Genomic DNA, 113,628 nt, shown 5'->3' on the forward strand with positions numbered 1-113,628 from the left:
GCCACCCCCGAGGGCGACGTCGTCCAGGTGACGGGCCTGGTCGAGAAGCCCGACCCCGCCGACGCCCCGTCGAACTACGCGGTCATCGGCCGCTACGTCCTCGCCCCGGAGATCTTCGACATACTCCGCAAGACGGAGCCGGGCCGCGGCGGGGAGATCCAGCTGACCGACGCGCTCCAGCAGCTCGCCGACGACGAGAAGTCCGGCGGCCCGGTCCACGGCGTCGTCTTCCAGGGCCGTCGCTACGACACCGGCGACAGAGGAGACTACCTGCGTGCCATTGTCAGGCTCGCGTGCGAACGTGAGGACCTGGGCCCGGACTTCCGTACCTGGCTCCGCAGTTACGTAGCCGAGGAGATGCAGCAGAGTTGAGCAATGCCGCGACCCGCCCGACCGGCGAAGACGACCTGTGGTCGGTGGACCAGCACCTGGCGGACATCCTCTCCGCCGTCCACCCCCTGGAGCCCATCGAACTCCAACTGCTCGACGCCCAGGGCTGCGTCCTGGTCGAGGACGTCACGGTGCCGGTGTCACTGCCGCCGTTCGACAACAGCTCGATGGACGGGTACGCGGTGCGGGTCGCGGATGTCGCGGGCGCGAGCGAGGAGTTCCCGGCCGTCCTGGAGGTCGTCGGGGACGTCGCGGCCGGTGCGGGCGACCCGGTGCGGGTCGGGCCCGGCCAGGCCGCCCGGATCATGACCGGCGCCCCGCTGCCGCCCGGCGCCGAGGCCGTCGTCCCCGTCGAGTGGACCGACGGCGGGCTCGGCGAGGGCCCGGCCGGCGGCATGCGCGCCCGCAGCCTCGCTCCCGAGGACGCCGAGGGACAGGTGCGCGTGCACCGGCCTGTCGAGGCGCGCGCGCATGTGCGGTCCGAGGGCAGCGACGTGAAGGCCGGCGACCGCGCCCTGGAGGCCGGTACGATCCTCGGCCCGCCGCAGATCGCCCTGCTCGCCGCGATCGGCCGCGGCACGGTGCGGGTGCGCCCGCGTCCGCGCGTGGTCGTCGTCTCCACCGGCAGCGAACTCGTCCAGCCCGGCGAGCAGCTGGGCCGTGGCCGGATCTACGACTCCAACAGCTTCGCCCTCACCGCCGCCGCGCGGGACGCGGGCGCCATCGCCTACCGGGTGGGCGCCGTCGCCGACGAGGCCGAGACCCTGCGCTCGACCATCGAGGACCAGCTGATCCGCGCCGACCTGCTGGTCACCACGGGCGGCGTGAGCGTCGGGGCGTACGACGTGGTCAAGGAGGCGCTGGCGGACATCGGCGACGAGGACGTGCCGGGCGGCGGCATCGAGTTCCGCAAGCTCGCCATGCAGCCCGGCAAGCCCCAGGGCTTCGGCTCCATCGGCCCCGACCACACGCCCCTGCTGGCGCTGCCCGGCAACCCCGTGTCGTCGTACGTCTCCTTCGAGCTGTTCGTCCGCCCCGCGATCCGCGCCCTGATGGGCCTCACCGATCTGCACCGGCCGCGCGTGCGGGCCACGCTCAAGGCCGACAAGGCGCTGCGCTCCCCGAAGGGCCGCCGGCAGTTCCTGCGGGGGCGGTACGCGGACGGGGAGGTCACCCCGGTGGGCGGCGCGGGCTCCCACCTGGTGGCGGCGCTGGCGCACGCGGACGCGCTGATCGTCGTACCCGAGGACATGGAGTCCGTCGAGCCCGGCACCGAGGTGGAGGTCGTACCGCTCGGCTGAGGCACGTCCTGGGCGGCTGCACGCGGCTACTTGGCGGTACCGTGTCGCGCACAGCAGGCCCGCGCACCGCACGGCGCGGGCCCGGACCGGGAGCGCCGCACAGCATGACCGAACCGTCCCGGGGGCAGACCCCCGGACCCCCCGCCCAGGACCACCTCACGCACATCGACGCGGCGGGCGCGGCCCGCATGGTCGACGTGTCCGGCAAGGACGTCACCGCGCGCACCGCGCGCGCCAGCGGCCGTGTCCTGGTCTCGCCCCGCGTGGTCGAACTGCTGCGGGGGGAGGGTGTGCCCAAGGGCGACGCGCTGGCCACCGCGCGGATCGCGGGCATCATGGGCGCCAAGCGCACCCCGGACCTGATCCCGCTGTGCCACCCGTTGTCGGTGTCGGGTGTGAAACTGGATCTGTCGGTCGCGGACGACGCCGTCGAGATCCTGGCCACCGTGAAGACCACGGACCGCACGGGCGTCGAGATGGAGGCCCTCACCGCGGTGACGGTCGCCGCGCTCACCGTGATCGACATGGTCAAGGCGGTCGACAAGGGAGCGGTCATCACGGACGTACGCGTGGAGGAGAAGACGGGCGGCAAGTCGGGCGACTGGAGCCGGGCATGAGCTACCGCGCCCTGGTGATCACCGCCTCCAACCGGGCCGCCGCGGGGGTCTACGAGGACAGGGGCGGCCCGCTGGTCGCCGACGGCCTGGCGCGCCTCGGCTTCGCCGTGGACGGCCCCCGGGTCGTGCCCGACGGGGAGCCGGTCGAGGCGGCCCTGCGCGAGGGCGCGGCCGCCGGGTACGACGCGATCGTCACCACCGGCGGCACCGGCCTCACCCCGACCGACCGCACCCCCGAGGCGACCCGCGCCGTCATCGACCACGAGGTGCCGGGCATCGCCGAGGCCATCCGGGCGTTCGGGATGGGGAAGGTGCCGACCGCCGCGCTGTCCCGGGGCATCGCCGGGGTCGCGGGCCGGACCCTGATCGTCAATCTGCCGGGGTCCACGGGCGGGGTGAAGGACGGCCTCGCCGTCCTGGAGCCCCTGCTGGCCCACGCCGTCGACCAGATCCGCGGCGGCGACCATGCCGGACCCAGCACGGGGGGTGCGAGCTGAACGGGTCCACCTGGCCGGTCGTGCTGGTGGACGGCGATGTCGTCCTCCGGCCGATAAAGCTGCGCGACCAGCGGGAGTGGCGCGAGGTGAACCAGCGCAACCGCGACTGGCTGCGCCCCTGGGAGGCCACGATCCCGCCGCCCACCCCGAGCGGCCCGGTCGCGCACCGGCCGACGTACCGGCAGATGGTCCGGCACCTGCGCCGCGAGGCACACGCGGGCCGGATGCTGCCCTTCGTCATCGAGTACCAGGGGCGGCTGGTCGGGCAGTTGACGGTCGCCGGGATCACCTGGGGCTCGATGTGCTCCGGACACATCGGCTACTGGGTGGACGAGTCGGTGGCCGGGCGCGGGGTGATGCCGACGGCCGTCGCGCTGGTGGTGGACCACTGTTTCCGCACCGTCGGGCTGCACCGCATCGAGGTGTGCATTCGCCCCGAGAACCGGCCCAGCCGCCGGGTGGTGGAGAAACTCGGATTCCGCGAGGAAGGGCTGCGGCCGCGTTATCTGCACATCGACGGCGCCTGGCGCGACCATCTGGTCTTCGCGCTCACCGCGGAGGAGGTGCCGGACGGGCTCCTCGGGCGCTGGCGGCGGGCGCGCTCCACGTCACGGGGGCCGCGGAATCCCCAGAACACGTAATTGAATATTTGTTCGAAATTGATCGCCCGCAGACCGTCCCTGCGGCATTGAATTACCCCGCAGGGACGGTCCGCTGATCGCATCGGTCGCAAAAAATGCTGGAAATATCAGCCAGATCGTGCGACACACCGGCCCAATTGGCCGATGCCTCAAGCCAAACCCCTCTACGGTGTGAGGCGTGAGCAGCAGCGGCCTCATCTACGCAGTCATTGTCGGGGCCTGGGCCGCCTACTTGGTGCCGATGTGGCTCCGTAGGCAGGACGAGCTGAACGAGGCCCGTCCGACGGAACGCTTCAGCACCGCCATCCGGCTGCTGTCCGGACGGGCGGGGATGGAGCGCCGATACGCCAAGGACCTGCGGGCGCGCTCCACCCGGGAGGGGGAGCCGGACGCCGTCGATCCGGACGCCGTCACCGATTCGGTGGACGTCCGGGCCTTCGCCGTGCCTCCGACCCGCCGTCAGGTCACGGTGGAGGGCGAGCCCGAGGTGTCCCGGAACCCGGAATCCGACCGGGCCCAGCCCCCCGCGGTCGTCGCGGGCCCGGCACAGCAGCACGCGCCCGCGCCCCGACGCACCCCCTCGGCACAGGCGGCCGCAGCGCGCGCCCGGCGCACGAAGGTGCTCGCGCGCCGCCGGCGCACCACCATGCTGCTCTTCCTCGCCTTCACCGTCGGCGCGATCGTCGCCGCCGTCGGCGGCCTCGCCTTCCTGTGGGCGCCCGCCGCGCCCGCCGTGCTCCTCAGCGCGTACATCGCCTATCTGCGCACCCAGGAACGCCGCCGCTTCGCCTACCAGATGGACCGCCGCCGCGCCGAGGCCGCCGCCCAGCGGCTGCGCGAGCGTCAGCCGCGCCGGCGCGTGACCCCGGAGGCCGCCCACGCCGCCGACGAACCGGAGGAGGCCACAGGGACCGACACGGACCCCGGCCTCTCCACCCTCGCCGCCGACCGGCGCGCCCTGGTCGAGCAGACCGACCACGCCGAGTGGGTCGACCAGCAGCGCGAGCGGCAGCGGCGGCCCGGACACGGGGACAGCTGGGACCCGGTGCCGGTGCCCCTGCCCACGTACGTGACCGCGCCGGTCGCGCCCCGGGCCACCTCCGGCGTCGACCTGGGCGGCCCCGACACCTGGAGCTCGGCGCGGTCCAGTTCGGTCGCCCCGGAGCAGGAGACGGACCAGGCGCCCGCGGCCGAGGAGAACGAGCCGCCGTCGGCCTCGGCGGACCGGCCGGCCGACGGCCGCGGCGACGCCCGCCGTGCCGCCTCCGCCCGCCGGTCCCGCGAGCGCGGCCGCACCCCGCTCTTCGACCAGTACGAGGACGGGGACCGTCCGCGCGCCGCCAACGAGTGACGGCCGCCCCGTCCGGGAAGCCGCCCCTGACCAGTCGGGGAACGGATTTCCAAGCACCCCGATCGGGATGCTAGAGTTTCACTCGTTGCAAGGGCCTGTGGCGCAGTCCGGTAGCGCACCTCGTTCGCATCGAGGGGGCCAGGGGTTCAAATCCCCTCAGGTCCACGCAGCTCAGAGCCCCGGTCGGGAAACCGACCGGGGCTCTGACACGTTTACGGCAAGTCGCCCGCCGCGTGCGGAAGTCGGCCGGGCCGCCGGGCCGGACGCCTGTCGGCGCGGCGCCGGATCTCCTCGGGGTCACGGGGTCCGGCACGCACACCGGACCCCGCGCCGCTCGGTCGCAAGGCACCGTCACCTGGAGCCAGCCTGATCCGGAAGAACCCTCTAGAGGGCCTTCGCGAAGCAGCGGCTCTCCTCGTGGAAGCGGTAGAAGCCGAACTTGGGGCAGGGCGCGTAGCCGCTGGAGGTGTACAGGGCGATGGCCTCCGGCTGCTTGGTGCCCGTCTCCAGGACCATGCGCAGGCGCCCGGCCGCGCGGGCGTCCTCCTCCAGGGCGGCCAGCATCCGGCGGGCCAGGCCGCGACCGCGCATCTCCTCGATCACGTACATGCGCTTGAGCTCGGCGTCGCCGTCCGTGTAGCCCTCGTCGTTGAGTTCCTGGCTGCGCCAGCCGCCGGTGGCCACCGGGCGGTCGGACTCGTCGTACGCGATCAGGTACACGCCCCGGGGCGGCAGGAAGTCCTCCGGGGTGAGGAAGGTCTCGTCGCCGTTGTCGCCGTAACGGAGGGCGTACTCGGCCTGCACCGCGTCGTTGAGCTTCATGGCGTCAGGGTGGTCGAAACGTACGCGGCGAAGGTTCATCTGGGCATCGCGCTTCCATGCGGGAGGGACCCCTCGGTCGTGAGGGCTGCGTCCAGTGTGCCGGTATCGTGCTCCGGTGCTGACTGTGACCTCGGTGAACGTGAACGGGCTGCGGGCCGCCGCCAAGAAGGGCTTCGTGCCGTGGCTGGCCGCCACGGAGGCGGACGTCGTGTGCCTCCAGGAGGTGCGCGCCGAGCCGCACCAGCTGCCCGAGGAGGTACGACAGCCCGACGGCTGGCATGTCGTGCACGCCCCGGCCGCCGCCAAGGGGCGCGCGGGCGTCTCCCTGTACACCCGGCGCGAGCCCGACCGGACCCGGATCGGCTTCGGCTCCGCGGAGTTCGACGGCAGCGGACGCTACGTCGAGGCCGACCTGCCCGGCGTCACCGTCGCCTCCCTCTACCTGCCCTCCGGAGAGGTCGGCACCGAGCGGCAGGACGAGAAGGTCCGCTTCATGGCGGAGTTCCTCACCCACCTCAAGGCGCTGCGCGAACGGGCCGCCGCCGAGGGGCGCGAGGTGGTCGTCTGCGGCGACTGGAACATCGCCCACCGCGAGGCCGACCTCAAGAACTGGCGCGGCAACACCAAGAACTCCGGCTTCCTGCCCGAGGAGCGCGCCTGGCTCGGCCAGGTGTTCGCACCGGAGGACGGCGGTTACGTCGACGTCGTACGCACCCTGCACCCGGACGCCGACGGCCCCTACACGTGGTGGTCGTACCGGGGGCGGGCGTTCGACAACGACTCGGGATGGAGGATCGACTACCAGGCGGCCACGCCGGGCCTCGCCGCGCGGGCGCTCAAGGCGCGCGTCGAGCGGGCGGCCACGCACGCCGAGCGCTGGTCCGACCACGCGCCGGTGACCGTCGTCTACGGTCCCTAGTCCCCGTCCCCCTTGTTCAGCCGCCTGTCCATCGCCAGTGACAGCTCCGCCTCCACCACACTGCGGGCCAGTGGCCGCAGGCGGTGCAGGTCCTCCTCCGGGGCGTGGCGGAGGATCAGGTCGGTGAAGAGGGAGGCCAGGGCCTCGGCGTGGGCGCGGACGCGGGCGGCGGCGGAGAGGACCTCGGCGAGCGGGATGCCCTCGCGGACCAGGGCGGAGGAGACGTCCAGCAGGCGCCGGCTGATGTGGACGATCTTGTCGCCGTCGGTGCCCAGGTAGCCGAGCTTCATGGCGGCGGCCAGGTTCTCCGGGGTGACCTCGCCCTCGAAGCGGGCGGCCAGTTCCTCCGGGGTGAGGCGGACCGGTTCCTCCTCGGTGGGGGTGCCGACGCCGAGCAGGTCGGCGACGTCCCGGCCCTCGTCCAGGGCCTCCGCCAGCTCCGCGATGCCGGTCAGCGTGTGGCCGCGCTCCAGCAGGGCCGCGATGGTGCGCAGCCGGGCCAGGTGGTGGTCGTCGTACCAGGCGATCCGGCCCTCCCGGCGGGGCGGCGCCAGCAGCTTGCGTTCGCGGTAGAAGCGCAGCGTGCGCACGGTGATGCCGGCCAGCCGGGCCAGCTCCTCCGTGCGGTACTCGCGCGGGCCCTGACGGGTTGCCTCCGGGTGTCCTGTGTCTGCTGCCACGCCCGAAGCCTATGGTGTACCGCCGGTAACTTTCCTTCCCGCGCCCCCTACCGCTCGGTACGGAGCTGCTCTACAGTCCCACCGTGCCAGTGTTCACTGGCAGTATTGCTGAGCGAGGCGTGGAGGCTCCGGGATGGCCGAGCACGAGCATGTGAGGGTGGCGGTGATCGGGTCCGGCTTCGGCGGACTGGGTGCCGCCGTGCGGCTGCGCCGCGAGGGGATCACCGATTTCGTCGTGCTGGAACGGGCCGAGAGTGTCGGCGGCACCTGGCGGGACAACAGCTACCCCGGGTGCGCCTGCGACGTGCCCTCCCATCTGTACTCCTTCTCCTTCGCGCCCAACCCCGAGTGGCCGCGCACCTTCTCCGGACAGCGGCACATCCGCGCCTACCTGGAGCACGTCACCGATGTCTTCGGGCTGCGTCCGCAGATCCGCTTCGGCGCCGAGGTCAAGCTGCTCAGCTGGGACCGGGAGAACCTGTGCTGGCACATCGAGACCACGCGCGGCTCGCTGACCGCCGACGTCGTCGTCTCCGCCACCGGACCGCTGTCCGACCCCAAGGTGCCCGACATCCCGGGCCTGGACTCCTTCCCCGGCAAGGTGTTCCACTCCGCGCGCTGGGACCACGACTACGACCTGCGCGGCAAGCGCGTGGCCGTGGTCGGCACCGGCGCCTCCGCCATCCAGATCGTGCCCGCCGTCCAGTCCCAGGTCGGCCGGCTCACCCTCTTCCAGCGCACCCCGCCGTGGGTGATGCCCCGCGTGGACCGCGCCATCAGCCCCGCCGAGCGCTGGCTGCACCGCTCCCTGCCGCTCACCACCCAGCTGCGGCGCGGCCTGCTGTGGGGCATCCGCGAGCTCCAGGTGCAGGCGTTCACCAAGCGCCCCGACGAACTCGGCCTGGTCGAGCAGCTCGCCAGGCGCAACATGGCCCGCGCGGTCAAGGACCCGGCCCTGCGCGCCAAGCTCACCCCCGACTACCGCATCGGCTGCAAGCGCATCCTGCTGTCCAACACCTACTACCCGGCGCTGACCAGGCCCAACGTGGACGTGGTGGCGAGCGGGCTCAGCGAGGTCAGGGGATCGACGCTCGTCGCCGCGGACGGCACGGAGGCCGAGGCCGACGCGATCGTCTTCGGTACGGGCTTCCACGTCACCGACATGCCGATCGCCGAGCGCGTGGTCGGCGCGGAGGGCATCACGCTCGCCGAGGCGTGGAAGGACGGCATGCAGGCGCTGCGCGGCGCCACGGCCTGCGGCTTCCCGAACTTCATGACGGTCATCGGGCCCAACACCGGCCTCGGCAACTCCTCGATGATCCTCATGATCGAGGCCCAGCTGAACTACATGGCCGACTACCTGCGCCAGCTGGACGTGCTCGGCGGCCGTACCGCCCTCGACGCCCGGCCCGGCGCCGTCGCGGCCTGGAACCACAAGGTCCAGGAGCGCATGAAGCGGACCGTGTGGAACACCGGCGGCTGCACGAGCTGGTATCTCGACGCGAACGGGCGCAACACCACCGTGTGGCCCGGTACGACGACCGAGTTCCGGCGGGCGACCCGGCGGGTGGACCTGGCGGAGTACGAGGTGATCCGCGGGACCGTGACGCGGGAGGCGTCCGAAGCCCCCGAGGCCGCGGGGACTCCCACGGCACGCGGGGACGCGAAGACCTCGAAGGACAGCGAGGTCGCCGCGTGAGCCGCCCCCGCGCCCCCCACATGACCTCCGGCGCCTACGCCCCGCCCGTCCCGGCCCGGGAACTCACCGTCCCCTCCACCGACGACGCGCGGCTGTACGTCGAGGTGCACGGGCCGAAGGACGCGCCCCCGGTCGTCCTCTCCCACGGCTGGACCTGCTCGACGGCCTTCTGGGCGGCGCAGATCCGGGACCTGGCGGCCGACCACCGGGTGATCGCGTACGACCAGCGGGGACACGGGCGCAGCCCCGCGAGCCCCGTGTGCACCACCCGCGCGCTCGCGGACGACCTGGAGGCGGTGCTCGCCGCGACGCTCGTGGACGGCGAACAGGCCCTGGTCGTCGGGCACTCCATGGGCGGCATGACGGTCATGGCGGCGGCCGGGCGGCCCCGTTTCCGCGCCCACGCCGCGGCTGTCCTGCTGGCCAGCACCGGCAGTGCGCGGCTGGTCGCCGAGGCCCGGGTGCTGCCGCTGCGCGAGGGCCCGGCGCGCACCTGGCTCAGCGGGCGCGTCCTCGGCTCGCGCGCCCCGCTCGGACCGGTCACCCCGCTCGCCAGGCGCATCCTCAAGTACGGCACGATGGGCGCCCGTTCGACACCGGAGATGGTGGAGGCCTGCGCGCGGATCGTGCACGGCTGCCCGACCGGCGTGCGCCACGCCTGGTCCCAGGTGCTCGCGACGCTCGATCTCGACCACGGCGTACGGAAGCTGGACGTGCCCACCGCGGTCCTGCACGGCACGGCCGACCGCCTGCTGCCGCCGGTGCACGCCCACGCCCTGGTCGCCGAACTGCCGCGGTGCGCCGGGCTCACCGAGCTGCCCGGGGCCGGCCACATGACCCCGGTGGAGGAGCCCGGGAAGGTCACGGGCCGTATCCGGGAACTCGTCACCACGTATGTCACGGGGGCCGGCGAAGCCGCTCCCGAGCGGATCAAGGAGGGCGCATGAGCAGGGTCGGTCTGGAGGGACAGGTCGCGGTCGTCACCGGAGCGGCGCGCGGCGTCGGCGAGCTGCTGGCGCGCAAGCTCTCCGCGCGCGGCGCGAAGGTGGCGCTGGTCGGCCTGGAGGAGGAGGCCCTCAAGGAGGTCTCCGGGCGGCTGCACAGCGAAAGCGCCCACTGGTACGCCGACGTCACCGACCACGAGGCGATGACCCGGGTGGCGCGGGAGGTGAAGGCGCGGTTCGGCAAGGTGGACATCGTGGTCGCCAACGCCGGTGTGGCGACGGGCGGTCCGTTCATCGACTCCGACCCGGTCGCCTGGCGGCGGGTGATCGAGGTCAACCTCATCGGCTCGGCGGTGACCGCCCGCGCCTTCCTGCCGGTGCTGGTCGAAAGCCGCGGCTACCTGCTGCAGATCGCGTCCCTCGCGGCGATCACCCCGGCGCCGATGATGACGGCGTACTGCGCGTCCAAGTCCGGGGTGGAGGCGTACGCGCACAGCCTGCGGGCCGAGGTCGGGTACCAGGGGGTGCGGGTCGGCGTCGGGTATCTGTCGTGGACCGACACCGACATGGTGCGCGGGGCCGATCAGGACGACGTCATGCGGGAGTTGCGGCAGCGGCTGCCGTGGCCGTCCAACAAGACGTATCCGCTCGGGCCCGCCGTGGACCGGATCGTCGCGGGGATCGAGCGGCGCTCGTCGCATGTGTACGCGCAGTGGTGGCTGCGCGGGATGCAGGGCGTACGCGGGTACCTCCCGGCGCTCATCGGCTCGGTCGGGCAGCGGGAGATGAAGCGGTTCGCGCCCCGGCTGGAGGGGATGCGGTCCGGGCTGGTCGGCGCGGGCGGCGCGGCGGACGAGGAGGCGCGTGTCACGCACCGTGACTGATCCACATGCGCAGCGTGGTGGGGCGTGTGAATCTGGTCGTGGCCCCGCCCAGGGGCCGACTCCCCACTCTCACTCACCACAGGAGTGAACCCACATGGGCATGAAGGACCAGCAGCGCCAGGACCAGGGCCAGTGGCAGCAGAAGGGCAAGGACAAGCTGGGTCAGGCGCGTGAGCGCGCCGGCCAGCAGCCGGGTCAGCCCCAGCGCGGCCAGCGCCCCCAGCAGGGCCAGCAGCCGAACCGTGGCCGTCAGGACATGGACGACATGGAGATGCAGGACCGGCTGGACCACGACTACGACGCGTAGCCGCGGCGCTCGGCTTCGGCCGGGTATGCGGGGCGCCCTTCGCTTCGAGGGGCGCCCCGCGCTCGTTCCGGGATGGCCGGCGTGCCCCGCGCGTGGCCGGCGTGCCCCGCGCCCCTTCAGAGGAGTCTCACGTCGCCCTCGGCGGCAGCTTCGGGCGGGTGCGGTCGGGGACGTCGGAGTAGTCCGGCGGAACCGCCGCCGGGTGGGACTCCAGGAGTTTCAGGGCCAGTTGGATCGCGTCGTCCATCTGGGCGTGGCGGCCCTCGGCCCAGTCCAGCGGGGTGCGGAGGATCTCCAGGTCGGGGGCGACGCCGTGGTTCTCGACGGACCAGCCGTAGGCGTCGAACCAGGCGGCGTTCATGGGCACGGTGATGACGGTGCCGTCGCCGAGGCGGTGACGGCCGGTCATGCCGACGACGCCGCCCCAGGTGCGCTGGCCCACCACCGGGCCCAGCCCGAGGAGTTTGAACGCGGCGGTGATCATGTCGCCGTCGGAGGAGGTCGCCTCGTCCGCGAGGGCGACGACCGGGCCGCGGGGCGCGTTCGAGGTGTACGACACCGGCTGGGCGTCGCGCGTCAGGTCCCAGCCCAGGATCGTCCGGGTCAGCTTCTCGATGACCAGCTCGCTGATGTGCCCGCCCGCGTTGCCGCGCACGTCCACGATCAGCGCCGGCCGGGACACCTCCATGCGCAGATCGCGGTTGAACTGGGCCCAGCCCGAGCCGCCCATGTCGGGGATGTGCAGGTAGCCGCACGTGCCGCCGCTCAACTCGCGCACCACTTCACGGCGTTTGGCCACCCAGTCCTGGTAGCGCAGCGGCCGGTCGTCGACCAGCGGGACGACGGCGACCCGGCGGGGCGGTCCGGTGCCCTCGGCCGGGGTGAAGGTCAGCTCCACGGTCGTACCGCCGGAGCCGGCCAGCAGCGGGAAGGGGCCCTTGACCGGGTCGACCGGGCGGCCGTCGACGTGGGTGAGGACCGCGCCCTCGCGGATGCCGGTCCCGGCGAGCGGGGAGCGGGCCTTGGAGTCGGAGGAGTCGCCGGGCAGGATCCGCCGTACCGTCCAGCCGGCGTCCCGGCGTACCAGGTTGGCGCCGAGCAGGCCCTGCCAGCGCTGGTAGTGGGGCGGGCCCTCGTTGCGGCGGGAGGCGGTGACGTAGGCGTGGGAGGTGCCGAGTTCGCCGAGGACCTCGCGCAGCAGGTCGGCGAACTCGTCGGGCGAGGCGACCCGTTCGACCAGCGGGCGGTACTGGTCGAGCACCGCGTCCCAGTCGATGCCGCTCATGCCGGGGTCCCAGAAGTAGGCGCGGATGAGCCGTCCCGCCTCGTCGTACGCCTGGCGCCACTCGGCGGGCGGGTCCACCTCGTGCAGGATGCGCCGCAGGTCGATCCAGACGGTGCTGTCGGCGTCGCCGACCTCGGTGGAGGGCACCGCGCGCAGCTCGCCCTCGTCCACCACCACGAGCCGGGTGCCGTCGCCGCTCACCGCGAACCAGTCGAGATGGCCGACGAGTTCGGACTTCTTCGCCTTGGTGATGTTGAAGTACTCCAGCGTCGGGCGGCCGCTGGTGTCGGCCGGGTTGGCGAAGGTCTCGCCGAGCGCGCCGGAGATCGGCCAGCGCAGCCAGACCAGGCCGCCGCCCGCGACCGGGTGCAGCGAGGAGTACTTGGAGGCGATCACCGGGAACGGGGTGACCCGGCTCGCCAGGCCCTCCACCTCGACCGTCACGGCGCCCGCCTCCCCGGTCTCCTCGTCCTCCACCGGATCGAGCCCGCCGGCCGCCGGACGGCCCTCGGGGTTCAGCGCGAAGGGCGAGGGGGTCGCCGAGGACAGCGGCACCAGGTAGGGGCGGCTGCCGAGCGGGAAGGACAGGTCGCCGGTGTGCACGTCGTACACCGGGTCGAAGCCGCGCCAGGACAGGAAGGCGAGGTAGCGGCCGTCGCGGGTGAAGACGGGGGTCTCGTCCTCGAAGCGGCCGTCGGTGACGTCCACGATCAGCCGGTCCTTGATGCGGGCCAGCTTGATCTGGCGCAGCGAGCGGCCGATGCCGGGGTGGGACCAGGTGAGCCAGGTGCCGTCGGGGGAGAAGGAGAGGTCCCGGACGGGTCCGTTGACGGAGCGGATCAGCTCGGTGACCGTGCTGTCCTCGGACTCCGCGCCGACCCCGGTGCCGGGCGACTCCGGGACCCCGGCGCCGGGCTCCTCGGGGACGTCGATCAGCAGCAGGCGGCCGTCGTGCGAGGCGACGGCCAGGCGTTCGCCGGCCGGGTCGGGGATCATCTCCAGGACCCGGCCGAGGGCCCCGGAGGCCAGCCGGTGGGGCGGGCGGTCGCCGGTGGCGCGGGGCAACTGGGCGATCTCCACCGCGTCCTCGCCCTCGGCGTCGGTCACATAGGCCACCTGCCCCATGGAGCCGAGCATCTCCGGCAGCCGGACCCGGACGCCGGGGGTGTCCGCGATGGTGCGGGCCGGGCCGTCGCGGTGGGTGAGCCAGTACAGGCCGCCGCGCACCACGACCGCGCTGGCCCGGCCGGTCTCGTCCACGGAGATGCCGTCCACGTTCTGCGCGGCCGGCACCTGGTAGCGGCGGCGGCCCGCGGCGGGTCCGGCGAGGCGGACGTCGAGCCTGCGCGGGGTGCCGTGCGGGGAGAAGTCGTCGACGATCCACAGGTCGCCCGCGCACTGGTAGACCACCCGGGTGCCGTCGCTGGACGCGTGCCGGGCGTAGAAGGCGTCGTGGTCGGTGTGGCGGCGCAGGTCGGTGCCGTCGTAGGCGCAGGAGTAGAGGTTGCCGACGCCCTCGTGGTCGGAGAGGAAGGCGATCCGCCCGGCGACGTACACGGGGCTGGCCAGATGGCCCTCGATGTCGGGCAGCAGGCGTTCGCCGTGCAGCCACAGCCGGCCCATGGCGCCGCCCCGGTAGCGCTTCCAGGAGGCCGGTTCGTGCGGCGGGGTGCCGGTGAGCAGCAGCGTCTTGCGCTCGCCGGCGAGGTCGGCGACCTGGATCTCGGTGACCGGGCCCCAGGGCAGCCGACCGCCCGGATCGCCGTCGGGGGTCACCTTGTAGGCCCAGGTGAAGTAGGAGAACGGCTGCTGGTGCGAGGCCACCGCCAGGACGTCGCCGTCCGGGGACCAGCCGCACACCTGGGTGTCGGTGCTGCCCCAGTACGTCAGCTGGCGCGCGGGCCCGCCGGTGACGTCCACGAGGTGGATCTCGGGGACCAGGCTGCGCCAGCTCGTGTACGCGATCCGGCGGCCGTCGGGGGAGAAGCGCGGGTACCCGGTCTTCGTGCGGTCGGCCGTGAGCCGCCAGGCGCGGCCCGGGGTGTCGAGGGGGGCCAGCCACAGGTCGTCCTCGGCCACGAAGCAGAGCAGGTCGCCGCTGAGGTGGGGGAAGCGCAGATAGCTCACCCTCCCCATGCTTTTCCCGCGACCGGGGGCGGGCAACTCGTGTGCCCTTCTCCCCGGCTGCTCGCGGCCTCCCTTACGCGGCCCTCACGATCGTGACCGAGCGCACGTACGAAACGGTTTCGTTTCGTATGGGGGAGGGGTATCTTCGTTCACGTACGAAGACAGACGTACGACAAGGAAGTCCCGGAGTGGAAGGGTGAGCGACATGACCGAGGCCGTCGCGGCTGCGCGTCGCAGTCGTATCACCCCCGAGCGCGAGGCCGAGCTGTACGGGGCCGTGCTCGACCTGCTCCGAGAGGTCGGTTACGACGCCCTCACCATGGACGCCGTGGCCGCCCGCACCCGGTCCAGCAAGGCCACGCTCTACCGCCAGTGGGGCGGCAAGGCCGAGCTGGTGGTCAAGGCGCTGCGGCACACCAAGCGCGGCCACGTCGAGGACATCGACACCGGAACCCTCCGCGGCGACCTGCACGCCCTCGTGGCGATGGAGGACGACTGCACCATGGCGCGCAACTCCGCCCTGATGCGGGGCGTCGCCATGGCGATGCACCACAACGAGGATCTGCGCGACGCGTTCAAGGAGCAGATCGTCGATGCGGAGATCGGCGAGGGCCGGCAGATGCTCCAGCGGGCCATCGACCGGGGAGAGGTCCGCCCGGACTGCCCGGCGATCGACTTCCTGGTGCACATGATGGTCGGGGGCTTCGCCACCCGGACCCTCCTGGAGGACCAGCCGCCCACCCAGGAGTTCCTCATCTCGTACGTCGACGCCGTGATCCTCCCCGCCCTCGGCGCCTGACCCTCGTCGCACACCTCCCCACAAGCCCACCACCTGACGTCACCGCTCACGTCGTCGGGCTGATCGCTCCTGCCCTGATGGACCCCACGACCTGACCGGGAGTACGCCTCCGTGGCCACATTCCTGTACCGACTCGGACGCCTCGCCTTCAGGCGACGGCACTTCGTCGCCCTCATATGGGTCGCGCTGCTCACCCTCGCCGGGGTGGGCGCCGCCTCCGCGCCGCCCGCCGGCAACTCCTCCTTCTCGATTCCCGGGACCGAGGCCCAGAAGGCCTTCGACCTGCTGGAACAGCGCTTCCCCGGGATGAGCGCCGACGGCGCCACCGCACGGGTCGTCTTCAAGGCTCCGGCCGGCGAGAAGATGACCGACAAACTCAACAAGGCCGCCGTCGAGAAGACGGTGCGCGAGTTGAGGCACGGCGCCGAGGTCGTCTCCGTCGCCGACCCCTACGCCGGGCACGCCGTCAGCCGGGACGGCTCCATCGCCTACGCCTCGGTGAAGTACAAGGTCTCCGGCATGGAGCTGAAGGACTCCTCGCGCGACGCCCTGAAGCAGACCGCGCAGGACGCGCGGAACGCCGGGCTGACCGTCGAGGTCGGCGGCGACGCGCTCACCGCCGCCCCCGAGACGGGCTCCAGCGAGGTGATCGGCATCGGCATCGCCGCCGTCGTCCTCGTGATCACCTTCGGCTCCCTGCTCGCCGCCGGGCTGCCGCTGCTGACGGCGATCATCGGCGTGGGCATCGGCGTCTCCGCGATCACCGCCCTCGCCTCCGCCCTCGACCTGGGCTCCACCACCTCCACCCTGGCCACGATGATCGGCCTCGCCGTCGGCATCGACTACGCCCTGTTCATCGTCTCCCGCTACCGCGCCGAACTCGCCGAGGGCCGCGAGCGCGAGGAGGCGGCGGGCCGCGCCGTCGGCACCGCGGGCTCCGCGGTGGTCTTCGCGGGCCTGACCGTCGTCATCGCCCTCGTCGGTCTGTCCGTCGTCGACATCCCGATGCTGACCAAGATGGGCGTCGCGGCGGCGGGCACGGTCGCCATCGCCGTCCTGATCGCGCTGACCATGATCCCCGCGCTGCTCGGCTACGCGGGCCGCAAGGTCAAGCCGGCCGGCGAGAAGAGCAAGCTGCTCGGCGGCGGCCGTCCGGCGAAGAAGCCGGGCCGCCCCAACATGGGCAGCCGCTGGGCGAGTTTCGTCGTACGACGCCCCGTCGCCGTCCTCCTCCTCGGGGTGATCGGCCTCGGCGCGGCGGCGGTCCCGGCCGCGTCCCTGGAGCTGGGCCTGCCCGACGACGGCGCCCAGCCCACCTCCACCACCCAGCGCCGCGCCTACGACCTCCTGTCCGAGGGCTTCGGGGCCGGCTTCAACGGCCCCCTGATGGTCGTCGTCGACGGCAAGGACAGTGCCCGTCCCCAGAAGGCCTTCGCCGAGGTCGGCAAGGAGATCAAGGGCCTGAAGGACGTCGTCGCGGTCACCCCGGCCACGCCCAACAAGGCGGGCGACACGGCGATCATCACGGTGGTCCCGAAGTCCAAGCCGTCCTCCAGGTCCACCGAGGACCTGGTGCACGCGATCCGTGACAAGGGCGCGGACATCGAGGCGAAGACGGACGCCAAGCTCCTGGTGACGGGCGCGACGGCGATGAACATCGACGTCTCCCAGCGCCTGAACGACGCGCTGCTGCCCTACCTCGCCCTGGTGGTGGGCCTGGCCTTCCTCCTGCTGATCGTGGTCTTCCGCTCGGTCCTCGTCCCGCTGAAGGCGGCCCTCGGCTTCCTGCTCAGCGTGCTCGCGGCGCTCGGCGCGGTCGTGGCCGTCTTCCAGTGGGGCTGGCTGTCCGGCCTGATGAACGTCCAGCAGACCGGCCCGGTCATGTCGATGATGCCGATCTTCATGGTGGGCGTGGTCTTCGGCCTCGCGATGGACTACGAGGTCTTCCTGGTCACGCGGATGCGCGAGGCGTACGTGCACGGCGAGAAGCCGAGCCAGGCCGTGGTGACGGGCTTCCGGCACGGTGCCCGCGTCGTCACCGCCGCCGCCGTCATCATGATCGCCGTCTTCTCCGGCTTCATCGGCTCCAGCGAGTCCATGGTCAAGATGATCGGTTTCGGCCTCGCCATCGCCGTCTTCTTCGACGCCTTCATCGTCCGCATGGCCATCGTCCCGGCCGTCCTCGCCCTGCTGGGCAGGCGCGCCTGGTGGCTCCCGAAGTGGCTGGACCGGGTCCTGCCCAACGTGGACGTCGAGGGCGAGGGCCTGCGCACGTCGTCCGCGGAGGGCAGGGAGGACGAGCGGGAGCCGGTACGCGTCTGACGCACCGCTCCTGAGAAGAGCCGCCGGTGAGGGTGCCCGTGGGGACGGGGTCGCACCCTCACCGGCTTCTTTCTTGTCCGGGATCTGTCCCGTGCTGAATCGGCGGTCCCGCGCGTTGTACGGGTACGGCAGCGACGGGAGGTGGCACGTGAACGACGGTGTGGACGAGGCCGGTTGGGACGTCGAGCCCGGGGACGAGATCGAACCGCTGGTGCAGGCGGTGGGGCGGCTGCTGAAGGTGTGCCGGGAGGCGACGGGGATGCGGCCCGCCGAACTGGCGGAACTGCTGGGGTACGGGGAGGACCTGATCCGGAAGATCGAGCGGGGGCAGCGCATCCCCCGCCCGGAGTTCCTGGACAAGGCCGACCACGTGCTGCACGCGAACGGCCATCTCCGGGCCTTCATGGAGGACATGAGAAGGGCCCGGTACCCGAAGAAGGTGCGCCGGCTGAAAGAGCTGGAGGACCGGGCCGTGGAGATGCTGCTGTACAGCAACCACAACATCCACGGGCTGTTGCAGACGGCCGAGTACATGGCGGCGCTCTACGAGGTGCGGCAGCCTCCGCTCGCGAAGGACGTGATCGAACGGGAGGTCGCCGGGCGCACGGCACGCCAGTCGGTCTTCGACCGGGAACAGGCTCCCTCGCTGAGCTTCGTCCAGGAACAGGTCACGCTGGAGCGCCCGATCGGTGGGAAGATGGTGTTGCGTCACCAGCTTGAACACCTGCTGGAGATCAGCCAGTTGCGCAACGTCTCGTTCCAGGTCATGCCTACCGAACGGGAGGACCACGCGGGGATGCACGGCCTGATCGAGGTACTGAAATTCGCCGACGGCACCGCGATCGGCCGCTCGGAAGGTGCCTTCAACGGACGTCCGGTCGAAAGCCCCCGAGACCTTCGGATCCTTGAGTTGCGCTATGGGATGATCCGGACGCAGGCGCTCCCCCCGAGGGAGTCGCAGGCCTTCATCGAGCAAGCGCTGGGGAGACTATGAGCAGGCCGGAACTCCACTGGTTCAAGAGCAGCTACAGCAGCAGCAACGAGCCCGGCGACTGCGTGGAAGTAGCCACCACCCCCACCACCGTCCACGTCCGCGACTCCAAGACCCCCCACACCGCACACCTGACCGTCACCTCCGCCACCTGGGTAAATTTCCTCGCTCTGGTCGGTGAGCGTCGTTAACGTGCCCGCATGACGACTACAGCCACGGGCACCGACGGATCCGGCGCGCACCCGCGTTTCGCGCAAGCGCTGAAGGAACTCGGCCTGGAGGAGGTGCTCGGGCGCGCGCGGAGGTTTCCGGAGGGGACGCGGACGGCGGTGGAGGCCGCCGACGCCATCGGGTGCGAACTCAGCCAGATCTGCAAGTCGCTGGTGTTCGCGGCCGACGGCGCGCCGGTCCTGGTGCTGATGGACGGGGCCTCCCGTGTCGATGTGGAGCGGGTGCGCGAGGAACTCGGGGTGAAGAAGGTCGGCCGGGCCGACGCCCAGGTGGTGCGGGAGGTCACCGGGTACGCCATCGGGGGCGTGCCGCCCTTCGGGCACCGGACCCGCACCCGGGTGCTCGCCGACCGTTCGCTGCTCGCGCACGACGTGGTGTGGGCCGCCGCCGGGACGCCGTACGCCGTCTTCCCCATGGAGCCGAAGGAGCTCGTCACCCACGCCGGGGCCACGCTCGTGGACGTGCGTGAGCAGCACTCGTGACGCCGCTCGTCACGATCGCCGTACTGCTCGCCGCCGTCACCCACGCCAGCTGGAACGCCATCGCCCACCGCATCACCGACAAGCTGGCCGGCTTCGTGTCCATCCAGGCGGGCGGGGTGCTGATCGGGCTGCTGCTGGTGCCGTTCGCGGCGGTTCCGGCGGCCGGCGCATGGCCCTTTCTGCTCGGCTCGGCCGCGATCCATCTCGTGTACATCACCCTGCTGATGACGTCGTTCCGGCTCGGGGACTTCGGGCAGGCCTATCCGATCGCCCGGGGCACCGCCCCCCTGGTGGTCACGGTGTTCGCGGCCCTCTTCGCCCACGAGGTGCCCGACGGCCAGGCGGCGGCGGGGATCGGGCTGGTGTGCGCGGGGCTCACCGGTGTGGCCCTGTGGGGGGTGCGCGGGCGCAGGCCGGAGTGGGCGGTGATCGGGGCGGCCTTCGCCACGGGGCTGTCCATCGCCTCGTACACGGTGGTCGACGGGATCGGGGTGCGCGCCTCCGGTTCCTCCCTCGGCTACCTCGCCTGGCTGATGGTGGTGCAGGGCCTGGCCGTGCCCGCGTACGCCGTCTGCTGCCGCTGGCGCCGCGAGACCGTGGCGGTCGTACGGCCCTTCGCGCTGCTCGGCCTGCTGGGCGCCGCGCTGTCCGTGCTCGGGTACGGGCTGGTGCTGTGGGCCCAGACCCGCGCCGACCTCGCCCCGATCGCGGCCCTGCGCGAGTCGTCCATCCTCGTCGGCGCGGCCATCGGCGCCGTGTTCTTCCGGGAGCGTTTCGGGGCACCCCGTATCGCGGCGGCCGGGCTGCTGGTCGTCGGGATAGGGCTGATGCTGCACGCCGGATAGGCCCTGCCGTCGGCGCCCAGGGCTGCTCAAGCCCCGTTGATCCGCCAGGCGATCACGCCCGCCGCGCCGGGCTCACCCTGGATGTCGACCTTGAGCGGGCCGGTGGCCGCCAGCCGCTCGACGACCGCGGACCCGTCGCAGGGAACCGCCTTCTTCCGGCCCGCGCCGGACGGTGCCACGACGATCTCCGCGGTCCCCTTCCCGGCGCACACCACGGTCAGCTCGTAGGCCGTGCCATGAGCCGGCCCGGGTCGCGTGTGCACGCCGTCCGAGACACGCTCGACGCCCGACTCCACCATGGAACTGCCGTGATCGGTGACGGCGTCGAGCGCGGACTGCGCCTGATCCGTGAGCTTCTTCTCGTCCTCCGCCCCGCCGCTCCGGTGCGCGGCCGGGGGTGAGGGGCGGTGGCCCGGCGCGGGGTCGTGGTGCGAGGTGCAGGCGGTGAGAAGGAGGGCCGGCGTCAGGGCACAGCCGAGGAGCGACACGGGTCGGAGTCTCATGACGAGGTAGGTACCGCACGGCCGATGCCGCACGCCAGGCAGGGCCCCTTTCGGCGCGAGGCCCGCCGGGGTACGACAAGCTGGAGGGACACCTCGACTTCAGGGAGCCCCAATGAGCGACAAGCCGACCGTCAGCGTCCTGGGCACCGGGATCATGGGCGCCGCCATGGCCCGCAATCTGTGCCGCGCGGGGTTCGAGGTGCGTGCCTGGAACCGCACCCGTGAGAAGGCCGAGCCCCTCGCCGCCGACGGCGCCCGGATCACCGGCACCCCCGCCGAGGCCGTCGAGGGCGCCGACGTCGTCCTGACGATGCTCTACGACGGCGACACCGTCCTGGAGGTCATGCGCCAGGCCGCGCCGGCGCTGCGCCGGGGGGCCGCCTGGGTGCAGTCGACCACCGCCGGGTCCGAGCTGATCACCGACCTGGCCGCGTTCGCCCGCGAGCACGGACTGCTCTTCTACGACGCCCCCGTGCTCGGCACCAAGGAGCCCGCCGAGGCCGGCCGGCTCACCGTGCTGGCGGCCGGGCCCGAGGAGGGGCGCGCGGCGGTCACGCCGGTGTTCGACGCGGTGGGCGCCAAGACCCTGTGGACCGGCGAGGACGGCGCCGCGGGCAGCGCCAGCCGGCTGAAGCTGGTGGCCAACAGCTGGGTGCTCGCCGTCACCGCGGCCACCGGCGAGACACTGGCCCTCGCCAAGGGTCTCGGCGTCGACCCGCGGGACTTCTTCGAGCTGATCGGCGGCGGCCCGCTCGACATGGGGTATCTGCGGGCCAAGTCCGGGGTGCTGCTGGAGGACAGGCTGACCCCGGCGTCGTTCGCGGTGACCACCGCCGAGAAGGACGCCCGGCTGATCGTGGCCGCGGGCAGGCGCAGCGGCGTGCGCCTCGACGTGGCCGAGGCCACCGCCGAACGGTTCGCCCGCGCGGCCGCCCAGGGGCACGGCCAGGAGGACATGGCCGCCGCGTACTTCGCCAGCTTCGACGGCGAGGGCGGGGAGAACGGCAAGGGCTGAGTCGGCCCGCCGAGATGACGTTCCCCGCGGCCGGGAGCACCCTGGAGACAGCCGGAACGTGCGTTTCCCGGAGGTGGCCGACATGACGCAGACCATGCAGCAGACGCGGACCGTGATGCACCCCGCTGTCGGGTGGCATGTCGAGCTGGAGTTCGAGGAGGACGGTCAGCACACGCGCGCGGCGGCCCTGGTGCGCCTGCCCGACGGCAGCGAGATCCGGGGGCACGGACACGCCAGCCGCCACCACGTCGACAACGACCAGCCCAGGGTCGGCGAGGAGATCGCCGGGGCCCGTGCCCTCAACCAGATCGCCATGGAGCTGCTGGGCAAGGCACACGCGGAGATCGACGCGGATTCGGGGCGGACGTCGCATCCGATCCACGTGTGAGCCACGCGTGCGGGGCGCGCGCCTGGCCGAGGGGCGCGCGCCCTCGGCGATTCCATGTCTCGGCGCTGGTCAGCTCGTCAGCGCCGTCCTCAGCGCCCGCACCAGCGCCTGCGCCCTCGGGTCCGCCGTCACGGTCGCGGTGAAGCCGTTGGTGACATAGCCGAAGGCGATGCCCGACTCCGGGTCGGCGAAACCGAGGGAACCGCCGCGGCCCGGGTGGCCGAAGGAGCCGGGGGCGAGGAGCGGGGACGCGCCGCTGTGCAGCATCCAGCCGAGTCCGAAGCGGGTGTTCACCACGAGCACCCGGTCGGGCCCCGCGGACTGCTCGGCGCGGGCCAGCTCCATCGTCTCGGGGGTGAACAGGCGGACCCCGCCGTCGAGTTCGCCGATGAGGGAGGCGTAGACGCGGGCCAGTCCGTCCGCCGTCGCGATGCCGCTGGAGGCGGGCAGGGCGGCGGCGCGGTACGCGGGGTCGTTCTCGTCCGGGACCGGGGTGATCGCGGCGAAGGCGCGCCGGGTCAACGAGTCCGGGTCGGCGTAGGCCGCGGACACCGCGCGCTTGGGGCGCAGCTTCAGCGCGCCCGCCGCCCGCGGTGCCTCGATGTCCCCGACCCGGCCGAGGCGCCCCTGTTCGGCCTCGGGCAGCCCGAGCCACAGGTCCGCGCCGACGGGCCCGGCGATCTCGTCGGCCAGCCAGGCGCCGACCGGGCGGCCGGTCACGCGCCGGATCAGCTCCCCGGTCAGCCAGCTGTACGTGTGCGCGTGGTAGCCGTGGTCCGTGCCCGGCTCCCACACCGGGGCCTGCGCGGCGACGGCCGCCGCGCCGAGATCGGGGTCGGCGGCCTCGGCCAGGGTCAGCGGGCGGTCCAGCACGGGCACGCCCGCGCGGTGCGCCGGCAGATGGCGTACCAGGGTGCGTTCCTTGCCGGCCGCCTTGTACTCGGGCCAGTACGTGCCGACCGGCGCGTCCAGGTCCAGCTCACCGCGCTGGTGCAGCAGCAGGAGCCCGGCGGCCACCACGCCCTTGGTGGCCGAGCGCACGATCTGGGCGGTACCGGGCTCCCACGGCGCCGTACCGTCCACGTCCCTGGTGCCCGCCCACAGGTCGACCACCCGTCGGCCGTGGCGGTACACGGCCACCGCCGCGCCGCGCTCCCCGAGAAGGGCGAAGTTCGCCGCGAACGCCTCCCTGACCGGCTCGAAGCCCTCGGCCACCGTGCCGTTCACGTCCACGTCCTCGCCCTCCATGCCCCGCGTTCCCTTCCGCTCACCTGCGACAGAGGGTGCAACAGCGGGTGCGGGCCTGCGATTCCTCGATGAGATCAAGTGTCCGTAATCATTATGTTTGTCACCCCTGAGGGAGCCGGGCCACCGAGCGCGGGTCGAAGCCGAACGGCAGCTCCAGGCGGTGCGCCCGCATCAGCTCCTCGTCGGACAGCAGGTCCGCCGTCGGGCCGTCGGCCGCGATCACCCCGTCGCTGAGGATCAGCGCACGCGGGCACAGCTCCAGGGCGTAGGGAAGGTCGTGCGTGACCATCAGGACCGTCACGTCCAGCGAGCGCAGGATGTCGGCCAGCTCGCGCCGGGAGGCGGGGTCGAGGTTGGAGGACGGCTCGTCCAGGACCAGGATCTCCGGCTCCATCGCGAGCACGGTGGCCACCGCGACGCGCCGCCGCTGCCCGAACGAGAGGTGGTGCGGCGGCCGGTCGGCGAAGTGGCCCATGCCGACCCGGTCCAGGGCGTGCCGTACGCGTTCCTCCAGGGCGGCGCCCCTGAGGCCGGCCGCCGCCGGGCCGAACGCCACGTCCTCGCGCACCGTCGGCATGAACAACTGGTCGTCCGGGTCCTGGAAGACGATGCCGACCTTCTGCCGGACGGTCGCCATGTGCCGCTTGTCCACGGGCAGTCCGGCCACGGTCACCGCCCCGGCGCCGCCGCCGAGGATGCCGTTGAGGTGCAGCACCAGGGTGGTCTTGCCGGCGCCGTTGGGGCCGAGCAGCGCGACCCGTTCGCCGCGTCCGACGGTGAAGTCGACGCCGAACAGGGCCTGGTGGCCGTCGGGGTAGGCGAAGGCGAGGCCGGAGACCTCCAGCGAGGCGGCGGTCGCACGGGTCGTGGTCACAGGGTCCATCCCGGATTCACAGGGTCCATCCCAACAGGCAGACGACGAGGGCGGAGCAGGGGAGCGCGAGGGCGAGGCGCCACTGCGCGGGGGAGGCGGTCGCCTCCTCGATGACGGGCATCGAACCGGCGTACCCCCGGCTCACCATGGCCAGGTGCACGCGCTCCCCGCGCTCGTAGGAGCGGATGAACAGCGCGCCGGCGGACTTGGCGAGCACCCCCCAGTGCCGTACGCCCCGTGCCTCGAAGCCGCGGGAGGCGCGGGCGATCCGCATCCGGCGCATCTCGTCCGTGATGACGTCGCCGTAGCGGATCATGAAGGAGGCGATCTGCACCAGCAGCGGCGGCAGCTTCAACCGCTCCAGGCCGAGCAGGAGCTGGCGCAGCTCGGTGGTGGCCGCGAGGAGCACGGAGGAGGCGACGCCGAGGGTGCCCTTGGCGAGCACGTTCCAGGCGCCCCACAGCCCGTTCACGCTCAGCGAGAGCCCGAGGACGTGCACCCGCTCGCCCTCCGCGACGAACGGCATGAGCACGGCGAACGCCACGAAGGGCACCTCGATCAGCAGCCGCCGCAGCAGGAACCCGGCCGGGACGCGGGCGAGCCGGGCGACGACCGCGAGCAGCACGGCGTACACCGCGAACGCCCACATCGCCTCGCGCGGGGTCGAGACCACGACCAGCACGAAGAGGAAGGCGGCGGCGAGCTTGGTGTGCGGCGGGAGCGCGTGCACGGGAGAGTCCCCGTGCCGGTACAGCCGATGGGCGTGGCCGGCTCCCATGTCACAGACCCGAGTCGACCGGCGAGGCGTCCACGGCGCGGCGTCTGCGTACCGCCCAGAACACCGCGCTGCCCGCCACCACGGTGACCCCGACGCCGATCACGCCCGCGAGCCCGCCGGACAGCCGCTGGTCGGAGACGTCCGCGACGCCGTAGCCGGCGAGCGGGGAGCCGGCCGAGGCGTGCTTCTTCTCCTGGGTGTCGATGCCCTTGTCGTGCGCGACCTTCTCCAGGCCGTCGGGGTTCGCGGAGGCGTAGAAGCTGACGAGACCGGCGAGCACGAGGGAGGCGGCCAGGCCGCCCGCCCACAGCGCGCGCCGGGAGGTGCGCGCCGCCACCGGCGCGGGCGCGCCGGCCGGGGCGTCCACCAGTTCGCCGTCCACCCGCAGCCGGAGCCGCTGCCGCAGCCCGCGCGCGCCGTGCACCAGGTCCGGGCGTACGGCGATCACGGCGCCGACCGTCAGCGCGGTGATGACCGCCTCGCCGACGCCGATCAGCACATGGACGCCGATCATCGCGGTGGCGACCTTGCCGATCGAGACGTCGGTGGTGCCGCCGACCGCGTAGATCAGGGTGAAGGCGACGGCCGCGGCCGGCACGGAGAGGAGAGCGGCCACGAAGGAGGCGACGGTCACCGAGCGGCGGCCCCGGGGCAGCACGGCGAGCAGGGCGCGGAAGACGGCGTACGACACCACCGTGGTCACCAGCGCCATGTCCGTGATGTTCACGCCGAGCGCGGTCAGCCCGCCGTCGGCGAACAGCACACCCTGCATCAGCAGCACCACGGACACGCACAGCACGCCCGTGTACGGGCCGACGAGGATCGCGGCGAGCGCCCCGCCCAGCAGATGGCCGCTGGTGCCGGCCGCGACGGGGAAGTTCAGCATCTGCACGGCGAAGATGAACGCGGCGACCAGCCCGGCCAGCGGGGCCGTCCGCTCGTCCAGTTCCCGGCGGGCGCCGCGCAGGCTCACCGCGAGGGCACCGGCGGCGACCACCCCGGTGACGGCGGAGGCGGGGGCGTCGATGAATCCGTCAGGTACATGCACCGTTTGATTTTAGACGCTTGTTGCGAATCCTTTGCAAGTACCAGATTCTCGCCAGCGGCCTCCGGGGGCATGTTCCGGAAAATGTGCGACATTGGAGAGAAAGCGGACAAAGAGCTTTCGCATAGGTCACTCAGCGTGAAAGGGCGATCCGATGTCTGTGATCGAACAGTACGCGCGCGCCCATGTCGTCACGGATGGCGAGGACCCCGGGGCCGTCCCGGTAAGGCTGCGGTACGACCCCGACGACGATCCACGCTCGGTACGGATCGATCTCCCGGGCACGCATGAGTGGACCTTCTCCCGTGCCCTGCTGGAACGGGGGCTGCGCGCACCGGCCGAGAGCGGCTCCGTACGGGTGTGGCCGTGCGGGCGGGTCCAGGCGGTCGTGGAGTTCCACTCCGCCGACGGCGTCGACGTGCTCCAGTTCGACTCCAAGGCGCTGATCCGCTTCCTGCGCCGGACCTACACGGCCGTGCCCGTGCACAACTGAACCGGCGGGGGCGTCAGCCGCCCGTCCTGAGCAGGTCCGCCACGATCGGGCCCGCCGTGTCGCCGCCGTGCCCGCCGGCCTGCACCACGCCGGCGGCCACCAGGTCGCCCCGGTACGCCGTGAACCAGCCGTTCGGCTTCTTCTGCCCGTCGACCTCGGCCGAGCCGGTCTTCGCCCCGTAGTCCGGGCCCAGGCCGGCCATCGCCTTGGCGGCCGTGCCGTAGTCCGCCGTGAACTTCATGACGTCCTTGAGCTGGGACTGCGTCGTGGCGGACATGGTGCGCGCGGCCTTTGCCAGGGTGCGGTGGTCCACGTCGGGGGAGACCAGGTACGGCTGGCGGAAGCGGCCCGACTGCACGGTGGCCGCGACGGACGCCATGTTCAGCGGGTTCATGCGCACCCCGCCCTGGCCGATCAGCGAGGCGCCCATCTGCGCGCCGCTCTGCACCGGCACGGAGCCGTCGAAGGAGGGCACGCCGATGGCCCAGTTGTCCATGCCGAGGCCGTAGACCTCCTGGGCCTCCTTGGTCAGATCGCTGTTCGACAGTTTGGGCGCGAAGTTGATGAAGGCGTTGTTGCAGGACGCGCCGAACGCGGTCCTGAACGTGCCCTTCTTGATCTCGGAGTCGTCGTCGTTGTGGAACGTCCAGCCCGCGAGCTTGTACGTCTTGGGGCAGGGGTGCGAGGCGTTCGGGGTGACGAGCTTCTTCTCGAACAGCATGGTCGAGGTCACGATCTTCATCGTGGAGCCCGGCGCGAGGGAGCCCTGGAAACCGACGTTGAAGCCGTGCGCGCTGTTGGCGACCGCGAGGATCTCGCCGGTGGAGGGCCGCAGTACGACCACCGAGGCGCGCGCCTTCCTGCCGACCTGCCGCTCGGCCTCCGCCTGGAGCTTCGGGTCCAGCGTGGTCCGCACGGTGCCCGGGGTGCCCTGGCTCAGCGTCACCAGCGTCTTGTCGGACAGCTTCGCCGTCCGCGACGCCTTGCCGCGCACCACGCGCAGCTCCACGCCGGCCGTGCCGCCCGCCTTCTTGCCGTACTTCTCGCGCAGCCCGTCCAACACGGTGCCCAGCGAGGGGTACCGGGCGGCCGTCAGCTCGCCGCCGTCGCGGTCCAGGGCCTTGACGGGCGGGGTGCCGGAGTCGCCGGTGACGAGCGTGTCGCCGTCCCGCAGGTCCGGGTGGACGACGGAGGAGTGCCAGTCGACCAGGGGCTCGCCGTCGCTCGCCCGCCGTACGACGGTGAGCGAACTGCCGTACGCCAGCGGCCTGGAGACGCCCTTGTAGGCCAGTGTCGCCTTGACGGAGAAGGGCACCTTGGCGCCCGTGGCGGTACCCGGGGTGAGCGTGACGCCCGTGAGGTGGGCGTCCTTGCCGTAGCCCGTGAGCAGGGCGGAGGCGGCGGAGGGGTCGTTCGTGACGGCCGCCGCGTCGGTGACCCTGCCCTGCTGCCAGGAGGTCAGGAAGCGGGTGGCGGCGGTCCGTACCTCGGCCGCGCTGACGGGGCCGGTCCTCACGTTCTCGTGGTGCGCCGTGGCGCTCGACTCGCCGGCCGCCGAACCGCCGCCGTACAGCGCGTAGGCGGTGAGTCCGGCGCCGCAGGCAACCAGGGCGATCACTCCGCCTATCACACCGGGCGGGGCCGTGCGCCGTTCGGCGACCCGTCTTCTCTTGCCCACAGCCTTTGTTCCTCCGCGCTTCCGGGTTCCCCGCAGCCCCTCGACTCCCCAACGACGGCACTTACCCTAAAGTCCCGAGCGGGGTGGGTGACGTCCCCGGTCATTCCGTAGCACGGTTGCGACAATCGGATCGGCGGGTCGGGCGGGTCGGTGTACCCGGAAACGGGAGGAGGCCGAGACGGCCTACATCGACGTGATGGGTGCCCCGCCGTACATCCCGCCCTGGCAGACATAACTGCCAGGACCCAGGTTCGTCACATAGCCGCCGGTATTGGTGCATTGCTGCCAGCTGATCCTGGGCTGCGGGGCGGCCTGGGCCGTCAACAGGCCATGGATTTATGCCGCATTGACCGATGGACGCGGTGTGCCCGGGAAGGCCGCGGCCAGGGTTCCGGGCACACGCGCCGACCCGGCTAGACCCAGGTGTCGAGCCACATCCGCGCCCGCCAGCTGTCGATCGGGATCGCCGTGCCGGTGAACAGGGGCCAGAAGTAGATGAAGTCCGCGCAGCCGGGGCCGACGGGCCCCGACCAGCGCGTTCACCTCTTGCCAAGGCTGGATCAGGCCGCCTGGGCCGTCTCTGGGCCGTGATCTTGAGAATTGGAAGACCGGTAGAGGGCATCGACGGCGTTCCGAGTGCGTCCCTCACTACTCGGCATGAGGTGCGTGTACGTCCGGAGCGTGAACCCCGGATCGCTGTGACCGAGGTACTGGCTCAGGGCCCGGATGTTCTCGCCCGCGTCCAACAGGACGGACGCGTAGAAGTGCCTCAGTGCGTGCATGCCGTGTTCGCGGGCCGACACGTACCGCTCACGTGCCTCGCGCGCCGGGATGATGCCTGCGACAGACAGGGCGGGCTTCCACTGGTGATCATTGAAGTGGCTCACGCGCACGTGCCGCCCCTCGACACCGCTGAAGATGAGCCGCTTCGTCACCAGGGGGCCGTCGGGCGTGCGCCACGGCAGCGTCACTTCGATCGGCTCGAACTCTGCCGAGTGGACGCGGAGCGCGGTGGCCACAGCGTTGGGCAGCGGCACGTTCCGGACCTTGCCACCCTTCGGCAATGCGAAGACGTACTTGCCGCGGATGCGCTTGAGCTGATGGGCCACGGTGAGCCAGCCGTTCTCGAAGTCGATTTCTTCGTCGGCCAGACCAAAGATCTCCCCCTGACGCAGACCGCATCCGGCGCCGATGTCCACGGACGCCTGGAAGCGCCGGGCTAGGGCAGCGCGCACGTCGAAGACCTGCACTGCCGTCCACGGGATGACGCGCGGCTTGCCCGGTTTCGGGAGCTGCACCGTGCGGGCGCGGCAGGGGTTCTTGTTAAGGAGCCCGTCATCGACCGCCGCACTCAGTGCCGCGGAGACGGTGCCGACGATGATGCGACGGTGGGACTCCGCCGGCACGGTGGCTTCCAGGGCGGCGATCCAGGCGCGGATGTGCTCGGGCTTGAAGGAGCCGAGCGGGCGAGAACCGATGTGAGGGTAGGCATGCAGCCTGAGTCGACGTTCCGCAGCCTCACGGCTGTTGATCTCGCCAGTGTGCGTCTTGACCCACCGTTCCGCGTACTGCCGGAATGTCGTGCGGGAGGTCCGCGGGTCGACGTACTGGCCGCGCGACATGTCTGCCTCGATCTGCGCAAGCCACTGCTTGGCCAGGCGCAGCTCCTTGTCCCTGAAGGATTTGCTCTTCTCGGTGCCGTCCGGCCCGACGTACCGGGCGCGGTAGCGGAGGCCAGTGCCGTGGCGGTCGGCCTTGACGCGGACGGTCTTGCCGTCGGCACCAGTCTCGTTCTTGTACCAGCGGTCTTGGATGTGACCTGCCATGCAGGGCGTGGTCCCTTCCGAGCGTGGGAAGGGAGGGCCACGGTGTGGCCCTCCCTTCAGGTTGGGCTGTGTGATGGGTCGTGTCAGGCGGCGTTGCGGTCGGCGTTCTTGCGCTCAGTGACGTAGGTGCGGACGTCCGCAGGGTCGTAGCGGAGGTGTTTGCCGATGCGGAAGCCGGGCGGCCCGGTGCGCTTCTTGCGCCACTGGTAGACGGTTTCGACGGGCACCTCGAAGATCTCGGCGATGTCATCCGGGGTGAGGTACCGGTCCGGGAGGCCAGCCCGAAGTGTGATGCGCGGGTCGGTATGAGTACGAGAAGGCGTGCTCATCAAATGCCCTTCATTGCGCGTTCCGTCGCGTGCCCTTCTGGGGAATCCGCAACATCCGCCACGCCGCAACATTGCAGGTCAGCGGGTGTAAATCTGTGGCGGATCTGTTGCTGTTGCGGATAGGTGCCGCCAGGCGGGGGCCTGGCGGCACTTTCGGGGTGAGGTTGGTCAGCCGACGCTGCGGAGGGTCCGTGTGTCGGGTTCCGCGAACATGTGGCGGCTCCCGGCAGGGGTTCCCGCCACAGGTGCACCCTCGTTGACCTGCGGTGTTGCGGCTGTTGCGGATGTTGCGGACTTTTGAGGGTCCGGGGGGCAGTAGCGGTTCCAGGCGTCCCGGAGGTCGTCGGCGTAGTAGCCCTTGGGGGTGGTGCTGCCGACCCGGATGCCCTTCGGCTTGATCGGGGTGTCGTCGGGCTTCGTGTACTGGCTCAGGAGCTTGGACAGCCGACGGGCGGTGAGAGGTTTGACGCTCTGACCGTCCTCGCTCATGTCGTCCCATGGGGAGTCATCGAGCTGGAGGAGGATTTCGAGGATGGCGGCGGTGGGCATCCGGTCCACGCCGCAGAACACGCGGTCGCGCAGGTCGGTCAGCAGTCGCACCCCCAGGGATGCTTCGTCGCCGACGCTGGCGGCCTTGATCAGGGCCAGGCAGGCGGCGCGTCCCCGCTCGGGCCAGTGCCCGCCGGCAGCGTCCGCGACAGCGAGCAGCGGTTCCCACACGTCGGCTGGCCGGTCCACGACCCCTTCGGGCATCTCGGGCCAGGCTTCGGCTACCTGGTCGTGCAGGGTGGCGCACCATTCCGCGAGGCGGTCGCGCAGGGCGTGGCCCTGTTTCTCGTGGATGCGGCGCCGGTAGGGCTCGCAGGTCTCGTTGGGGGCCTTCTTGCGCATGCGGATGATGATCGAGCGGGTCAGGATCGTGTCCGGCAGCGACCCGAGTCCGGCCATCGCGACGGCGCAGAAGGAGGGGAGGAAGGCGGCCTTCTGGTCGGTGCCGTCGCCGATGCAGCGCAGCGACTTGGCACCACGCCGGTATCCGGAGTTGAGGAACCCGCGGACCTCTTCGTTCCCGCCGGCTTTCGGGCCGAAGACGGTGTCGATCTCGTCGAACAGGAGCGTTGGGGTGCCCTCCTCGGCGGAGACGAGCCGGAAGAGGGCGTTGGCGGAGGCGTTGACGGTGGTGGCCGCGCGGGGGGTGAGGGTTTCCACGATCTCCAGAGCGCGGGACTTGCCCGAGCCTGGTTCCGGGGAGAGGAAGGCCAGGCGGGCGGTGCCGTCCAGGGCGTCCATCAGGTGTGCGTGGGCGTCCCACAGGGCGACGGCGACGTAGGCGTGCTCGGTGGGAAAGACGTTGAAGCGGCGGTGGAACGCTTCGACTTCATCGAGCAGGGCGGCGCCGTCGATGGACGGGGCAGCCGGGTTGGCGCTGGTCATGCGGCGTTCCTCCTTTCGGTGTGCGTACCGGGCGTGCCGGTGCAGAAGTGCTTGTGGGCGGCGTACTCGGTGATCAGGGCGGCCACGGCGTCGTGGCCGCGGGCGGTGCGGGTCTCGCCGCAGGGGCAGGCGTAGGCGGCGGTGGGGGTGTCGCGGTAGCGCTTGGACCAGCGGGCGCCGTCGTAGTGGTGGCGGTAGACCGGCGGGGCGGAGATGCGGATGCCCGGCCGGTCCGGCGTCGGGTCGTCGGGGTGGTGGCGGGTGTGGTCGGTCGGGTGCGGGTCAGGACGAAGAGATGAAAGGACTGCCTGTCGGCAGTCGTTCTTCGTGCCACGGCCCCCACCGGCGTCACCAGTCGCCGGGCGCGAGCGCGGGGCGGCGGACTGAGAAGGCTTTTCAGGGCGGGGGGTCACGCGGCGTCCCTGGGACGGCACGTGCGGATGGACCAGTTCAGGGCGCTTTGGATGGTGGCCCGGCACTCGGCCGCCGGCAGTCCGGCCGCCTCTCCCCCCGCCTGAAACGCCTCCTCCACCACGTCCCGGGGGATCTCGCCCCATGCGACGAACCGTCCCAGGGCGCGGGCGCCCTCCAGCAGCCGTGTGTTCCGGCCGCCCTCGCCGGTGCCCGCGACCGCTGCGACCTCACGCTCCAGCGCGGCCTTGGCCCGCCGGGTGACCGCCTCCGGGACGAGCAGCGGCGCGGGCGCCACGGCGGGCCGGGACGGCTCGGTCAGGAGCGGGATGAGCCACGAGGACAACGGGGCCAGCGGGGCGTCGTCCAGCAGTTCGTAGGCGCCGTCGGGGGTGGTGCTGTGGGGGGCGACGACGTAGCCGCCCCACGCGCGGGTGTCGATGTGCGGCCCGAGCCGGTTCACGCTGCCGGGCAGCTTCGCTCCGGGCGGGGCGGTGAAGTACAGGTGGCGGCCCCCGCTCGGGGTCCGCACCTGGTAGGTGGATGGGAGCTGCTCGCCGGCGCGCTCGCAGAGCGCTGCCAGAGAAGCGGCGCCGTCAGGCGCTCCTTCTTCCTCTCCCGGCTTGCACACGTCCAGATCGATGACGAGCAGCCCGGCCGGGCCGGTGGCGATCCCCACGTTGTACGCGGTGCGCGCCCACGCGGCCTGGATCAACTCCGGGTCGGTGGTGGCGCGTTGTTCGGGGGTTCGGTGCCCGCCCGCGCACCGGCCGGTGCCGGGGCAGGAACGTTCCGGGTGTCCGGCCGGGCGCTTGCTGCTGGGGTGCAGCGGGATGACGGGCCAGCCGCGCGTGATGGTGGCCAGAGCGGCGGAGAGCAGGCGCTCTCGCCGCTGGGTGGTGCGATGGGTCATGCTGGATGCCTCCAACAGGTCTGTTGTGGACTGGTTGGCCGGGGTGACTGCGTGTCTTTGGCGAGAGAGGCGGTCACCCCGGGCGTGTATCAGGCGATGTCGAGGGCGAGCTGTGCCGGGGCGGGGTCGGCGGCTTCGGGCGCGAGGGTGGCGAGCAGCGCGCGGTAGGCGTGGATGGCCTGGTGGATGACGACCCCGTTGCCGAGGATCTTGAGCTGGTCGGAGCGGGACAGACCCAGGTCCGCGTCCGTGACCCAGCCGGGATCGGCGCCCATCATCCATTCCACGAAGGCGGGGGACAGCCGGCGGTTGCCCTTGGTGCCCGGTTCGGTCGGCTCCGGTGCGGCCCGTCCGAGGACGGTTTCCCAGCGGTGGATGGCGGGCCCGTAGTCGGTGCCGTTGGTGGCCACCCACCGGCCGTCCAGACGGACGGCCTGGCCGGGTAGGTAGTAGTTCCCGGCGCTGTCGCGCTGGTTCGGCCCGCCGTGCGGCCCGTCCGACGCCTTCGGGGTAGGCAGCAGGTTGACCACCACCTCGTTCAGTGGACGGGAGTTGACGCCCAGCAGGTTGGAGGCGCCGGACTTCCAGTCGCGCGCGGCCGGGGTGGGCAGGAGGGTGACGGCGGTGCGCAGGTTCATCCCGCCCCGCCGTTTCGGGGAGATCCCGGGGCCGCCGGTGCCGTCGGCGGCGGCCGGGGTGGGCAGCAGGGTCAGGCGTCCGTCGGGGGCAGCAAGAAGACCACTTCGTCCTCCAGCGTGGGCCCGTGCCCGCCCGCCTTGCGCTTGTCCGGGTGTTGGGGTCCGCCGTTGCGTCCCAGTTGTGAGGTGGGGGTCTTCAGCAGCGGGATACGCGACGGCGAACCAGCGGTCGCGCCGGTGGCAGGCTCCGACTTCGGGATCTCCAGCTCGTAGGCACACCCACCGCGCGTCATACCCGATCGCGGCCAGGTCCGCGGCGACGACGTCGAGTCCCCGGCTTCGGATGGCGGCGACGTTCTCCAGGAACACGAGCTGGGGTCGAAGGTGGCGAATGGCGTGGGCGACGGTTTTCCACAGTCCCGATCGGTCACCGGCGATCCCTCCCCGAGGTCCGGCGTTGGAGATGTCCTGGCAGGGGAATCCGGCGGTCAGAGACGCCGGGCGCGGCAGCGTGGCGGCCAGCGCCGGCCAGTCGACCGACGTGATGTCACCGACGTTGCGGGCGTGCGGCAGCCGGGCGGCCAGCAACCGCGACGCGGCCTGGTCCTTCTCGGCGACCACGACCGTGGACAGGCCGGTGACGGCTTCCACGGCCTGGTCCAGGGCGGCGGATCCGGTGCACAGACTGATGTTGCCGCCCTCCAGCGGCATGGCGGGGTCATGGGTCATGCTGGATGCCTCCAACAGGTCTGTTGTGGACTGGTTGGCCGGGGTGACCGCGTGTCTTTGGCGAGAGAGGCGGTCACCCCGGGCGCGTCTAGAACGGGGGCTCGTCGCCCAGCTGGGCGGGGTTGCCGGCGGTGTTCCACGGGTCGTTCGCGGTGGGGCCGTTCTGGGCGGGGCGCTTGGCGTTGATCTGGACGGTGGTGAAGCGGACGGACGCGCCGATGTCGTCCACCTCGACGGCGAGCATGGAGCGCTTCTCGCCCTGGTCGGTGGTCCAGTCGTGCTGTCGCATCCGGCCCGTGGCGACGACGCGGGAGCCCTTGAGCAGGGACTCGGCGACGTGTTCGGCGAGGGCGCGCCAGGCGGCGCAGCGGTAGAAGGCGGTGGTGCCGTCCTTCCACTGGTTGCTGGTGCGGTCGAAGCTGCGCGGGGTGACGGCGATCGTGAACTTCGCGAGCGCGGCGCCGCCCTCGGTGAACTTCAGCTCGGGGTCGTCGGTCAGGTTGCCGACGAGGGTGATGGGGGTCTCTCCGAACGACATGGGGTTCCTCTCCAGGTCAGCGGTTGAGTTCGTTGCGGTTGCGGGCGATCAGCCCGTACGCGGGCGCGGTGATCGTGTTGTTCTCCAGCCGGACGGGGCCGGAGTAGTGGTGGTGGGTCTCGGTGCGGGTGGCCTTGACCGAGCGGACGGCGGAGCCGATGGCGGTGGCGACGGCGGCCAAGGCGGCGATGGGCAGGGTCACGAACAGCACGGACGACAGGGTCACGGCGGTGAGTCCCTTGCAGGCGAGCCAGATGCCGCAGCCGAGCCCCACGCAGGTGGCGCCGACGCCGATCCCGGCGACCGCCATCCCGGCGGCCCAGGCGGGCACGATCCGGCGGTCCGGCTGCGGAACCGGGGGCGTGGGCCCGTATGCCGGCAGCGGGGCCGGGTCGCGGTAGGCGGTCGGCATGTGCGGCGTGGGCTGGTAGGCGTCCGCGAGGATCCGGCGTGCTGCGGCGGCGGCTTCGGCGTCGGTCATGTGCAGCGGCCGGGTGGTGGGGTCGTGGTCGGGCATGGCGGGCTCCCTGCCGGGGTCAGGTGAGTTGGCGGGCGGCGCCGGCGATCGCGCGGCATACGGCGGTGATGGTGGTGGCGGCGCCGGTGCCGGCGGTGAAGAAGCCGAACAGGAACAGCACGAGCGCGCTGAACGGGCCGACGTAGCGGCCGCGCAGCAGGACGAAGGCCAGCACCCCGAAGAGTGCGACGGCGGACAGGGTCACGATCACGAGGGGCCTCCCGAGGGGGTCGTGCAACGCGGCGGGCCGCCCCCGGGGCGTGGGGGCGGCCCGTGCTGTCGCTTGTCGCGTTGCTTGTCGTCTGGCTTGTCGTGCGGCTTGTCGCTTGTCTTGTCTTGTCGCTTGTCGTCTCGCAGGTCAGAAGCCGTTTTTCGAGCCTCACGGCCCGGTGGGGCGGCTTGTGTTCCGGGGAGGCGACAGGGGCTGTCTGGTCAGTCCTCGGAGGGCTGTTCGGGGGCGTGCCGGTGGTGGACGTAGCGGGCCTTGGTGCCTTCCCCGACGCGGACGGCGGTGCCGTCCTGCACCCACGTCTTGAGCCAGCCGACGACCGTCTGCCGGGTCGTGCCGTGCTCGTCGGCGAGGTCGCGGGCGATCGCGGAGGCGCCAGTGCCGTCCGGGCCGGCGGCGAGCAGCAGCGCGAGTGCCGCCCGCTGTGCGGGGCTGTCCTGCTCGCCGCGCAGGGCGGACAGGTTCAGCCCGGCCCGCTCGCCCTGGGGCTTGGCCGGGCGGGTGGTGCTCGGGTCGGGGGCGGTGGCGAACTCGGCGTCGATCTGCTCGCGGAACCGCGCCAGTTCAGCCTCGACCGTCGGGTCCGGCGCCTGCTCGCCGCGGAGCGCGGACAGGTTCAGTCCGGTCCTGCCCGAAGCGGTCTGCGGCGCGGGGTCGCTCGGGGTGTCGTCGGTGGGGGTGTGGTCGCGCATCCAGGAGGTGCGGTCGGTGTCCCAGCGGCGGGCGTAGGCGGGGCCGGCGGCCTTGGCGGAGATGTCGTCCAGCACGGGGTGCCGGTCGGAGGTGGCGGCGATGATCTCGCGGATCTGGTTGGGGAGGATGCGCCATGCCTTGAACAGGGCGGCGGGGGATTCGGGGGTGCTCATGAACCCGGCGCCCTTGAACGGGGCCTGGTCGACGCGCAGTCCGCGCGAGCCGGGGAACATCTTCGACAGGTCCATGCCCTCGGTCTCGCCGCCGGTCAGGGCGACGCGCACCTTGGCTTCCCGGCGGATCATGAGGTTGCCCAGCACGCTTCCGGTGGCGCCGAGGGCGGTGAGGACGGTGCGGACGCCCATGGCGCGGGCGATCCGGATGACTTCGAGGATCTTCTCCCCGAGCTTGCGCACGTTGCGGTCGGCGCTCGCGAGGATCTCGGCGCCTTCGTCGATGACCAGCATGATCTGGGGAATCCGTGCGCTGATGGGCAGCAGGTCGGTGTTGGCCTGGGCGAGCAGGTCCTGGTAGGCCATCTTGCGTTGCTTGGCGACCTTCACCGCGGTGTCCAGCATCGTCATGGCCTCGTCGTAGGTGCCGGCGAGCCAGTCGATCCCGGGCCGGACCGGACCGCCGTCGGCCCGCTTGATCTCCCCGTTCAGCGCGGGCAGGACCCAGGGCAGGCCCGCCGATCCGGCGTTCAGGTCGATGACCCAGGTCAGGATGTCGTCGGCGCGGGCGAACCCGGCCAGGATGCTGTGGACCATGTTGGTCTTGCCCGAGCCGGTCGGGCCGACGACGAGTGCGCACTGCTCGCGCAGGTAGGCGCGGATCTCCTCGGCGTTGGTGCGGTAGCCCCAGGGGATTCCGGTGTGCACGGACAGCGGCCCGTACTCGGCCGGGTAGGTCCGCTCCTGCTCCAGGACGTTGACGGTGGTCACGTCGATGATGGCCCGGCCCTGGTGGATGCCGGGAGAGGCGGTGGCGGTGCAGCCGTGGGGCAGCCGGGCATCAGCGGACAGCTTCGCCGACTCGGATGCGATCTTGGCGTAGGTGGCGCCGCCGGGCGGGAGTTCGGCGTCGATGGAGAACCCGGTGCCGGTGGGCCAGGACTCGACCGCGAGGACGCGCACGGTGATCCCGCACACCCGCTGGATACGGTCCACCCACTCGGTGGCGATCGCACGGCGTTCGGCGGACAGCTCCTCGGCGACCTGCCGTTCGGCCGCGGCGATCGCCTCCTCCTCCCGGGCCTCCTCGTAGAGGTTGGTGGAGCGGGTGGCGGCGCCGATACCGACGCCGATGGTGGCGAGCGATCCCAGGGCGGTCCAGGTCAGGGGGCCGTGGGTGATGGCCCAGGTGGTCCATCCGGCGCCGACGAGCCAGGAGGCGGCGCGGGTGGCGATGGTGCGGCCGGCGTTGCGCACGCGCAGGCCGGCGACGGTGTGGCCGAGGGCGCCGGCAGCGCCGACGGCGAGGGCCCAGCCCGGGGGCATGCTGGTGGCGGCGCCGGTGGTGGCGATGGCGAAGGCTCCGGTGGTCGCGGACAGGGCGCCGGTCACAGGTCCGTGACCGGCCGCCCAGTCCAGCACCGGGCCACTGTTGTTCGTGGCGGTGGTGGCCATGGTCAGACGTTCCAGCCCTTCTCGGCCTCGGTGCCGTTGCGGGGGTCTTCGTGGCGGGCGATGTCCGCGGCGTGGACCCCGCGGAACAGCGGGACGAGGGTCTCGGCGGCGTCCACGGCGTTGAGCAGGGTGCGGTGGATGTCGTCGAAGCCGTCCGCGACGTCCTTCTCGAAGGCGAACTCGGCGTCGGAGCGCTCCGCGAGGATGCGGAAGGTGTTGGCGACGGACAGCAGCGCCGTGGGGAGGTTGTCGATCATCGCGAGGACTTCCATGTTCCCGTCGGGCTCGTAGCTGCGGGCGGCGTTCTCCATCTCCGCCGCGGCCTCTTCGAACTTGAAACCAGACACGTTGATGGCCTCCTGATCAGACATCGGAGCAGTCGGGATGGTGTGGGCGGGGCGCTCGACGCGGTCGCCGATCGCGTCGGTGTCGGTGGTGGTCTCCTCGGCGCGCAGGCGCTCGCGGATCTGTTCGTCGCGGGCGGCGCGCTGCTCGCGGGCGGTCTGCATCAGCCGCCGGTACAGGCGCCTACCGGGGTGCATCAGCCACTTCCAGCCGAGCTTTCGGCCCAGCGGCGTGGTCAGGCAGCCCAGCACCCCCACCGCGCCACCGAGGACGGCGGCCAGCAGGCGGCGGCCCTGGAAGCGGGCCGCCGACTTCAGCAGCCCCCAGCGGGCACGGCGACGGGCGGGCGCCTTGCGGACCTGGTCGCGCTTGGCCTCGATGCGGGCGTTGGTGTGCCGGTCGCGGGCGGCACGGGCCCGGTTGACCAGGGCCCGGGACCCGGCCGCGGCCTTCCCGGCCGCCCAGCCCGCCGCACGGCGCGCCGCCCCGTGCCCGCCCGCGGCCTTGTCCTTGCGGACCTTGGCGCGGGCGTCGCGGCGGGCGTCGGCGACCGCACGGCGCGCTGCGGTGGTCTGCTGCCGGGCCGCCGCACGCGAAGGCGTCTGCGCCCGGTCGGATTTGCGCAGGTCTCGTATCTGCCTGGCCCGGCCACCGCGCCCGCCGCCCGCGGTGGGCGTCACGGAGGAGCGTGACGCGTCACGGCCACCGTGACGCCCGGCGTGACGGTCCTGGCCAGCGCCGTGACGCAGGGCGCCCGTGCCGTGCCGAGCGCCCGATGTGCCGCTGCCGGTACGGGACTTGCCGCCCGTCCCGCGGCCCTGCTTCCCAAACGACGAACCGCCGCCGGCACTGCGGAGCATGGAGGGCGTGCGCCCGCCGCGACCGGCGCCGGTCGCTCCCTTCGCGCGGTGCCCCTTGGCGGTGCTGCGGCGGGCCCGTACGGCGGCTGTCGCACCCAGTAGGGCGGCGCTGCCGCCGGCCACGGCGAGTGCGACGGGGCCGCCGCCTGCCAGAGCAGCGGCGCCCACCGCCCCGACCATTCCGTTGGTGCCGGACAGAGCAAGAGGCAGCACGGGGATGCCGCCCGGCGTGTGTGCCAGCTCCGGCCCCGTTGTGGGCGTGGGCTGTTCAGTGGGCGGGGGCGTTTCGGGGGGCGGTGTGTCGGCGGCCGGGACGGCTACCGGTTCGGTGCTGATGTCGGTCATGCTGAGGACCACTCCCTTTTGCGGAGTCGAGCAGGACCCGGACGCGGTGCTTTGTGAGGGCGTGCGCGTCCGGGTTCCTGTGCGAGAGAGGGCTGATCAGAGCCGGTTGGGCTCCAGGTAGAAGAAGAGGATGGTGAATCCGCCGTAGCCCATCTGACGGGTGACGTACTCGCGGATCACCTGGTAGACCTTCGCGCGCGAGTCGCGCAGCGCCACCTGGATCGTGTTCGAGATGGTGACGTGCTTGGCGCCCTCAAGCTGGGCGGTCACGATGAAGAAGTACTCGACGCGGTCGTCGGTACCCGTGCAGGCCGGAGTCGGCACAGTGGAAGCCCCTTCAGTTCATGTGGTGGGGGTGGGTGGCGGCCATCTCCTGCCAGCGCCGGTTCTCGGCGGCGTCAGTGTTGGCCAGCCGTACCCGGAAGTCGCAGCCCGGCTGCTTGCACCGGTGCGTGACGGTGGACAGGGCCTCGGTGCAGCGAAAGGCCAGGCTGGTGAAGGTGGCCAGGCACGAAGTCGAGCAGGCCACCAGCAGCGAAACGGGCACGCCGTAGTCGGACAGTCGTACGCCGATCGCCCCGGCCAATGCCGCGCAGGCGGCAACGGTGCCGGAAAGGATCAGACGGCGACGCACAGACGTAGTCGGATTCACGCTCAACACTCCTGTCTGAAAGCGGCATTGAGATGGCACCCCGCCGGGCCGTCCCGCCGGGGTGGGAGGTGAAGGCTCGCCGGGTCTGCTCGCCGGGTCTGCGGTGGTGCCGCTCGCCGGGGCTCACCGGGTCTGCTTCACTGGTGCTCGACTGCTTCCGGCAGTCGCAACGAGGGCCAGCCCACTTTCCCTGGGCTGGCCCTCATTGGTGGTGCCGGACGTCGGCTTACGCCTCGGTCTCCTCGTGGGACATCAGTGACCCCCACGCCTTGCGCACCCGCTGCTCACCGCCGACGAACCCGCCCTCGCGGAAGGCGGTCACGGCCTGGCGGTAGGACAGCGGCGGGTCGTCGGTGTAGCGCAGGTGCCGCAGGACGACGACCAGCTGTGCGTCGGTCAGCGGCTCGGCGGGCTGCGGGGTCGGTACGCCAGCCACGGCCGCGATCTCCTCCAGAGTCACGGGGGGTGTGACGGGCGGCGTCACGGGCGTGACGGGTCCGGCCGGAACGGTCTCGGGCTCGGCCGTGACCTGCGTGTCTTCCTCCGTCACGGGGGGCGTGACGCCCTCCTCCCGGGCGGGCTCGACGGCGGGCGGCTCGGGGGCGGCCGTCACGGCGGGGGCTGCGGCCGTGACGGGCAGAGCGAACATGCCTGCGAGCGCGGCATCGGCGCCGGCCGTCATCCGCTCGCGCTGCACGTCGACCAGGTGCGCGCCGAGCAGAGCGTCACCCGCGCCGACCTTCTCCGCGAGCTTCCACGACGTCAGCTCCGAGGCGTTGCGGGCCTTCTCGTCGGGGTGGTTCGCGGCGCGGGCCCGGTGGTAGGCGAGCTTCTGCATGACCACGGCGTTGCGGCGCTGCGCCTCGGCGTCCACGCCGGTGCGGAAGACCACGATGCGGCGGGCCAGCAGGCCCATGCCCTCCGCGGCCACGCACATGGCCATCGGGGTGAACGCGAACACCACCGACTCCGTGCCCGTCGGCGCGACCGCGGCTCCGGTCACGGAAGCCACCGCGGGCAGCGTCCACAGTCCGACCCGCACCGCGGCCGGGGAGGACTGGCCCAGCATGGTCAGGCCCACCAGGGTCAGCGCCAGAACGAGCGTGGCTCCCTCACCCGCGGAGACCATGCCCAGGGCGGTGGCGGAGCGGTGGAAGACGGAGGTGATGTTGCTGTAGGTGCCCCATGCGCCCAGGCCGCCGAAGCCGACCATGGGCAGGGCGGCGGCGCCCAGCACGAGTGCCTGGCCCCTGCTCAGGGACCTTTCCGGGGGATGCTTCACTGCTTGTCTCCTTGTCAGAACTCGGCCGCCTGACCGGGCCGGTCAGGCGGCGCGCTGGTCGTCGGGGTAGGCGCAGGGGACGCACACCCCGAGCGAGCCGGGGATGACGTAGCCGGCGTCCCTGCGGCACTGCGGGCAGGTCCGGCGGGCGCGCATCGCGCACTCCAGCGCCCGGCGCTTCGCCGGGGTCATCGGTCGGACCGGCTTGGCCTCATCGAGCCGGTAGAGGTAGGCGACCAGCGGGCCGCGCCGGCGGCGAGGGCGCAGCACCTGCCCCACGACCGGCTGTCCGCCAGGCCGCAGGCCCCGGGCTCGTAACTGCCGTCTGGTCGCCAACCCTTCCGGGGCCAAGCGCCACGGGTAGGTCGGTATGCCGTGCCGGGCGCCGGTCGGGTCGAAGCACTCGCTCAACGCCGACGTCATCAGGCCGCGATCCCCTTGCGCGTCGTGCGGCAGCGGGTGAGGCTGACCAGCGGGACCACGTTGAACAGGTCCAAGTGGTCCTCGACGGCTCGCGCGGCCACGCGAATCAGGTCGTCGGGGAGATTGCGGTACTCGGGGTCGGCGAGGATGTCCCGCGCCGCGTCCAGCCGTGCCGCGCGCTCCTCCGCGGACTCACCCTCCATCCCGAGCCACAGCTCAATGGGGGTGCCGAGCGCCAGCTCCGCGAACTCCTCAGGACTGATGGCCTCATGGCCAGCAACGATGTACTTCATGGGACGGGCCTCCAGAAGGCGGGAACGGCGCCGGCATGAGCGCCGGAGCCGTGAGTCATTTGCGGCTGATCAGTGGGGATTCCTGAACCGCTGTGCTGAAGCCGTCAGCGCTTCACAACGGCCTTGTCCATGTCGCGGTGCTGAACGCTCACCTGGTGTCCGGCGGCCGTCAGCCGCTCGGCGAGCGCGTCGGCGAAGGTCGGGGCCCGGTGCCGGCCGCCCGCGCACCCGTCGGCGACGGTCACGGTTCCGGCGCTCGGGCCGGAGGCGAACGCGGCGACCGCGGCGGCGGTGGCCTCCACCAGGTCCGTGATGCCGGGCGTGCCCAGCACCGCGGCCCGTACCGGCGCGTCGTTCGCGGTCATGTACCGCAGCTCCGGCGAGACGTGCGGGTCACGGAAGTGGTGCCGCAGATCGATCGTGAGGTGAGCGGTGGGCGGCTCGTCATGCAGGTAGCCGAAGCTGACGATCTCGACAACAGCCATGAGGACTCCCGAGAGGCGAAGGGGTGTTCCGGCTCCCCGCGCTCCCGTCCGTACGGCCTGCTCAGAGCAGGTCCGGACGGACGGGAGAGGCAGCCGGCCGCAGGCGAATGCTGCGGCGGTCAGGTGACGCGGTGGGCACGCCACGATCGCCGGTCCAGCGACGGCGGCGCCTGGAGTCTTCGTCGGAACATCGGAACCTCCTTGGGATCGAGCAACAGGGATGGAGCACTGCAAGGGGGACCTCGTCCCCACTCTCCGGCCGTTGCTCGCGGTCGCCGGGCCACCTCGCCAGTACGGGCCGAAACCCTGTTCTGCCTGGCCTTTAGCGGGATTGCAGCGTCCCCGCCCTGTACGTGTGCAGCACCTCTCGGCGGACCGAAATCCGTAGAGGTACATGTAGTACCTGTTCCTCATCATGCGGAGAAGGATTCGCCGCGTCAAGTCCCTTCGCTCTTCGGGGTTGACGCGTCCATCCGCGCGATGTGCCTTCAGCTTGGCTGTTGCGGCTGAGACGTTGGACTCCGCGCATGTACGACTCGTGCACGACTTGGCTAGGGTGAAGTCGTCCCAAGTCGTCCCACTGGGGGAGAGTGCGACATGGCGAATGAGCGGTTACGCGGCGCGATCACCAAGAGCGGCCTGTCGCTGGATCAAGTCGCGGAAGCGCTAGGCGTGTCGGCCAAGACGGTCGAACGCTGGATCAACGAGCCGAAGCGCCAGCCGTACCGCCGCTTCAAGTACGCGGCGGCCTCGCTCCTGCAATGCGAAATGTCTTATCTGTGGCCGGATGAGCGGACGTCGGCAGAGGTCACCGAAGCTGGGAACGCCGAGCTGGTCAGGCTCTACCCCCACCGCTCCGTGGTTCCGAACCGTCTCTGGCCGCAGCTCTACGCCCGAGCGTCGCGACACTTCGATGTGCTTGTCTACTCGGGGTTCTGGCTCACCGAGGACGCGGCGTTCCACCAGGTCGTCAAGGAGAAGTCAGCCGCCGGCGTTCGTATCCGGTTCATGCTCGGGGACCCCGATTCCACGGCTGTCGCCGTGCGCGGCGAGGACGAGGGGATCGGGGGTGCGATGGCCAGCAAGATTCGAAACGCCCTGGTCAACTACGCTGCGTTGTTCGGACTTCCGGGGGTGGAGTTCCGGCTCCACTCCTCCACGCTCTACAACTCGATCTATCGGGCTGACGACGAGATGCTCGCCAATGGCCACCTGTACGGAGTAGGCGCGTACATGGCGCCGGTGCTGCATATCCAGCGCGTCCCTGGGGGCGAGCTGTTCGACGCCTACGCTGAGAGTGTCGAACGGGTCTGGGAGACCGCGCGGCCCATCTCCTCGCCCACCGACCTGAGAGGCCCAGACGCATGAGCCGAATCGATTACTTCCGCGACCCCAACGCCCCTGCGGCCAACTCTGTCGTGCCCTCGGTCACAGCCGTTGTGTGCGACCACGCTGGCAGACTCCTGGTCATCCACAAGACCGATAACAACCTGTGGGCGCTGCCCGGCGGTGGTCACGACATCGGCGAGCGTATCGGTGACACGGTCGTGCGCGAGGTCGAGGAGGAGACCGGAATCAAGGTCGAGGTGGACGGCATCGTCGGGCTCTACACCGACCCGGAGCACGTGCTTGCCTACGACGACGGCGAGGTGCGGCAGCAGTTCTCCATCTGCTTCCGGGCCCACCCGGTGGGCGGAACCCTCCGCACGAGCAGCGAATCCAAAGAGGTCCGCTGGATAGACCCAGCGGACCTCGATTCACTGGACATCCACCCGTCCATGCGTCTGCGGATCCAGCATGGGCTGGACGAGTCGCGTCGTGAGCCCTACATCGGCTGAGTGCCCGCCGAGACGGCGGTCATCCGGCTTTCGACCCGCTCCACGGCGGCGTAGATCTCCGGCGCCGCTCGCTGGATGAACCGGCCCACGATCGTGTCCGGCCCGTACCGCTGCACGATCTCGTTCAGCCGGGCGGCCGGCGTCGTGTGCTCACCGTCCGGAGTGGTCGTCATGTCCGACACGATGAGCGCGTCCACCAGCTCCGGCTGCTCCAGCTCGAACTCGGTCTCTAGATCATGCCGGAGTCCCCTCTCCTCGGCCTCCAGGAGCGCGCATGAGTGGTGCGCCACGAGCCGGACGACGCGCTCGTCGGCGCCCTCCTGGTCGCGGAGGAACCGGGCCCCGTCGAGCGGGTGGAAGCCGGTAGTGGCGATGGAGGGGGAGTAACCGACGTCGTGCAGAACGGCGGCAGCCTCCAGCAGTTCGGAATCGCGGCCGAGGATCGGGCTCAGGGAGCGAGCCCGTTCGGCTACCCCGAGAGAGTGCGCCCAGCGACGCGGCAGCGGTTCGGCCAGCATCGATTGGGAGAGCGAGTACGCCCACTGAGTAAGCCCCATGGATGGCACGGCTATGACTCCTCCTGGATAGTCGGAAGGGCGAGCACGGTGCGCCCCTTGCCGTGCACGGTGGCGAGAAGGCCGGTGCCTTCCATCTGAGCCAGCGCGTGGCGTACGGCTGTCCGGGACATTCCGAAGCGCTCGCAGAGGTTCGCCTCTGACGGGTATTTGTCGCCGACTTCGAGGGAGTCCTCCGTGATGACGGCGATCAGGCGCTCGACGAGAGGCAGAACGGGGACTCGGGAGGCACGCCAGCCGACCCCCGGCACGGACGTGATCAGCTTCTCGGACTCCAGCGTCCTGAGCGCGCGACGGATGGTGTTACGGGAGACGTCGTAGGCCTGCATCAGTTCGGCCTCTGACGGCAGGGTGCTGTCCTTGTGCTGTCCCTCCTCGATCTCCTTCCGCAGCGCATCAGCGATCAGTAGATAGGTTCCGCGCGGGCTGGCCTCCGGCACGGCACCTCCTTCCACGGGCTTCATTTGCTGCCAGGGTCGCATGTGACCGCGTACGACTGGGCGGCCCGGATGCGGTCCGTGAGTGGGCCGTTCTCAGTCCCCCGTGGGCCATGCGCGGGCCAGGACTCGCGCGCGGCGCCTCGTAGGAGGGAAACGGGCAGGTCAGAGTATGGAACGAGTGCGTATGCCAATCGGTCTTGAAAACCGTCGTGGTGCTCCCAGCGCGTTACAACTTCCTCTACTGCTTCAAGGCGGCTCGCTCCGCTCACCGCGCGCGGCCCGGCCCCCGGCCGGGCCTGCCGCTCCGCCGACCTTAGCTTGAAGAGCGGCGACCCATGAGCCTGCAACCTGGGAAGCAGCCTGGCCCCACCGGGGCAGCTCTTGATCCGGCAGAACATGTTCCCTTCTTAGGTGCGGATGTGGTCAACTCCTCTGCCTAACAGGCGGGTTACCGACTGATGGAAGGCAGGGCGGCGGTAGCGTGCCGTCGACCACACACCGCCACCCTTGACCGGGAGCCAGCGATGTCCGGCCTTACCGACGTGCCGTACGAACCTGAACCCAAGACAGCCGACAGTTACGAACCGTGGGTGGGTGATGTGCTGCATCACCTCGCATACGAAGATCAGCGGCTGTCCGAGGCCGACATACGCACCCCCCTCCCAGAGGAATTCGCGTTGACCTGGGAGGGCATAGCCGCGATTCTCTCTGCCGCATGGAAGACCGACAGGAAAGAACTCAAGTGGACCCTATTTGTCGAAATAGCCCGCACGGTCAGATACGCCAGTGAAAGCGCATACATCTTCCACAGGGAGATTGGGGCACCTGACCGATACAAACGGTACGTGCGACTTAAGGATGTGTTCACCGCAGAATCGAATTCCACCTGGGGCGATCTCGTTGAAGAGGTAATTGAAACCCTCAAAGACCCAAAACAAGAGTACGGATGGAGGCTAGAGCCCGCTCGACAGCACGAGTACGCGAACAGTGTTATCACCTACCGGCGGGACGTGGCGACGACGGAGCGTCATATCCGCAGGGCTCTTCTGTCGCGGTGGCTCCGGCTGGTGCCACTTGTGGTGATGCCGCTGGTTCTGGCAGTGCTCGGATGGGGAAACCTGTGGCCCGAAGACGTGCCGGACCTGCGCACGTTCAACATCGTGACCATCGCGGTGGTGCTGATCCTGGTGATGGTGTTCCTGGTCGGCTTCTTCCTGCGGGTGAAGGATAAGGAACACGGTGTAAGGTCGGTTTTTCTGCTCCGCAGAGATCTGGAAATCATCCATGACCAGTGGATCCTGAATGCCTCAAAGACGCGCCCGGCAACGGAGCGGCGTGACGGCTACCGAGAGCACATACCGCGGGTGATAGATCGTTTGCGGCGGGATACGCGGTTCTACCGGCGTATTCACAACTGGTTCCAGTGGGGGGTGTTCTTCGCGTCGGTGGGGACCACGGCGACTACGGCTTTCTGGGATACCCCGCAGCCGGGTAAGACGATCCTGATCGTGCTGGGGTCGTTCCTGGCATTCGCCACCGCGGTGACGGGCTATTTCAAATTCCGTGAGCGGGCTTACAACCTTCAGCAGACCGCTGACCAGGTAGAGCAGCACGCCACGGCCTTCGATTTGGGCATTACGCCGTACGCGGATTCGGACGCGGCGGTGAACCTGGAGCGGTTCGCGGAGAACGTGGAGACGCTCCGGATGGAGCAGCGCAAGCGGGAACAGCAGTTGGAACAGCCGCATCAGGGGCAGACCGACGTCATCTGACCGGCGAGCAGGACGGCCGCCAGTACGGCCAACCCGAACGACGCGGCGCCTCGTGCGAAGCGGACCTGGGAGGCGTTGGCAGTGCTAAGCGAACACGCACCTGTCTCCCCGGTGAGTGTCTAACTGCGTGACAACACCGACGGACAGCGGCGGACGCGCACGGACGTCGGGGGACCATCAGCGCAAGCGAGGGGCACACCGGCCCCAGGTCGAGCCCTCACCCAAGTTGCTTCGGGGCGAAGCGGTCCGAGGGGAAAGGCCCTGGAGCCCTGAACAGCGGTAGCAGTGCAATCACCTGTCCGAAGGTAGGCGCGCGGGGGCGCCCGGGTTAGCGCCCTGCGCGGTCTGTAAGCCTGCCGTGGGCCACCTCTGGGCCGTGCCTGGGCCGTCCGGGGGAGGCCAGCGATGACCGCCGACGACCAACAACGACGACGAGGGCACGGCCGGCGGCCGTGCCCTCGTCGTTCTTCTCCCCAGCTAGACCCAGGTGTCCAGCCACATCCGCGCCCGCCAGCTGTCGATCGGGATCGCCGTGCCGGTGAACAGGGGCCAGAAGTAGATGAAGTTCCAGGAGATCAGCAGGACCAGGATGCCCGCGGAGGTGGCGCCGACCACGCGGCGGGTGTCGCTGGAGCCCGGTGGGCCGATGATCGCGCCGATCATCATCGCCACGGCCAGACACAGGAACGGCACGAAGACGACCGCGTAGAAGAAGAAGATCGTCCGGTCCTGGTAGAGGAACCACGGCAGATAGCCGGCCGCGATGGCGCAGGCGATGGCGCCGGCCCGCCAGTCGCGGCGGAACGCCCAGCGCCACAGGACGTACACGATCGCGAAGCAGGCCGCCCACCACAGCAGCGGCGTGCCGAGCGCCAGCACCTCGCGCGCGCACTTCTGCCCCGCGTCCGCCGGGCAGCCGTCGGTGCCGGGGGACGGGGACTCGTAGAAGTACGACACCGGGCGGCCGAGGACGAGCCAGCTCCACGGGTTGGACTGGTAGGTGTGCGGGGAGTCCAGGTGGAGGTGGAACTCGTACACCTCGTGCTCGTAGTGCCACAGGCTGCGCACCCAGTCCGGCAGGAAGGACCAGAAGCCGCCCCGGCCGTCGGTGATCGCCCAGTTGCGGAAGTAGCCGCCGGTGCCGTCCGTGGGGGAGAGGATCCAGCCGAGCCAGGACAGGAGGTAGACGGCGACGGCCACCGGGACCGTCGCCAGGAAGGTGATGCCCGTGTCGTACTTCAGGACCGCCAGGCGCGGGTAGCGGGCGCCGGCCACCTTGCGGGCGCCGACGTCCCACAGCAGCGCCATCACACAGAACGCGGCCAGGACGTACAGGCCGTTCCACTTGGTGCCGATGGCCAGGCCCAGCATCAGCCCGGCCGCCCAGCGCCAGGGGCGCCAGCCGAACCGGAAGGAGTCCGCCACCCCCGCGTTCGGGCGGACCAGGCCGTCCGGCCCGGCGGGCAGCGCCGCGGCCAGTCTCGCCCGTGAGCGGTCCCGGTCGATGAGCAGACAGCCGAACGCGGCCACCACGAAGAACATCAGCACGCCGTCGAGCAGCGAGGTGCGGCTCATCACGAAGTGCAGCCCGTCCACCGCGAGCAGCCCGCCCGCGAGGCAGCCCAGGAACGTCGAGCGGAACATCCGGCGCCCGATCCGGCAGAGCATCAGCACGCTCAGCGTGCCGAGCAGCGCGGTCATGAACCGCCAGCCGAACGGGTTGAACCCGAACATCAGCTCGCCGAGCCCGATCACGTACTTCCCGACCGGCGGGTGCACGACGTACGCCGCGTCCGCCGGGATCGCCAGATGCCCGTGCGTCTGGAGGACCAGGTCGTTGGCGTTCTTGTCCCAGTTGACCTCGAAACCGCGGTGGACCAGCGCCCACGCGTCCTTGGCGTAGTACGTCTCGTCGAATATCACCGCCCGCGGGCTGCCCAGGTTCCAGAACCGCAGCACGCCCGCGACCAGCGTCACCAGCAGCGGACCGACCCACCCCGACCAGCGGGTGATCCGGTCGGCCAGGACGGGCGGCACGCCGAGCGCCCGCCACAGTCGCGGACTCGGCTCCGTGTACGGCGGCACCAGCCGGTCGCGGACGTCGCCCGCGGGCGCGTCCGTCGCCGGCGCGTACCCGAACCGGCGCAGCCGCTGCTGCCACGGCGGCCGCCGGTCGTGCGGCGCCTGGCCCTGCCTCAGATCCATGGAGGACGCGGTACTGGTCACCGCGCCATCGTAGGGAACGGTGCTGTGCGAGTCCCGTGCATGCGCGGCGCGGGCCGCGAAGCGGTCGTTTTCCTCCGGCCCGCGGACCCCTGCGAGGATGGGGGCGTGACTGGAACCCTTGTCCTCGCAGGTACCCCCATCGGCGACATCGCGGACGCGCCGCCCCGGCTGGCGCAGGAGCTGGCCGCCGCGGACGTGGTCGCCGCCGAGGACACCCGGCGGCTGCGCCGGCTCACCCAGGCGCTCGGCGTCACGCCGGGGGGCCGCGTGCTGTCGTACTTCGAGGGCAACGAGTCGGCGCGCACGCCGGAGCTGGTCGAGGAGCTGCTCGGCGGGGCGCGGGTGCTGCTCGTCACGGACGCCGGCATGCCGTCGGTGTCCGACCCCGGGTACCGGCTGGTCGCGGCGGCCGTCGAGAAGGACATCCGGGTCACCGCCGTGCCCGGACCGTCCGCCGTGCTCACCGCGCTCGCCCTGTCCGGGCTGCCCGTGGACCGCTTCTGCTTCGAGGGCTTCCTGCCGCGCAAGGCGGGCGAGCGGCTGTCCCGGCTGCGGGAGGTCGCGGCCGAGCGGCGCACGCTGGTCTACTTCGAGGCCCCGCACCGCCTCGACGACACCCTCGCCGCGATGGCCGAGGTCTTCGGTGCCGAGCGGCGGGCCGCGGTGTGCCGGGAGCTGACCAAGACGTACGAGGAGGTACGCCGCGGCCCGCTGGCCGAGCTGGCGAGCTGGGCGGCGGAGGGCGTCCGCGGCGAGATCACCGTGGTGGTCGAGGGCGCGCCCGAGACCGGCCCGGAGGAGCTGGACGCGGCGGAACTGGTGCGCCGGGTGCGGGTGCGCGAGGAGGCCGGGGAGCGCCGCAAGGAGGCGATCGCGGCGGTGGCGGTGGAGGCGGGGTTGCCCAAGAGGATCGTGTTCGACGCCGTTGTCGCCGCGAAGCGTGCCGATCGGTGAGGGGCCTGCTCGCGCGGTGTTCCCGAGGGAAAACCGCCCTCTGAGCAGCGATCTTCTCGGATGAGCACGACGGCCAACGGGCGGCAAAAGGCTGTCTCCGTTGGCAAAGGGCGGAGGCGGCCCGGAGGGCCTTTTCGGCAAGGAAGACTCAAATCGCCTCCAACACTCGACAGCCCCGGTGCATTCGCGTCGGCGAAGGCGTCCACTGGTCGAAGGGACCCCGATCAGGGGGTGCTCGTCCAGCGGAAACGAGGAGCTGGCATGAGTGAGATCGCAGGGCAAACCGGCCTCCGCGGTACGGCCACGGCCGTCGTTCACGAGTCGTATTCATTCGCCTGCATGCGCTGCGGGCACGGCTGGGAGCAGTCGTACGCGATAGAGCACCACACGGACGCCGACGGGCAGGAGTTCGTCCTCTACGTGGCCGACGGCCGCGTCGTGCCGTCGCCGCTGCGCCGCCCCAGCTGCCAGAACTGCGACGGCCACGTGGTGCGGATCATGCGCGCCGGGCAGGTGTCGTCGGTACGGGGCGCGCGGCATGGGCACAGCGCGCCGCTGGCCGGGCCGGTGGAGGTGCCTCAGGTGCCGATCGCCGCGGGGGGCGAGGGGACGGGCGGCGCGCAGCACCACTGGCATCTGTCGGACCTGCTGCACCCCTTCCAGCGCAAGGCGGGCTGAGCCCCTGGGGGAGCCCCGGGCGACGGCCCCGGGGGTTCGCCCCTTCCGTAGGATCGGGGCATGCCTTCGAACGCCGGCCAGAGCGGCTCCCAGGGCGACAAGAACGCGGCGCCGCCGCTGCCCGCACCCCTGCGGGTGCCCGTCGCCGACTCCCACACCCACCTCGACATGCAGTCCGACACGGTGGAGGAGGGCCTGGCGAAGGCCGCGTCGGTCGGGGTGACCACGGTCGTCCAGGTCGGCTGCGACGTCGACGGCTCCCGGTGGGCGGCCGAGATCGCGCGGACCCACGAGAGCGTGCACGCCGCCGTCGCCCTCCACCCCAACGAGGCCCCGCGCATCGTCCACGGCGACCCCGACGGCTGGTCGCGGCAGGGGGCCAGGCGGCCGGGCGGGCAGGCCGCGCTGGACGAGGCGCTCGCCGAGATCGACCGGCTCGCCGCGCTGCCCCACGTCAGGGGCGTCGGCGAGACCGGCCTCGATTACTTCCGCACGGGCCCCGAGGGCAAGGAGGCGCAGGAGCGGTCCTTCCGCGCGCACATCGAGATCGCCAAGCGGCAGGGCAAGGCGCTCGTCATCCACGACCGCGAGGCCCACGCCGACGTGCTGCGCGTGCTCAAGGAGGAGGGCGCCCCCGAGCGCACCGTCTTCCACTGCTACTCCGGCGACGCCGAGATGGCCGGGATCTGCGCCCGCGAGGGCTACTTCATGTCCTTCGCCGGCAACGTCACCTTCAAGAACGCCCAGAACCTGCGGGACGCGCTCGCCGTCGCCCCGCTGGAACTGGTCCTCGTGGAGACCGACGCGCCCTTCCTCACCCCGGCGCCGTACCGCGGACGGCCCAACGCGCCGTACCTCGTTCCGGTCACCGTGCGCGCGATGGCCGCGGTGCGCGGCATCGACGAAGACGCGCTGGCGACGGCCCTGAACGCGAACACCGCCCGCGCCTTCGGGTACGAGGCGTAGCCTGCTTTCGTGACGCCGGGTAGTCGATCCGCTTTGGAGAGTGACCGGGGCTCCGCTAGGTTCTGCCCCCGATCCGGACCATTCGGCCCCTCTGGAGCGTGTCGGCGTGAGCAGCAACCCTCGGTTGGAGACCGGTACGGCGCCCGGCGTGTCGCCGGGGCGGCCCGGTAGGCGGCGCGCGCGCCGGCGCGGGGCGCGGGCGGCCAAAGGCCCGGACTCCGTCGTGCGCCGGTTGCTGCCGCGGGCGCTGGTGGTGGCCTTCCTGGCCGGCGGCACCACCGCGTTCGTCGCGCAGGACCGGGCGATCCAGCTCAGCGTCGACGGCCGGCCGCGGGCGCTGCACACCTTCGCCGACGACGTGGAGGCGCTGCTCGCCGAGGAGGGCGTGCGCGTGGGGGAGCACGACATGGTCGCGCCCGCCCCGGGCACACCGCTCACCGGCGGCGACGCGATCGCGGTGCGCTACGGCCGTCCCGTGCGGCTCACGCTGGACGGCCGGCGGCGGCAGGTGTGGACGACGGCGCACACGGTGGACGGGGCGCTGCGGGAGCTGGGGGTGCGGGCCGAGGGCGCGTACCTGTCGGCCTCGCGCTCCCAGAGCATCGGCCGCGCGGGGCTCGCGCTCGACGTGCGCACCGAGCGGGCGGTCACCGTCATGGCCGACGGGCGGGCCCGTACGATCCGCACCAACGCAGCGACGGCACGGGAGGCGGTCGAGGAGGCGGGGGTCGCCCTGGGCCCCGACGACACGCTCTCCGTCCCGGCCGGCAGCTTCCCGCGCGACGGGCAGACCGTGACGGTGCTGCGGGTGACCGGGGGGCGGGAGGTGCGCGAGGAGGCGATCCCGTTCCGCGTCGAGCGGACCTACGATCCCTCGCTGTTCAAGGGCACCGAGGTCGTGGCGCGTCCCGGGCGCCCGGGACTGCGGCGGACCACGTACCTGCTGCGCACGGTCAACGGGGTGCGGCAGACGCCGCGCCGGGAGGGCGCGGAGGTGGTGCGGCGGCCGCGGAGGCAAGTGGTCCGCGTCGGCACGAAGCCGCTGCCGCGGGCCGGGCGGCCGGTCGACGCGCTCGACTGGCACGGGCTCGCGCTGTGCGAGTCCGGCGGCGATCCGCACGCGGTGGACTCCTCGGGGACGTACGGGGGCCTGTACCAGTTCGACACGCGTACCTGGCACACGCTGGGGGGCACGGGCCGGCCCCAGGACGCGCCGGCGTCCGAGCAGACGTCCCGGGCGAAGAAGCTGTACACGCGGCAGGGGGAGAGCCCCTGGCCGCACTGCGGGGAGCGGTTGCACGGGTAGGTCCGGGGGCGACCCGGGCGCCTCCCGGTGCGGGCGCGTCGCGGCCGGCCGCGCCCGTGCGGCGGAGGCCGCACCGGCACGGCCGGCCGGAGCGTCCCGGCGCGGGGACCTGGCAAGGGGGTGCCCCACCGCCCCGTACCCTTGTCCCGTGAGTAGCCCCGCCCCCGAGTCCCTCCTCGGCCCCGCCGACATCCGCGAGCTCGCGGCAGCGCTCGGTGTCCGCCCCACCAAGCAGCGCGGCCAGAACTTCGTGATCGACGCGAACACGGTCCGCCGTATCGTCCGCACCGCCGAGGTCCGCCCCGACGACGTCGTCGTGGAGGTCGGCCCCGGGCTCGGCTCGCTCACCCTCGCGCTGCTGGAGGTCGCCGACCGCGTCACCGCCGTGGAGATCGACGACGTCCTCGCCGCCGCACTCCCCGCGACCATCGCCGCCCGCATGCCCGCCCGCGCCGACCGTTTCGCGCTGGTCCACTCCGACGCGATGCACGTCACCGAGCTGCCGGGCCCCGCCCCGACCGCCCTGGTCGCGAACCTGCCGTACAACGTCGCCGTCCCCGTGCTGCTGCACATGCTCGACACCTTCCCGAGCATCGAGCGCACCCTCGTCATGGTGCAGTCCGAGGTCGCCGACCGCCTCGCCGCGGCCCCCGGCTCGAAGGTGTACGGCGTCCCGTCCGTGAAGGCCAACTGGTACGCCGAGGTCAAGCGCGCCGGCGCCATCGGCCGCAACGTCTTCTGGCCCGCGCCCAACGTCGACAGCGGGCTCGTCTCCCTCGTGCGGCGCACCGAGCCGATCAGGACGACGGCCACGAAGCGGCAGGTCTTCGCGGTGGTCGACGCGGCCTTCGCGCAGCGCCGCAAGACCCTGCGGGCCGCGCTCGCGGGCTGGGCCGGTTCCGCGGCCGCCGCCGAGGCCGCCCTGGTCGCCGCCGGGATCTCCCCGCAGGCCCGCGGCGAGTCGCTGACGGTCGAGGAGTTCGCCCGCATCGCCGAGCACGCCCAGACCGGCGCCTGACGCCGGCACCCCGCACAGCCCAAGGAGCGCAGTGAGCGTCACGGTCCGCGTCCCCGCCAAGGTCAACGTCCAGCTCGCGGTGGGCGCCGCCCGCCCCGACGGGTTCCACGACCTCGCCAACGTCTTCCTCGCCGTCGGCCTGTACGACGAGATCACGGTCACCCCCGCCGACGAACTGCGCGTCACCTGCGCGGGCCCGGACGCCGGCCAGGTGCCGCTGGACCGCACCAACCTCGCCGCCCGCGCCGCGCTCGCGCTCGCCGCGCGCCGGGGCATCGAGCCGAACGTGCACCTCCACATCGCCAAGGACATCCCCGTCGCCGGCGGCATGGCGGGCGGCAGCGCGGACGGCGCGGGCGCGCTGCTCGCCTGCGACACGTTGTGGGGCACCGGAGCCTCGCGGGCCGAACTCCTCGCGATCTGCGCCGAGCTGGGCAGCGACGTGCCGTTCAGCCTCGTCGGCGGCGCCGCGCTGGGCGTCGGCCGCGGCGAGCAGCTGACCGGCCTCGACGTGGGGGGCACCTTCCACTGGGTGTTCGCGATGGCCGAGCGGGGGCTGTCCACGCCGGCGGTCTTCCGCGAGTTCGACCGGCTGGCCGAGGGCCGCGCGATCCCGGAGCCGGTGGCCTCGCGGGATCTGCTGGACGCGCTGGCGAAGGGCGACGCCGACGCCCTGGCGGCGGCGGTCACGAACGACCTCCAGCCCGCCGCGCTGTCCCTCTTCCCGGAACTGTCCGCCACGCTGTCCGCCGGCCGCGACGCGGGCGCCCTCGCCTCCCTGGTCTCCGGCTCCGGCCCGACCACGGCCTTCCTCACACGGGACGCCGCCGCGGCGGAGAAGGTCGCGCAGGCCCTCCGGGCCTCGGGCACCTGCCGCACGGTACGGACGGCGCGGGGGCCGGTGCCGGGGGCGACGGTGGTCTGAGCGGGCTCGGCACCGGTCGAGGGCGCACACAGGGTGACCATGCCCTCGCGCACCGCCCCCTTCCCCCGAGGGCCTACGCTAGAAAGCTGACCCACGCGGCGGAGCCGCATGTCGATACGCCCCGTGCGCAGGAGTGAAATGGCCGTCAACCTGGTCAATGTCGAGAACGTCAGCAAGGTGTACGGCACCCGTGCCCTGTTGGACGGCGTCTCGCTCGGTGTGCAGGAAGGGGACCGGATCGGGGTCGTCGGCCGCAACGGTGACGGGAAGACCACCCTGATCCGGATGCTCGCCAAGCTGGAGGAGGCCGACACCGGGCGCGTGACGCACTCCGGCGGGCTGCGCCTCGGCGTGCTCACCCAGCACGACTCGCTCGACCCGGCCGCCACCGTGCGCCACGAGGTGATCGGCGACATGGCCGACCACGAGTGGGCCGGGAACGCCAAGGTCAGGGACGTACTGACCGGCCTGTTCGGCGGACTGGACCTGCCCGGCTTCCCCAAGGGCCTGGACACCGTCATCGGACCGCTGTCCGGTGGCGAGCGGCGCCGCATCGCGCTGGCCAAGCTGCTGATCGAGGAGCAGGACCTGCTCGTCCTGGACGAGCCCACCAACCACCTCGACGTCGAGGGCATCTCCTGGCTCGCCCGGCACCTCCAGAACCGCCGCTCGGCCCTGGTCTGCGTGACCCACGACCGCTGGTTCCTGGACCAGGTCTGCACCCGCATGTGGGACGTGCAGCGCGGCGACGTGTACGAGTACGAGGGCGGCTACTCCGACTACGTCTTCGCCCGCGCCGAGCGTGAGCGCATCGCCGCCACCGAAGAGGCCAAGCGGCAGAACCTGGTCCGCAAGGAGCTGGCCTGGCTGCGCCGCGGCGCCCCCGCCCGCACCTCCAAGCCCCGCTTCCGGGTGGAGGCGGCCAACGAGCTGATCGCCGACGTGCCGCCGCCCCGCGACAGCAGCGAGCTGATGAAGTTCGCCTCCTCCCGGCTCGGCAAGACCGTCTTCGACCTGGAGGACGTCACCGTCCAGGCCGGCCCCAAGGTGCTGCTCAAGCACGTCACCTGGCAGCTCGGCCCCGGCGACCGGATCGGCCTCGTCGGGGTGAACGGCGCCGGCAAGACCTCGCTGCTGCGCGCCATGACCGAGGCCGCCCGCTCCGAGGGCGAGGAGCAGCCGGCCGGCGGCCGGATCGCCGTCGGGCGGACGGTCAAGCTCGCCTACCTCTCCCAGGAGGTCGCCGAACTCGACCCGACCTGGCGGGTCCTGGAGGCCGTGCAGCGCGTGCGCGAGCGCGTCGACCTCGGCAAGGGCCGCGAGATGACCGCGGGCCAGCTGTGCGAGACCTTCGGGTTCACCAAGGAGAAGCAGTGGACGCCGGTCGGCGACCTCTCCGGCGGTGAGCGCCGCCGTCTCCAGCTGCTGCGGCTGCTGATGGACGAGCCCAACGTCCTCTTCCTGGACGAGCCCACCAACGACCTCGACATCGAGACCCTCACCCAGCTGGAGGACCTCCTCGACGGCTGGCCCGGCTCGATGATCGTCATCTCCCACGACCGGTTCTTCGTGGAGCGCACCACGGACCGGGTGTTCGCCCTGCTCGGCGACGGCGCCCTGCGGATGCTGCCGCGTGGCATCGACGAGTACCTGGAGCGGCGGCAGCGGATGGAGGAGGTGGTCGCCGAGCGCGCCTCCGCCGCCGCGCCCAAGCCGGCCACGCAGGAGAAGAGCGCCGCCGACCAGCGCGCCGCCAAGAAGGAACTCCAGAAGATCGAGCGGCAGTTGGACAAGGTCTCCGACAAGGAGACCAGGCTGCACGCCCAGATCGCCGAGAACGCCACGGACTTCGCCAAGGTGGCCGAGCTGGACGCCCAGTTGCGGGAACTCGCCGGCGAGCGCGAGGAGCTGGAGCTGCGCTGGCTGGAGCTGGCGGAGGACGCGTAGCACCGCGTCCGCCTCGAATCAGCCAGCGCGGCAAGCGCTTTGTCCCCGGCGCGCGGTGGGTCGCGCGTGCGCCGCGTGAAGGGGGCGTGAAGACGCGTAACGGCGGCATCACGGGCCGGTTCTCCCTTGGGAACAGGGAGGGATCCGGCCCGCTTCGCTGTCCGTACCGGGTGATAGAAAGGGCCGTCTGAGAACCGTCTGCACAACGACCGAGGGTCCGTCGAGAACCTCAGGGCGTGGCTAAAAATCAGTGAACGAGGGGGAAGAGCGCTGATGACTCAGCCGCCCGACCAGTCGCCCAACGGCGGCTTCGGAGCACCGCAGGACCCGAGGAATCCGATAGATCCGATAGATCCGAGGGACCCGAGGGACCCGAGGAACCAGCCTCCGCAGGGCGGCGACTTCGGCGCCCCGCCCGCACCGGCGACGCCCACCGCGCCCGCCGACCGGCCCGCGGTCCCGGCCCAGCCGCCCACCGCGCCCGCGACCCCGGCGGCCCCGCCGCCGACGGTCCTGTCCAAGCCGGCCGGGAATCCGCCGTCGGCCGGTCCGGCCCCGCTCCCGCCCCAGGCCCAGCCCGGCCCGCCGCCGCAGTCGGGACAGCCGCCCCAGCCCCCGCAGCAGCCGGGCCCCGGCTACGGCTACCCGCAGCAGCCCGGCCCCTACGGAGCCCCTACGGCCCCCGGCGCCCCCGGCCCCTACGGAGCCCCTGCGGCACCCGGCACCCCCGGCGCCCCCGGCCCCTACGGAGCCCCTGCGGCACCCGGCACCCCCGGCGCCCCCGGCTCCTACGGAGCCCCTGCGGCCCCCGGCGCCCCCGGCCCCTACGGCTACCCGCAGCAGCCCCAGCAGCCCGGCCCCTACGGGCAGCATCCCCAGCCCGGTTACGGCTTCCCGCAGCAGCCGCCGTACCCCGGTGCCCCCGGCGCCGCGCCGGGCGGCCCCTTCCCGCCCCCGAGCGGCGGCGGCAAGAAGAAGACGGCGCTGATCGTCGGTGCCGCGGCGGCCGCGCTGCTCGTCATAGCCGGCACCGTCTACGCCGTCACCAGCGGCGGCGACGACGGTGAGAAGAAGCCCGTCGCCGAGCAGAGCGGCAGCGGCGCGCCGACCGCCTCCGGCACCCCCTCGCCCGCCTCCTCGTCCACCGGCGGTGACGACCCCGAGGACCTCAACAAGGGCCGCGCGCCCGGCGAGGCGAAGGTGCTCTGGTACAAGTCGGCTCCGGACGCCCCCGGTTCGGGCGCGGACGCCCCCGGCATGTGGATCGCCGGCAACACGGTGGTGAAGGCGGCGTACAAGCAGGTCTTCGCCTACGACACCGGCAACGGCAGCTCCCCCTGGGGCCCCGTCGGCTTCCCGCAGAAGATCTGCGCGGTCACCCCGCAGAAGTCGGACGACGGCAAGGTCGTCGTGGCGTACATGAACGGCGCCGGCGACAACGCCAAGTGCAACCAGCTGGAGCAGCTCGACCTCGCCACCGGCAAGAAGGGCTGGAGCGCCCAGGTCGCCGACGGCGGGCTGTTCGACAGCGCGCTCGACGTCGAACTCAGCGTGGCCGGAAGCACGTTGATGGTGGGCCGCTCCGAGTCGGGCACGGCCTACGACATCGACAGCGGCAAGAAGCTGTACGACAAGAAGCGCTACGGCAACGCCTGCTTCCCGGCCGGGTACGCGGGCGGCGACGGCCGGCTGGTCCAGGTGGCGTCCTGCGCGGCGTCGACCAGCACCGAACACGACGAGCTGCAGGAACTCGACCCGGCCACCGGCAGGGTGAAGTGGACCCAGCCCCTGAAGAAGGGCTGGCAGGTCAGCCGGGTGTACTCGATGAACCCGCTGGTGGTCTATCTGACCAACGAGGACAAGAAGGTGTGGAACATCTCCACCTTCACCTCCGACGGCAAGTTCCGCTCCCAGGTCAAGGTCGACGAGAAGTTCTCGCCCCGCTGCGGCTGGGCCATCCTGGAGCGCGACCTCCAGGGCTGCCAGGGTGTCGCGGCCGACGCCGACACGCTGTACCTGCCCACGGACGCGACGGCGAGCGCCAACGAGATCGTCGCGATCAGCCTCGACAGCGGCAAGGCGAAGTGGCGGGTCAAGTCCCCGGCCGACGAGCCGATGTCGCCGATGAGGACCGAGGGCGGCAAGCTCATCGCGTATGTGCAGCCGTCGTACGACGCGGGCGGCCAGGTCGTCTCGGTCCCGACCGCCGGTTCCTCCCACACCACCACGAAGCTGCTCCAGAACCCGCAGGGCACCGCGGAGATCGAGGACACCTTCTTCGACGGCGTCGTGGACTGGGCCGACGGGCGCTTCATCATCTCGTCCGGCCGGCTGAACGGCAGCGACGAGGCGAAGGAGAAGCTGATCATGGCCTTCGGCAACTGAGCCCGGCCCGCTCCCCGTCCCGTCCGCCGTCCGGCCTTCCGAGTGTCACCGAGGTACCCGAGCCATGACCCAGCCGCCCCCGCCGAACCAGCCCCCGCAGCAGGGGGGGTTCGGCCCGCCGACCCCGCCGCCCCCGCAGGGCACCCCGGGCCAGCAGCCCCCGCAGCAACCGCCCGGCCCCCCGCAGCAGCCCCAGCCCGGCTACGGCTACCCGCAGCCGATGCAGCCGCCGCCTCCGGCCCCGCCGGCGGGCTACGGCTACCCCGCCGCGCCCCCGAACCCGTACGGCCAGCAGCCGGCCGCCCCCTACGGGGCCCCGCAGCAGAACCCGTACGCCATGCCCGCCCAGCCGGGCTACGGCTATCCGGGCCAGCCCCCGACCATGCCGATGCAGCAGCACGGCAGCGGCGGCGGGCGGAACAACACCGCGCTGTACATCGTGATCGCGGCGGTCGTCGTGATCGCGCTGATCGTCGTCGGCGGCATCTGGATCGCGGGCTCCGGTGACGGCGGCACCAAGCAGGACACCGCCTCCTCCGGCGGAACCAACGGCGGCGGTCAGGACAAGGGCTCCGGCGGCTCGACCGGCGGCAAGGAGAAGGTGCCGGCCGACCCCGCGGCCAAGGTCCTCTTCCAGATCCCGTCGCCCTCCGTGGGGGACACGGTGAGCACCGCGGGCTCCTGGCTGACCGACAAGGTGTACGCCAAGACCGGGGTGGACGAGATCGACGGCTACGACCCGGTCAAGGGCACCAAGCTGTGGACGGTCAAGCTGCCCGGCCCGGTCTGCGCGGCCAGCCGGCACATGACCGCCGACAACAAGACGGCGATCACGTACCAGCCGACGAACAAGAAGTACGACGGCTGCTCCGACATCGCGGCGATCGACCTCGTCGCGGGCAAGAAGCTGTGGACGCGCACCGTCAACTCCGGTGACTACCCGGTCAATTACCAGAACGTGACGGTGTCCCAGCGCACCGTCGCGCTCGGCGACAGCAACGGCGGCGCGGCCTTCGACATCGACTCCGGCAAGCCGCTGTGGCAGCCGAAGCCGGGCGAGGAGTGCTACGACGCGGGCTACGGCGGCGGCGCCAAGCTGGTCGCGGTGCGCAGCTGCGGCGACTCGGACAACACCCAGCTGTCCATCCAGACCATCGACCCGCAGTCGGGCAAGGTCATCTCCGAGTACAGGATGGACCCGGGCATCGAGTACGCCTCGGTCGTCTCCACCGACCCGCTCGTGGTGGCCGCCGACGTCGGCGACAGCGCGGGCGACGGCAGCGGCATCTCGGACTACTTCTCCATCGACAACAAGACCGGCAAGCTGCTCGCCCGGATCTCCGCGCCCGGCAAGACCTATGGCGGCCGCTGCGACGGCATCACCCGGATCGAGGACTGCCACGAGGTCGTCGTCGGCGGCGGCAAGCTGTTCGTGCCGACCGAGGAGCACGACGGCAGCGGGACCTCCTACAGCACGACCAACGAGGTCGTCGCCTTCGACCTGACCACGGGCAAGCCCACCGGCCAGCGCGCCGAGGCCGGGGACGGCTACCTGCTGTCGCCGCTGCGCATGGACGGCGGCAACCTGATCGCCTACAAGAAGCCGCCGTACGACAAGGGCGGCCAGATCGTCAGCATCGACGGCTCCACCTTCAAGGAGACCAAGCTCCTGGAGAACCCCTCCACGGAGAGCGTCCGGCGGGCGGAGGGCAGCATGCTGCCGGACTACGCGGAGATCCTCTTCGCGAACGGCCGGCTGTACATGTCCGACGTCTTCGTCGACAAGGCGGACCCGGGCGACGACAAGTCGTACCTGGTGCTGGCCTTCGGCACGAACGACTGACCGCCACAACACAATCACCCGAACGGGTGACTTAGTCAGCAGTGCCCCGGATGTCATCGATCCGGGGCACTTCTGCCGTCCAGGGCAGCGCGGCGTCGAACAAGCGTGTAGCTTCCGGGGGCATGAAAGGGGCGGGGTGCCGGGGGGCCCTCTGTCCTTCGGGCCGGTGGACGTTCATAGTGGGGCATCCATGGGCGGGACTGGGGGGTTTCACTATGGGAGTACGGCTCATGGTCGTGGACGACCATCGCCTGCTCGCGGAGGCGCTGGCGTCGGCGCTGAAACTGCGCGGGCACCGGGTGCTCGCCTCGGCCGCGCCCGCCGCGGGCGCGGCGGACCTGGTGATCACGCGGGCGCCGGAGGTGTGCCTGCTGGGTACGGCCGCCCCGGCCGAGCCGGGGGCCTTCGACCCGGTGGCGAAGATCAAGCGGGAGCGACCGCAGGTGGCGGTGGTGGTGCTCGGCCCGGTGCCGTCGCCCCGGGGGATCGCCGCGGCGTTCGCCGCCGGGGCGTCGGGGTACGTACGGCACGACGAGCGCATCGAGGGCGTCGAGCGCGCGATCATGAAGGCCCGGTCCGGCGAGTCGGCGGTCTCCCCCGCCCTCCTCCAGGAGGCCTTCACCGAACTCCTCAACCCCACCGCCCAGCCCGACGACGAGGCCCAGCGCCTCCTGCGTGTCCTCACCCCCCGCGAGGTCGAGGTCCTCGTCCGCGTCGCCGACGGCGAGGACACCCGCGTCATCGCCTCCGGCATGCGGATAGCCCCGAGCACGGCCCGGACGCATGTCCAGCGGGTGCTGATGAAGCTGGGCGTGGGGTCGAGGCTGGAGGCGGCGGCTCTGGCCGCCCGCACGGGGCTGCTGGATCGCGCGGGCGACCACCACGCCCCGTAAGGCGCGGGGAACCGCGCGACCCGCCGCGGCCGGCGGGCGGCCCCCCGCACCCCGACGGGGCTACTCCTCCCGCTCCTGCGGCGGAGCCGTCGGCCGCAGCTTCAGCCACACGAGGAAGAAGGCACCCAGCGCCAGCATCCCGATCCCGGTCCACAGGTTGATGTTGACCCCCTGCGCCTTGTCGATCGCGGACTGCGAGTCCGTGATGCCGGCGATCGTGACGATGACGCCGTAGACCACGAAGAGCCCGCCGATGATGCGGCGCAGATCGAAGATGCGGGCGGCCGTCGCGGACTTGGCCTCCAGTTCGGTGACCTCCCGCGCGATCTCGTCCTCGGTGTAATGGTGTTCGGAGTTCTCGGACATGTTCCCTCGATCCTCCCGCGTCAGAACGAGAACGGGATGTAGCAGGCGGCGGCGAGCACGACCGCGCCCCAGCCCAGAAGGGCGGGCCTGCGGTACCAGGCGTCGTCACCGGGCGCCGGCGGCTCGGACATGCCGGGGGAGCGGGTGCCGTAGACCAGGCCCTGGAGCTCCTGCGCCGGCTTCGGCTCGGTGAACAGGGACACCAGGACCATCACGACCGCACCGGCGACGAACCCGGCGATCGCCGAGACGAAGTTGGCGCCCTGGTCGGAGGGGATGGAGATGATCCCCTTCTTGTAGAGGACGAAGTAGTTGACCATCGCGGTGGCGGTGCCCGCGAGCAGGCCCCAGAAGCCGGACTTGACCGACGCCCGCTTCCAGAACATGCCGATGATGAAGACGACGAACATCGGCACGTTGAAGAAGGAGAACAGCGTCTGGAGGTAGGCCATGATGTTCGAGAACGACGACGCGAGGAACGCCGTACCGACGGACGCGCAGACGCCGATCACGGTGATCCACCGGCCGAACCGGACGTAGTAGGCGTCCTCCCGTCCGCGCACCACGTACTTCGCCCAGATGTCGTTGGTGAACACGGTGTTGAAGGACGACACGTTGGCCGCCATGCCGGCCATGAACGCGGCGAGCAGACCGGTGACCGCGATGCCGAGCACACCGTTGGGCAGCAGCTCCTGCATCAGGTACGGGATGGCGTCGTTGTACTGCAGCCCCGACCCGCTGGTGCCGATGCCGGGCACGAGGGCGGCCGCGACCAGGCCCGGGATCATCACCAGGAAGACGATGAAGATCTTCGGGTACGCGGCGATCAGCGGCGTCCGCTGCCCGGCCGAGAGGTTCTTCGCGGACAGGGCGCGCTGCACCTCGGCGAAGTTGGTGGTCCAGTAACCGAAGGACAGCACGAAGCCGAGGCCGAGGACGATGGTCAGCCAGTTCGCGCCGAGCGGGTTGCTGCTGCCGATCCCGGTGCCGCCCCACGCGGTGGTGAAGTCGTGCCCGTGGGTCTCGGCGAGCTTGTGGGTCAGCCCGCCCCAGCCGCCGACCTTGCGCAGGCCGAGGATGGTGATGGGGATGAGGGCGGCGAGGATCACGAAGAACTGCAGGACCTCGTTGTAGATCGCCGAGGACAGACCGCCCAGCGTGATGTACGCGAGGACGAAGGCGCCGGCGACCACGATGGCCACCCACTGCGGCCAGCCCAGCAGCGCCTCGACCACGATCGCGAGGGCGTACAGGTTGACACCGGCGATCAGGATCGCGGCGAAGGCGAACAGGATCGAACTGAGCAGATGGGCTGCCTTGTCGAAGCGCAGCAGCAGGAACTCGGGGACCGAGCGGACCTTGCTGCCGTAGTAGAAGGGCATCATCACCAGGCCGAGGAAGACCATGGCGGGGATGGCGCCGATCCAGTACCAGTGCACGGTGTAGGCGCCGTACTGGGCGCTGTTGGCGGCCATGCCGAGGATCTCGGTGGCCGCCAGGTTCGCCGAGATGAAGGCGAGGCCGGTGATCCAGGCGGGCAGCGAGCGTCCGGAGAGGAAGAAGTCGAGGCTGGTCCTGACCGAGCGGCGGGCCGCGAGACCGATGCCGAGCACGACGACGAAGTAGATCGCCAGGATCGTGTAGTCCAGCCAGTTGGTCGGGAGCCGTAGCCCGGCCGCCGCCAGATACGTATGCGCGTATGTGGGGGTTTGCATGAGAACTCGCTTCGTTGCGCGAACTGATCAGAGCGGAACCTACGCCTGTGTGTTTAGAAAATGAACACTTCTGATGGTGATCTTTGTTCGATTGTGATGATCTGATTCTGTGTCGGGTTGTGGTCTGTTATGTTTGATTCTGTTGAGAGGAGTCCGGTGTGAAGAAGACCCCGACCCTGCTGGCCGACGGCCGTGAGCTGATCTACTACGACCTGCGGGACGACGCCGTGCGCGACGCGGTCGACCGGCGCCCGCTGGACCGCACGGCCACCACCGCCGAGATCCGCCGGGATCCGCTGCTCGGCGACCGGGTCGCCGTCGCCTCCCACCGGCAGGGCCGCACCTACCACCCGCCGGCCGACCAGTGCCCGCTCTGCCCGACCGAGGGCGACCGGCTCGGCGAGATCCCGGACTCCTCGTACGACGTCGTCGTCTTCGAGAACCGCTTCCCTTCGCTCGCCGGCGACTCCGGGCGCTGCGAGGTCGTCTGCTTCACCTCCGACCACGACGCCTCCTTCGCCGATCTGACCCCCGAGCAGGGGCGCCTGGTGCTGGACGCGTGGACGGACCGCACGGCGGAGCTGTCGCAGCTGCCCTGCGTCGAGCAGGTGTTCTGCTTCGAGAACCGCGGCGCCGAGATCGGCGTGACCCTGGGCCACCCGCACGGACAGATCTACGCCTATCCCTTCACCACCCCGCGCACCGCGCGGATGCTCCACTCGCTCGCCGCGCACCGGGCGGAGACCGGCGGGGAGAACCTGTTCGACGCGGTCCTCGAACGGGAACTCGCCGGCGAGCGGGTCGTCCTGGAGGGTGAACACTGGGTGGCCTTCGTGCCGTACGCGGCGCACTGGCCGTACGAGGTCCACCTGTACCCCAGGCGCCGCGTCCCCGACCTGCTCGCGCTGGACGAGGCGGCGCGCACAGAATTCCCCCAGGTGTATCTGGAACTCTTGAGGCGCTTCGACCGGATCTTCGGCCCCGGCGAGCCGCCGACGCCGTACATCGCCGCCTGGCACCAGGCGCCGTTCGGGCCGCTCGCCGGATTCGACGGGGTGACGCGGGACGACTTCGCGCTCCATCTGGAGCTTTTCACCATCCGCCGCACTTCCGGCAAGCTGAAGTTTCTCGCGGGTTCCGAGTCCGGCATGAGCGTGTTCATCAACGACGTGCCGCCGGAACGCGCGGCCGAGCGACTGCGAGAGGTAGCGACTTCATGAAGTACCTGGTGACGGGTGGCGCGGGATACGTCGGCAGCGTGGTGGCCCAGCATCTGCTGGAGGCCGGGCACGAGGTCACCGTCCTCGACAACCTCTCCACCGGCTTCCGCGAGGGAGTCCCGGCCGGCGCCGCCTTCATCGAGGGCGACATCCGCGACGCCGCCAAGTGGCTCGACCCCTCGTACGACGGCGTGCTGCACTTCGCCGCGTTCTCCCAGGTCGGCGAGTCCGTGGTGAAGCCCGAGAAGTACTGGGACAACAACGTCGCCGGCACCCTCGCCCTGCTCGGCGCCCTGCGCGAGGCGGGCGTGCGCAAGCTCGTCTTCTCCTCCACGGCCGCCACCTACGGCGAGCCCGAGCAGGTCCCGATCACCGAGGACGCCCCGACCCGCCCGACCAACCCCTACGGCGCCTCCAAGCTCGCCGTCGACCACATGATCACCAGCGAGGCCCACGCCCACGGCCTCGCGGCGGTCTCCCTGCGCTACTTCAACGTGGCGGGCGCGTACGGCGCGTTCGGCGAGCGGCACGACCCCGAGTCGCACCTCATCCCGCTCGTCCTCCAGGTCGCCCAGGGCCGGCGCGACGCCATCTCCGTCTACGGCGACGACTACCCGACCCCCGACGGCACCTGCGTCCGCGACTACATCCACGTGGCGGACCTGGCCGACGCGCATCTGCTGGCGCTCACGGCGGCGAACCCGGGCGAGCACCTGATCTGCAACCTCGGCAACGGCAACGGGTTCTCCGTGCGCCAGGTCATCGAGACCGTCCGCGAGGTCACCGGCCACCCGATCCCCGAGGTCACCGCCCCGCGCCGGGGCGGTGACCCGGCCGTCCTGGTCGCCGCCGCGGACACCGCCCGCGAGAAACTGGGCTGGAACCCGACCCGCGCGGAGCTCGCGGGCATCGTCGCGGACGCCTGGGAGTTCGCACAGAACCTGTCGAAGGAGAACTAGTGGGGGCACAGCAGGTCGCCGAGCGCTTCACCGAGCTGTACGGGGCGCGCCCGGAGGGAGTGTGGGCGGCGCCGGGCCGGGTCAACCTGATCGGCGAGCACACCGACTACAACGACGGCTTCGTCATGCCGTTCGCACTGCCCCACCAGGCGGTCGCGGCGGTCTCCCGCCGGGACGACGGCCTGCTGCGCCTGCATTCGGCCGACATGGAGGGCGGCGTCGTCGAGCTGCGCCTCGACGCGCTCGCCCCGGGCACCGACGCCGCGTGGACGGCGTACCCGGCGGGCGTCGTCTGGGCCCTGCGCGAGGCGGGCCACGGGATCACCGGGGCGGACGTCCACCTCTCCTCGACCGTCCCCACGGGCGCGGGCCTGTCCTCCTCCGCCGCCCTGGAGGTCGTGATCGCCCTCGCCTTCGACGACCTGTACGACCTCGGCCTCGCCCCCTGGCAGCTGGCCCGCCTGTGCCAGCGCGCCGAGAACGTCTACGTCGGCGCGCCGACCGGCATCATGGACCAGACCGCGTCCGCGTGCTGCGCGCCGGGCCACGCCCTCTTCCTCGACACCCGGGACCTCTCCCAGCAGCAGATCCCCTTCGACCTCGCGGCCGAGGGCCTGCGCCTCCTCGTGGTCGACACCCGGGTCAAGCACGCCCACAGCGGCGGCGAGTACGGCAAGCGCCGGGCCGGCTGCGAGAAGGGCGCGGCCCTGCTCGGCGTCGACGCCCTGCGCGACATCGCCTACGCCGACCTGGACGCGGCGCTCGCCCGCCTGGGCGACGAGGAGGAGATCCGCCGCCTGGTGCGCCACGTCGTCACCGAGGACGAGCGCGTCGAACGCACGGTCGCCCTCCTGCGCGCCGGCGACCCCCGCGCCATCGGCCCGATCCTCACCGAGGGCCACGCCTCCCTGCGCGACGACTTCCGCATCTCCTGCCCGGAACTGGACCTCGTCGTGGACACGGCCCTCGCCCACGGAGCCCTCGGCTCCCGCATGACCGGCGGCGGCTTCGGCGGCTCGGCCATCGTCCTCACGGAGTCCTCCGAGGTCCCCTCCTTGACCAAGGCCCTGGAAGCAGCCTTCGCGACAGCGGACTTCATGGCTCCGCGGGTCTTCGAGGCGGTACCGTCGGCGGGGGCGCGGCGCTTGGTCTGACACCGGACCGGGGCGCGGCGCATGTCGTGAGACGGGGGTGTGCGCGGTTGATGACGGACGACGAGATACGGTCCCGGTTCGACGGCCGGGGAACGGTCGAGATCCGGGGCGGGGAGTCGATCAAGGCGCGGGCCGAACCGATCGCGCATGCCCTCGGGTACCGGCTGGTGTCCACCGAGACCCGCCGTCCCGCGACCTCCCTGCTCGGGTATCGCGGCCCCGCCACCCTCGGGCTGTTCTTCCGCCGCGACGACGATCCGCGCGCCCGGCGCCGGGCCGAGCAGACGACCGAGCGGCTGCGGGCGGGCGGGCCCCTGCTGGTGGAGGGGGAGTCGGCCGCGCCTCCGCCGCCGCCCCGGCCGGCTCCGCCGCTCATCCCCCGCCCCCCGGCGCCGCGCCCGCGGCGCTCGCTGGAGCCGCCCCCGCCCCCGCCCGCGCCGGTCACGCCGCCCGGACCCCGGGTGCCGCCCCGGCCGTCGTACCCGCCCCCGCCCCCGCCCCCGCCTCCGCCGCCCTCGGCGTGAGCCCCGTCAGGCCAGGCGTTTCACCAGCGTGTACTCCGTGATGCCCGGGGGGTAGTCGGGGATCTCGCAGACCACGTCGTAGCCCTGTTTGCGGTAGAAGTCCGGGGCCTGGAAGTCCCAGGTCTCCAGGCGGGAGGCGGAGCAGCCGCGGTCGGTGGTGGCGAGGTGTTCGGCGCGGGCGAGGAGGTGGGTGCCGAGGCCCGTGCCGCGGTGCGGGGCGTCCACCCAGAGGTAGGTGACGTGGAGCCAGCTGGTCCAGGTGTGGCCGACCAGGCCGCCGGCGAGGGCGCCGGCGGGGTCGAGGGCCCAGACGTGGAGCGGGACCTCGCGTTCCGCGGGGGTGCCGCGCAGGGTCGCGAGGACCGGGGAGGCCGCCGTGTTGGTGTCCAGCAGCCGGGTGCGGAGCAGTTCCTGTCGTGCCTTGTCGACTTCCGCCTCGATACGAAACATGCGGCACACGATAAACGCGCCGGACGGCCAGTTCTGTAAATCTCCTTCCGCTGCGTGCCGGTATCCGTACGCTGAGATACGACGCCGGTGGGGGCCGGTGCCGTTCAGGGGGTTCTGTGGTTCGTATCCGAGTCCTGGTCGTGGACGACCACCGCATCTTCGCCGAGTCGCTCGCCGCCGCCCTGGCCGCCGAGCCCGATGTCGAGGTCGCCGCCGCCGGCAGCGGTCCGGCCGCGCTGCGGTGTCTGGAGCGGGCCCTCGCCGAGGGCCGCCGCTACGACGTCCTGCTCGTGGACGCCGACCTGGGTGGGAAGCCGACCGGTGGCCGGCCGCCGGTGCCCGTCCGGGAGGCGGACGAGGAGGGCCTGGTCGACGGGCTTTCGCTGGTCGCGGGGGTGCGGGCCGCCCAGCCCGCCGTCCGCACCGTCGTCCTCGCCGAGAAGGACGACCCGCGCCGCGCCGCCCTCGCCCTGAGCGCCGGTGCCTGCGGCTGGGTCGCCAAGGACTGCTCCCTGTCCCGGCTGCTCGCGGTGATCCGGGGCGTGCTGCGCGGCGAGACGCATCTGCCGCCCGCGCTGCTGACCGGCGTGCTCAGGGAGCTGACCGCCGCGCGCAGGCACCGCACCGAGAGCGAACGCCTGGTGGAGTCCCTCACGCCCAGGGAGCGGGAGGTGCTGCGCTGCATGGTCGCGGGCCTGGGCCGCAAGGCCGTCGCCGAGCGGCTGTACCTTTCCCCGCACACCGTCCGCACCCATATGCAGAACGTCCTCGGCAAGCTCGGCGTCCATTCCACCCTCGCCGCCGTCGCCCTCGCCCGGCGGGCCGGGGTGGGCCCGGTGGACCTAGCCGGGGACGTTGTCGAACGGGGCGGTCAACTGGCGTAGCAGTCCCGCCAGTTCCGCACGCTGCGCCGAGGACAGCTCGCCGAGGATGGCCCGCTCCTGCGCCAGCAGCCCCGCGAGGGACTCGTCCGCGCGGTCCCGGCCGGTGTCGGTCAGCCGCACCAGCACACCGCGCCGGTCGCTCGGGTCGGGGAGCCGTTCGACCAGGCCCTTCTTCGCCAGGCGGTCGATCCGGTTGGTCATGGTGCCCGAGGTGACCAGGGTCTGGGTCAGCAGCTGTCCGGGGGAGAGCTGGTACGGCGTGCCCGCGCGCCGCAGCGCCGTCAGTACGTCGAACTCCCAGGGCTCCAGCTGGTGTTCCGCGAACGCGAGCCGGCGCGCGCGGTCCAGGTGCCGGGCGAGCCGGCTCACCCGGCTGAGCACTTCCAGCGGCTCCACGTCGAGGTCCGGGCGCTCCCGGCGCCACGCTGCGACCAGCCGATCGACCTCGTCCTCCATGGGATCAGTGTAGTGGTTGTGTCGACATGAAGTCTCTTGGGATCGAGTATCTTTCGCTCAAGTATCTTGACATCAAGATAAGTGCGCGGGAAGGTGAGCACCATGACGACACCGACCTGGGACCCCGAGCAGTACCTCCGGCACGCCGGCCACCGCGCCCGCCCCTTCGCCGACCTGCTCGCCCGTGTCCCCGCCCTGCCCGGCGCCCGGCCCCGCATCGCCGACCTCGGCTGCGGCCCCGGCAACGTCACCGCGACGCTCGCCGGACGCTGGCCCACCGCGCACATCACCGGCTACGACAACTCGCCCGAGATGCTGGACCGCGCCCACACCGAGCACGAGGGCCCCACGGCCGGCGGCGGCCGCCTGGACTTCGCCCACGCCGACGCCCGCGACTGGACGCCCGAGGAGTCGTACGACCTGATCGTCAGCAACGCCACCCTCCAGTGGGTGCCGGGACACCTCGACCGGTTCGCCGACTGGATCGCGGCCCTCGCGCCCGGCGGGACCTTCGCCTTCCAGGTGCCGGACAACATCGACGCCCCGCTGCACGCCCTCATGCGCGAACTGGCCGCGACCCCGCGCTGGAAGGACCGGCTCGCCGGGGTCCTGCGCCGCACCGGCTCGGTGTACGACCCGGCCGTCTACCTGGACCGCCTCGCCCGCCTCGGCTGCGCCCCCGACGTCTGGCGGACCACGTACCTCCACGTCCTCGCGGGCGAGGACCCGGTCCTCGACTGGGTCAAGGGCACCGGTCTGCGGCCCGCCCTGACCGCGCTCGCCGACGACCCCGAGGCGCGGGAGGCGTTCCTGACCGAGTACCGGGACCTGCTGCGGGGCGCCTACCCGAGCGCGCCCTACGGCACGGTCCTGCCCTTTGGGCGGCTGTTCGCCGTGGCCGTGAAGGGGGACTGACGATGCTCGTCGCACTCGATCATGTGCAGCTCGCCGCGCCGCCCGGATCGGAGGACGCCCTGCGCTCGTACTACGTCGGCGTCCTCGGCATGACCGAGGTGCCCAAGCCCCCGGTCCTGGCCGCACGCGGCGGCTGCTGGTTCGAGACCGGCTCCGTCCGCCTCCACCTCGGCATCGACCCCGGCTTCCGCCCCGCCGAGAAGGCCCACCCGGGCCTTGAGGTCCGCGGCATCGAGGCGTACGCGGCCCGGATCGCCGCCCAGGGCGCGCCCGTGACCTGGGACGACAACCTTCCCGGGTACCTGCGCTTCTACTCGCGGGACCCGGTCGGCAACCGGCTGGAGTTCCTGGAGCCGGTCAGGCGGTCCGCCGGGGCGAGTGACCAGGATGTGGATCACCGTGTCGTCGACGACGTGGCGGAATGACTCGACGAGGTGAATCCAAGCGGCCCCGAGGGTCGCCTTCTCCGGTGGACCTCAGTTCTTCCGGTGGCCTATCAGCCGCGGCCGCTGCTCCAGCCCGTCCAGGCCGTGCCACGCCAGGTTCACCAGATGGGCGGCCACCTCCGCCTTCTTCGGGCGGCGGACGTCCAGCCACCACTGGCCCGTCAGGGCGACCATGCCGACCAGGGCCTGGGCGTAGAGGGGGGCGAGCTTGGGGTCGAAGCCGCGGGACTTGAACTCGCGGCCCAGGATGTCCTCCACCTGCGTGGCGATGTCGGAGATCAGGGACGCGAAGGACCCCGTCGACTGCGGGATCGGCGAGTCGCGGACGAGGATGCGGAAACCGTCCGTGTACTCCTCGATGTAGTCGAGGAGCGCGAACGCCGCCTGCTCGCACAGCTCACGCGGATGGCCGGCCGTCAGCGAACTGGTCACCATGTCGAGCAGCCGCCGCATCTCGCGGTCGACCACCACCGCGTACAGCCCCTCCTTGCCGCCGAAGTGCTCGTACACCACCGGCTTGGAGACCCCGGCCTTCGCCGCGATCTCCTCCACCGACGTGCCCTCGAAGCCCTTCGTCGCGAAGAGGGTGCGACCGATCTCCAGCAGCTGCTGGCGACGCTCGGCACCGGTCATACGGGTCCGGCGGGTCCGCCGCTGCTTGTCGGTTCCTGGACTGCTGCTGCTGGAATCGGTCGCCACGGCGTCAATCATGCCGCCTCGGCGGTCTCCTTCCGGCGCCGGGAGCCGCCATCCACGTCGTTACGGCGCGAATCGATACGCGAGCGTGACGGCCAGCGCACGTCGTACGCCCAGCCCAGCCGCTCGAAGATCCAGATGAACCGGGCCGAGGAGTCGATCTGGCCCCGCATCACCCCGTGCCGCGCCGAGGTGGGGTCGGCGTGGTGCAGGTTGTGCCAGGACTCGCCGCACGACAGCACCGCCAGCCACCACACATTGCCCGAACGGTCCCGCGACTTGAACGGCCGTTTGCCCACCGCGTGGCAGATCGAGTTGATCGACCACGTCACATGGTGCAGCAACGCCACCCGGACGAGTGAACCCCAGAAGAACGCGGTGACCGCGCCCCACCAGGACATCGTCACCAGACCGCCGATCAGCGCGGGCAGCAGCAGGGACACCGCCGTCCACAGCACGAACTGCCGGGAGACCGCCCGCAGCGCCGGGTCCTTGATCAGATCCGGCGCGTACTTCTCCTGCGACGTCTGCTCCTCGTCGAACATCCAGCCGATGTGCGCCCACCAGAGGCCCTTGAGCAGCGCCGGCACCGTCTCGCCGTACTTCCACGGAGAGTGCGGGTCGCCCTCCGCGTCGGAGAACCTGTGGTGCTTGCGGTGATCGGCCACCCAGCGCACCAGCGGCCCCTCCACCGCCATCGACCCCATGATCGCCAGCGCGATCCGCAGCGGCCGCTTCGCCTTGAACGAACCGTGGGTGAAATACCGGTGGAAACCGATCGTGATGCCATGGCACCCGAGGTAGTAGAAGAACACCAGCAGGCCCACGTCGAGCCAGCTCACCCCCCAACCCCAGGCCAGCGGCACCGCGGCCACCAGCGCCAGGAACGGCACGGTGATGAAGAGCAGCAGTGTGATCTGTTCGATCGACCGCTTCTGCTCACCGCCCAGCGTGGCCAGAGGAGGGGAAGTGTCGGTGGCCTTACGGGCTTCTTCGATCACATCGGAGTGTGAGGTCATGCGCGTCCCCTGTGGGGTCGAGGGTCGGGGGTGGGCGCCGGGCCACCGGAACCGGACGTGGGGAGTCCGCATGTCCTTACGGTTCCGTAACCTACGGCGTCGTAAGTATGGCAGCGTGTCGCGCGGCGGCAAGAGCCCGAGATCCTGCGCGTCTCCATCGACACCTATCCTTGGAATCGGTCGGACAGCGCGGTCCGCTGAAGTTTCCTTCCCGGACGCTCCGGCCCGCATGCGGCACCAGGCCGCGCGGCAAGCGGCCGGGTTTCCACCCAGCTGAGCTTCAACACTGCAAGGAGCCGCACCTGTGAGCAGTGCCGACGACCAGACCACCACGACCAGCAGCGAGCTGCGCGCCGACATCCGCCGCCTGGGTGATCTCCTCGGAGAGACCCTCGTACGGCAGGAAGGCCCCGAGCTCCTCGAACTGGTCGAGAAGGTCCGCCGCCTCACCCGTGAGGACGGCGAGGCCGCCGCCGAGTTGCTGCGAGGCACCGAACTGGAGACCGCCGCCAAGCTGGTGCGGGCCTTCTCCACCTATTTCCACCTCGCCAACATCACCGAACAGGTGCACCGGGGCCGCGAACTGCGCGCCAGGCGTGCCGCCGAGGGCGGCCTCATCGCCCGTACGGCCGACCGCCTCAAGGACGCCGACCCCGAACACCTGCGCGGGACCGTCCACCACCTCAACGTGCGGCCCGTCTTCACGGCGCACCCCACCGAGGCGGCCCGCCGCTCCGTCCTCAACAAGCTCCGGCGCATCGCGGCCCTCCTGGACACCCCCGTCCTGGACTCCGACCGCCGCCGCCACGACATCCGCCTCGCCGAGAACATCGACCTCGTCTGGCAGACCGACGAGCTGCGCGTCGTACGCCCCGAACCCGCCGACGAGGCCCGCAACGCCATCTACTACCTGGACGAACTCCACGCCGAGGCCGTCGGCGACGTCCTGGAGGACCTCACCGCGGAGCTGGAGCGCGTCGGCGTCAAGCTCCCCGACGACACCCGCCCCCTCACCTTCGGCACCTGGATCGGCGGCGACCGCGACGGCAACCCCAACGTCACCCCCCAGGTCACCTGGGACGTCCTCATCCTCCAGCACGAACACGGCATCAACGACGCCCTGGAGATGATCGACGAGCTGCGCGGCCTCCTCTCCAACTCCATCCGCTACACCGGAGCCACCGAGGAACTCCTCGACTCCCTGCGCGCCGACCTCGACCGGCTGCCCGAGATCAGCCCCCGCTACAAGCGCCTCAACGCCGAGGAGCCCTACCGGCTCAAGGCCACCTGCATCCGGCAGAAGCTGGAGAACACCAAGCAGCGCCTCGCCCGAGGCACCTCCCACGAGGAAGGCCGCGACTACCTCGGCACCGGCGAACTCCTCGCCGACCTGCGCCTCATCCAGACCTCCCTGAGGCAGCACCGCGGCGCGCTCTTCGCCGACGGCCGCCTCTCCCGCACCATCCGCACCCTCGCCGCCTTCGGCCTCCAGCTCGCCACCATGGACGTCCGCGAACACGCCGACGCCCACCACCATGCCCTCGGTCAGCTGTTCGACCGGCTCGGCGAGGAATCCTGGCGCTACGCCGACATGCCCCGCGACTACCGCACCAAGCTCCTCGCCAAGGAACTGCGCTCGCGCCGGCCCCTCGCCCCCACCCCGGCCCCCGTCGACGCCGCCGGCGCCAAGACCCTCGGCGTCTTCGGCACCGTCAAGAAGGCCCTCGACGTCTTCGGCCCCGAGGTCATCGAGTCCTACATCATCTCCATGTGCCAGGGCGCCGACGACGTCTTCGCCGCCGCCGTCCTCGCCCGCGAGGCCGGACTCGTCGACCTGCACGCCGGCTGGGCCAAGATCGGCATCGTCCCCCTCCTGGAGACGACCGACGAACTGCGCGCCGCCGACACCATCCTTGAGGACATGCTCTCCGACCCGTCCTACCGGCGCCTGGTCGCGCTGCGCGGCGACGTCCAGGAGGTCATGCTCGGCTACTCCGACTCCTCCAAGTTCGGCGGCATCACCACCAGCCAGTGGGAGATCCACCGCGCCCAGCGCCGGCTGCGCGACGTCGCCCACCGCTACGGCGTGCGCCTGCGCCTCTTCCACGGCCGCGGCGGCACCGTCGGCCGCGGCGGCGGCCCCTCCCACGACGCCATCCTCGCCCAGCCCTGGGGCACCCTCGAAGGCGAGATCAAGGTCACCGAACAGGGCGAGGTCATCTCCGACAAGTACCTCATCCCCGCCCTGGCGCGGGAGAACCTGGAACTCACCGTCGCCGCCACCCTCCAGGCCTCCGCCCTGCACACCGCGCCCCGCCAGTCCGACGAGGCCCTCGCCCGCTGGGACGCCGCCATGGACGTCGTCTCCGACGCCGCCCACGCCGCCTACCGCCGCCTGGTCGAGGACCCCGACCTGCCCGCCTACTTCTTCGCCTCCACCCCCGTCGACCAGCTCGCCGACCTGCATCTGGGCTCCCGGCCGTCACGGCGCCCCGACTCCGGCGCCGGCCTGGACGGACTGCGGGCCATCCCCTGGGTGTTCGGCTGGACCCAGTCCCGCCAGATCGTCCCCGGCTGGTTCGGCGTCGGCTCCGGACTCAAGGCCCTGCGCGAGGCGGGCCTGGACACCGTCCTCGCCGAGATGCACGAGCAGTGGCACTTCTTCCGCAACTTCGTCTCCAACGTCGAGATGACCCTCGCCAAGACCGACCTGCGGATCGCCCAGCACTACGTCGACACCCTCGTCCCCGACGATCTCAAGCACGTGTTCGACACCATCAGGGCCGAACACGAGCTCACCGTCCGCGAGGTCCTGCGCGTCACCGGCGAGCGCGAGCTCCTCGACGCCCAGCCCGTCCTCAAGCAGACCTTCACCATCCGCGACGCCTACCTGGACCCCATCTCCTACCTCCAGGTCGCCCTGCTCAAGCGCCAGCGCGACGAGGCCGCGACCGGCGCCGAGCCCGACCCGCTGCTCTCCCGCGCCCTGCTCCTCACCGTCAACGGCGTGGCGGCCGGCCTGCGCAACACCGGCTGACCCGCTGACGAAAAGGGTGCCCCCGGGGTCGTACGACCCCGGGGGCACCCTCTTTCCGAAAGCCTCACTGCACCGCGACGAACGCCGCCGTCAACAGGCCGATCCCCGACAGCCCCAGCCCCCACGCCACCCGCGTCAGCCGCATCCCGCCCGCGACCACCACCGAGGCCAGCAACAACGCCCCGCCCAGCGGCACCCAGGCATAGAGAATCCCCGCCGGACCCGAACGCAGCGCGTCCGAACCGCCCGGCTTCAGCACCACGTCGTACGTGCCGCCCCTGCGCACCGCGACCGCCTCCGCGATCCGCACCCGCGCACGGGCCCGCGCCCCCGCCGACGTCGGCGTGAACGGCCCGCTGCACGTCCCGTCCGCACACGCGGTCACCCGCACCGTGCCCTGCTCCCGGCCCTTGGTCAGCAGCACGTGCTGGGCGTTCCCCCAGGAACCCCACACCCCCGCGAACACGATCAGCGCGGCGAACGCGCCCATCACCGCGACCCGCCCGAACCGCAACGCGGACACGGACGCCTGGACAGCGGAACGGGAGGCGGTGGCAGGCATGGCCGGGATCATTGGCCATACCCCCGCGACCGGTCAACTCCGCCGGGCGGCATAGCCGTACAAGTCGGGAGTTGGCGGGTCCGTGGCGAAGGAGTCAGGAGTTGTACGTGCTCTGCGCGCGCTCCAGACCCTCGATCACCAGACTCTCCACCGCGTCCGCCGCACGGTCCACGAAGTAGTCCAGCTCCTTGCGCTCCGTCGAGGAGAAGTCCTTCAGCACGAAGTCCGCCACCTGCATACGGCCCGGAGGACGGCCGATCCCGAACCGGACCCGGTGGTAGTCCGCGCCCATCGCCTTCGTCATCGACTTCAGGCCGTTGTGCCCGTTGTCCCCGCCGCCCAGCTTCAGCCGCAGCGTGCCGTAGTCGATGTCCAGCTCGTCGTGCACGGCCACGATGTTCGCCACCGGCACCTTGTAGAAGTCCTTCAGCGCGTTCACCGGGCCGCCGGACAGGTTCATGTACGACATCGGCTTCGCCAGGATCACCCGGCGGTTCGCGGGACCCGCGGGACCGATCCGGCCCTCCAGCACCTGTGCCTGCGCCTTCCCCGCGCGCTTGAACTTCCCCCCGATCCGCTGCGCGAGCAGGTCCACCACCATGAAACCGACGTTGTGCCGGTTCATCGCGTACTCCGGCCCGGGATTCCCGAGCCCGACAACCAACCAGGGGGTGCTGGCGGGGGTGGTCACGTCCATGTCTCCTTGATACGCGCCAGCCGCCGCTCCCCGCGAGGGAGAGCGGCGGCTGAACGGATGATGACGAAGCCGAGGCTCAGGCCTCCGCGGCCTCTTCGCCCGCGGCGGCCTCTTCGCCCTCGGTCTCCTCGGCCTGCGCCTGGAGGACCTGAAGGACGACCGCGTCCTCCTCGACGGCCAGGGCGACGCCGCTCGGCAGCGCGATGTCCTTGGCGTGGATGGAGGCACCGGCCTCAAGGCCCTCGACGGAGACGGTGACCGACTCCGGGATGTGCGTGGCCTCGGCCTCGACCGGCAGCGCGGCCAGGACGTGCTCAAGCAGGTTGCCGCCCGGGGCCAGCTCGCCCTCGGTGTGCACCGGGATCTCGACCGTGACCTTCTCGCCGCGCTTGACCAGCAGCAGGTCGACGTGCTCCAGGAAGCCCTTCAGCGGGTCACGCTGCACGGACTTCGGGATCGCCAGCTCGTTGGTCTTGCCGTCGATGTCCAGGGAGATCAGGACGTTCGGCGTACGCAGCGCCATCAGCAGCTCGTGGCCCGGCAGGGTCAGGTGCAGCGGGTCGGAGCCGTGGCCGTACAGAACACCCGGGACCTTGTTGTCACGGCGGATGCGGCGGGCCGCACCCTTGCCGAACTCGGTGCGGGACTCGGCGGCGATCTTCACCTCGGACATGTGGATCACTCCTCGTAGGAACTCGGAACGGACGTGGTCACCCGGCCACGAACGGCCTGCTACGAAGAGCGCGTCGATAACGGATCGCCGTACGTACGCGTACGGCCTCCCTCGCCGAGCAACTCCAGAAGTTTACCCGGACCGGGAGGCCGTACCAAAAGGATCTTCAGCTAGCCGCGACGGCCGACCTGCAGAAACCTCACTGCTCGTCGAAGAGGCTGGTCACCGAGCCATCCTCGAACACCTCACGCACCGCGCTCGCGATCGTCGGAGCGATCGACAGCACCGTGATCTTGTCCAGATCCCGGCCCAGCTCCGCCGGCGTCGGCAGCGTGTTCGTGAACACGAACTCACTCACCCGCGAGTTCTTCAGCCGGTCCGCCGCCGGACCCGACAGCACACCGTGCGTCGCCGTCACGATGACGTCCTCCGCACCGTGCGCGAACAGCGCGTCCGCGGCGGCGCAGATCGTGCCACCGGTGTCGATCATGTCGTCCACCAGCACACACACGCGGCCCTTGACCTCACCCACGACCTCGTGGACGGTCACCTGGTTCGCCACGTCCTTGTCCCGGCGCTTGTGCACGATCGCCAGCGGCGCGCCCAGCCGGTCACACCACCGGTCCGCCACCCGCACCCGGCCCGCGTCCGGCGAGACCACCGTCAGCTTGTTCCGGTCCACCTGCTCGCCCACGTAGTCCGCCAGCAGCGGCAGCGCGAAGAGGTGGTCCACCGGACCGTCGAAGAAGCCCTGGATCTGGTCCGTGTGCAGGTCCACGGTCAGAATCCGGTCGGCACCCGCCGTCTTCATCAGATCCGCGACCAGCCGCGCCGAGATCGGTTCACGACCCCGGTGCTTCTTGTCCTGCCGCGCGTAACCGTAGAACGGCACGATCACGGTGATGGAGCGAGCCGACGCGCGCTTCAGCGCGTCGATCATGATCAGCTGCTCCATGATCCACTTGTTGATCGGAGCCGTGTGGCTCTGGATCAGGAAGCAGTCCGCACCACGCGCCGACTCCTGGTAGCGAACGTAGATCTCACCGTTGGCGAAATCGAAGGCCTTCGTCGGGACGACCCCGACACCCAACTGCTGGGCGACCTCCTCGGCAAGCTCGGGGTGGGCGCGGCCGGAGAAGAACATCATCTTCTTCTCGCCGGTCGTCTTGATCCCGGTCACAGCACTGTCTCCTCAGAGGTTGTCTCAGCCCAGCCGACTGCTCGAACCGGCCTCCCGTCCGAGCGTGAGAAGCCGAATCAACTGGTAGGGGTGCGGGTGCACACGTGCGTTTGTGCACTTATCACGGTACGCCGACTTTGACGCACCCGTTTCCGGTCAGTCCTCGTCACGGCCCTGCCGGGAGGCGTCCTCGGCCGCCTTCGCCGCCGCACTCCCCGGCCGCTTCCGAGCCACCCAACCCTCGATATTCCGCTGCTGACCACGGGCCACGGCCAGCGAACCGGGCGGCACGTCCTTCGTGATCACGGACCCGGCGGCGGTGTACGCACCGTCCCCGACCGTGACAGGCGCCACAAACATGTTGTCCGAACCCGTACGGCAATGCGACCCGATCGTGGTGTGGTGCTTGTCCTGACCGTCGTAGTTCACGAACACGCTCGCCGCGCCGATGTTCGTGAACTCACCGATCGTCGCGTCGCCCACGTACGACAGGTGCGGCACCTTCGTGCCCGCGCCGATCCGCGCGTTCTTCGTCTCGACGTACGTCCCGATCTTGCCCTTCGCGCCGAGCCGCGTCCCCGGCCGCAGATACGCGTACGGCCCCACGCTCGCGTCCGCGCCCACCACGGCCCCGTCGGACACGGTGTTGTCCACCCGCGCGCCCGCGCCCACCCTGGTGTCCTTCAGCCGGCTGTTCGGGCCGACCTCCGCGCCCTCCGCGAGATGCGTGGCGCCGGTCAGCTGCGTGCCCGGGTGCACCACCACGTCCCGCTCGAACGTCACGGTCACGTCCACCCACGTGGTCGCCGGGTCCACGACGGTGACGCCGTCCAGCATCGCCCGGGTCAGCAGCCGGTCGTTCAGGATCCGGCGGGCCTCCGCCAGCTGCACCCGGTTGTTGATCCCGGCGATCTCCCGGTGGTCGGCCGCCACCGAGGCACCGACCCGGTGCCCGGCCTCGCGCAGGATCCCCAGCACGTCGGTGAGGTACTCCTCGCCCTGGCTGTTGTTCTTGCGCACCTTCGTCAGCGCGTCCGCCAGCAGCCGGCCGTCGAACGCGAACACCCCGCTGTTGATCTCCCGGATCGCCCGCTGGGCCTCGCTCGCGTCCTTGTGCTCCACGATCGCGGTCACCGCGCCCGACGCCTCGTCCCGCACGATCCGGCCGTAGCCGGTCGCGTCCGGCACCTCGGCGGTCAGCACGGTCACGGCGTTGCCGTCGGCCTGGTGGGTCTCGGCGAGCCGCCGCAGGGTCTCGCCGGTGAGCAGCGGGGTGTCCCCGCAGACCACGACGACGGTCCCGGTCACGGCCCCGCCCAGCTCCTCCAGACCCGTCCGTACGGCGTGCCCGGTGCCGTTCTGCTGCTCCTGCACGGCGGTACGGGCGGCCGGGTCGGTCTCCGTCAGGTGCGCGGTGACCTGCTCACGGGCGTGGCCGACGACGACGACCAGGTTCTCGGGCTTCAACTCGCGGGCGGCGGCGAGCACATGGCCCACCAGGGAGCGGCCGCAGATCTGGTGCAGCACCTTGGGTGTGGCCGACTTCATACGGGTGCCCTCACCCGCTGCGAGAACGACGACGGCTGCCGGGCGGATGGCACTCACGGTTTGCCCTTCGGCTCTGAGGGTGGGAACAGCCGCAGGATACCGGGGCGGGGTTGGGGGGATATGGGGGCGGGCCCTGACGGGGCGGTTCGCCGGTCAGGGCCCGAACGTGGGTCTTGTGTGCTGGGGGCTCCCGGAGAAGGATTCGAACCCTCATTCAACGGACCAAAACCGTTTGTCCTGCCCTTAGACGATCCGGGACTGTTCGCGCCTCACGGCCGATCCGGCTGATCGGCTTCGTGCGCGGCCTCCACTATGCCGTACCAAGACCCTTCGATGCGACGGTACAAGTCGGCAGCTTTCAGGACTTTGATCACGAGACATCCGCGGTAGTCGTCGCCGGTGTTCTTGCGGACCGTCTTGGGGTTGTGCTTCTTGAGGGCCGTCTTGTTGAAGGAGGACGGGGCGGCGCCGACGAGCTCCGCCCAGTAGCGCTCGGCCCCGCACACGTCCGCACTCTCGTGGATCATCACGGTGAACTTCAACCGCTCGGGCTCGACCCCAAGAAGGTGCAGCCAGGCGAGGTAGACCCTGATCATGCCGGGGTCGCTGTTGACGAAGGTGACGTTCTCGCGGCGGTCGTACGGCTTGTCCTTGCCGCCCTCGGCCCAGTACAGGCCCACGCCCACCAGGAACAGTTCGCGGGCCGACAGGGCGCCGATCGCCAGTCGGGCCTCCTCCTTGGTGCGCCGGCGCTCCTCGTCGCGGATGCGCAGTGTCTGCTCCCAGCCCTTGCGGGCGATCGCCGAGGCCTCTTCGGGGCTGCGTCTGCGCTCGGGCCTCGGCAGATCCCGTACCCACAGGGACACGGAGCTGCGCGAGCAGCCCAGTTCCGCTTCGATCTGGTCGTAGGTTCGGCCCTGGAGCCGTAGCTCTCGGGCCCGCTCCCGGAGGTCGTCCTTGGCGTTCGGGCGTGTGGTCCAGGCGGGTGGGGGTTCGCCCTTGACCAGTTGGTTGAGGATGTCGTTGTTGAAGATCTTCAGCTGGTCGCGGATCTGCCGGAGGCTCAGCCCCGCCCGTCGCAGCGCCACCGCCCGTTCCCGCAGCCCCTCGAAGTCGGCGTATGTGCCGTGGGTGTGTCCCATGGGAATACCGTCCGTGCGGAATGAGAGGTTCCGGAGTCGAACGCGGCGAGTTCACCAGTTCGAGGGATGGTAGGAGGTTTCGGCGTGGTTCGGTTACGGAGCGTGGTGTGTGGAGGTAGGCGAAAGTCACCGGAAAAGCCCCACCCGCCGCCCGTAGGCTGGACGCATGACCATGACGGGGGAAGAGCACGCCAGGGCGCTGACCGGCCCTTGGTGGTGGCCACGCCGGCGCAGCGCCGTGTTCGACGGCTGCCTCGCGCTGGCGTCCGCGCTGGAGTGCGGCGCGGAGGGTACCGGTTTCGCCCGGGACGCGGGGATCCCGCTCTGGGCGGGCGTCCTGTTCGGCGTGGTGGCCGGCGCGGTGCTGCTGGTGCGGCGCAAGTGGCCGGTCGCCGTGGTGCTGGTGGCGATCGCGGTGACCCCGGCGCAGATGGGTTTCCTGCTGGGCATCGTCGGCCTGTACACACTGGCCGCCGCGGAGGTGCCGCGGCGGGTGATCGGCGCGCTGGCGGGGATGACGCTGGCGGGTACGGCGGTGGTGACGTTCGTACGGGTCCGGCAGGACATGGCGCGGGGCGACCTGACGCTCGGTGACTGGTTCGTGCCGTTCGCCGCGGTGGCGACGGCGCTGGGGCTGACGGCTCCGCCGGTGCTGCTGGGGCTGTACGTGGGGGCGCGGCGGCGGTTGATGGAGAGTCTGCGGGAGCGGGCGGACAGTCTGGAGCGGGAGCTCCAGCTGCTCGCGGAGCGGGCGGAGGAGCGGGCCGAGTGGGCGCGCAACGAGGAGCGGACGCGGATCGCGCGGGAGATGCATGACGTGGTCGCGCACCGGGTGAGCCTGATGGTGGTGCACGCGGCGGCGTTGCAGGCGGTGGCCCGGAAGGATCCGGAGAAGGCGGTGCGCAACGCCGCGCTGGTGGGGGACATGGGCCGGCAGGCGTTGACGGAGTTGCGGGAGATGCTCGGGGTGTTGCGGGCGGGGGAGGCGGACCAGGTCGCGGGCCGGCGGGCGGTGGGGGTGCCGTTGGTGGCGGTGGGTGAGGCGGCGGCCGCGGCCGCGGCGGCGGCTTCGCGGGTGGCGGAGGAGGCCGGCGAGGGGCCCTGCCTGTCGGAGCTGGACGAGTTGGTGGGGCAGTCCGCGGCGGCGGGGATGGTCGTGGATCTGTCGGTGGAGGGGGAGGTGCGGGCGTATGCGGCGGAGGTGGAGCAGACGGCGTACCGGGTGGTGCAGGAGGCGTTGACGAACGTGCACAAGCATGCGGCGGGGGCGAAGACGCATGTGCGGTTGGCGCACCGGGTGGCGGAGATCGCGATGCAGGTGGAGAACGAGCCCCCGCCGGAACCGGGTTCCGCCTCGGCCGCGGGCCTGCCGTCGGGCGGCAACGGCCTGCTGGGCATGCGGGAGAGGGTCCTGGCCCTGGGCGGAGTCTTCGTCTCGGGCCCGACGGACGCGGGGGGCTTCCGTGTGTCGGCGGTGATCCCGGCGGCGTAGGGCCGCGCCGGTCTCGACCGGTTCGGTCGGATGTGCGGCTCGCTCCGGTCTCGGCTGGGTGCGGGCCGTGGCGGTTTTCGCCTCGGGGGCGGCTGCGGCCTCGGTGTAGGGCTTGGCGCAGGGCCTGGTCCGGGTCTTGCGCGGGGGCGGGTGCCGGGTCTGGTCGTGGCGGCTCGGTGTGGGCCGCGCCGGTCTCGACCCGGTTCGGCCGGACGTGCGGCTCGCTCCGGTCTCGGCTCGGGTTCTCGGTTCGCCGTAGTGCCCTGCCCCGGGGTTCGGCTCTGGCCGCGGCCACGGCGTGGGGTTCGGGCCCGGCTGGGCCTCGGCTCCGGTGCCGGCGGGCTCCGGGCCTGGTCCGGCGTCGGCGTGTGCCGGGGTCGGGCCGTCTCTGCTTCGGCGTAGGGCTCGGCAGGGGCGTCGGTTCGGGCGGGGACCGCTCCGGCGCTGGAGGTCCGGCCGGTGTGGGCCCCGCCCCCGCGCCCCGGCCGTGTGGGGATCGGACCCGGCCTCGGTCCGGCCCCGTCCTCTCCTTCGGCCTCGCCCCCGCTGCGTCGGTCCCCGGCGCGCCCCGCTCGCCACGCCGCCTCTCCGCGCTCAGCCCGCCGTCAGCCGGACCGGCTCTATGCCCGTGATCAGCGTGGCCAGGGCGTGGTCGATGTCCGGGCCGAGATACCAGTCGCCGGTGTGGTCGAGGGCGTAGACGCGGCCCTCGGTGTCGATGGCGAGGGCGGCGGCGGTGTCGGTCTCGGTGCCGAGGGGGCAGAGTTCGGTGCCGAGGGCGCGGCCGAGGTCGCCGAGGGTGCGGGCGAGGTGGCGGCCGTGGAGGGGGTCGAGGTGGAGCGTGGCGGGGGCGATCTGCCGGCCGCTGCCGCCGGGGGCGATGCGCAGGCCGCCGAATTCGGCCCAGGCCTCGACGGCGGCGGGGAAGACGGTGTGCCGGTGCCCGGCGGGTGAGGCGTGTTCGCGCAGGGTGTCGGCCCAGATCTCGGCCTGTTTTATGTCCCAGCGTCCGGGTTGCCAGCCGGCGGCGCGCAGGGCGGCGTCGACGGGGACGGGGAAGCGCGTGGTCGAGGTGCGGTCGGGGTGCATCTGCCCTTCGTTCGTCGTGCTGGTGGGGTGGTACGAGGGTGCTCGCGCGGTCGGTTCGGTGGTCAGTCGGTGGTGGGGTCGACGACGCGGACGCCGAAGTGGGCGGTGAGCGCGCTGCAGGCCCGGCAGGGCGTGGCGAAGCTGCCGTGCAGGGGGTCGCCGTCCTCGCGTATGCGGCGGGCGGTGAGCTTGGCGTGCTTGAGGGCCTTGCGGGCCTCGCCGTTGGTCATGGGCCTGCGGGAGGCGCGCTTGCTGCGGGTGGCGTCGGCGGCGGCGAGGTGCCGGGAGATGAGGATGGTCTCGGCGCAGCGGCCGGTGAAGCGGTCGCGCTGGGTGCTGGGGAGGGTGTCGAGGAAGTCCTGGACGAGGGGGTGCAGGGTGGGGGGTTCCTCGCCGCGTGCGGCGGTGCCGGTGAGGGTGGTGCCGTGTACGGAGAGGGCGGCGGCGACGGTGGGCAGGATGCCGTCGCGGCGTTGCCGGAGGGTCGGTACGGGGGGTGCCTCGGTGCCGCTCCAGCCGATGCGCGGGTCGCCGGCGCGCACGTCGGTACCTCCGGTCTGCAAGGTATTCATGTTGGCTTTCCCCTCCCCGGGCTGTCCCCCGAAGGACACAGGGTGCCAAATGCCGTGGGTCGCGTGGAAGCTGGGGCGGCGCGACACGCCCGTGAGGGGTGGGGCCGTCACGGTGGGGTGACGGCTGGTCACGGAGGTGGGTGACGGGTGCGGGTGGCGGTGGTGGTGTGTGCCGCGGGGACGCGGTGGGCCGGTGACCGGGGTTCGGGTACCGCTTAGGCTGTCGGCATCCGTGATGGACACCGCCGTTCAGGCCCAAGAGAACGCCCAGGGGGCAACCGCCATGACGACAGGTCGGCTCGGGCTGGGGACACCTCCCGGCCGCCAGGGTGGACAGGCCGTGCCGCCGAACGCGGCGTACGCCGGGCAGGTCGTGCACTTCCCGGACCCGGTGCGGGCGGCGCGTCACCCGAGAGGGGTACGGGTCGACGAGCATGGTTTTCCGGACTTCTCGCCCTATGCGCGCGCGGCGGTGGAGATCGCGGAGCCGCCGGACGGTTTCGGCGTCGACGAGTTGCGGCTGACGGACTATGTGTCGGCGAACGCGGCGCTGGCGGCGGCGGGGCACGAGTGGTGGGACACGGTGCCGGACGTGGCGACGCCGCACGGCTGGACGTGGCATCACGTGGCGCGCACGCGGCGGCTGGAGCTGGTGCCGGTCGACGTGAAGGCGTTGCTGCGGCATCACGGCGGGATCGCGACGGCGCCGGTGGACCACGGCAAGCGGGGTACGCGGCCGTTGCAGGAGACGCGGCCCGCGCACTTCGGTCTGCCGAAGTCGGGTGTGGCGGTGACCGAGTCGCAGGTGCAGGGTGTCGAGGAGGATCTGGGGTACCGGCTGCCGGGCGCCTATCGTGACTTCCTGAAGGCTGCGGGCGGTTGTGCCCCGGTGGGCACGGCGTTGGACGCCGAGCTGGGGCTGCTGGTGGACCAGCCGTTCTTCACGGTGCGGGACGAGGCCGCGGTCAACGACCTCGTGTACGTGAACAAGTGCCTGCGCGACCATCTGACGAAGGACTACCTCGGGGTGGCCTTCGTGCAGGGCGGGTTGCTCGCGGTGAAGGTGAAGGGCGAGCGCCTCGGTTCGGTGTGGTTCTGCGCGTACGACGATGTGCGGGACGTGGACCCGTCGTGGCCGCCGGCGGAGCGGGTGGAACGTCTGCTGCTGCCGTGCGGTGACGACTTCGACGCCTTCCTGTCCCGGCTGGCGGGTAATCCGCCGGAGTTGGAGACGGTGGCGAACCTGATGGTGGACGGCGGTTTCGCGCGTGTCGTCCCGGTGTCTTCCGGCCCGGTGGGAGAGTGAGCTGACGGCCATGGTGACGTACGCGCAGGCGCAGGAGCGCGCCGAGGAGTGGATCAACGGCGACGTGCCCGCGTACCAGCACCGCGAGGTGCGGGTGCGGGAGTTCGAGCTGGGGTTCGTGGTGTGGGGCGAGGACCGGGCGGAGGGGCCGCGTTCGGACGCGGGCGCCCAGCGGCTGGTCATCGCCCGGGACAGCGGTGAGGCCACGTTGTGGCCGGCGCTGCCGGTGGGTGAGGTGATCCGCCGGTACGAGGAGGAGTACGGCCGCCCCGACGGGCCCGAGGACGCGGCGCCGGCGCCGGCCGCGGCGCGGGTGGACCTGAATCAGACGTCGTTCCTGCTGACTCCTCCGGAGTGGTTGCAGGAGGCGGCGGACAAGATGGGGATAGGGGAGCGGCGGCAGCCGGCCGCGGATTCCGGCGCTTCGCAGGGTGCGGGTGTCCCGGTCGAGGGCTCCGGCGCTTTCGAGGGTCCCGGGCCCGTGGCCGGGGGTGAGCCGGCGCAGACGCAGGCAGGGCCTTCGTTCGCTCCTGCTGCTCCTGCTGCTCCTGCTGCTCCTGCTGCTCCTGCTGTTCCCGCTGTTCCCGCGGCCGCCCCGCCGCCTCCTCCCGCTCCCGCTCCGGTTCCCGCCGACGTGCCCGCCGGGGCGACCCCTTGGGCGGGTACGGACACGAACGGGGGCGCCGGTGAGGAGGACGACCGTTCGGTGCCGTTGCCCGCGACGGTGTTCGCGCCGCCGCTCGGCGGTTCGGACGACGACGCGCCGAGGTCGCCGGCCTCTGTGCCGGACGCGAAGACGGCGTTGATGCCGGGCGGCAGTCAGCTGCCGCGCACGGCGGTCGCTCCGGCGCTGGACCTGCCGAACGCGCCGGGAGCACAGGGTGGTTCGCCCGTTCCCGGTGGTGCGCCTTTCGCGCCGATGGGGAGCACTCCGCCTCCGGTTCCCGGTGCGCCGGTTCCCGGTACGCCGCCCCCGCCGCCGGTTCCGGGTGCCCCGGCCTACGGCTACCCGCAGGCACCGGCGGGTCCCGCCACCCCGCCGCCGGGTGGCGCGCCCGCTCCGGGCGCCCCCGTCTACGGCTATCCGCAGGGGCCCGGCGCCGCGCCAGTGCCGCCGGGCGGCACTCCGCCGCCGGGTGTCCCGCCGCAGGGTCACCCGCAGGCGCCGGGCGGTCCGAACGCACCGCAGCCGCCGAGGGGTCCGGGTGGTCCGGGTGCGTCCGAGCGCCGGCTCGCGCCGAACGCCGGGGACATCGCGGACGCCGCGACGAGCAAGGCCGCGCCGCCGCCGAGGAAGGCGCGCGGCGGGGTGGGCGTGCCGCCTCCGCCGCCGGGTGCCCCGGGCGCTCCGGGTACGCCGGGCGCGCGCCAGGGGAGTGCGCCGCCTCCGCCTCCGCCGGGTGCGTCGTCGGGCGGCGGGTACGTGCCGACGCGTCTCGTGTCCGCGATCGGTCCGGAAGGTCTCGACGAGCAGGACGGCACGGCGGGCGGCCCGGGTGCGCCGGACACGCCGGGTGCTTCCAAGCCGCCCACGACGCCCCCGGGCGACGTGCACCACGCGGCCACGATGCTGGCCGACCCCGCCCGGCTGGGCCCCGGCGCGCCCCAGCCTCCGGCGGCCCCGGGCATGCCCGGCGCTCCGGGCGCCCCCGGCATGCCCCCCGCGCCGGGCGGCGTACCGCAGCCCCCCGGCGTACCGCAGCCCCCCGGCGTGCCCCAGGCCCCCGCGGCTCCGGGCATGCCCCCGGTTCCCGGTGCCCCGCAGCCCCCTGGCGCCCCGGGCGTGCCCGGTGCCGCCGGGGTGCCGGGTGCTCGTGGTGCCGTGCACCAGGCGGAGACCATGCTGGCGGCGCCTCCCGTGGGCGGCCCCGGTGTGCCCCCGCCGCCTGCCGCGCCCGGCGTGCCCGGTGCCCCGGGGATGCCCCCGGGTATGCCCGGCACCCCGCCGCCGATGCCCCCCGCCGGCATGGGCGCCCCCATGCCGGGGCAGCCCCCGGCGTACGGGTATCCGCAGGCCGGGCAGCCGACGGTGGGCCCCGGCTACCAGGCCGTACTGCGGTACCGCGCGCAGGACGGTTCGGAGCAGCAGCTGATCCGGCGTTCGGCGCCGGGTACGCCGCATCCGGAGTGGCAGATCTTCCACGAGCTGCGGTCGATGAACGTGCCGCCGGACCAGGTGCTGGAGCTGCACACGGAGCTGGAGTCGTGCGAGCTGCCGGGTGCCTACTGCGCGCGGATGATCCGGGAGCAGTGGCCGCAGGCGCGGATCACGAGCATCGCTCCGTACGGCACGGACCATGCGAGCCGGCAGCAGGGGATGCGGCAACTGCTGGCGCACCAGGGCGAGTTGCACCAGGTGGCGGACGGTCCCGCGCGGCCCGCGCCGGTGCGGGCGCCGTTGCCGCCGGTGCAGGCCGCGCCGCCGGTGCCGCCGGAGGCCGCCGGGCAGGAGCTGGCGGCGGCGTTCGGGCCGGGGGTCTTCCGGTTCGAACAGCAGGCGGTGTCCCGGCAGGGGGTGCCGCCGGTCGTGGCGCACACCCTGGTGGTGGCCGGACTGCCGGTGGACATGGGCCCGTTCTTCTGGGCGCAGGCGCAGCCGGGCCGTCCGGTGCCGACGCTGGCGGAGCTGGCGGCCGAGCGCGGCGTGCAGCCGGCGGCGGACGCGGGGTCGTACCTCGTGATGGGCACGGACTTCGGCAAGGCGCTCTGTGTGCAGTACGGGACGGCGAACATCGTGGCCGTGCCGGTGGAGGCCGGTCCGGGCGGCGCGCCGGTGCCGCCGCAGTTCGTGAACACCGGACTGCCGGAGTTCGTGCGCTGCCTGGCGCTGCTGGGCCGGATGTGGCGGCTGCGGTACGGGTTGAACCAGGAGCAGGCGGGCCGCTGGACCGTCGACTTCCAGGCGCAGCTGGCCGCGCTGGACCCGGCGGCGCTGGGGTCGCCGGAGAGCTGGTGGTCGGTGCTGCTGGAGCAGATGTGGGACGGGCTGCTGTAGCCCGGCCCGCGGGAACACGCCGAGGAAGGTGAACCGCGGCACTCCGCCCGTGACACGGCTGCGGAGTGTCGCGTTATGAACAGTTACGCCCGATCCGTCACGATGTGCGCGAACTCTTGCTGTCGTGCATGTCCGTCGGAGAGGGGTTCCCGAGGTGAGCAGGGCATGGATGCCGCCGCACGGCTTCGCGACCGTCCGGGGGCGGGGTTACCGCCCCGACCAGGTCGACGCGTACCTGGAGGCGCTGTCCGGGGACCGGGACGCCGCGTGGGAGCGTGCCGCGCGGCTGACCGTGCTGGCCAAGGACATGGCGGCGGAGGCCGCGCGGCTGCGCGAGGTCGTCTCCCGGCTCCGGCCCCAGGAGTACGACACGCTCGACGAGGGCGCCCGGCAGTTGTTCCGGCTCGCGTTGGAGGAGGCGCGGCAACTGGGTGAGCGCGCGCGGTGCGAGGCGCGGGAGGTGGCCGCGCGGGCGGAGGCGGACGCCGAGGGCGTGCGCCGGGCGGCGGAGGAAGCGGCGCACGCGCTGCGCTCGGAGGCCGACGAACGCGCCCGCCAGATCCTCCTCGCCGCCCGCGCCGAGGCCGACGACCTGCGCATCGGCGCCCGGCGCGCGGTGAAGGAGGACCGCAAGGAGTCCCTGGAAGCGCTGCGCGAGGTGCGACGGCGCACCGCGGACCTGCTCGCCGAGCGGTCCCAGGAGGAGGCCGAGCGACTCGCGGGGGTCGAGCGCGAGGAGATCGAGGAGGCGGCCGCGCTGGAGGCCCGCCAGGAGGAGCTGGCGGCCCGCGCCGAGGCCGAAGTGACCGCCGCCAGAGCCGCGTTGGGGGAGGCCGAGGAGTACGCCCGCCGCCGCGAGGAGGAGGCGGGCATCCGCGCGGCCGCGATCCTCGCCGACGCCCACGCGCGCGCCGACCGCATCGCCCGCGAAACGGAACGGGTGCTGCGCGAGCACAGCGCGACCTGGGACGACGTGCAGGCCCACATGGACCATGTGCGCAGCAAGCTGACCGCGCTGACCGGTCAGGCGGTCGTGGAGTAGCGGAGTAGCGGAGTAGCGGAGTAACGGAGCAGCGGAGCAGCGGAGTAGCGGAGTAGCGGCCCGGGGTGGAGACGGACCCGCCCAGGGGTGGAGACGGACCCGCCCGGGGGTGGAGACGGACCCTGAGAACGGGTCCACCCGAGGGTGGGGGTCCCCTAGGGGTATCTCCGTACCAGGGGTCGGGGAGGGCTCGTCCCGGCGGAGGACGAGCTGGGGAAGGGGCGTTCCTTAAGCTGGCTTCAGGCCGCTGGGGGGCGGCCGGCCCGACCGGCGGGGTGGGGTTTTCCCCCTGCTGAAGAGGGGGCTCCGCACCAGCGCGCCGCACCCTCGTCGGGCGCGAGACTCATCGACGTAGCCGGAACCACGTACGACGTGGCCGGAACCCGCATGCCTCGGCCGCCGGGGCATCGCACACACTCTTACCGACCGATATAGGAGACATACCGTGACATCGGCTGTGACCGTTCCCAGGCACGGGGGCACTGGAAGGAGCACGGCCGTTGCCGCGCGGGCGCGGCAGGTCGTGAAGGCCTACGGCTCGGGGGAGACCCGTGTCGTCGCCCTGGACCAGGTCGACGTGGACATCGCCAGAGGCCAGTTCACCGCGATCATGGGACCCTCGGGGTCCGGCAAGTCCACGCTGATGCACTGCCTCGCGGGCCTGGACACGGTGACGAGCGGTCAGATCTTCCTGGACGAGACCGAGATCACCGGCCTCAAGGACAAGAAGCTCACCCAGCTGCGCCGGGACCGGATCGGCTTCATCTTCCAGGCGTTCAACCTGCTGCCGACGCTGAACGCCCTGGAGAACATCACACTGCCGATGGACATAGCCGGCCGCAAGCCCGACCGCGCCTGGCTGGACCGGGTGGTGGAGACCGTCGGTCTCGCCGGCCGGCTCAAGCACCGGCCGACCCAGCTGTCCGGCGGCCAGCAGCAGCGCGTCGCCGTGGCCCGCGCGCTCGCCGCCCGCCCGGAGATCATCTTCGGTGACGAGCCGACCGGAAACCTGGACTCGCGCGCCGGTGCGGAGGTGCTGGGCTTCCTGCGCCGCTCGGTGGACGAACTCGGCCAGACCATCGTCATGGTGACCCACGACCCGGTCGCCGCCTCGTACGCGGACCGGGTGCTCTATCTCGCCGACGGCCGGATCGTGGACGAGATGTACCAGCCGACGGCCGATCAGGTCCTGGACCGCATGAAGGACTTCGACGCCCGGGGCCGTACGTCATGACCGTCCTGAAGACCTCGATGCGCAACTTCTTCGCGCACAAGGGCCGCATGGCGCTGTCGGCGGTCGCGGTCCTGCTGTCGGTCGCCTTCGTGTGCGGCACGCTGGTGTTCACCGACACGATGAACACCACCTTCGACAAGCTGTTCCAGGCGACCGCCTCGGACGTCACGGTCAGCGCCAAGGGCTCCTCCGACACCGGCCAGACCACCTCCCGCACCGGCAAGCCGCCGGTCATGCCGGCCTCCGTCCTCGGCACCGTCCGCACGGCGCGCGGCGTGCGGTCGGCCGAGGGCACGGTGTTCTCCACCTCGGTGACCGTGATCGACGCCCAGAAGGACAAGCTGTCCCCGAGCAGCGGCGCCCCGACCATCGTGGGCAGCTGGAACGGCAATGACGCCCGCACCATGGACATCACCAAGGGCGCGGCGCCCAAGGGCCCGGACCAGGTCATGGTCGACCAGGACACCGCCGACAAGCACCACCTGAAGCTGGGTGACGACATCGGCGTGATCTCGGTCGTGGGCACGCACCACGCCCGCGTGTCCGGCATCGCCGCCTTCAAGGTGACCAACCCCGGCGCGGCGATCTTCTACCTGGACACCAGGACCGCCCAGCAGACCCTGATCGGCCGCACCGGTGTCTACACCGACGTCGACGTCACCGCCGCCAAGGGCGTGACGGACGACCAGCTGAAGAAGAACGTCACGGCCGCCCTCGGCCAGGGCTACAAGGTGCGCACCGCCAAGGAGGTCGCCGACGCCAACCAGAAGAGCGTCGAGAGCTTCCTGGACGTCATGAAGTACGCGATGCTCGGCTTCGCCGGGATCGCCTTCCTGGTCGGCATCTTCCTGATCATCAACACCTTCTCCATGCTGGTCGCCCAGCGCACCCGCGAGATCGGTCTGATGCGCGCCATCGGCTCCTCGCGCAGGCAGGTCAACCGCTCGGTGCTGGTCGAGGCGCTGCTGCTCGGGGTGATCGGCTCCGTGCTCGGTGTCGGCGCGGGCGTCGGCATCGCGGTCGGCCTGATGAAGCTCATGAGCGGGATGGGCATGGAGCTGTCCACGGACGACCTGACGATCGCCTGGACCACGCCCGCGCTCGGCCTGCTGCTGGGTGTCGTGGTCACCGTCCTCGCGGCCTATCTGCCCGCCCGCCGGGCCGGCAAGGTCTCCCCGATGGCGGCCCTGCGCGAATCCGGCGCCCCGACCGACGCCAAGTCCGGGGCGGTGCGCGCCGTGCTCGGACTGGTGCTCACCGGTGCCGGCGGCTGGAGCCTGTACGCCGCCGCGACCGCCGACAAGGCCAAGTCCGGCTCGGGTCTGCTGGGCGTCGGCGTGCTGCTCACCCTGATCGGCTTCGTCGTGATCGGCCCGCTGCTCGCCGGCGGCCTGGTCCGGGTCCTCGGCGCGATCATCCTGCGGGTCTTCGGCCCGGTCGGCCGCATGGCGGAGCGCAACGCGCTGCGCAACCCGCGCCGCACCGGTGCCACCGGCGCCGCCCTGATGATCGGCCTCGCCCTGGTGGCCTGTCTGTCGGTGGTCGGCTCCTCGATGGTGGCCTCGGCGACCGACCAGCTGGACAAGACCGTCGGCGCGGACTTCATCATCCAGGGCGACCAGGAGTTCACCTTCGTCAAGCCGCAGATGGTGCGGCAGATCAAGGCCACGCCGGGCCTGGAGCGGGTCACCGAGTACAAGCTCCTCGACGCCACGCTGAGCACGCCGGACGGCAAGGTCTCCAGGAACCAGACGATCAACGCCGCCGACGCCACCTACGCGAAGGACCTGCGCACCAAGACGGTCGCCGGTGACCTCGCCGACGCCTACCGGCCCGACTCCATGTCCGTCTTCGAGGGCTTCGCCAAGGAGCACGGCATCAGGCTCGGCTCCACGGTCACGGTCGGTTTCAAGGACGGCCGGGCCGCCAGGCTGACGGTCCGCGCCATCACCAGCGACGACGTCGTGATCGACAAGGGCGCGATGTACGCCTCGATCGCCACCGCCGCCAGGTACGTGCCGGCCGACCGGATGCCGCTGGACCAGCTCGTGTTCGCCACCGCCAAGGACGGGCAGCAGGCCGCCGCCTACACGTCGCTGAAGCGGACGCTGCGCGCCGACCCGGCACTGACCGTGCGCGACCAGACCGACTACAAGAAGACGCTCAAGGACCAGATCGGGAAGATGCTCAACATGATCTACGGCCTGCTGGCCCTGGCGATCATCGTGGCGGTCCTCGGTGTGGTGAACACCCTGGCCCTGTCGGTGGTGGAGCGGACCCGGGAGATCGGCCTGATGCGGGCCATCGGTCTCTCGCGCCGCCAGCTGCGGCGCATGATCCGCCTGGAGTCCGTGGTGATCGCCGTCTTCGGCGCCCTGCTCGGCCTCGGCCTCGGCATGGGCTGGGGCGCGACCGCCCAGCAGCTCCTCGCCCTCCAGGGGCTGAACGTCCTGGACATCCCCTGGCCGACGATCATCGCCGTCTTCATCGGTTCCGCCTTCGTGGGGCTGTTCGCCGCCCTCGTCCCCGCCTTCCGCGCGGGCCGCATGAACATCCTGAACGCCATCGCCACGGACTAGCCGCCGCGGGCACGGCCGACGACCACCGCATACGGGGGTTGCGGGGGAGCACCCGGTACCGAGGAGTCTTGGGGGACTTCTCGGTACCGGGTTCCGCCGTTTTGCTGTGTTTGTTCCGGCCTTTGTTTCTCTGGTCCGGCCTTCCGGCGGACGGTCCCGGGCGGCCGGGTGGGAAACGGGGGTCCACGGGGGAGCTCCCTGGGGCGGCAGGGCGGCAGGGCGGCAGGGCGGCCGGGCGGCAGGGAAGCGGGGTTGTCCACAGGCACCGGCGCCGATCCCGACGGCGTCGTACGCTGGACACCCCCGGTCGCGCCCCGCGCCGGGCTGCTTGCGTTGCCCACCCTGGACGGAAAGCCCCATGAGCCTGCACGGTCTGCTCGACGCCGTCGTCAAGGACCCCGCTCTCGCGGAAGCGATCACGGCGGCCGCGGACGGCAACCGTATGCACGTCGACCTCGTCGGCCCCCCGGCGGCCCGGCCCTTCGCGGTCGCCGCCCTCGCCCGGGAGACCGGCCGTACCGTGCTCGCGGTCACGGCGACCGGCCGCGAGGCGGAGGACCTGGTCGCGGCGCTGCGCTCGCTGCTGCCCCCGGAGGGCGTCGTGGAGTACCCCTCCTGGGAGACGCTGCCGCACGAGCGGCTCAGCCCCCGCAGCGACACCGTCGGCCGGCGCCTCGCCGTGCTGCGCCGCCTCGCCCACCCCCGCGCCGACGACCCCGAGACCGGCCGGGTCTCCGTCGTCGTGGCGCCCGTACGGTCCGTGCTCCAGCCGCAGGTCAAGGGGCTCGGCGACCTGGAACCCGTGGCCCTGCGCACCGGCCGGAGCGCCGACCTGAACGACGTCGTGGCGGCCCTCGCGGCCGCCGCGTACGCGCGCGTGGAGCTGGTGGAGAAGCGCGGCGAGTTCGCGGTGCGCGGCGGCATCCTGGACGTGTTCCCGCCCACCGAGGAACACCCCCTGCGCATCGAGTTCTGGGGCGACGACGTCGAGGAGATCCGCTACTTCAAGGTCGCCGACCAGCGCTCCCTGGAGATCGCCGAGCACGGCCTGTGGGCGCCGCCCTGCCGCGAGCTGCTGCTCACCGAGGACGTCCGCGAACGCGCGCGGGTCCTCGCCGAGGAACACCCTGAGCTGGGCGAACTCCTGAACAAGATCGCCGAGGGCATCGCGGTCGAGGGGATGGAGTCCCTCGCCCCGGTCCTGGTGGACGACATGGAGCTGCTCCTCGACGTGCTGCCGCAGGGGTCGATGTCCGTGGTCTGCGACCCCGAGCGGGTCCGTACCCGCGCCGCCGACCTGGTCGCCACCAGCCAGGAGTTCCTCCAGGCGTCCTGGGCGGCCACCGCGGGCGGAGGCGAGGCGCCGATCGACGTCGGCGCGGCCTCCCTGTGGTCCCTCGCCGACGTCCGCGACCGGGCCCGTGAGCTGGGCATGATGTGGTGGTCGGTCTCCCCCTTCGCCGCCGACGAGGAGCTGGAGGCGGACACCCTCAAGCTGGGCATGCACGCCCCCGACACCTACCGCGGGGACACCGCCCGGGCGCTCGCCGACACCAAGGGATGGCTCGCCGACGGCTGGCGCATGGCGTTCGTCACCGAGGGGCACGGCCCGGCCGCCCGCACCGTCGAGGTGCTGGGCAACGAGGGCATCGCGGCCCGCATGGACGCCGACCTCGGCGAGGTGAGCCCGTCCGTCGTGCACGTCTCCTGCGGCTCGATCGAGTACGGCCTCGTCGACCCGGGGCTCAAGCTCGCCGTGCTCACGGAGACCGACCTGTCCGGCCAGCGCACCGCGACCCGCGACGGCGCCCGGATGCCCGCCCGCCGCCGCAAGACCATCGACCCGCTCACCCTGGAGCAGGGCGACTACATCGTCCACGAACAGCACGGCGTGGGCCGCTACATCGAGATGGTGCAGCGCACCGTGCAGGGCGCCACCCGCGAGTACCTGGTCGTGGAGTACGCCCCCGCCAAGCGCGGCCAGCCCGGCGACCGCCTCTACATCCCCACCGACCAGCTGGAGCAGATCACCAAGTACGTCGGCGGCGAGGCACCCACCCTGCACCGCCTGGGCGGCGCGGACTGGACGAAGACCAAGGCGCGCGCCAAGAAGGCGGTCAAGGAGATCGCCGCCGACCTGATCAGGCTCTACAGCGCCCGCATGGCCGCCCCGGGGCACGCCTTCGGCAGCGACACGCCCTGGCAGCGCGAGCTGGAGGACGCCTTCCCCTACGCCGAGACCCCGGACCAGCTCACCACCATCGCCGAGGTCAAGGACGACATGGAGAAGTCGGTCCCCATGGACCGGCTGGTCTGCGGCGACGTCGGCTACGGCAAGACCGAGATCGCGGTGCGGGCCGCTTTCAAGGCCGTACAGGACGGCAAGCAGGTCGCGGTCCTCGTGCCCACGACGCTGCTGGTGCAGCAGCACTTCGGGACGTTCTCCGAGCGGTACGCGCAGTTCCCGGTCAACGTGAGGGCGCTGTCCCGGTTCCAGACCGACACCGAGGCCAAGGCCGTCCTGGAGGGCCTGCGCGAGGGCGCGGTGGACGTCGTCATCGGCACCCACCGGCTGTTCTCCTCCGAGACCAGGTTCAAGGATCTCGGTCTGGTCATCGTGGACGAGGAGCAGCGCTTCGGCGTCGAGCACAAGGAGCAGCTGAAGAAGCTGCGCGCCAACGTGGACGTCCTCACCATGTCCGCCACCCCCATCCCGCGCACCCTGGAGATGGCGGTCACCGGCATCCGCGAGATGTCGACCATCACCACCCCGCCCGAGGAGCGCCACCCGGTACTCACCTTCGTGGGGCCCTACGAGGAGAAGCAGATCGGCGCCGCCATCCGCCGGGAACTGCTGCGCGAGGGCCAGGTCTTCTACATCCACAACCGGGTCGAGTCCATCGACCGCGCGGCGGCCCGGCTGCGCGACATCGTGCCCGAGGCCCGCATCGCCACCGCGCACGGACAGATGTCGGAGGCGGCCCTGGAGCAGGTCGTGGTCGACTTCTGGGAGAAGAAGTTCGACGTCCTGGTCTCCACCACGATCGTCGAGTCCGGCATCGACATCTCCAACGCCAACACCCTGATCGTGGAGCGCGGCGACACCTTCGGCCTCTCCCAGCTGCACCAGCTGCGCGGCCGCGTCGGGCGCGGCCGCGAGCGGGGGTACGCGTACTTCCTGTACCCGCCGGAGAAGCCGCTCACCGAGACCGCGCACGAGCGGCTCGCGACGATCGCCCAGCACACCGAGATGGGCGCGGGCATGTACGTCGCGATGAAGGACCTGGAGATCCGCGGCGCGGGCAACCTGCTCGGCGGCGAGCAGTCCGGGCACATCGCGGGCGTCGGCTTCGACCTGTACGTGCGCATGGTCGGCGAGGCCGTCGCGGACTACCGGCGGCAGCTGGAGGCAGGGGAGCCCTCGGCGGGAGGAGCGGAAGAGGCCCCGCTGGAGGTCAAGATCGAGCTGCCCGTCGACGCGCACGTCCCGCACGACTACGCGCCCGGCGAGCGGCTGCGCCTACAGGCCTACCGCGCCATCGCCTCCGCCGACTCGGAGGAGGACATCACGGCCGTCCGCGAGGAACTCACCGACCGCTACGGCAAGTTGCCCGAGCCGGTGGAGAACCTGCTGCTGGTGGCCGGGCTGCGGATGCTCGCGCGGGCCTGCGGCGTCGGCGAGATCGTCCTTCAGGGTGCCAACATCCGCTTCGCCCCCGTGGAGCTGCGCGAGTCGCAGGAACTGCGCCTCAAGCGGCTCTATCCCGGTACGGTCATCAAGCCGGCCGTGCACCAGGTGCTGGTGCCCCGCCCGAAGACCGCGAGGGTCGGCGGCAAGCCGCTGGTCGGGCGCGAACTGCTGGCATGGACGGGGGAGTTCCTGGCCTCGGTGCTCGGGTCGTGACCCGCACTTCTTCCGGGCCGCGGCCCGCATCCCCGTAGCCGGCTCGACGCCGGTGCCGCGGCCGCCCCGCCGTCGCTCGGAACGCGGGTGCGAACCGGCGCACGGACCTCCCGTCCGTGCGCCTGCGCCCGTCCGCCACGTGCCCCGCCGCACGCCCGCTTGCCCCCGAATCGTCCCTTAGGGGCCCATCTGCCGCTCTGGAGCGGGCAGTTACCGTAAGGGGCGGAACGATCCGCCCCGCTTCCGAGGGCGGACCCACAGGGCGAGCGAGGGGGGCGCGGCATGACGCGTCTGAAGAGCGGTGCGGTCGGTGCGGTGGTCGTACTGGCCGCCGTGGCAGGCTGCACGTCAGGCCAGGACAAGGGGGCCCCGGGCCCGGGACCGAAGAGCGGCGGGGGCGCCGTGCTGACCGCCGCCGAGGCGCTGCCGGTCAAGGGGCGGGCCCCGAAGACCGGTTACTCCCGGGAGCGGTTCGGCAGCGCGTGGGCGGACACCGACGCCAACTCCTGCGACACCCGGGACGACATCCTCAAACGCGACCTGAAGGACGTGAGGTTCACCGGCGGCCGATGCAAGGTCTCCTACGGTCTGCTGGACCCGGACCCGTACTCGGGCAAGGAGATCACCTACCGGCGCGGCGCCAGCAAGGTCGACATCGACCATGTCGTCGCCCTCTCGGACGCCTGGCAGAAGGGCGCCAGGTACTGGGACGCGAGCAAGCGGATCGCGCTGGCCAACGACCCGCTCAACCTCATCGCGGTCGACGCGGGTGCCAACCGCGGCAAGGGCGACGGGGACGCGGCCACCTGGCTGCCACCGGACAAGGACTACCGCTGCCCCTACGTGGCGACGCAGGTGGCGGTGAAGAAGAAGTACGCCCTGTGGGTCACCTCCGGCGAGAAGGCGGCGATGGAGAAGGTCCTCGCCGCCTGCCCGGACCAGAAGCTCCCTTCCGGCGGCAACCCGACCGAGGCCCCCGCCCGCTTCACGGCGCGCTAGGGACCGGGTCGCGTCCCGCCGGGGCCGGCGGAGTTCCTCAGCGGACGCGGGGCGGCGGGGCGGGGCGGCCCGCCTTCTCCCAGGCGACGAAGGTGTTGGTGCGGGCGTGGACGAACGCCTTGACCGGGTCGGCGGAGTACGTCCACGGCACGCTGCCGATGTATCCGCCGACCGCCCGGAACTGCTCCACGGCCTCCGCGTACCGCTTCTTCTGGAACAGCATCTTGGCCAGCAGGTGCCGCACCAGCGGCAGCCGGTGGTGCCCGGCGGGGACCCGGTCCACGGCGTCCAGGGTGGCGTCGATGGCCGCGTCGACGAACGGCCGGCCGTACACGGGCTCCTCCGGCTCCCGGACGGCGTGCTCGTACAGCGCGTACAGGCGCAGCACCGGCAGCAGGCTGCCGGGCGGGGCGGCGGCCGCGGCCTGCTCGGCGAACGCGTACATCAGCTCGTGCGAGCCACGCCACTTGGCGCACCAGTACTGCAGGGCGCTGGTGTGGGCGCCGAAGTGGTGCGGGTCGCGTGCGGTGATCTCGGCCCACAGCGCCCGGAAGTCGTCGTGCGACCAGCCGAGGCCCAGGGCGATGGTGATCTGCGCGATCCAGGGGCAGGGGTCCTCGGGCGCCATCCGCGCGGCCTCCCGGCAGGCGGGCAGCGCCTCGGCCAGCAGCCGGTGGAAGCCCTCGAACTGCTCGGACGTGGTGTGCTTCGCCGTCTTCGCGCCGCGGACCTTGCCGGCGAGCGAGACGAGCGCGTCGGCGTGCACGAGCGCGGCGGACGGGTCGTCGGGGTACTCCGCGCGCCAGGCCCTGACCCAGGTGTCGTCCTCGGCGGCGGCGTGCACGAGGATGCCGAGCCGGTACCAGCGCAGGTCCCAGTCGCGGCCCGCCTGGGCGAGGTAGCCGGCGGCGCGCCGCCAGTCGCCGGCGAGCGCGGCCGCGGCCACCGCGTCGGCCTCGGGGTCGGGGCCGGCGTACCGCTTGTCGAGCTGTGCGGCGGGCACCAGACCGTACGCGGCGGGGTCGATGTTGACCGGCGTCTTGGCCTTCGCCTCGGCCCGCAGGGCGCGAGCCTTGCGGGCGTTGCGCGGGATGGTGACGGCCGCGTAGACGAGGAGGCCGGCGCCGGCTATGTCGATCAGGACGTTCATACCGGGTCTTTTCGGGGGTCGGGGCCGCCGGGGGAGGCGGCCGGGGGAGGTTGGCGGGGGGCGGTGCGGGATGCGGACCCGGTGCCGTCGAGCGGACCGCGGGCGCTGCCGAGCAGCAGGGTACGCAGGGGTGCGGTGACGGCCGGCTCGGTGACCGCCCGGTCCAGCGCCTTCGGCAGCTCCTCGGCGAACCACGGGGGTGCCGTCTGCCGCACCGGGGGCCCGGCCCAGCACAGCTCCCACCGGCACAGTCCCGTCTCCAGCGCGGAGCGCAGGGCCAGTTGGCGCAGGGCCGAGCGGAGGGCCGTCCGGGCGAACTCGCGCGCCGCGCGGCCGCTGCTGCGGGCGGCCTGCTCGGACCGGGGCAGCAGGGCGGCGAGGTCGTACAGCAGCCCGTGGTCGAGCAGGTCCAGGAGGTGGTGCAGGGCCACGGTGCCGGAGGTGGCCGTGGTGCCGGTCAGCCGGGCCATGGCCGCGAGCAGCGGCTCGGTCTCCCGCGCGAAGGTCTCCCGCCGGGCCTGCCACGGCAGTTCGGCCCAGGGCACCCGGCGCTTGGCCAGTGCCTCCTGGCTGAGGGTGGCCTGCTCCAGGTCGGCCAGGAGCCGCTCCGGCGCCTGGAGCAGGGCGGCGGCCGGACGCCGCACGAGGGTGAGGGTGTCGTCGTCCCCGGACGGGGAGGACACGGCGAGCGCCGTCAGCACCTCGATGCGGTCGGCCGTCGGCGGGTGGGAGTCGTACGGCGACCGCGCCCCGGAGATCTCCTCCGGCAGCGGTTCGCGCGCCAGGGCCGCCAGCTGCGTCCGCCGGGTGCCGTCCGCGAGCAGGAGGGCGAACCCGCCGTAGAACTGTCCCTCCGGCGGCAGCAGTCCGGCGTCCCAGCCCATCAGGGCGTAGCTGTGCAGGTAGAGGTCGTCGGCCGCCTCCAGCGCGGGGATGCGGCGCAGCGCGTCGGCGGTGGTGCCGGGACCGGCGATCCGGGCGGCGACCAGGTCGGCCGCGTACTCCTGGCGGCGGCTGACCGCCTCGGTCAGCCGCAGGCACAGCTTGGCGTACGCGGTGAAGACGAGGGCCAGGTAGTGGTCCGGGCCCCGGGTGCGGGCCCGCTTCAGCGGTGGCGGCCTGCCCTCCGCCCGGCGCCGCGCGGCCTTGGCGGCGAACTCGGCCTTCTCCTCGGCCTCCTCGCGCGCGGCCCGCTCCTTCAGCGTGCCGACGGTGTGCGCCAGCCTGCCGCGCAGCGCCGCCACCAGGTTGCCCAACCGCGTGTCGTGGTGGGCGTAGTGGCCCAGTTCGTGTCCGAGTACGGCGTCCAGCTCGGCCTCGGGCAGGCCCAGCAGCAGGGCCACGCCGAGGAAGAGCCGCCGTTCGCCCGGGACCAGCCCGAGCATCCGGGCGTCCTCCTGCACCATGGCGACGGCGCCCGGGACGATCCGGATCTCCCCGGGGGGCCGGGTGTGCACCCGTTCGGCCAGCTCACGCACGTGCCGCCACAGCTCCGGCTGCTCCCGCGGCGTCAGCGACAGGCCCGGGGGCCCCGCCTGCTCCTCCTTCTTCGGGCCGCGGCTGAGCACGACGACCCGCAGCACGCACCAGGCGACGGCCAGCGAGCCGAGGTAGCCCTGGACGGTGACGACGGTGAAGGTGCCCCGGGCCAGGACGACGTCCAAGGCCGCCACGGCGCCGAGGAGGAGCAGGGCCAGCAGGTAGAACCCGAGCAGCAGGCCGAGGCCGAGCGCGGCGCGCAGGGAGGCTCCCGGCGCGCCGCGCTCCGCGGCCTTCTCGGCGGCTGCTCGGCCGACGGGGCGGGGACGCATCGGCACCCTTCGCGCAGGACGGAGCGGACGGCGGCGGGCGGGACTACTTCTTCAGCCCGGTCAGGAGCGTCGTCGTCAGCTTCTTCGCGGACGCGGCGCCGTTGTCGCTGCCCGCCGTGGACAGCACGGTGACCAGGTGGCTGCCGGAGCGGGCCGCGACGAGGGTGGTGCCGTTCTGCCACGTGCCGCTCGTCAGCGTCATCGTGTACGCCTCGTCACCGAGCCCGGTGGTGGCCTCGCCGGTCACCTTCACCTTGGCGTGCGCGTCGGTGTCCGTGAACGTGGCGCACTCGGTGGCGACGGTCTGGAGCTGCTTCATCACGGCCGTCCCCTGGGCGGCGGGGAACTCGTCGATCTCCTGGGCGATCTCCTCGGTCTTCTGCCTGTTCACGTAGTCGTTCTGCGCGAACGAGGAGCTGTCCTCGTAGCCGGTCACCTGGATCCAGGACGTGGCCTCCAGCTTGCTGCAGTCCGGCTTGGCGGTCTTCCTGGCGGACGGGGTGAGGAGCTGGGCGCCGCTGTCCGCGGAGTTGTCGTCCTCGACGGCGAACCCGGCCGGGAAGGCCGAGGCGGGCGCCAGCGCCTTCTTCAGCTGCGTGCCCGTGAGCAGGCCGGCGTTCGGGTCCTTGGCCTTGGTCTGCTTGGCGCTCGGGGCGGTGGCGTCCGTGGAGCCGCCGGAGCAGGCGGTGAGGGCCAGGGGCAGGGCGGATGCGACGGCGAGCAGCGTGGCGGCGCGGGACGAGAGACGCATGACAGTCCTTCAGGGGGCTGGTGGAACGGAGAAGTGCGTACGGCGTGCCGTACCGCGTCCGGCGTGGGTCCGGACGGATGGGCGAGAGGAGTGCGGTGGGGCGGGGCCGGGCAGGACCCGGGTCAGGGCGTGGCGGCGATGACGGCCGCCCGCGCGGCGGTGCTCGGTGTGAGCCCGGCCTTCCTGCCCATGGCGCTGTTCCCTCCCCGAACGGCGGTCTTCCTCTCCGGAGACCGCTCGTTCGCTTGGTCAATAAGATCAGAGGCTGTGAACCGAGTCAACATCGTTCACAGTGCATGAGGACGAACACGGCGTGAATGCAGGGATCTTGTGTACGCCGGTATGCTCGGCGCAAACGGGACGAGGGGAGCGGGGCCGGTGCAGGATCAGGCGACAGAGGTGACCGCGGCCGGGATCGCGCGGCTCGCCGGAGTGGGCCGGGCCGCCGTCAGCAACTGGCGCCGTCGGCACGCCGATTTCCCCAGGCCGGTCGGCGGCACCGAGACCAGCCCGTCCTTCGCGCTCGCCGAGGTCGAGGCCTGGCTGCGCAAGCAGGGAAAACTCGCCGAAGTCCCGTTGCGGGAAAGGGTCTGGCAGCAGCTCGCGGGGCATCCCGAGGGCCCGCTCACGGCACTGGTGCACACCGGCTGCGCGCTGCTGCTGATCCATGAGCGCCCCACCGTCTGGCTGGAGGCGAGCGCGGGCTCGGACGAGCGGCTGGCCCGGCTGCTGCCGGACGCGCTGGAGCGGGTGCTCACCCCGCGGTTCGGGGAGGCGGCGGGGCTGCTGATGCCCGGGGCCGGGGCGGGACGAGGTGTGAACACGCCGGGTGGTCCACAGGTGGCGAACAGCGGGGTGACGGCTCCCGGTGTGAACACCCCCCTAAGTGCCCCGCCGCCGGCCTCCGGCGTGCGCACCGAGGACGCCGGTGTGCACACCCGCCCTTCCCTCCTGCCCTCCGTCCCCCTCCTGCGCGGCGCCGCCGAACTCGCCGCCGAGGCCGGGGCACGGCAGGCCTTCGAGTTCCTGCTGGGGCGGCACCTGGACGCCAACCCCCGCCAGTACACGCTCACCCCGTCCGAACTCGCCGCGCTCATGGCCGACCTGGCCGGCCCGGCCCGCAGCGTCCTGGACCCGGCCTGCGGCACCGGCGCCCTGCTGCGGGCCGTCGAGACCCGCCCCGAGCAGTGGCTGCACGCCCAGGACAGCGCCCCCGACCTCGCCGCGCTCACCGCGCTGCGGCTCGCGCTGCACTCGCGCGCCGGTGTGCGCGCCGCCGCCGGGGACACCCTGCGCGCCGACGCCTTCCCCGAGCTGCGCGCCGACGCCGTGCTGTGCCACCCGCCGTTCAACGAGCGCAACTGGGGCCACGACGAACTCGCCTACGACCCCCGCTGGGAGTACGGCTTCCCGGCGCGCACCGAGTCGGAGCTGGCCTGGGTCCAGCACGCCCTGGCCCGGCTCACCGACGGCGGCACGGCCGTCCTGCTGATGCCGCCGGCCGCCGCCTCCCGCCGCTCCGGGCGCCGCATCCGCGCCGATCTGCTGCGCCGGGGCGCGCTGCGGGCGGTGCTCGCGCTGCCCGTCGGGGCGGCACCGCCGTACAACCTCCCCCTGCATGTGTGGGTGCTGCGCCGGCCCGAGCGGAGTCCGGCCTCGCCCGAGGTGCTGCTCATGGACACCGGGCAGTTCGCCGGGGAGGGGCGCGGGGGCCCGGACTGGGCGGCGGTGCGCGAGGCCGTGCTGGACGCCTGGCGTGCCTTCTCCCGCACGGGGCGGCTGGCGGAGCGGCCGGGGCTCGCCCGTTCGGTGCCGGTCATCGAACTCCTCGACGACGACGTGGACCTGGCGCCCGCCCGCCATCTGCCGCCGCCCGCCGTGGCCGACGGCGCCGAGCAGCTCGCGGCGGTGCGCGAACGCCTCGGCGAGACCCTGCGCCTGACCACCGACCTCACCCCGCCGGCCGCCGACCCGGCCCCGCCCGCGCGCTGGCCCCTCACCACCATCGGCGAACTCGCGCGCGCCGGCGCACTGGTGATGCGCACCGGCGGCACCGGCGGCCACGCGCGCCTGCCCGTGCTCACCGACACGGACGTCCTCACCGCCATGGCCCCCTCCGGCACGCTGCCCGAGAGCGACGAGGAGGCCGTGCTGACCGAACCGGGCGACGTCGTCGTACCGGTGCTCGGCGGCGGTTCGGTGGCGCGGGTGATCGAGGAGGCCACGGCGGGCGCCGTCCTGGGGCGCAACCTCGTCCTCCTGCGCCCCGACCGCACGGCGCTCGACCCCTGGTTCCTCTCCGGGTTCCTGCGCGGCACCGCCAACAACCGGCAGGCCAGCAGCTACGCCTCCACCGCCACCCGCCTCGACGTGCGCCGGCTCCAGCTGCCCCGGCTGCCGCTGGACGAACAGCGCCGCTACGGCGCCCGGTTCCACGCCCTGGACGAGTTCGAGCGGGCGCTGCGCCGCGCGAGCCGGCTCGGGGAGCATCTGGTGCGCGGGATGTACGACGGGCTCACGGACGGCACCGTCGCTCCTGACTGAGCGCTGACAACGGTTTGATAGATCCCGGATGTGTTGTCGGCGCCGGGCCATATGCTCGTTCCACACGCCCACTCCAGGCACTTCAGGCAACAGGAGCAGCCATGCAAGGCCACGGCTACAGACAGCCGGCGCAGCCGCCGCACCCCGCGGTACTGGTCCTGCTGCGCGTGCTGTTCGTGGCGATCGGTTTCCTCAGCCTCGGCTTCCTGGCCTGGGTGATGCAGCTGCGACTCGCCTCCGTCACCCGCAGGTCCCTCGACTGGGGGCTGTTCGTGGCGGCGCTGGTGCTGGACGCCCTCAGCCTCGTCCTGCTGGGGAGCGAGCCCGGCGACGAAGTCCACACCGCCGGCGGCTATACAGGCATCTTCCTGCTGTTCGCCACGCTGGCCGCCGCCACCGGGTACTACCTCGTCGCGGAGATACGCCATTACGCGCGCCGCCGACGCGAGTTCGAGGCCCGCCGGCCGATACCGGCGTACGGCTACCCGGGCCCGTCAGCCGCGTACGCCGCACCCGCCGCCCCCGTCATGTCCGGCGTCCCCACCCCGCCTCCGGCGGCGCCGCACACCCCCGTGCCCGGCCCCCCGCCGCCGCACCGTCCGGCCGCGCGCATCGACCAGGTGCGGGCCGAGCTGGACGAGCTCAGCGACTACCTGCGCAAGCACGACGGGCGGTCCGACGGGCAGCTCGGCGGCGACCGGCCCGAGGACGGAAGCGGAAGGTGACCGTGGCGACAGGACGTCTCGTCGCCGGCCGCTACGAACTGTCCACCCTCATCGGCCAGGGCGGCATGGGCCAGGTCTGGACGGCGTACGACCAGCGGCTCGACCGGCGCGTGGCCGTGAAGCTGCTGCGCCCCGACAAGGTGGCGGGCCAGGAGGCCGACGAGCTGCGCCGCCGCTTCGAGCGCGAGTGCCGGGTGACCGCACAGGTCGACCATCCCGGCCTGGTCACCGTGCACGACGCGGGCAGCGAGGGCGAGGAGCTGTTCCTCGTCATGCAGTACGTCGACGGCGCCGACCTCGCCGACCACCTCGCCGAGCACGACCCGTACCCCTGGCCGTGGGCGGTCGCGGTGGCCGCGCAGCTGTGCGCCGTGCTCAGCGCCGTGCACGCCGTGCCGATCGTCCACCGCGACCTCAAGCCGCGCAATGTGATGGTCAAGCAGGACGGCCTCGTCACCGTGCTCGACCTGGGCGTGGCCTCCGTCATGGACACCGACACCACCCGGCTCACCCACACCGGCTCCCCGATCGGCTCGCCCGCCTACATGGCGCCCGAGCAGGCGATGGGCGGCGCGGTCGGCCCGTACACCGATCTGTACGCGCTCGGGGTGCTGCTGCACGAACTGCTCAGCGGCGACGTGCCGTTCACCGGCGCCACCGCGCTCGGCGTGCTGCACCGGCACCTGTACGATCCCCCGCTGCCCCTGCGCCGGATCCGCCCCGAGGTCCCGGAGACGCTGGAGAGCCTGGTGCTGCGCCTGCTCGCCAAGGACCCGCAGCACCGGCCGGCCTCCGCGCAGGAGGTGTACGAGCACCTGGTGCCGCTGCTGCCCGCGCGCGGCATACCCAGCGGGGCACCCCTGGACCCCACGCGCCCCTTCCTGCGCCCGCACGCCCCCTGGCCCGACCGCGCGCGCACGCCCGCGCCCCGGCCGGCCCCCGCCACCCCGGCGGCCGGCAAGCCCGATGTCGCCGCCGCCGTCGAAGAGGTCAAACGCCTGCTGGGGGAGGGCCGCATCACCCAGGCCGTCGACATCCTGGGTGCGATCCTGCCCGCCGCGGCCGAACAGCACGGCGAGCACTCCCCGGTCGTCCGCACGCTGCGCAAGCAGTACGCGGCCACCCTCATGGACGACGGCCAGTACCGGCGCGCGCTGCCCGAACTGCGCCGGCTCGCCGACGAACGCGCCGCCGAGGCCGGTCAGGCCGACCCGGCCTCCCTGCGCTTCCGCTACGACGCCGCCCAGTGCCTCGAACAACTCGGCGAACCCGCGGCGGCACTCGCCGAGTACCGCGCGCTGCTGCCGTACTACGAGAACCAGTACGTCTCCGGCGACCCGCAGCAGGCCCACGAGGTCCGCCGGCGCATCGGCCATCTGCTGCTCGCCCTCGGCGACCGGCCCGCCGCGCACGACACGCTCGCCCGCCTGGTGCTGGACGTGGAACGCCTCGGCGGCCCCGGCCACCCGATGGCCGTCGAGATCCGCCGCACCCTGCACTGGCTGGGCCAGGTGCGCGGCTAGATTCATCCAGTCACACAGACATCACCGAGCACACCGAGCACGTCAAGCACGTCAAGCACGCCGAGAACCATCAGGGGTGGGTCCATGGCCGGTCACCGGCAGTCCAAGAAGCGCAGATACATCACGTGGGCGGTGGCCGGCGCCGCCGTCGTCGCCGGGGGCGGGCTCGCCGCGCAGACCTCCATGGCCGCCACCACCTGGCCCGCGCAGAAGACCTTCACCGGCCGGGCGTTCGACACCTGCACCGCGCCCTCGCTGTCCACGATGAAGGCCTGGCACACCGGCTTCTACGGTGCCGCCGCCGTCTACGTGGGCGGCAAGAACCGCGGCTGCGCCCAGCCCAACCTCACCGCCTCCTGGGTGAAGTCGGTCAGCTCCCTCGGCTGGAAGCTCGCCCCGATCTACGTGGGTGCCCAGCCGCCCTGCCAGTCCAGCTCCAACTCGGAGAAGATGACCACCACCGACGCCGGCACCCTCGGCACGCAGGACGCCACCGACGCCGTCGCCAAGGCCTCCGCCCTCGGCATGAAGGCGGGCAGCCCCATCTACCTCGACATGGAGGGCTACGACACGACGAACGCGTCGTGCAACACCGCCGTGCTGACGTATGTGCGCGCCTTCGACAAGCAACTGCACGCCAAGACGTACCGGGCCGGGTTCTACGGCTTCACCAGCTCCAGCGCCAAGGCGATCGCCACCGCGTCCGACAAGACGGACCTGCCTGGCAACCTCTGGTACGCGCTGTACGACAAGCAGAACACGACGACCACGGACTGGCCGTGGGGCGCCACGCAGTTCACCGGGCACAGCCGCGCCCACCAGTACATGGTCAACAGCAAGGAGGCGCACGGCGGCGTGACGCTCACCGTGGACCGGGACGCGTGGGACGGTCCGGTGGCGATCACGGGCTGACCGGTGAACTCGTAGCGGCGCGACGGTGCCCGAAGTCGTGGCGAATCGTTGGTCGAATGGGTTGGCCGGAGCAGTGCCGCTGCCTACCATCGATCACCGCAAGACTTTGTGCGCCCGCCCGTCGCCCGGCCACCACTCCTGGCGGAGGCGCTGGCGCGCCGCACCTGTCCTGCAATCTCCCCTTGGAGGTCTCCTTGCCCCGCCGCCGTCGCACCGCGCTCGTCCTCACCGCCGTGATCGCCGCCGCGGCACCTCTGCTGACCGCCTGCGGGCACGACGCGCACCCGGGCGCGGCGGCCGTGGTCGGCGGTCAGCGGATCACCGTCGCGCAACTGGAGAACAGGGTCGACGAGGTCCGCGACGCCCAGCGGGCCGCGGTGCCCGACCAGGCCCAGTACCAGCAGGTGCTCGCCCAGACCAGCAGCCTCACCCGCGACACCCTGCACAACATGGTCCTGGACCGGGTGATCCACCGGGCCGCGCAGGACGAGGGCGTCTCGGTCACCCGCAAGGACGTCCAGCAGCTGCGCGCGAGCCTGGAGCAGCAGGCGGGCGGCTCCAGGGGCTTGCAGACCGCATGGCTGCAGAAGTACGGCATCGCCCCCGCGTACCTGGACGACAACCTGCGCCTCCAGCTGGAGGCGCAGAAGCTCGCCGCCCGGCTCGGCACCGACACCTCCCAGCCCGCCTTCTGGAAGGCCCTCTCCACGGCCTCCGAGGAGCTGCACATCGACGTCAACCCGCGCTACGGCACCTGGGACGTGCAGAAGAGCAGCCGGGTGGACGCGAAGACGCCGTGGGTGCGGGAGGTCACGTCGGTGTCGGGAGGCGGCCCGGTGACGGCGTAGGTCATACGATCCCACGACTCCCTCGGCCCTGTGGACAACCGAATCCGCTCGTCGCGGCGGTGGGTTACTTTCGGATCGTGAACGCATCCAGCCCCGAAGCCACCGGACCCGAAGCCACCGGACCCGGAGCCGCGCCCGCCGCCGACCCCGGCCGCGTCGTCCTCCTCACCACCAGCCACCGTGTCGCCCCCGGCCTGCTGTCCTGGCCCGCGTGGCAGGCCCTGCGCGCCGCCGACACCGTGCTGTGCGCGGACGGCGCCCATCCGCAGCTGCCGTATCTGCGGGAGGCCGGGATAGCGGTGGCCGAGGCGGCGCCCACGGCGCAGGAGCTGGTCGCCGCCTGCGCCGGTGGCCGGACGGTGGTGGTCGTGGCGACGGGTGAGGGGGAGCCCGCCCTCACCGACGGCCTGGCCCGGCTGGCCGGCTCCGGCCGGGTCCGCATGCCCGAGCTGGAGCTGCTGCCCGCCTCGTACGACCTGCCCGGCGCCCGCCTGCTGGACCTCGTCCAGGTCATGGACCGCATCCGCGCCGAGTGTCCCTGGTCCTCCCGGCAGACCCACGAGGGCCTGGCCAAGTACGGCATCGAGGAGGCGTACGAGCTGGTCGAGGCGATCGAGGCCGGTGACCGCGAGGAACTGCGCGAGGAGCTGGGCGACGTCCTCCTCCAGGTCGTCTTCCACTCCCGGATCGCCGAGGAGCACCCGGAGAAGCCGTTCTCCATCGACGACGTGGCGGGCGGCATCGTCGCCAAGCTCATCCACCGCCACCCCCATGTCTTCGGCGACGAGAAGGCGGAGACCCCGGAGGACGTCAAGGCGCACTGGCTGCGTACCAAGGCCGAGGAGAAGCGCCGCACCTCCGTCACCGAGGGCATCCCCCTCGGCCAGCCCGGCCTCGCCCTCGCCGCCAAACTCGCCGCCCGCGCCCGCGTCGCCGGCCTCGACGTCCCCCTCCCCGAGGGCGACGACATCGGCTACACCCTCCTCGCCCTCGCCGCCCGTGCCGAATCCGCCGGCACCGACCCGGAGACGGCCCTGCGCGCGGCGGCCCGGACGTACCGGGACGCGATACGGCGGGCGGAGGGGGTGGACCCGGGCCGGGGAGAGGAGTAGCGGCCAGCGGTGACACACCCCCGCGCCCGGCCGGATACCGTCGAACAGTGACCGATCAGCTTCGCCCCGACGAGACCGTTCCCGCTGCTCCCGAGCTGTTCACCTGGGAGTTCGCCGCCGATCCCTACCCGGCGTACGCGTGGTTGCGCGAGCACGCGCCCGTGCGGCGGACGCGGCTGCCCAGTGGGGTGGAGGCGTGGCTGGTCACGCGGTACGCGGACGCCCGGCAGGCGCTGGCGGACCAGCGGCTGAGCAAGAACCCGGCGCATCACGACGAGCCCGAGCACGCCAAGGGCAAGACCGGCATCCCGGGCGAGCGCAAGGCCGAGCTGATGACGCACCTGCTGAACATCGACCCGCCGGACCACACCCGGCTGCGCCGGCTGGTCAGCAAGGCGTTCACGCCCCGTCGCGTCGCCGAGTTCGAGCACCGGGTGCAGGAGCTGACCGACCACCTCATCGACGGGTTCGCCCGGCGCGGCTCCGCCGACCTCATCCACGAGTTCGCCTTCCCGCTGCCCATCTACGCCATCTGCGACCTGCTCGGTGTCCCGCGCGAGGACCAGGACGACTTCCGGGACTGGGCGGGCATGATGATCCGGCACGGGGGAGGGCCCCGGGGCGGGGTCGCGCGGTCGGTGAAGAAGATGCGCGGCTACCTCGCCGAGCTGATCCACAAGAAGCGCGAGGCACTGCCCGCCGAGCCCGCGCCCGGCGAGGACCTGATCTCCGGTCTGATCCGCGCCTCCGACCACGGCGAGCACCTCACCGAGAACGAGGCCGCGGCGATGGCCTTCATCCTCCTCTTCGCCGGCTTCGAGACCACCGTCAACCTCATCGGCAACGGCACCTACGCCCTGCTCACCCACCCCGAGCAGCGCCACCGCCTCCAGGACGCCCTCGCCCGCGGCGACGGCGAGCTGCTGGCGACCGGGGTGGAGGAACTGCTGCGCTACGACGGCCCGGTGGAGCTGGCCACCTGGCGGTTCGCCACCGAGCCGCTCACCATCGGCGGGCAGGAGATCGCGCCCGGCGACCCGGTGCTCGTCGTGCTGGCCGCCGCCGACCGGGACCCGGAGCGGTTCGAGGACCCGGACGTGCTGGACCTCGGCCGGCGGGACAACCAGCACCTCGGCTACGGACACGGCATCCACTACTGCCTGGGCGCCCCGCTCGCCCGCCTGGAGGGGCAGACCGCGCTCGCCACGTTGCTGACCCGGCTGCCCGATCTGCGGCTCGCCGCCGACCCGGCCGAGCTGCGCTGGCGCGGCGGGCTCATCATGCGCGGCCTGCGCACCCTGCCGGTGGAGTTCACGCCGCCCGCTCAGTAGTCGAGGGCCGCGAACCAGTCGCCCCGGCCGCCCGGCGTCAGGTCGAGGAGGTGCCAGACGGGGTTGAGGAGGTCGATGCCGCGCTGGTCGATGTCCTCGGCCATCCGCGGGTGCGCGGAGTAGAAGTGGCGGACCGTGCCGTCCGCGCCCTTGGTGAAGACGGAGACGGCCGAGTCCTGGACGCCGTCCTCGTCCTCGCTGCCCAGGTCGTACTTGAAGGTGCTGTCCCCGGCGCTGAGCAGCCGCAGCCGGGACCAACCCCGGGCGCGCGCGTGCCCGCGCAGGGCGGGCGGACCGGCGGCGGCCACGACCACCAGATCGACGTTCTGGGCGAGGTGACGGGCGACGCCGTTCAGGCCGTCGAGCCACAGGGTGCACATCGGGCAGGGCTCGGTCTGCCGTTTGCCGTACATGAGGTGGTAGACGACCAGGGCCCGCTCCGGGCCGCCGGTGAACAAGTCGCCGAGCCGCACCTCGCGGACGGGCGTGTCGCCCGCGTCGAGACCGGCGGGGCCTTCGAGGAAGACGTACTCGCCGACCTCGGCCCCCGGCGGCAGTTCCCGGCGCAGCGCCGCGACCCGCTCGCGGTGCCGCATCAGCTCGATCTCGGCGCCGCGCAACTCCTCGCGTGCGGCGAGGTACTCCGCCGACTCACCGTGCAACCGGGTGTGCCGCATGAGGTGTCCTCCTGGGTGAACAGCCCCCCGGAACAGGTCGGTTCCATGGTTCCGGGCAGCCCGCGTGCCACGGGTGAGGCACCGCCGTTCCCGAAGAGTGAAAGGGTCGGTGACGGAGCGGAGGGCGAACGTTCAACTCTGTGATCTTCACGTGATCCGCGCGGCATGAACTTGTGACAAGTCATCGGGTGCCGCTACCTTCACCCCTCAGCGTGGCGGCCCGGCATGATCCGCCGCGCCGGTTCCTGCCGTCGCACGAAAGGCTTCCGCATGATTTCCGGGAACGGTCGTCACCGCCGCCCCCGTCAGGCTCCGGCCCTCCTCGTCGCGGCCGGCGTGACCGGCTCCGCCATCGCCATCCCGCTGCTGGGCGCCGCGAGCGCCCACGCGGCCGACGGCACCACCTGGGACAAGGTCGCCGGGTGCGAGAGCGGCGGCTCCTGGAGCGCCGACACCGGCAACGGCTACTACGGCGGCCTCCAGATATCCCAGGAGGACTGGGTCCAGTACGGCGGCACCCGGTACGCCTCCTCCGCCGACCAGGCCAGCCGCTCGCAGCAGATCGCCGTGGCCGAGCGGATCCTCAAGGACAAGGGCACCGCGCCCTGGGCCACCTGCGCCCTGCTGTCCGGGCTCACCTCGAACTCCGGTTCCGTGGACGTCGATCCGGGCGTCGGCGACGGCGGCGGCCAGGGCGGCAGCACGACCGACCCGTCCGGCCTGCCCGACCCCTCCTCCCCGGCCGGTGCGCAGAGCGGCGACCAGAACGGCTCCGGCAACGCCTCCGGCAACGCCTCCGGCTCCGGCGGCGCCTCCTCCGCCGATCCGTCCGGCTCCTCCGCCTCGCCGGGCCAGGGCTCCGGCAAGCAGACGGGCAAGCACGCGACCCCGCATCCG

Annotated in this window: 104 protein-coding genes and 2 tRNA genes (1 of these 106 only partly in view); 58 read left to right on the top strand and 48 right to left on the bottom strand. The window is 72.1% G+C overall.

What is annotated here, in order from left to right; all coding sequences use genetic code 11:
• The 7 genes from ACWDD7_RS21350 to ACWDD7_RS21380 form a co-directional block, all read left to right on the top strand.
• Positions 1–372, top strand: a 372-nt coding sequence (locus ACWDD7_RS21350; RefSeq protein ID WP_450458497.1) for a sugar phosphate nucleotidyltransferase, incomplete at its 5' end; no start/stop codon positions are given.
• On the top strand, positions 369–1,691 hold the full coding sequence (glp, locus tag ACWDD7_RS21355) for a molybdotransferase-like divisome protein Glp (protein WP_351864294.1): 1,323 nt from the start codon (positions 369–371) through the stop codon (positions 1,689–1,691). The genes ACWDD7_RS21350 and glp, both read left to right, overlap by 4 nt.
• Positions 1,692–1,795: 104 nt before the next feature.
• Positions 1,796–2,308 (top strand): cyclic pyranopterin monophosphate synthase MoaC, encoded by a 513-nt coding sequence (moaC, locus tag ACWDD7_RS21360; protein WP_351864291.1) that lies wholly within the window; start codon positions 1,796–1,798, stop codon positions 2,306–2,308.
• Positions 2,305–2,805 carry a MogA/MoaB family molybdenum cofactor biosynthesis protein gene (locus tag ACWDD7_RS21365; RefSeq protein ID WP_450458498.1) on the top strand — a complete coding sequence of 167 codons (501 nt, stop codon included), beginning with the start codon at positions 2,305–2,307 and terminating at the stop codon, positions 2,803–2,805. Before moaC ends, ACWDD7_RS21365 begins: the two co-directional genes overlap by 4 nt.
• A 20-nt stretch (positions 2,806–2,825) precedes the next feature.
• On the top strand, positions 2,826–3,446 hold the full coding sequence (locus tag ACWDD7_RS21370; RefSeq protein ID WP_351864285.1) for a GNAT family N-acetyltransferase: 621 nt from the start codon (positions 2,826–2,828) through the stop codon (positions 3,444–3,446).
• A 178-nt stretch (positions 3,447–3,624) separates the two neighbouring features.
• A complete protein-coding gene (gene sepX, locus ACWDD7_RS21375) occupies positions 3,625–4,797 on the top strand; it encodes a divisome protein SepX/GlpR (RefSeq protein ID WP_450458499.1) in 1,173 nt (390 codons plus the stop codon).
• Positions 4,798–4,888: 91 nt separating this feature from the next.
• Positions 4,889–4,962: transfer RNA gene (locus ACWDD7_RS21380), tRNA-Ala, on the top strand.
• Between the two features lie 219 nt (positions 4,963–5,181).
• Here ACWDD7_RS21380 and ACWDD7_RS21385 read toward each other — a convergent pair.
• A complete protein-coding gene (locus ACWDD7_RS21385; protein WP_450458500.1) occupies positions 5,182–5,658 on the bottom strand; it encodes a GNAT family N-acetyltransferase in 477 nt (158 codons plus the stop codon).
• A gap of 85 nt (positions 5,659–5,743) precedes the next feature.
• On the opposite strand from ACWDD7_RS21385, the gene ACWDD7_RS21390 reads away from it, so the two are divergent.
• Entirely contained in the window at positions 5,744–6,538 is a 795-nt protein-coding gene (locus ACWDD7_RS21390; protein WP_392215028.1) for an exodeoxyribonuclease III, read from the top strand.
• On the opposite strand, the gene ACWDD7_RS21395 is transcribed toward ACWDD7_RS21390, so the two are convergent.
• A complete protein-coding gene (locus tag ACWDD7_RS21395) occupies positions 6,535–7,218 on the bottom strand; it encodes a MerR family transcriptional regulator (protein WP_351864278.1) in 684 nt (227 codons plus the stop codon). The two genes, ACWDD7_RS21390 and ACWDD7_RS21395, sit on opposite strands and share 4 nt — an antisense overlap.
• Positions 7,219–7,351: 133 nt before the next feature.
• On the opposite strand from ACWDD7_RS21395, the gene ACWDD7_RS21400 reads away from it, so the two are divergent.
• From ACWDD7_RS21400 to ACWDD7_RS21415, 4 genes are all read left to right on the top strand, one after another.
• Positions 7,352–8,917, top strand: coding sequence for a flavin-containing monooxygenase (locus tag ACWDD7_RS21400; RefSeq protein ID WP_450458501.1), 1,566 nt, complete (start codon positions 7,352–7,354; stop codon positions 8,915–8,917).
• Positions 8,918–8,937: 20 nt separating this feature from the next.
• Positions 8,938–9,864: an alpha/beta fold hydrolase gene (locus tag ACWDD7_RS21405; protein WP_450458604.1), complete on the top strand. Its 927-nt coding sequence runs from the start codon at positions 8,938–8,940 to the stop codon at positions 9,862–9,864.
• Complete coding sequence (locus ACWDD7_RS21410) at positions 9,861–10,745, top strand: SDR family oxidoreductase (protein WP_450458502.1); 885 nt, start codon at positions 9,861–9,863, stop codon at positions 10,743–10,745. The genes ACWDD7_RS21405 and ACWDD7_RS21410 overlap by 4 nt, the downstream gene beginning before the upstream one ends.
• Before the next feature lie 94 nt (positions 10,746–10,839).
• Positions 10,840–11,052: a hypothetical protein gene (locus ACWDD7_RS21415; RefSeq protein WP_285563051.1), complete on the top strand. Its 213-nt coding sequence runs from the start codon at positions 10,840–10,842 to the stop codon at positions 11,050–11,052.
• 127 nt (positions 11,053–11,179) lie between these two features.
• Here ACWDD7_RS21415 and ACWDD7_RS21420 read toward each other — a convergent pair whose 3' ends face one another.
• Positions 11,180–14,464 carry a S41 family peptidase gene (locus tag ACWDD7_RS21420; protein WP_450458503.1) on the bottom strand — a complete coding sequence of 1,095 codons (3,285 nt, stop codon included), beginning with the start codon at positions 14,462–14,464 and terminating at the stop codon, positions 11,180–11,182.
• Positions 14,465–14,669: 205 nt separating this feature from the next.
• Here ACWDD7_RS21420 and ACWDD7_RS21425 point away from each other — a divergent pair, with 205 nt between their 5' ends.
• The 6 genes from ACWDD7_RS21425 to ACWDD7_RS21450 all read left to right on the top strand — a co-directional run bounded on the left by ACWDD7_RS21425 (position 14,670) and on the right by ACWDD7_RS21450 (position 20,134).
• Entirely contained in the window at positions 14,670–15,263 is a 594-nt protein-coding gene (locus tag ACWDD7_RS21425; protein ID WP_450458504.1) for a TetR/AcrR family transcriptional regulator, read from the top strand.
• A 111-nt stretch (positions 15,264–15,374) separates the two neighbouring features.
• Positions 15,375–17,585: an MMPL family transporter gene (locus ACWDD7_RS21430; RefSeq protein ID WP_450458505.1), complete on the top strand. Its 2,211-nt coding sequence runs from the start codon at positions 15,375–15,377 to the stop codon at positions 17,583–17,585.
• Between the two features lie 148 nt (positions 17,586–17,733).
• Complete coding sequence (locus ACWDD7_RS21435) at positions 17,734–18,579, top strand: helix-turn-helix domain-containing protein (protein ID WP_450458506.1); 846 nt, start codon at positions 17,734–17,736, stop codon at positions 18,577–18,579.
• Positions 18,576–18,767: a DUF397 domain-containing protein gene (locus tag ACWDD7_RS21440; RefSeq protein ID WP_351864258.1), complete on the top strand. Its 192-nt coding sequence runs from the start codon at positions 18,576–18,578 to the stop codon at positions 18,765–18,767. The genes ACWDD7_RS21435 and ACWDD7_RS21440 overlap by 4 nt, the downstream gene beginning before the upstream one ends.
• Before the next feature lie 9 nt (positions 18,768–18,776).
• Entirely contained in the window at positions 18,777–19,289 is a 513-nt protein-coding gene (locus ACWDD7_RS21445; RefSeq protein WP_450458507.1) for a YbaK/EbsC family protein, read from the top strand.
• Positions 19,286–20,134 (top strand): EamA family transporter, encoded by an 849-nt coding sequence (locus ACWDD7_RS21450; protein WP_450458508.1) that lies wholly within the window; start codon positions 19,286–19,288, stop codon positions 20,132–20,134. The genes ACWDD7_RS21445 and ACWDD7_RS21450 overlap by 4 nt, the downstream gene beginning before the upstream one ends.
• Before the next feature lie 26 nt (positions 20,135–20,160).
• Here the strand turns inward: ACWDD7_RS21450 and ACWDD7_RS21455 are convergent, their stop codons facing one another.
• Positions 20,161–20,637 carry a hypothetical protein gene (locus ACWDD7_RS21455; protein ID WP_450458509.1) on the bottom strand — a complete coding sequence of 159 codons (477 nt, stop codon included), beginning with the start codon at positions 20,635–20,637 and terminating at the stop codon, positions 20,161–20,163.
• Positions 20,638–20,749: 112 nt separating this feature from the next.
• Here ACWDD7_RS21455 and ACWDD7_RS21460 point away from each other — a divergent pair, with 112 nt between their 5' ends.
• Positions 20,750–21,652, top strand: a complete 903-nt coding sequence (locus ACWDD7_RS21460; RefSeq protein ID WP_450458510.1) for an NAD(P)-dependent oxidoreductase — start codon at positions 20,750–20,752, stop codon at positions 21,650–21,652.
• Between the two features lie 112 nt (positions 21,653–21,764).
• On the top strand, positions 21,765–22,040 hold the full coding sequence (locus ACWDD7_RS21465) for a DUF1876 domain-containing protein (RefSeq protein WP_351864313.1): 276 nt from the start codon (positions 21,765–21,767) through the stop codon (positions 22,038–22,040).
• A 69-nt stretch (positions 22,041–22,109) separates the two neighbouring features.
• Here ACWDD7_RS21465 and ACWDD7_RS21470 read toward each other — a convergent pair whose 3' ends face one another.
• The 4 genes from ACWDD7_RS21470 to ACWDD7_RS21485 all read right to left on the bottom strand — a co-directional run bounded on the left by ACWDD7_RS21470 (position 22,110) and on the right by ACWDD7_RS21485 (position 25,988).
• A complete protein-coding gene (locus ACWDD7_RS21470) occupies positions 22,110–23,288 on the bottom strand; it encodes a serine hydrolase domain-containing protein (RefSeq protein ID WP_450458511.1) in 1,179 nt (392 codons plus the stop codon).
• Positions 23,289–23,388: 100 nt separating this feature from the next.
• A complete protein-coding gene (locus ACWDD7_RS21475; RefSeq protein ID WP_450458512.1) occupies positions 23,389–24,171 on the bottom strand; it encodes an energy-coupling factor ABC transporter ATP-binding protein in 783 nt (260 codons plus the stop codon).
• 7 nt (positions 24,172–24,178) lie between these two features.
• Entirely contained in the window at positions 24,179–24,940 is a 762-nt protein-coding gene (gene cbiQ / locus ACWDD7_RS21480; RefSeq protein ID WP_392214983.1) for a cobalt ECF transporter T component CbiQ, read from the bottom strand.
• Between the two features lies 1 nt (position 24,941).
• The gene (locus ACWDD7_RS21485; protein ID WP_351864240.1) at positions 24,942–25,988 is read right to left on the bottom strand and encodes an energy-coupling factor ABC transporter permease; all 1,047 of its coding nucleotides are present in this window, start codon (positions 25,986–25,988) and stop codon (positions 24,942–24,944) included.
• 151 nt (positions 25,989–26,139) lie between these two features.
• On the opposite strand from ACWDD7_RS21485, the gene ACWDD7_RS21490 reads away from it, so the two are divergent.
• Positions 26,140–26,478, top strand: coding sequence for an SsgA family sporulation/cell division regulator (locus tag ACWDD7_RS21490; protein WP_392214986.1), 339 nt, complete (start codon positions 26,140–26,142; stop codon positions 26,476–26,478).
• Positions 26,479–26,491: 13 nt separating this feature from the next.
• On the opposite strand, the gene ACWDD7_RS21495 is transcribed toward ACWDD7_RS21490, so the two are convergent.
• From ACWDD7_RS21495 to ACWDD7_RS21580, 18 genes are all read right to left on the bottom strand, one after another.
• A complete protein-coding gene (locus ACWDD7_RS21495) occupies positions 26,492–28,156 on the bottom strand; it encodes a penicillin-binding transpeptidase domain-containing protein (RefSeq protein WP_450458513.1) in 1,665 nt (554 codons plus the stop codon).
• Between the two features lie 560 nt (positions 28,157–28,716).
• Complete coding sequence (locus tag ACWDD7_RS21500) at positions 28,717–29,982, bottom strand: tyrosine-type recombinase/integrase (protein ID WP_450458514.1); 1,266 nt, start codon at positions 29,980–29,982, stop codon at positions 28,717–28,719.
• Positions 29,983–30,065: 83 nt separating this feature from the next.
• Entirely contained in the window at positions 30,066–30,311 is a 246-nt protein-coding gene (locus ACWDD7_RS21505; protein WP_450458515.1) for a helix-turn-helix domain-containing protein, read from the bottom strand.
• 168 nt (positions 30,312–30,479) lie between these two features.
• Complete coding sequence (locus tag ACWDD7_RS21510) at positions 30,480–31,745, bottom strand: DUF3631 domain-containing protein (protein ID WP_450458516.1); 1,266 nt, start codon at positions 31,743–31,745, stop codon at positions 30,480–30,482.
• Positions 31,742–32,158, bottom strand: a complete 417-nt coding sequence (locus ACWDD7_RS21515; RefSeq protein WP_450458517.1) for a hypothetical protein — start codon at positions 32,156–32,158, stop codon at positions 31,742–31,744. The genes ACWDD7_RS21510 and ACWDD7_RS21515 overlap by 4 nt, the downstream gene beginning before the upstream one ends.
• The gene (locus tag ACWDD7_RS21520; RefSeq protein ID WP_450458518.1) at positions 32,155–33,069 is read right to left on the bottom strand and encodes a bifunctional DNA primase/polymerase; all 915 of its coding nucleotides are present in this window, start codon (positions 33,067–33,069) and stop codon (positions 32,155–32,157) included. Before ACWDD7_RS21520 ends, ACWDD7_RS21515 begins: the two co-directional genes overlap by 4 nt.
• Positions 33,070–33,158: 89 nt before the next feature.
• Positions 33,159–34,436, bottom strand: a complete 1,278-nt coding sequence (locus ACWDD7_RS21525; RefSeq protein WP_450458519.1) for a DNA cytosine methyltransferase — start codon at positions 34,434–34,436, stop codon at positions 33,159–33,161.
• Between the two features lie 88 nt (positions 34,437–34,524).
• A complete protein-coding gene (gene ssb / locus ACWDD7_RS21530) occupies positions 34,525–34,974 on the bottom strand; it encodes a single-stranded DNA-binding protein (protein ID WP_450458520.1) in 450 nt (149 codons plus the stop codon).
• A 16-nt stretch (positions 34,975–34,990) separates the two neighbouring features.
• Positions 34,991–35,491 (bottom strand): hypothetical protein, encoded by a 501-nt coding sequence (locus ACWDD7_RS21535; protein ID WP_450458521.1) that lies wholly within the window; start codon positions 35,489–35,491, stop codon positions 34,991–34,993.
• A gap of 19 nt (positions 35,492–35,510) precedes the next feature.
• A complete protein-coding gene (locus ACWDD7_RS21540; RefSeq protein WP_450458522.1) occupies positions 35,511–35,702 on the bottom strand; it encodes a hypothetical protein in 192 nt (63 codons plus the stop codon).
• A 221-nt stretch (positions 35,703–35,923) separates the two neighbouring features.
• A complete protein-coding gene (locus ACWDD7_RS21545; protein WP_450458523.1) occupies positions 35,924–38,041 on the bottom strand; it encodes a hypothetical protein in 2,118 nt (705 codons plus the stop codon).
• Between the two features lie 2 nt (positions 38,042–38,043).
• Entirely contained in the window at positions 38,044–39,066 is a 1,023-nt protein-coding gene (locus tag ACWDD7_RS21550) for a hypothetical protein (protein ID WP_450458524.1), read from the bottom strand.
• Between the two features lie 621 nt (positions 39,067–39,687).
• Complete coding sequence (locus tag ACWDD7_RS21555) at positions 39,688–39,915, bottom strand: hypothetical protein (protein WP_450458525.1); 228 nt, start codon at positions 39,913–39,915, stop codon at positions 39,688–39,690.
• A 13-nt stretch (positions 39,916–39,928) separates the two neighbouring features.
• Complete coding sequence (locus ACWDD7_RS21560; protein WP_450458526.1) at positions 39,929–40,225, bottom strand: hypothetical protein; 297 nt, start codon at positions 40,223–40,225, stop codon at positions 39,929–39,931.
• Between the two features lie 244 nt (positions 40,226–40,469).
• Entirely contained in the window at positions 40,470–41,525 is a 1,056-nt protein-coding gene (locus ACWDD7_RS21565; RefSeq protein ID WP_450458528.1) for a hypothetical protein, read from the bottom strand.
• A 42-nt stretch (positions 41,526–41,567) separates the two neighbouring features.
• Positions 41,568–41,948, bottom strand: a complete 381-nt coding sequence (locus tag ACWDD7_RS21570; RefSeq protein WP_450458529.1) for an RRQRL motif-containing zinc-binding protein — start codon at positions 41,946–41,948, stop codon at positions 41,568–41,570.
• The gene (locus ACWDD7_RS21575) at positions 41,948–42,241 is read right to left on the bottom strand and encodes a hypothetical protein (RefSeq protein WP_450458530.1); all 294 of its coding nucleotides are present in this window, start codon (positions 42,239–42,241) and stop codon (positions 41,948–41,950) included. Before ACWDD7_RS21575 ends, ACWDD7_RS21570 begins: the two co-directional genes overlap by 1 nt.
• A 104-nt stretch (positions 42,242–42,345) precedes the next feature.
• Positions 42,346–42,726, bottom strand: a complete 381-nt coding sequence (locus tag ACWDD7_RS21580) for a RapZ C-terminal domain-containing protein (RefSeq protein ID WP_450458531.1) — start codon at positions 42,724–42,726, stop codon at positions 42,346–42,348.
• A gap of 597 nt (positions 42,727–43,323) precedes the next feature.
• Here ACWDD7_RS21580 and ACWDD7_RS21585 point away from each other — a divergent pair.
• Both ACWDD7_RS21585 and ACWDD7_RS21590 read left to right on the top strand, forming a co-directional pair.
• The gene (locus ACWDD7_RS21585) at positions 43,324–44,094 is read left to right on the top strand and encodes a helix-turn-helix domain-containing protein (RefSeq protein WP_450458532.1); all 771 of its coding nucleotides are present in this window, start codon (positions 43,324–43,326) and stop codon (positions 44,092–44,094) included.
• A complete protein-coding gene (locus ACWDD7_RS21590; RefSeq protein WP_450458533.1) occupies positions 44,091–44,564 on the top strand; it encodes an NUDIX hydrolase in 474 nt (157 codons plus the stop codon). The genes ACWDD7_RS21585 and ACWDD7_RS21590 overlap by 4 nt, the downstream gene beginning before the upstream one ends.
• Here the strand turns inward: ACWDD7_RS21590 and ACWDD7_RS21595 are convergent.
• Entirely contained in the window at positions 44,552–45,121 is a 570-nt protein-coding gene (locus ACWDD7_RS21595; RefSeq protein ID WP_450458605.1) for an HD domain-containing protein, read from the bottom strand. The two genes, ACWDD7_RS21590 and ACWDD7_RS21595, sit on opposite strands and share 13 nt — an antisense overlap.
• A gap of 11 nt (positions 45,122–45,132) precedes the next feature.
• Positions 45,133–45,579, bottom strand: coding sequence for a winged helix-turn-helix domain-containing protein (locus ACWDD7_RS21600; RefSeq protein ID WP_450458534.1), 447 nt, complete (start codon positions 45,577–45,579; stop codon positions 45,133–45,135).
• A gap of 524 nt (positions 45,580–46,103) precedes the next feature.
• On the opposite strand from ACWDD7_RS21600, the gene ACWDD7_RS21605 reads away from it, so the two are divergent.
• Entirely contained in the window at positions 46,104–47,351 is a 1,248-nt protein-coding gene (locus tag ACWDD7_RS21605) for an SLATT domain-containing protein (protein ID WP_450458535.1), read from the top strand.
• 477 nt (positions 47,352–47,828) lie between these two features.
• On the opposite strand, the gene ACWDD7_RS21610 is transcribed toward ACWDD7_RS21605, so the two are convergent.
• Positions 47,829–49,577 carry a dolichyl-phosphate-mannose--protein mannosyltransferase gene (locus ACWDD7_RS21610; RefSeq protein ID WP_450458536.1) on the bottom strand — a complete coding sequence of 583 codons (1,749 nt, stop codon included), beginning with the start codon at positions 49,575–49,577 and terminating at the stop codon, positions 47,829–47,831.
• Positions 49,578–49,682: 105 nt separating this feature from the next.
• Between ACWDD7_RS21610 and rsmI the strand changes: the two genes are divergently transcribed.
• The 10 genes from rsmI (at position 49,683) to ACWDD7_RS21660 (ending at position 62,492) form a co-directional block, all read left to right on the top strand.
• On the top strand, positions 49,683–50,531 hold the full coding sequence (rsmI, locus tag ACWDD7_RS21615) for a 16S rRNA (cytidine(1402)-2'-O)-methyltransferase (protein ID WP_351864226.1): 849 nt from the start codon (positions 49,683–49,685) through the stop codon (positions 50,529–50,531).
• 261 nt (positions 50,532–50,792) lie between these two features.
• Entirely contained in the window at positions 50,793–51,209 is a 417-nt protein-coding gene (locus ACWDD7_RS21620) for a hypothetical protein (protein WP_351864224.1), read from the top strand.
• A 60-nt stretch (positions 51,210–51,269) separates the two neighbouring features.
• Complete coding sequence (locus ACWDD7_RS21625; protein WP_351864221.1) at positions 51,270–52,175, top strand: TatD family hydrolase; 906 nt, start codon at positions 51,270–51,272, stop codon at positions 52,173–52,175.
• 40 nt (positions 52,176–52,215) lie between these two features.
• Positions 52,216–53,481, top strand: a complete 1,266-nt coding sequence (locus ACWDD7_RS21630) for a ubiquitin-like domain-containing protein (RefSeq protein WP_450458537.1) — start codon at positions 52,216–52,218, stop codon at positions 53,479–53,481.
• A 148-nt stretch (positions 53,482–53,629) separates the two neighbouring features.
• Positions 53,630–54,499 (top strand): 16S rRNA (adenine(1518)-N(6)/adenine(1519)-N(6))-dimethyltransferase RsmA, encoded by an 870-nt coding sequence (rsmA, locus tag ACWDD7_RS21635; RefSeq protein WP_392214992.1) that lies wholly within the window; start codon positions 53,630–53,632, stop codon positions 54,497–54,499.
• A 31-nt stretch (positions 54,500–54,530) separates the two neighbouring features.
• Entirely contained in the window at positions 54,531–55,424 is an 894-nt protein-coding gene (locus tag ACWDD7_RS21640) for a 4-(cytidine 5'-diphospho)-2-C-methyl-D-erythritol kinase (protein WP_450458538.1), read from the top strand.
• A 138-nt stretch (positions 55,425–55,562) separates the two neighbouring features.
• On the top strand, positions 55,563–57,371 hold the full coding sequence (locus tag ACWDD7_RS21645; RefSeq protein WP_450458539.1) for an ABC-F family ATP-binding cassette domain-containing protein: 1,809 nt from the start codon (positions 55,563–55,565) through the stop codon (positions 57,369–57,371).
• 273 nt (positions 57,372–57,644) lie between these two features.
• On the top strand, positions 57,645–59,756 hold the full coding sequence (locus ACWDD7_RS21650; RefSeq protein ID WP_450458540.1) for an outer membrane protein assembly factor BamB family protein: 2,112 nt from the start codon (positions 57,645–57,647) through the stop codon (positions 59,754–59,756).
• A 64-nt stretch (positions 59,757–59,820) separates the two neighbouring features.
• Positions 59,821–61,599: an outer membrane protein assembly factor BamB family protein gene (locus ACWDD7_RS21655; RefSeq protein WP_450458541.1), complete on the top strand. Its 1,779-nt coding sequence runs from the start codon at positions 59,821–59,823 to the stop codon at positions 61,597–61,599.
• A gap of 215 nt (positions 61,600–61,814) precedes the next feature.
• Entirely contained in the window at positions 61,815–62,492 is a 678-nt protein-coding gene (locus ACWDD7_RS21660) for a helix-turn-helix transcriptional regulator (protein ID WP_351864206.1), read from the top strand.
• A 60-nt stretch (positions 62,493–62,552) separates the two neighbouring features.
• Here the strand turns inward: ACWDD7_RS21660 and ACWDD7_RS21665 are convergent, their stop codons facing one another.
• Complete coding sequence (locus ACWDD7_RS21665) at positions 62,553–62,858, bottom strand: hypothetical protein (RefSeq protein WP_351864203.1); 306 nt, start codon at positions 62,856–62,858, stop codon at positions 62,553–62,555.
• Between the two features lie 20 nt (positions 62,859–62,878).
• Positions 62,879–64,573, bottom strand: coding sequence for a sodium:solute symporter family protein (locus ACWDD7_RS21670; protein ID WP_351864200.1), 1,695 nt, complete (start codon positions 64,571–64,573; stop codon positions 62,879–62,881).
• 158 nt (positions 64,574–64,731) lie between these two features.
• Between ACWDD7_RS21670 and galT the strand changes: the two genes are divergently transcribed.
• From galT to ACWDD7_RS21690, 4 genes are read left to right on the top strand one after another with little or no spacing between them, the layout of a single operon-like run.
• Positions 64,732–65,793 (top strand): galactose-1-phosphate uridylyltransferase, encoded by a 1,062-nt coding sequence (gene galT / locus ACWDD7_RS21675; protein WP_351864198.1) that lies wholly within the window; start codon positions 64,732–64,734, stop codon positions 65,791–65,793.
• Complete coding sequence (gene galE / locus ACWDD7_RS21680; RefSeq protein WP_351864195.1) at positions 65,790–66,752, top strand: UDP-glucose 4-epimerase GalE; 963 nt, start codon at positions 65,790–65,792, stop codon at positions 66,750–66,752. Before galT ends, galE begins: the two co-directional genes overlap by 4 nt.
• A complete protein-coding gene (gene galK, locus ACWDD7_RS21685; RefSeq protein WP_450458542.1) occupies positions 66,752–67,906 on the top strand; it encodes a galactokinase in 1,155 nt (384 codons plus the stop codon). The genes galE and galK overlap by 1 nt, the downstream gene beginning before the upstream one ends.
• A gap of 50 nt (positions 67,907–67,956) precedes the next feature.
• A complete protein-coding gene (locus ACWDD7_RS21690) occupies positions 67,957–68,430 on the top strand; it encodes a hypothetical protein (protein ID WP_450458543.1) in 474 nt (157 codons plus the stop codon).
• Positions 68,431–68,436: 6 nt separating this feature from the next.
• Here ACWDD7_RS21690 and ACWDD7_RS21695 read toward each other — a convergent pair whose 3' ends face one another.
• Positions 68,437–68,880, bottom strand: coding sequence for a GNAT family N-acetyltransferase (locus tag ACWDD7_RS21695; RefSeq protein WP_450458544.1), 444 nt, complete (start codon positions 68,878–68,880; stop codon positions 68,437–68,439).
• A 116-nt stretch (positions 68,881–68,996) separates the two neighbouring features.
• Here ACWDD7_RS21695 and ACWDD7_RS21700 point away from each other — a divergent pair, with 116 nt between their 5' ends.
• Positions 68,997–69,764 carry a response regulator transcription factor gene (locus tag ACWDD7_RS21700; protein WP_351864183.1) on the top strand — a complete coding sequence of 256 codons (768 nt, stop codon included), beginning with the start codon at positions 68,997–68,999 and terminating at the stop codon, positions 69,762–69,764.
• On the opposite strand, the gene tamR is transcribed toward ACWDD7_RS21700, so the two are convergent.
• Positions 69,723–70,220: a MarR family transcriptional regulator TamR gene (tamR, locus tag ACWDD7_RS21705; RefSeq protein WP_351864180.1), complete on the bottom strand. Its 498-nt coding sequence runs from the start codon at positions 70,218–70,220 to the stop codon at positions 69,723–69,725. The two genes, ACWDD7_RS21700 and tamR, sit on opposite strands and share 42 nt — an antisense overlap.
• 102 nt (positions 70,221–70,322) lie before the next feature.
• Between tamR and ACWDD7_RS21710 the strand changes: the two genes are divergently transcribed.
• On the top strand, positions 70,323–71,135 hold the full coding sequence (locus tag ACWDD7_RS21710) for a trans-aconitate 2-methyltransferase (RefSeq protein WP_450458545.1): 813 nt from the start codon (positions 70,323–70,325) through the stop codon (positions 71,133–71,135).
• A gap of 2 nt (positions 71,136–71,137) precedes the next feature.
• Entirely contained in the window at positions 71,138–71,560 is a 423-nt protein-coding gene (locus ACWDD7_RS21715) for a glyoxalase (protein ID WP_450458546.1), read from the top strand.
• A gap of 51 nt (positions 71,561–71,611) precedes the next feature.
• Here the strand turns inward: ACWDD7_RS21715 and ACWDD7_RS21720 are convergent, their stop codons facing one another.
• Positions 71,612–72,292 carry a TetR/AcrR family transcriptional regulator gene (locus ACWDD7_RS21720; RefSeq protein ID WP_351864171.1) on the bottom strand — a complete coding sequence of 227 codons (681 nt, stop codon included), beginning with the start codon at positions 72,290–72,292 and terminating at the stop codon, positions 71,612–71,614.
• Positions 72,289–73,296 carry an acyl-CoA desaturase gene (locus tag ACWDD7_RS21725; protein WP_351864168.1) on the bottom strand — a complete coding sequence of 336 codons (1,008 nt, stop codon included), beginning with the start codon at positions 73,294–73,296 and terminating at the stop codon, positions 72,289–72,291. The genes ACWDD7_RS21720 and ACWDD7_RS21725 overlap by 4 nt, the downstream gene beginning before the upstream one ends.
• Before the next feature lie 304 nt (positions 73,297–73,600).
• Between ACWDD7_RS21725 and ppc the strand changes: the two genes are divergently transcribed.
• Positions 73,601–76,333 (top strand): phosphoenolpyruvate carboxylase, encoded by a 2,733-nt coding sequence (gene ppc / locus ACWDD7_RS21730; RefSeq protein WP_351864165.1) that lies wholly within the window; start codon positions 73,601–73,603, stop codon positions 76,331–76,333.
• A gap of 64 nt (positions 76,334–76,397) precedes the next feature.
• Here ppc and ACWDD7_RS21735 read toward each other — a convergent pair whose 3' ends face one another.
• The 7 genes from ACWDD7_RS21735 to ACWDD7_RS21765 all read right to left on the bottom strand — a co-directional run bounded on the left by ACWDD7_RS21735 (position 76,398) and on the right by ACWDD7_RS21765 (position 82,135).
• Positions 76,398–76,907 carry a hypothetical protein gene (locus ACWDD7_RS21735; protein ID WP_351864162.1) on the bottom strand — a complete coding sequence of 170 codons (510 nt, stop codon included), beginning with the start codon at positions 76,905–76,907 and terminating at the stop codon, positions 76,398–76,400.
• A gap of 82 nt (positions 76,908–76,989) precedes the next feature.
• Positions 76,990–77,592: an aminoacyl-tRNA hydrolase gene (gene pth / locus ACWDD7_RS21740; protein WP_351864159.1), complete on the bottom strand. Its 603-nt coding sequence runs from the start codon at positions 77,590–77,592 to the stop codon at positions 76,990–76,992.
• 76 nt (positions 77,593–77,668) lie between these two features.
• Entirely contained in the window at positions 77,669–78,265 is a 597-nt protein-coding gene (locus ACWDD7_RS21745; protein WP_450458547.1) for a 50S ribosomal protein L25/general stress protein Ctc, read from the bottom strand.
• Positions 78,266–78,464: 199 nt separating this feature from the next.
• On the bottom strand, positions 78,465–79,445 hold the full coding sequence (locus tag ACWDD7_RS21750; protein ID WP_351864154.1) for a ribose-phosphate diphosphokinase: 981 nt from the start codon (positions 79,443–79,445) through the stop codon (positions 78,465–78,467).
• Positions 79,446–79,601: 156 nt separating this feature from the next.
• Positions 79,602–81,050 (bottom strand): bifunctional UDP-N-acetylglucosamine diphosphorylase/glucosamine-1-phosphate N-acetyltransferase GlmU, encoded by a 1,449-nt coding sequence (gene glmU / locus ACWDD7_RS21755; protein WP_450458548.1) that lies wholly within the window; start codon positions 81,048–81,050, stop codon positions 79,602–79,604.
• A 130-nt stretch (positions 81,051–81,180) separates the two neighbouring features.
• Positions 81,181–81,251: transfer RNA gene (locus ACWDD7_RS21760), tRNA-Gln, on the bottom strand.
• Between the two features lie 11 nt (positions 81,252–81,262).
• Positions 81,263–82,135, bottom strand: coding sequence for a hypothetical protein (locus tag ACWDD7_RS21765; protein WP_450458549.1), 873 nt, complete (start codon positions 82,133–82,135; stop codon positions 81,263–81,265).
• A 166-nt stretch (positions 82,136–82,301) separates the two neighbouring features.
• On the opposite strand from ACWDD7_RS21765, the gene ACWDD7_RS21770 reads away from it, so the two are divergent.
• Positions 82,302–83,627: a sensor histidine kinase gene (locus tag ACWDD7_RS21770; protein ID WP_450458550.1), complete on the top strand. Its 1,326-nt coding sequence runs from the start codon at positions 82,302–82,304 to the stop codon at positions 83,625–83,627.
• 594 nt (positions 83,628–84,221) lie between these two features.
• Here the strand turns inward: ACWDD7_RS21770 and ACWDD7_RS21775 are convergent.
• Together ACWDD7_RS21775 and ACWDD7_RS21780 are read right to left on the bottom strand one after the other, a co-directional pair.
• Positions 84,222–84,716 (bottom strand): SUKH-3 domain-containing protein, encoded by a 495-nt coding sequence (locus ACWDD7_RS21775; RefSeq protein ID WP_351864145.1) that lies wholly within the window; start codon positions 84,714–84,716, stop codon positions 84,222–84,224.
• Positions 84,717–84,778: 62 nt separating this feature from the next.
• Positions 84,779–85,288 (bottom strand): YwqJ-related putative deaminase, encoded by a 510-nt coding sequence (locus ACWDD7_RS21780; protein WP_351864142.1) that lies wholly within the window; start codon positions 85,286–85,288, stop codon positions 84,779–84,781.
• Between the two features lie 283 nt (positions 85,289–85,571).
• Between ACWDD7_RS21780 and ACWDD7_RS21785 the strand changes: the two genes are divergently transcribed.
• From ACWDD7_RS21785 to ACWDD7_RS21815, 7 genes are all read left to right on the top strand, one after another.
• Complete coding sequence (locus ACWDD7_RS21785) at positions 85,572–86,594, top strand: SMI1/KNR4 family protein (RefSeq protein ID WP_392216075.1); 1,023 nt, start codon at positions 85,572–85,574, stop codon at positions 86,592–86,594.
• A gap of 10 nt (positions 86,595–86,604) precedes the next feature.
• Complete coding sequence (locus ACWDD7_RS21790; protein WP_450458552.1) at positions 86,605–89,589, top strand: SUKH-4 family immunity protein; 2,985 nt, start codon at positions 86,605–86,607, stop codon at positions 89,587–89,589.
• A 154-nt stretch (positions 89,590–89,743) separates the two neighbouring features.
• Positions 89,744–90,631, top strand: coding sequence for a DivIVA domain-containing protein (locus ACWDD7_RS21795; RefSeq protein WP_450458553.1), 888 nt, complete (start codon positions 89,744–89,746; stop codon positions 90,629–90,631).
• Positions 90,632–91,076: 445 nt separating this feature from the next.
• The gene (locus tag ACWDD7_RS21800; protein ID WP_392216079.1) at positions 91,077–91,865 is read left to right on the top strand and encodes an ABC transporter ATP-binding protein; all 789 of its coding nucleotides are present in this window, start codon (positions 91,077–91,079) and stop codon (positions 91,863–91,865) included.
• The gene (locus ACWDD7_RS21805) at positions 91,862–94,444 is read left to right on the top strand and encodes an ABC transporter permease (protein ID WP_450458554.1); all 2,583 of its coding nucleotides are present in this window, start codon (positions 91,862–91,864) and stop codon (positions 94,442–94,444) included. Before ACWDD7_RS21800 ends, ACWDD7_RS21805 begins: the two co-directional genes overlap by 4 nt.
• 358 nt (positions 94,445–94,802) lie before the next feature.
• A complete protein-coding gene (gene mfd, locus ACWDD7_RS21810) occupies positions 94,803–98,348 on the top strand; it encodes a transcription-repair coupling factor (RefSeq protein WP_450458555.1) in 3,546 nt (1,181 codons plus the stop codon).
• 282 nt (positions 98,349–98,630) lie between these two features.
• The gene (locus ACWDD7_RS21815; protein WP_450458556.1) at positions 98,631–99,347 is read left to right on the top strand and encodes an HNH endonuclease family protein; all 717 of its coding nucleotides are present in this window, start codon (positions 98,631–98,633) and stop codon (positions 99,345–99,347) included.
• 37 nt (positions 99,348–99,384) lie between these two features.
• Here ACWDD7_RS21815 and ACWDD7_RS21820 read toward each other — a convergent pair whose 3' ends face one another.
• From ACWDD7_RS21820 to ACWDD7_RS21830, 3 genes are read right to left on the bottom strand one after another with little or no spacing between them, the layout of a single operon-like run.
• Complete coding sequence (locus ACWDD7_RS21820) at positions 99,385–100,497, bottom strand: hypothetical protein (RefSeq protein ID WP_450458557.1); 1,113 nt, start codon at positions 100,495–100,497, stop codon at positions 99,385–99,387.
• On the bottom strand, positions 100,494–102,308 hold the full coding sequence (locus ACWDD7_RS21825; RefSeq protein WP_450458558.1) for a M48 family metalloprotease: 1,815 nt from the start codon (positions 102,306–102,308) through the stop codon (positions 100,494–100,496). The genes ACWDD7_RS21820 and ACWDD7_RS21825 overlap by 4 nt, the downstream gene beginning before the upstream one ends.
• A 43-nt stretch (positions 102,309–102,351) precedes the next feature.
• Positions 102,352–103,059 (bottom strand): hypothetical protein, encoded by a 708-nt coding sequence (locus ACWDD7_RS21830; RefSeq protein WP_351864123.1) that lies wholly within the window; start codon positions 103,057–103,059, stop codon positions 102,352–102,354.
• 378 nt (positions 103,060–103,437) lie between these two features.
• On the opposite strand from ACWDD7_RS21830, the gene ACWDD7_RS21835 reads away from it, so the two are divergent.
• From ACWDD7_RS21835 to ACWDD7_RS21865, 7 genes are all read left to right on the top strand, one after another.
• Positions 103,438–105,603, top strand: a complete 2,166-nt coding sequence (locus ACWDD7_RS21835; RefSeq protein WP_450458559.1) for an N-6 DNA methylase — start codon at positions 103,438–103,440, stop codon at positions 105,601–105,603.
• 101 nt (positions 105,604–105,704) lie between these two features.
• Complete coding sequence (locus ACWDD7_RS21840; protein ID WP_450458560.1) at positions 105,705–106,328, top strand: hypothetical protein; 624 nt, start codon at positions 105,705–105,707, stop codon at positions 106,326–106,328.
• 38 nt (positions 106,329–106,366) lie between these two features.
• Positions 106,367–107,851: a protein kinase domain-containing protein gene (locus tag ACWDD7_RS21845; protein WP_450458606.1), complete on the top strand. Its 1,485-nt coding sequence runs from the start codon at positions 106,367–106,369 to the stop codon at positions 107,849–107,851.
• An 84-nt stretch (positions 107,852–107,935) separates the two neighbouring features.
• A complete protein-coding gene (locus ACWDD7_RS21850; protein ID WP_351864115.1) occupies positions 107,936–108,763 on the top strand; it encodes a glycoside hydrolase domain-containing protein in 828 nt (275 codons plus the stop codon).
• Between the two features lie 194 nt (positions 108,764–108,957).
• Entirely contained in the window at positions 108,958–109,611 is a 654-nt protein-coding gene (locus ACWDD7_RS21855; RefSeq protein WP_450458608.1) for a SurA N-terminal domain-containing protein, read from the top strand.
• Positions 109,612–109,688: 77 nt separating this feature from the next.
• The gene (locus ACWDD7_RS21860) at positions 109,689–110,723 is read left to right on the top strand and encodes a nucleoside triphosphate pyrophosphohydrolase (protein WP_450458561.1); all 1,035 of its coding nucleotides are present in this window, start codon (positions 109,689–109,691) and stop codon (positions 110,721–110,723) included.
• 47 nt (positions 110,724–110,770) lie between these two features.
• On the top strand, positions 110,771–112,054 hold the full coding sequence (locus tag ACWDD7_RS21865; RefSeq protein ID WP_450458563.1) for a cytochrome P450 family protein: 1,284 nt from the start codon (positions 110,771–110,773) through the stop codon (positions 112,052–112,054).
• Here the strand turns inward: ACWDD7_RS21865 and ACWDD7_RS21870 are convergent.
• Positions 112,048–112,731, bottom strand: coding sequence for a DUF899 family protein (locus ACWDD7_RS21870; RefSeq protein WP_351864109.1), 684 nt, complete (start codon positions 112,729–112,731; stop codon positions 112,048–112,050). The genes ACWDD7_RS21865 and ACWDD7_RS21870 overlap by 7 nt on opposite strands.
• A 270-nt stretch (positions 112,732–113,001) precedes the next feature.
• Here ACWDD7_RS21870 and ACWDD7_RS21875 point away from each other — a divergent pair, with 270 nt between their 5' ends.
• A protein-coding gene (locus tag ACWDD7_RS21875; protein ID WP_450458564.1) for a transglycosylase family protein crosses the window boundary here: on the top strand, positions 113,002–113,628 show its 5' portion. Its footprint extends 480 nt past the window's final position; 627 of the gene's 1,107 nt are visible here — the first part of the coding sequence; the start codon lies at positions 113,002–113,004; its stop codon lies beyond the right edge, outside the window.

Source organism: Streptomyces sp. NPDC001056 (assembly GCF_053598955.1).

Bases quoted from the DNA above. Each gene is read 5' to 3' on its own strand.
- ACWDD7_RS21415 (WP_285563051.1), top strand. From the start codon at position 10,840: ATGGGCATGAAGGACCAGCAGCGCCAGGACCAGGGCCAGTGGCAGCAG.
- cbiQ (WP_392214983.1), bottom strand. From the start codon at position 24,940: ATGGGAGCCGGCCACGCCCATCGGCTGTACCGGCACGGGGACTCTCCC.
- ssb (WP_450458520.1), bottom strand. From the start codon at position 34,974: ATGTCGTTCGGAGAGACCCCCATCACCCTCGTCGGCAACCTGACCGAC.
- ACWDD7_RS21710 (WP_450458545.1), top strand. From the start codon at position 70,323: ATGACGACACCGACCTGGGACCCCGAGCAGTACCTCCGGCACGCCGGC.
- ACWDD7_RS21770 (WP_450458550.1), top strand. From the start codon at position 82,302: ATGACCATGACGGGGGAAGAGCACGCCAGGGCGCTGACCGGCCCTTGG.
- moaC (WP_351864291.1), top strand. From the start codon at position 1,796: ATGACCGAACCGTCCCGGGGGCAGACCCCCGGACCCCCCGCCCAGGAC.
- pth (WP_351864159.1), bottom strand. From the start codon at position 77,592: ATGGACGTGACCACCCCCGCCAGCACCCCCTGGTTGGTTGTCGGGCTC.
- tamR (WP_351864180.1), bottom strand. From the start codon at position 70,220: ATGGAGGACGAGGTCGATCGGCTGGTCGCAGCGTGGCGCCGGGAGCGC.
- ACWDD7_RS21510 (WP_450458516.1), bottom strand. From the start codon at position 31,745: ATGACCAGCGCCAACCCGGCTGCCCCGTCCATCGACGGCGCCGCCCTG.
- ACWDD7_RS21745 (WP_450458547.1), bottom strand. From the start codon at position 78,265: ATGTCCGAGGTGAAGATCGCCGCCGAGTCCCGCACCGAGTTCGGCAAG.
- ACWDD7_RS21820 (WP_450458557.1), bottom strand. From the start codon at position 100,497: ATGAACGTCCTGATCGACATAGCCGGCGCCGGCCTCCTCGTCTACGCG.
- ACWDD7_RS21490 (WP_392214986.1), top strand. From the start codon at position 26,140: ATGTCTGTGATCGAACAGTACGCGCGCGCCCATGTCGTCACGGATGGC.
- ACWDD7_RS21425 (WP_450458504.1), top strand. From the start codon at position 14,670: ATGACCGAGGCCGTCGCGGCTGCGCGTCGCAGTCGTATCACCCCCGAG.
- ACWDD7_RS21780 (WP_351864142.1), bottom strand. From the start codon at position 85,288: ATGAATACCTTGCAGACCGGAGGTACCGACGTGCGCGCCGGCGACCCG.
- ACWDD7_RS21525 (WP_450458519.1), bottom strand. From the start codon at position 34,436: ATGACCCATGACCCCGCCATGCCGCTGGAGGGCGGCAACATCAGTCTG.
- ACWDD7_RS21870 (WP_351864109.1), bottom strand. From the start codon at position 112,731: ATGCGGCACACCCGGTTGCACGGTGAGTCGGCGGAGTACCTCGCCGCA.
- ACWDD7_RS21595 (WP_450458605.1), bottom strand. From the start codon at position 45,121: ATGGGGCTTACTCAGTGGGCGTACTCGCTCTCCCAATCGATGCTGGCC.
- ACWDD7_RS21720 (WP_351864171.1), bottom strand. From the start codon at position 72,292: ATGATTGACGCCGTGGCGACCGATTCCAGCAGCAGCAGTCCAGGAACC.
- ACWDD7_RS21535 (WP_450458521.1), bottom strand. From the start codon at position 35,491: ATGCCCGACCACGACCCCACCACCCGGCCGCTGCACATGACCGACGCC.
- ACWDD7_RS21625 (WP_351864221.1), top strand. From the start codon at position 51,270: ATGCCTTCGAACGCCGGCCAGAGCGGCTCCCAGGGCGACAAGAACGCG.
- ACWDD7_RS21400 (WP_450458501.1), top strand. From the start codon at position 7,352: ATGGCCGAGCACGAGCATGTGAGGGTGGCGGTGATCGGGTCCGGCTTC.
- ACWDD7_RS21445 (WP_450458507.1), top strand. From the start codon at position 18,777: ATGACGACTACAGCCACGGGCACCGACGGATCCGGCGCGCACCCGCGT.
- ACWDD7_RS21775 (WP_351864145.1), bottom strand. From the start codon at position 84,716: ATGCACCCCGACCGCACCTCGACCACGCGCTTCCCCGTCCCCGTCGAC.
- ACWDD7_RS21365 (WP_450458498.1), top strand. From the start codon at position 2,305: ATGAGCTACCGCGCCCTGGTGATCACCGCCTCCAACCGGGCCGCCGCG.
- ACWDD7_RS21790 (WP_450458552.1), top strand. From the start codon at position 86,605: ATGGTGACGTACGCGCAGGCGCAGGAGCGCGCCGAGGAGTGGATCAAC.
- ACWDD7_RS21725 (WP_351864168.1), bottom strand. From the start codon at position 73,296: ATGACCTCACACTCCGATGTGATCGAAGAAGCCCGTAAGGCCACCGAC.
- ACWDD7_RS21690 (WP_450458543.1), top strand. From the start codon at position 67,957: ATGACGGACGACGAGATACGGTCCCGGTTCGACGGCCGGGGAACGGTC.
- ACWDD7_RS21475 (WP_450458512.1), bottom strand. From the start codon at position 24,171: ATGGACCCTGTGACCACGACCCGTGCGACCGCCGCCTCGCTGGAGGTC.
- ACWDD7_RS21670 (WP_351864200.1), bottom strand. From the start codon at position 64,573: ATGCAAACCCCCACATACGCGCATACGTATCTGGCGGCGGCCGGGCTA.
- ACWDD7_RS21655 (WP_450458541.1), top strand. From the start codon at position 59,821: ATGACCCAGCCGCCCCCGCCGAACCAGCCCCCGCAGCAGGGGGGGTTC.
- ACWDD7_RS21590 (WP_450458533.1), top strand. From the start codon at position 44,091: ATGAGCCGAATCGATTACTTCCGCGACCCCAACGCCCCTGCGGCCAAC.
- ACWDD7_RS21520 (WP_450458518.1), bottom strand. From the start codon at position 33,069: ATGACCCATCGCACCACCCAGCGGCGAGAGCGCCTGCTCTCCGCCGCT.
- ACWDD7_RS21695 (WP_450458544.1), bottom strand. From the start codon at position 68,880: ATGTTTCGTATCGAGGCGGAAGTCGACAAGGCACGACAGGAACTGCTC.
- ACWDD7_RS21825 (WP_450458558.1), bottom strand. From the start codon at position 102,308: ATGCGTCCCCGCCCCGTCGGCCGAGCAGCCGCCGAGAAGGCCGCGGAG.
- ACWDD7_RS21650 (WP_450458540.1), top strand. From the start codon at position 57,645: ATGACTCAGCCGCCCGACCAGTCGCCCAACGGCGGCTTCGGAGCACCG.
- ACWDD7_RS21455 (WP_450458509.1), bottom strand. From the start codon at position 20,637: ATGAGACTCCGACCCGTGTCGCTCCTCGGCTGTGCCCTGACGCCGGCC.
- ACWDD7_RS21850 (WP_351864115.1), top strand. From the start codon at position 107,936: ATGGCCGGTCACCGGCAGTCCAAGAAGCGCAGATACATCACGTGGGCG.
- ACWDD7_RS21500 (WP_450458514.1), bottom strand. From the start codon at position 29,982: ATGGCAGGTCACATCCAAGACCGCTGGTACAAGAACGAGACTGGTGCC.
- ACWDD7_RS21830 (WP_351864123.1), bottom strand. From the start codon at position 103,059: ATGCGTCTCTCGTCCCGCGCCGCCACGCTGCTCGCCGTCGCATCCGCC.
- ACWDD7_RS21805 (WP_450458554.1), top strand. From the start codon at position 91,862: ATGACCGTCCTGAAGACCTCGATGCGCAACTTCTTCGCGCACAAGGGC.
- ACWDD7_RS21665 (WP_351864203.1), bottom strand. From the start codon at position 62,858: ATGTCCGAGAACTCCGAACACCATTACACCGAGGACGAGATCGCGCGG.
- ACWDD7_RS21735 (WP_351864162.1), bottom strand. From the start codon at position 76,907: ATGATCCCGGCCATGCCTGCCACCGCCTCCCGTTCCGCTGTCCAGGCG.
- ACWDD7_RS21410 (WP_450458502.1), top strand. From the start codon at position 9,861: ATGAGCAGGGTCGGTCTGGAGGGACAGGTCGCGGTCGTCACCGGAGCG.
- ACWDD7_RS21470 (WP_450458511.1), bottom strand. From the start codon at position 23,288: ATGGAGGGCGAGGACGTGGACGTGAACGGCACGGTGGCCGAGGGCTTC.
- ACWDD7_RS21440 (WP_351864258.1), top strand. From the start codon at position 18,576: ATGAGCAGGCCGGAACTCCACTGGTTCAAGAGCAGCTACAGCAGCAGC.
- ACWDD7_RS21840 (WP_450458560.1), top strand. From the start codon at position 105,705: ATGCAAGGCCACGGCTACAGACAGCCGGCGCAGCCGCCGCACCCCGCG.
- ACWDD7_RS21585 (WP_450458532.1), top strand. From the start codon at position 43,324: ATGGCGAATGAGCGGTTACGCGGCGCGATCACCAAGAGCGGCCTGTCG.
- ACWDD7_RS21545 (WP_450458523.1), bottom strand. From the start codon at position 38,041: ATGGCCACCACCGCCACGAACAACAGTGGCCCGGTGCTGGACTGGGCG.
- ACWDD7_RS21620 (WP_351864224.1), top strand. From the start codon at position 50,793: ATGAGTGAGATCGCAGGGCAAACCGGCCTCCGCGGTACGGCCACGGCC.
- ACWDD7_RS21575 (WP_450458530.1), bottom strand. From the start codon at position 42,241: ATGAAGTACATCGTTGCTGGCCATGAGGCCATCAGTCCTGAGGAGTTC.
- ACWDD7_RS21405 (WP_450458604.1), top strand. From the start codon at position 8,938: ATGACCTCCGGCGCCTACGCCCCGCCCGTCCCGGCCCGGGAACTCACC.
- ACWDD7_RS21460 (WP_450458510.1), top strand. From the start codon at position 20,750: ATGAGCGACAAGCCGACCGTCAGCGTCCTGGGCACCGGGATCATGGGC.
- ACWDD7_RS21385 (WP_450458500.1), bottom strand. From the start codon at position 5,658: ATGAACCTTCGCCGCGTACGTTTCGACCACCCTGACGCCATGAAGCTC.
- galE (WP_351864195.1), top strand. From the start codon at position 65,790: ATGAAGTACCTGGTGACGGGTGGCGCGGGATACGTCGGCAGCGTGGTG.
- ACWDD7_RS21815 (WP_450458556.1), top strand. From the start codon at position 98,631: ATGACGCGTCTGAAGAGCGGTGCGGTCGGTGCGGTGGTCGTACTGGCC.
- ACWDD7_RS21715 (WP_450458546.1), top strand. From the start codon at position 71,138: ATGCTCGTCGCACTCGATCATGTGCAGCTCGCCGCGCCGCCCGGATCG.
- ACWDD7_RS21645 (WP_450458539.1), top strand. From the start codon at position 55,563: ATGGCCGTCAACCTGGTCAATGTCGAGAACGTCAGCAAGGTGTACGGC.
- ACWDD7_RS21660 (WP_351864206.1), top strand. From the start codon at position 61,815: ATGGGAGTACGGCTCATGGTCGTGGACGACCATCGCCTGCTCGCGGAG.
- ACWDD7_RS21785 (WP_392216075.1), top strand. From the start codon at position 85,572: ATGACGACAGGTCGGCTCGGGCTGGGGACACCTCCCGGCCGCCAGGGT.
- ACWDD7_RS21765 (WP_450458549.1), bottom strand. From the start codon at position 82,135: ATGGGACACACCCACGGCACATACGCCGACTTCGAGGGGCTGCGGGAA.
- ACWDD7_RS21505 (WP_450458515.1), bottom strand. From the start codon at position 30,311: ATGAGCACGCCTTCTCGTACTCATACCGACCCGCGCATCACACTTCGG.
- ACWDD7_RS21570 (WP_450458529.1), bottom strand. From the start codon at position 41,948: ATGACGTCGGCGTTGAGCGAGTGCTTCGACCCGACCGGCGCCCGGCAC.
- mfd (WP_450458555.1), top strand. From the start codon at position 94,803: ATGAGCCTGCACGGTCTGCTCGACGCCGTCGTCAAGGACCCCGCTCTC.
- ACWDD7_RS21605 (WP_450458535.1), top strand. From the start codon at position 46,104: ATGTCCGGCCTTACCGACGTGCCGTACGAACCTGAACCCAAGACAGCC.
- ACWDD7_RS21580 (WP_450458531.1), bottom strand. From the start codon at position 42,726: ATGGCTGTTGTCGAGATCGTCAGCTTCGGCTACCTGCATGACGAGCCG.